Origin of the sequence: Flammeovirga pacifica (genome assembly GCF_000807855.2) — a bacterium.
In the GTDB taxonomy this organism is placed as follows: Bacteria; Bacteroidota; Bacteroidia; order Cytophagales; family Flammeovirgaceae; genus Flammeovirga; species Flammeovirga pacifica.
Window position 1 is genome coordinate 1,295,881 of the sequence record NZ_JRYR02000001.1, and the last position, 115,343, is coordinate 1,411,223.

Sequence of the window (115,343 nt, forward strand, 5' to 3'; positions counted from 1 at the left end):
GGGATTTAATCTTTTTATCAAATGGGTTGATAAACACAAAAAAGAAGAGCTTCCAATTAGTTTTACCATGGAAGCAACAGGTGTTTATCATGAGCAACTTGCTTGGTTTTTATATGAAAGAGATCAAATAGTTCATATTGTATTAGCGAACAGAGCAAAAGCTTATTTTCAAAGTATCGGAAATAAATCCAAAAATGATAAAATCGACGCCAAAGGACTGGCTGTAATGGGAGCAACTCAACCTTTAACTATATGGGCTCCTATTTCAAAACAATTATATGAATTACGATCAATAACAAGACACCTCGAAGATCTACAGTCAATTAAAAATGCTTTACGAGGACAACTTGAGCAAGCAAATACTTCTATTTACTCTTCTAAAGAAGTAACAAGGAGTATTAAAAAAACAATGAAAGAAATTGACAAACAGATTCTAAATGCAGAAAAGATGATATCTAAATGTATTGATATAGATCCTGTTTTAAGACAAAAAATAGAATATTTAACCTCTATAAAAGGAGTTGGAGAGAAAACAGCTGCAGTTGTAGCTGCTGAAACAGATGGTTTTGCACAAGTAAGAAATGCTAAGCAGCTTATTAGTTATGCAGGTTATGATATCAAAGAAAATCAGTCAGGTCAGAGAGTAGGAAAAACAAAAATCACAAAAAAAGGGAATGCTCATATTCGAAGAGCATTACACTTTCCTGCCTTAAATGTAATAAGATATGAAGTTGGAAGTTTTCCAAGCTTGTATGGTAGAATATTAGATAGGTCTGCTATTAAAATGAAAGGGTATGTTGCCTTACAGGCCAGGCTTTTAAGAATAATGTTTTCCCTATGGAAAAAGGAAGAATATTACGATGAAAACTACAACTGGCAAGAGAAAAGTATTAAAAAAAGTGGTAGCCAAACATTATGCATGAATGGCTACACGACATAGTTTATTACTAAACTTGCCTATATCTTCGAATATAATAAAAAATATATTTTTATAAGCCTCGAAATTTCATTTTGCAAAGAAAATTTGAGGAACCCGCGGAAGCGAAACGTTTTAGGTCATCTTAGAAAAATTATATGAATTTACTTGACTTTTAAGACAGTACCTCCGAACAGTGGGGGTAGATGAAGGTAAAGAGGTTGGTTTATGTTTAAATATTATTAATTATCAGAATAATATTTAATATATCTATTTGAAGAATATTGAGTAAAAGTAGTATCACTATCATATCTTTTTACTTCACGGAAGATCCAATTACCAAAAGAATCATATTTATAGTTTGAATACAAATATTTCAAATTATCTCCATTTACTATTTTAATTAAATCTGATTTATTATAAATATAATGTAAAGAATCAACCCTATTTGAATCTATATATTTATTAACTCTAAGTTTTAATAATCCATTATTAATAAACGATTTAGAATTCATGTATAAACTACCTGAAGAATAATAACAAAAATTTAAATTATTGATATCAACCTTATTGGCAATAAAACCATTAAATTTTTCATTAACTTTATATCCATACATGTAATCTCCATTTTCTAAAAACAGTCCCTCCTCTGTTTGATCAAATTCATCATTAAGATAAATGTCACAAGATGAAACTTGCTTATTTTTCATATATTGACTTATAGTAGTGAAACTATATTTTCTATTTTTTGTAATGTTTACTTCTTTTATAAATTTAATATTACTACGTAAATTAGGATCTATGTAATTATACTTTTCTTTTCTTGATCTAGAACACGAGAAAAAAAATAGTAAGATTATTATAGTGATTTTTACTTTCATTTCTTTAGCAATTTAATTTTCTTTCAAATCTTGTTGTATCACCGCTAGGTGTTACAAGCCTTCCCATACTTTTTTGTGTTCCACTAGGATATTCCCACTTTGTAGAATCTAATACTTCACTCCCAGCAGGTATTTGATCATTAACTAAAGTTGTTGTATTATTCTCTACTGAATTACTACCTTGAGGTTGACTTTTTGGTTCGTCATTAGAACCACTTGTGCCTGGCCGACTTAACATTTCTGTCAAAACTCCAAACATTGAATATAAAGATCCTGCCATTTCACCTACCATAGGGGTAGTATTTTTAGATATATTCTTATCATAAAACCAACCTGTATCGGATTCTCCAAGATATAAACTTGCCTTAGTTTTCAGTTCAATTCTTGATAAGTACACATCAAGAATTGAACTGAAAACTATCCTTTTTTTGGTTTAAAGTTAGCTCTTAACACTCTAAGCTATGGAAGTAAACTCTTCTCGTTTATTCACAATAAAGTACAAAATTAATCATGATTTACCTTTTATTATTTTTGTAATTATTTAATATTTTGCGGACATTCTCAGAATCTTTGAAAGTCATAGACATGAAAAAATAATTAAATGCAATTCCAAAAGAACCAATTATCGTAATTATATAAATATATATTTTAAAAATAGATACAGTAAAACCGTAAGTCATATAGACTATTAAACAACTTAGTAGTAGTATTACAATATTTAGCAGTAAAAAATGTCTTTCAAAAAAGTTTTTCACTAAAACAATATCTTTAAAATTTTGTGTACTTTCTTTTTTACATTTTGGACATTTATATAAAAAATTTTCTCCATAAATATTAAAGAGCTTTTTTCTACTAATAAATTGCTCTTTGATTTTTATTGTTTCAAAGCACTTTCTACAATAAATTACTCTTCTCATTTTCGTACATTATTTTTTTATAAGCTGTTGCTGCGATTTTCAACTTAAAAAAGTAACAATTATGATACTTCTTCCATTTGCAACATGCTGACTTCTAATTGTTGGTTTTGCAAAGGTTACTTGTTGTTATTTTAGTTGTGAGAGTGAGGGGTAGGTTTGTGCCTGCAACACCTCTAATGTGAAAAACAATAGCAAGAAGAGAGTGCATCTCATTTTTTGATGTTTGTTTTTTGTAATCTTAATCACATAAAGTAAATGGTTTTTCTATATCAAATCCCAATTCTAAAATCTCCTCATATGACCAACTCCCCCCATTTACAGGAGCTCTTAATGAATCAGGAGCTAATTTTTTAGGAGAACTTAAATCAGGATGTTTTATCAGGTATTCAATAATAAGTTTCTTTGATACATTTTTACTATAAAATTCCACACTATAGTATTCACTACCAATTCTATATTTATAACGTTTAGGATTCTTACCTGAATATAATGTTTCCTTTGTAACATAACCAATTGTGTATCTTATAGGAGAACAAAATTGATAATATATAAATATAATTATTGTCATTAAATTAACAGTTACACCTAGTATATCTTTACTTTTTTTATTTAAGTTTAAATTCATTTTTAATAAAATTACCTGTTGCTTTATTTATTAAATCTATTCCCCCTGAAGTAAATGGTTGATACTTTTTAGGAACAAGTACATTCATGGTTTCATAAACTTGGTTAGCCACTCCTGTTTCAATATCTACAGCTAATCCTGGTGTTAGTTATACTTCTTCATACTCCCATTTTCTTTAATATTAATAAATGCACCAGCAATTACTTTCGGTATCATGGTATACTTATTATCAGGTATCATTGAAAGGGACGCATCAAATACATCTACATTTTTCTCCTGCCCAGTCACAAGATTAGCAACATTTTGAAGAGAATAATCTATTGCAAAGTCTTTTGCCATAGAAAAGGTTATTAAACCATAACTTGCCGCAGCTGCACCTCCTGCAAAACCAACCAATCCATAAGCTAAAGGTACTGATTTATCTTGAGCATTAATTACCCCCATCTCTACAGGATTAGCAGTAATAGATACTTCATGTAAATCATAACCGCTAAATACATAATCTTCTCTCCCTACATACCACAAATTATTCATCTCTAAATCTATTAGATCTTGCTAGCTATTTACAAGATCATCCCATACTAAATCACCATTTTCGGCATAAATCCAATCTCTACCATCTGGATCAATAAAGTTAATTGGATTATTTGCTGTATAGTGATACGGAGTTATAGAAATGCTATGATCTGTTTCCGCCAAAGGATCCACCACAAACCATCTCCCCAAACTAGCATCATAATGTCTAGCACCATAATCAATAAAACCTATTTCCTCCTGCTTCTCTTTTGCATTGTATTGGAATTTATGATCAGGTGCACCTTGCTTCTCAATACCCGCCATATTCATACCAAATGGGTAGTAGTGGTTTTCTTGGACGATGAAGTTGTTGAAGGTGACTTTTGGATTACTTGTGTAGAGTATTTATAGTCACTCCCATCATTTTCCCACGCTTGAAATCATGGGCTTTTGATACACCTACTATACCTCCTACAAAAGACACCAACTGTGGTACTTCTCCCATTTGCAATAAGCTGTCTTCCAATTGTTTTTGTTGGAGAATAGCTTGTTGATGTTTTAGTTGGGAGAGTGAAGAATAGGTTTGTGCCTGCAATACCTCAAATGTGAAAAACAATAGCAAGAAGAGAGTGTATCTCATTTTTTGATGTTTGTTTTTTCAAGACATTACATGTTATAAGTTGAAAACTTATTCAATTACCAGATTCCGAGTGACGCTAGCGCTTAACACTCGTAACAGTCGGGGAACAGTGGGGTATATTTTTCTTGAAAAGAAATGATTTAATTAGAACATTAATAATTGAAAATTTATAATGATATAATCCTTTTAAAAAGGTTCTAAAACTATTACAAAAAACTTTCTAGAATTTAATTTAAATGGTATATATGAAAAATAATAATCATCAAAACTTGTGTTTAATTCATTATACATTTCAACTGAAACAATTTTTTTCTTAAATCTATAATATTTAATTTTTCCAATACTATATTTTCTATTTTTCTCAATTAATTCACTAGGAATTACATCATATAAACAGAAAAAAAGATTATTATTATTTAATATTTTTTTAACCTTAATATCCTTTTTATTTAAGTTAAATATATTAATACTATCTCCTATTACCATTAAAGTCTTATTGTTTTTATAGACTTCTAAGACATATGGTTTCTCAATTTCCATGATTCCTATATCTTGTGAAAATCCATCAAATGAAATAAAAAGCACAAAAAAAATACTAAACTTAATATCTAAATTAATTAACTGTCCCATTACTAATAATTGGTTTTAACCTATAATAAATATTCATTTCAAATTCCAAAGAACCATGATTTAAGTTTAAACTTCTTTTGTTCAAGAAGTTCATCTCTTTTAAATGACCTTTACCAGGTACACCCTTTCTACCATTTGGTTTTTTCTCTAACAACTCCTTCAATCATTTGAAATGATACTAGTTCTAATTGGTGGAATCTCTCCTGTTTGTAATAAGCTGTCTTTGTTATTGTTAGAGAGTAGCTTGTTGCTGTTTTAGTTGAGAGTGAGGGGTCTATTCCTTGAAGAAGGAGGAATGATATGTAGAAGAGGTGTTTCAAGAACTGTGTTTAAATAAAGTTTCTTTTAACTTACGAAAGAATATAAATAGTATTAATGAAATAATATATAAGAATATACATATTAATACTAATATCAATAATGATATAAATCGATTATTAATTGTTATTGAAAGTAAAGAATAAAGTCCAATAATAGGCTTCAAAAAATTACAATAAAGAATATCAAAACCTAATTCAATGATGAGAATTGGTAGAACCAAAACATACAAAACTATGAAGCTCAAATAAACAAATTGAAAATATTTTTTATTCATCAAAGTCATATTTAAAATAAGAAGAAAAATTAAAACAATATATTCCTATCTCAGCTGCATCTTTTGTTTCTTCAGTAACTGGCTTTCCGGTTACTGAGTCATTTTGATTATTTTTAAATTTTCCCACAATTGCAACTCTGTCTTTGCATGCTTTGGGTGATTTAAGTTCTTCTCCGCGAAATGATCCACCACAAACCATCTCCCCAAACTAGCACAATAATCATTAAACCCTATTTCCTACTGCTTCTCTTTCCCATTGTATTGTAAATTATGATCAGTGGTTCCTTGCTTCTCAAATATGAAAAATAATAGCAAAAAGAGAGTGTATCTTATTTTTTGATATTATGTTATATTGAATTGACCTTAATATACTTTTCTTCTGTGGTTTGATGTTATAAGGTTCTGTCATAAAAGACAAAAAAAAAATAGTATTTTCCCTATATTTATAATGATCGAATAACATATTTAGTCATAACCTATAGGTTCTGTAATAATTCTTATTATGCAGTTATTTTGATTAAAAAATAACAAATAACAAATTCCTATATTATATCTTCTAATTGTCTCGTATAAACTTAAAGGATTATATAGATTTAAATATTCAGCTCTCTTTTTAAACACTTCCAACATGAGAGTATTATTTTCCTTCTTACTGTAAAAAACGATATAATCACTATTCTTTCTATTTGTTGTCACATTTTGGAAGGAATAATAAATACGGTTGGTTTCATTATTATTTAAATTAAATCGCTCATAATTGATCTTTATTGTTTTACTTGGATAATTTAATTTAAGATGTTTTTTGTCATTACATATCTCTAAATCAAAATTTTCATTAAAATCTCTATATATATTCTGCCTGATAAAATTATCTACCTCTAGAACTAATTTACAAGAATCAAAAAAGCTTTGTAATGATAATAATATAAGTAATATTTTCATGACCAGTTAATTATTTATGTTTAAAACTTACAAAGTTTCCTTTTTTTAATTTTCTAAAAATCAGAGCTTTAACTCCAGTAAGTCTATATTCAATTATTTTTACATATATGTAAATTTCACTTCTTGAATTTTATCAAATGACATAATCAATAAACCCTATCTCTTCCTACTTCTCTTTCCCATTGTATTGTAATTTATAATCAGTGGTTCCTTACTGCTCAAATAGGAAAAAAGAGTGTATCTTATTTATTAATGTGATGTTTTAAGTCTAAGACTTAATCAAAAAGTGAGTTCGGAGTGACACTGCGTTTAACACTTCGAAAAATGGGGTGTCTTAATACTCAGAATGGTTGGAGTTTTCTGAAATGTTCATTTTAATCTCATATGGAAAATAATGAACAAAATTTCCGCTCTTCATCATAAAAATTACTCTCCATATTCTTTGTCCTTCTTCTACACAAATATGTTCAAAAGATAAAGTATTTTCCTTTATCCAAATAGTATCAATTTTTGAATTACTGTTAATTGAAAATAGAGAATCAAAATCACCTAAAAGTACTGAATTAAAACCTTTTTCTGATTCTTGATAGCAAGTTAATGTTGTAACAGCAGTATCCCCTACAGAAGGGTTTTTAATCGATACACTTTCTTTGATAAAACTAAATGCTTTCAAGTTTGTTTCACTAGAATCTATAATTGTTCTTGATATGAAAACATCATCTAAATCTTCTATAAAGCCTATAGGTAGATAGTAATCAATATACATTAATTTATTTGGTGTTTTTTCTGAGTAAACTTTAAGCTCCCCTTTCATTGCATTATTATAATAAGTAACAACACCTTTTAAGTTACCATTTTCCCAAAAATATGACGTTTCTCCGTAAAGTTTATCATCTTTTAGCTCAGATATTCGTTTAATATTCCCTGTTGAATAATATTCTCTTAACAGCTCTTCATTTTCACTTATTCTTTTGATTTCTTTAATTTTAAGTCCTGTCGTATCGTAAAAAACCTTATTTCCTGTTGAGGGATTAAATTCTTCTTGAATAACTCCATTAGAATAATAGTGCTTTTCTATATCTGAACAAGAAAATAATAGGAATAAGTATACTACTTTATATGTGTAACTAAACTTTATCATTATTTTATTCTTATGTTTCAACATTTGATTTATTTAATAACTTTTTTGAGACGCCTCACCTACAATAAGTAACAATTGTACTTCTTCCATCATTGGCAAAAAGCTATGTTTCAATTTTTGTTGTTAGAGAAGCGAGTGTTTCTTTTTTGTTTATGTTTGCTTTCTATCATCTAGTTTTAAGTCAAAGACTTAATCAAAAGGTGAGTTCTGAGTGATGCTAGCACTTAACAATCAGAACAGTTGGTTTAAATTAAATGAAACCAAAGTACCTTATTCTATAAAAGTATTACAAAATATCTAGAAAGGTGGCCTTATCGACATTTCAATATATGATAGATGCACTTTTATAGGAGTAAAATTTATTAAAGCTATTATTTGTTCATTAAGTATGAATTAAAAAGTTTACTTCTGACTTATAAGTTTAATCCAAAAAATACTAAATAAAAAAAGACCAACAACATATCACTATATCATTGGTCTTTCTATTTATCTAGTTCACGTGAACTTCTTTAAAATACTGAGAGAAAATCTCTACAGTTTTTGCTACTTGTTCTTTCGTGGGAGGTTCTACTCCTTCTAGCCCGTACTTCATTCCCATGGCCTCCCATTTGTGAACACCTAGTTTATGGTAAGGCTGAATTTCAATTTTTTCAATGGTTTTGTAATCCTTGAAACGCTGCCCCAGCTCGTGTAGATATTCTTCTTGATCTGACCAACCCGGCACTAATACATACCTAAGCCACATTGGCTTTCCTTGTTTCTCTCTCATCTCTGCTAACTTTAAAGTAGGCACATTAGAGACAGTAGTTAACTTATGATGCCAATCATCGTTGATGTGCTTTACATCTAGCATCAATAGGTCTGTATATTCTAGTAGTTCTTCTACTTGTTTATTCACTAAACGACCATTAGAATCCAAGCAAGTATGAATGCCTTTTTCTTTAAGTCTTTTGAATAACGTTAAGATTTTAGTTCTATGCAATAATGGTTCTCCACCAGAAATTGTAATTCCTCCTTCGTCTCCAAAATAAGGACGTTGGCGTAATACTCTCTTTTCTATTTCTTCTAATGTTACGAACTTCCCTCCTTTTACATCAAATGTATCGGGGTTATGACAGTATAAACATCTAAACTGACAACCTTGTACAAAGACAATAAAACGAATACCAGGTCCGTCATGAGTTCCAAAAGTTTCAATGGAATGAATTCGAATTTGTTCGGGATCCTTATCGTTAAGATGAGATGCGTCTTGCTGTGGATAAATGATACTCATTATTATTTATTTTTTCGTTTTCAGGCGTATATCAATATACGTCTTATTTTTTGTTATTGTAATTTTCAATGATCCTTTCTAGGAAGGGCAATCCCTCTAGAATGGCTGCTGGTCCGGGTTGAAGCATAAATAATGGATCAACTTCTTGATAATCTTTTGTCTTAATGAAAGGAACCTGATCGATATTATTTCTATTCAACAGATCTTGTTCATCAAACTTTCTTCCACACCAACAAAACAAACCTATTTCTGGTGCTTTATCAACTACTTGATTGAAATCAAAAAGTACTCTTTCTTGGGCAGATTGATATACACTCAGTTCGGAAAAGACATCTTCCCCTCCTGCTAGTTCAATCAATTCAGACACCCATTTAATACCTGTTATTAAAGGCGAGTTCCATTCTTCAAAATATACTTTTGGCCTTACCTTAATATGTTGTGTTTTTAATTGAGCACTGCGTACCATACTTCTCATTTTATCAAGAAATACTTGAGCTTTATGTTCAACACCTATCATCCTTGCTATCATTTCCAAGGTATTGATAATTTCTTCTACCGATCTTTGGTTAGTTATTAAAGTAGGAATTCCCTCTTTGATTAAACGAGCTGCAATATCAGCTTGTAAATCAGAAAACCCGATAACCATATCAGGCTTTTGTTCTAAAATTTTTTTATAGTTTGCTCCTGTAAAACCACAAACCATTGGTTTTTCTTTTTTTGCTTCTTCAGGTCGTTCAGCAAAAGCAGAAATACCCACAATTCTATGTGACTCTCCCAACATATAAAGCCATTCTGTTACTTCATCTGTTAGGCAAACAATTCTATTAGGAAATTTAGACGTATTCATAGGGATAGTGGCTTACTTTCTAAACAAGATAGAGGAATCTCCATAACTTAGGAAACGGTAATCGTTATCTAAAGCTGCTTGGTATACTTTTCTCCAATCTTCACCAATAAATGCGGCAATCAATAAAACTAATGTTGTCGATGGCAAATGAAAATTGGTCACTAAAGTATCGATCACTTGGAATTGATAACCCGGCATAATAAAGATAGAGGTTTCTCCATGTATATTATCTAAGTTATTTTCTTCCATATACTTTAAGATGGCTGAAAAACTTTCTTGTCTTGTGGGCAATGTAGCTCCACTTTCCATTCTTTCATAAGCTTCTAATTTATGAATATCGAATGTAGTGTTATTATCCAAAAGAAGACGAACACCGTACCAATAAGAAGATTCTAAAGTTCTCATTGATGTAGTTCCCACACAAGCTACTTTATGGGCATTAATTAAAGCTTTTACATTTTCTTTAGTGATAATGATCTGCTCATTATGCATTTCATGATCGGTTACTTTATCGGCTGTAATTGGCTTAAAAGTTCCTGCACTCACGTGTAGTGTTACTTCTTGTTCATCGACCCCTTGATTTTTTAATATATCAAGAACTTCATTTGTAAAGTGAAGCCCAGCTGTTGGTGCTGCTACTGCTCCTTCGTTTTTAGAATAAACTGTCTGATAGGTTTCTTTATCATCTTCAGTCGCAGTTCTTTTGATATAAGGAGGTAAAGGAGTGTTCCCTGCCGCAGAAATAATGTCCACAAAGTTCAGGCTTTCCTCTTCCCATTCGAACTTTACAAAACGTTTATCTCTGTCTTCGTGAGAAACAGTCAATTTCACAATCCCTTTCTCTGTTTGAACTGCCGCTTCTAATTTATCTTCTTTCCAACGCTTAAAATTACCAATCGCACACTCCCAAATTGTACCCGATTTCTCTAGCATAGCTGCAGAAATATCTCTAGTGGGTGCAATAGGATTAAGTAAAAATACTTCGATTTGTGCTCCCGTTGGTTTTTTAAAATACAAACGAGCCGGCAATACTTTGGTATTATTGAAAAATAAAGTGTAGTCGCTATTCAATTCATTAGTGATCTCTTTAAACACCTTGTGTTCAATCTCCCCTTCTTTGTACATCATTAATTTTGATGAATCACGTGGATTAGCTGGATGTGCCGCAATCCTCTCATTGGGCAACTCGTATTGATAATCGTCTAAATTTATTTCAGGTAATTTCAAAGTATTACGCTTTTGATTTAAAATTAAAAATTCATACAAATGTCGGAAAATGATTTGTTCATTAAAAGTCTTTTTGATGTTCATTGTTTAATTAATGTTTAGGCGAAAGTTCGCCTGAAGCGAAGGATGAATCATCTCTAAAAAAGGCGTTTATTAACACCCCTAAAATAAATACATTCCCTAAAGGCTTTTTAACAATAAAAATTTCCACTACTTTTGTGCAGTTTATTTAGACCATAGGTCAAATTTAATTTCTAACAGGCAACTCAACATGAGCTTTTACAAATCCGTAGTCAGACCTTTCTTATTTCAGGTAGATCCTGAGAAAATCCACCATTTTGCTGTTCGTTATCTAAAAACAATGTTTTCACTTCCTTTTGCTAAAGCAATTGCAAGAGGAATATACAAGGTAAACGATCCAAAATTAGAGAGAGAAGTATTTGGTATTAAATTCCCCTCTCCAGTAGGTTTAGCGGCAGGCTTTGATAAAGATGCAAAGATGATCGACGAATTTGCCAACTTTGGTTTTGGCTTTATTGAGATCGGTACACTTACTCCTGTTTCACAACCAGGTAACGAAAAGCCTAGAATTTTTAGATTACCAAGTGATCAAGGTTTGATCAATAGAATGGGATTTAATAATGAAGGTGTTGACGCTGCTGTTGAACGTCTTAAAAACAGAAAATCTAATGTCATTGTTGGCGGTAATATTGGTAAGAACAAAGTAACTCCCAATGAGAATGCCGTTGACGATTATACAAAAGGGTTTAATGCATTATTTGATCACGTAGACTACTTCACTGTAAACATTTCATCTCCTAATACTCCTAACTTAAGGGCGCTACAAGACAAAGAACCTTTAAAAGAATTACTAGGAACACTAAAGGATTTAAACTCTCAAAAATCCAATCCTAAACCTATCCTTTTAAAGATTGCTCCAGACTTAACAAATGAGCAATTAGATGATATTTTAGAGGTAGTTCAAGAGACTAAAATTGATGGAGTGATAGCTACGAATACTACAATTAGTAGAGATGGTTTAACGACTCCAAAAACAAGAGTAGAGGAAATCGGAATGGGAGGCCTTTCTGGAAAACCTGTTACTGATAGATCTACAGAAGTTATAAAATACCTTTTCGAGAAATCTGGTAAAACTTTAGATATTATAGGCGTAGGTGGTATTCATACGGCCGAAGACGCACTAGAAAAACTGGATGCAGGTGCTAAACTTGTACAAGTATATACAGGCTTTATTTACGAAGGCCCAGCATTAGTTAAAAGTATCAACAAGGCGGTCATTAACAAATAAATTTAAATTTATTGCAATTTTTTGAAACCTGATTAACACTTGTTCGTTAGTATAAGTAGAAAGATTGTTGTAGTTAATGAAATTGTCGAGGAGAGAACACTTACGCTTGTAGGTGTTTTCTTTTTTTTATGCAATTGCTATTTTTTTATCTTGATTCCAATGCACTACTTTTTCATCAAAAAGCTTGGTGAGACTTTTGCCAAAATAGTCCAAATTCAAAGGAGAAATTTCACTTTCTAGTTCATGCACAGACATGGGTTGTTTTTTAATCACCATTAAGATCTCATCACTATAATTGATGGGCTTTTCTTTAAAAGACTTTGCTTTTTTATGATGAATGCACACATCACAAACGCCACAATTATCTCCATCAAAATCACCGAAATACTCTCTAAGCATGATACTTCTACATCTTGTAGTGTTCTGTACAAAGTGAATCATCGCTTTAGCTCTTTTAAAATCCTGCTGTTTTCTTAGAGCATACAATTTTCGATCAATAGGTAAGCGTTCAGGCAAATGCCTAGGCATTAAGTACGTTACTTGCGGTCGTTCTCTTTTTGGTTTATAATCAACAATCTCCAAATTGTGTAGCTCTTGTAAATAGAAAGTCACACGATCTAAAGGAATCCCATTTTGCATCGCAATGTCCTTTTCATCGATTCGAACAAAGCTATTGTATAACTCCCCTCCGTACATTCTTAGAATACCTTTCATCAGTAATTCATGATGAGGGTGTCTTAATAGATAATCGTATAAATTGTCGGGAGTAGATTTTATTATTAAAGTTGGATCATGAAATACGCTTTCATTAAATAAAAGAATACCGTGTTCCTCCATCCTTTTTAAAGCATAATAAGTTTCTTGGGCTGGCAACTCATACTTTTTTATAAAAGGTTTGATATAAAAATCGAAAGAGCTCATCTCTCCGCTGCCTACCGCTAAACGGAACAAATTACCCAGGTTTTGATATACTTTTCTAATGAATTTAATATCCGGATGACGTTGTTCTACCCATTCTAAAAGTTTCTGCTTTGCATCTTGCTTCACTAATAAAATAGCATACGACTTTTCACCATCTCTACCTCCTCTTCCTGCTTCTTGATAATAGGCTTCAATACTTTCTGGAGCCCCAATGTTAATTACTGTACGCACATTAGGTTTGTCTATCCCCATTCCAAAAGCGTTGGTAGCCACCATTACTCTAACATGATCTTTGATCCAAGACTCCTGTCTTAGGCTTCTCTGTTCAGGCATCAAACCACCATGATAATATTCTGCATTGATGTTATAACTAAGCAGAAGACTAGCAATATCCTTGGTCATCTTTCTAGTACGAGTATACACAATAGAACTACCCTCCACAGAATTAAGAATCTTCAACATCTTTTGGGTGGTATCTATTTCCTTACTTACAGAAAAAGACAAATTAGGACGGCTAAAACTACCTTTAAAAACCGCATGATTTTCTTTAAATAACAGTCGCTCTACAATTTCCTTTTGGGTTTCTTTGGTGGCTGTAGCAGTAACTGCAATCACTGGGGTATCAGGAATTAATTCTCGAAGCTCACCTATTTTTAAATATTGAGGTCTAAAATCATGGCCCCATTGAGAAATACAATGTGCTTCATCGATCACCATTAATCCAACAGACATCCTTTTTAATCGTTCGATAAAAATTCTCGTTCTGATTCTTTCTGGTGATACATATAAAAATTTTACTCGGCCATTTACACAGTTTTCCAACAAGGTATCTATTTCCTTGATGGATAAACCAGAATAAAGTGCCTTTGCAGGTATCCCTCTATCATTTAATTGGTGTACTTGGTCTTTCATTAAAGAGATTAATGGAGTAATCACAATACACACTCCTTTTCTTGCGATACCCGGCACTTGGAAACATATTGATTTTCCACCACCTGTAGGCAATAAAGCAAGTGTATCAACCCCTGTAAATGCACTTGTTATAATCTCTTCTTGTAGAGGTCTGAATTTCTCATAACCCCAAAATTTTTTAAGTATTTGTTGAAAGCCCGCCTTCATGAACCATTAATTGACAATTATTTTATCATAAATCAAATATCAAAATTTATTTTATCAAATTGTATCTTATTTTTGCAAAAGAATAAAATAAAGAGAATTTCTCTTTAAACTAAACAAATACATCAGCAACAACAATGGAAAATACTATTGCAAAAAAGGTCGCTTCTTTGTTATTAGAGATCAATGCTATTAAAATCCGTCCCAATGATCCTTTCACTTGGGCATCTGGATGGAAATCGCCAATCTACTGCGACAACAGACTTTCGTTGTCACACCCTCACGCAAGAACCTACATCAAGCATGCTTTAAGTTCTAAAATACAAGAGCAATTTGCAGATGTTGATGCTATTGTTGGTGTTGCTACAGCAGGTATTCCTCAAGGAGCATTAATTGCTGACGCTTTGGGTATTCCTTTCGCCTATGTTAGATCAAAGCCAAAAGGACATGGAATGACTAACATGATTGAAGGTGAATTAAAGGCTGGAGCAAAAGTGGTAGTTATTGAAGACCTAATTTCAACAGGAGGTTCATCATTAAAAGCTGCAGATGCGCTAAAAGAAGCTGGTATTGAAGTACTAGGTATGGCTGCCATTTTCACTTATGGTTTTGATTTATCAGTCAATAATTTTAAAGAGGCTGGTATTCCATTAGTGACTCTTTCTAATTATGATGCAATGCTTGAGTTAGCATTGGAACAAGACTACATTCAGTCTTCTGATGTAGAATCTTTAAAATCTTGGAGAGTGAATCCATCTGAATGGAATCAATAATAAATTAAGGAGGTGAGATATCACCTCCTTTTTACGTTTTCGGTTTACTAAACCTTACATTTCAGGCTTAATACTTACAAACAGGGGGAACAATTAAAGTGTGTTTCTAGTTATTTTCTTACAATGTATTATGATCTAGCATTTGGTATTGTTTCGTCTCAAGAAAAGAAACTCACGCCAGTTGAAATCGACCAACTATTAGCCAAAGGATACTTCAGGCATTCTTTAAATATGGCTTCTTACGAAATGATGTACTTTGACGACAAGATGCAAGGAGTACTACCATTGCGTTGTCGTATGCAAGAAAATATGCTATCAAAGTCTTCTCGTAAGAAAATCAGACAAATAAAAAACAAATTTAATGTTGTCATTGAACCATTAAATTTAACTGAAGCACACAAGAAATTATTTACCGACTACCGTAAAGAAAGATTTGACGAGGAAGAAAAATCCCTTCTACACTACTTTGGAGTGGATTCTGATCAAGACTTACCTCTTATTCCATTTGACACCTACCAAGTAAGTTTTTATTTAGACAATCAATTAGCTGCAGCAAGTTTCTTTGACGTTGGAGATAAAGCATTATCCAGTTTAATGGCCATTTACGACAAAGATTTTAAGGAATACGGTTTAGGCTATATTTCTATGCTTTTTGAAATTGAATGGGCTCAAGAGCAGCAAATGGAGTTTTATTATCCTGGATACACTTTAGACATGCCATCATGCTTTGATTACAAATTAAGGCTACCTAATGTAGAATTCTTTGATTGGAACAATGAATGGTTAACATGGGATAATATTGATTTAAAGTCAACTAAAAGATACAAAACCTTACATTCAATAAATCACATTATTGAAGAAGTAAATAACTTATGTATTGTAAAAGGTAAAGTTGCTGAAGAACAAAACTTCTTTTCTAGTATGTGGCATGATATGTTTGAGTTTACTCAAGCTGTTGAAGCCCCTATTTATGCATCTTACCCTATTGGTAGTTACCATCAAATGATCATCATCTATTTACCGGATGAAGACACATTCTTGGTAAAACCTCATTTATTTAAATTTGACTCTGGTTTACCCGAATCTTTAAAAACAAACAACCCAGAGGATATTGCCTTATTTATAGGTGCTTATTTTGCACACCTACAACTTATTGATGTTCGTTTAACTACTGCATTAGATAATTTCCTTGCTATACTTAAAGGATCTAATATCGAATTTGATGTGGTGGAAACTTTAGGCAATGCAGCAAGACATCCAAACTACAAATGGATTTCTTTAAGAAAAGAAGATTCTCAATGGATGGTGATGCCTCTTTGGGATGAAAAGAAAAAAATGTACCTTTTTCACCCTATGATTTTCAAACATGATCAAAACAGATGGGTATCTCCTTTTGGATTATGTTCTGATGCTATCGCCATTTTAAAAATCTCTGATTATATTTGTTCAAAAGAAGATAACTGGCACAACTTATTGTCAGAAAATGATTGAAACTAATCATTACTAATGAGCATTCAAGATAATTACAGTTTTTTAGAACATATAGCAGACACAACAGAGGTTAATAACATCAGCTTTGATAATTGGCAACAGTTAAACTCTCATACCATTATCAGTATGGCGAGAAAGTTTTTAATCGAGAAAAATATTACCGTTAGAAAAATCCCTCTTAAAACCATATACGCTTTTATCACTGATAGTGGTTTAGAAAGCTTACCTAAACAACAACAAAGATGGGCTATCCTTTTTTCTAACGCCGTCACTTATAAAAATCCGTGCAAACAACATCTTACTTTAGTTAAAATACTAAGAGATGCCTCTTTAGAAGAAGTAGAAATTCTCCATTACCTTAAAAAAATCTCCTTTATTGAGTACGAAACTTCAAGAATTTGGATCAAAATTAAAGGTATTGAACAATGGGCTCTTCAAACATTAGATTGCTCTGGAATTGATATTGAAATAATACTTGAAAACTTATTGATGAAACGTCTTATCGAAATTTCTAACTCTGGGGAAGAGATGAGAATCGCTCCTTTGGGAATGCATTTCATTTTAGAATGTGAAAAGCCGTTTGGATTGAGTTAAAATAAGTAATAAATAATAGGTAATAGGTTTCACCTGAATGATCACTAATTAAATACATGACACCTATTGACCAATATCATGACTTATACTAAAAAAATATAATTAAAAACCTCCTGGTAGCTAAGTTATCAGGAGGTTTTTGCTTTAGTTAAAAATACTCATTAAGATTTAGGTAAAAAGCTCCGGCACCATCAGATCCCCAACCATAATCAAGTGCTAGATTGGTTCTTGATTTCTTATTAATCATTACCCTAACACCTACACCAGCCGCTGCCTTTAGATGTTCAAATAATTTCACTTTTAAATCATGAGACGACACTGTGGTACAGTTGGCAAAAACAACGGCTCCGAACAAGTCTTTGTTACGTTCTATAATAGGTACAGGAATTCTCCATTCTACCTCAGTATAAAACATATCGTTTCCTCTAAACCTACCTTGTGGAAAGGCTCTGCCTGATCTTCCCATCTGATCCCATCCTATAGAAGGCAATGCCATATAAGGTAAATTACCAGAAGTATGGAAATTACCATAAGACCATATCGCTAAAATATTCCTCGGGTTCTTTTTAGAAAGGCTGAAATAATCTCTATATTCTAACCATAATGTACTTGCTGATTGATCACTTCCCATCCAAGTGGGCATATATTTAAACTGTGCATTTACAAACCTACCTTTATATGGATTGGCTACATTATCTCTACTATCGTACACTGCATTAAATGAGACACCTGAGGTGGTATATCCTTCATGATCAAACCCATGTTTTTGACTGTATGCATAATGGTTTGTAATGACTGGAGGATCACTGTCTAAATCTAACATCTGATCTTTAATATTAGAGTACATATCTAAATGATATCCCAAACCTAGATAGATATTGGGCTTAATTTGTTTTAATGCTGTTTGATGAAACCTTATCAAGTCAAACTCCATCAGCTCTCCTTCATTGACTCCATCCTTATAATCCCCAAGTTGAAAATTACCATCACTGTTTACTAAAATATCAGATTGAGGCCCTGTTCCTAACCCAAAAGTAGGTTGAGAAGAGAAAAATAGACGCCAATCCCCTTGAAAAAACCACTCATTATTTGCTGAGTATGTATTAGACTTGATGGTAAACATTAATTGTTTTTGAGTGGTATGTGTAGCAGATAGCATAGCATTTGACATCTTTGTTGTTTTTGGATCTCCAAGATACATACCTCCTGAAGCTGCAAATCCATAAATGAAACCAAAAGCTGGATTGGACGCCAAAACTGGTAAAGGAGCCATGTACAACTGCCCTTGCTTCACTTCTTGGCTTTTTTTCTTATTATTCTCCTCTTCATCTTCTTGTGCATGTACACAAAATGATAGGAAACATAACAATGCGATAGTTCTTTTCGTAATCTTCATTTGATTTTAGCTTATTTAAAAATTTATTAATGCAAGTAATCTCACCTCTCATTGATCATTCTACTCCTCGTTTCTTGTTAGATCATATGATGGGTTTACCCTCTTTATTCAAAAAATGAGTTGATGTCTAAAAAAAATTTGAACACTGTTTCAAACTTTTAACAATTCAACTTATTATTTACCCTCCTCAAGTCAACTGCTATCAATACATCGTAATGCTTTTGACCTATTTCATATATTTTAAATTGTATTTGACCTATTTTTGTGTTTTTAGGTCATTTTTAATGCGTTTTAAATCAAAACTATTCATTAAAGTTGGAAGATTAGGGTGATTAATAATTTTTAAAACAACTTTGATAATTTTCACAACAACAATGTTACATCCATATAGTTAAAACAAGCACTTGAAGTGAATACTACTCCTACTTTAGACAATTTTGAAATGATGCTACAAACTAGAAGACTAACGGTACTATTTATTTAAGACTGATATATGTCGGTTTAATAAAGCGATTGTAGGATTTAAAGTAAAAAAAATGCCTCTTCTATTGTAGAGAGGCTTTCTAATTTCAATAAGTTGATGGGTAGTTCTAACAACATTTGCTGAAGATTAAAACAAAAAAAAGGCCACCATTATGGTGACCTCAATCTATATATAATTTTTCGATTACATATTCAATGCTCTGTCTCCTGTTGCAGCTAAACAAGCTTCTTTAATTGCTTCAGAATACGTTGGGTGAGCATGTGACATTCTAGAGATATCTTCAGCAGATGCTCTATATTCCATTGCCACAACACCTTCAGATATCATATCGGCAGCTCTAGGGCCAATAATATGCATACCTAAAATCTCATCTGTTTCCTTATCAGCTAGAACTTTTACTAGACCATCAATATCCATTGATGCTCTTGCTCTACCTGAAGCTCTGAATGGGAAAGAACCTGCTTTGAATGCTCTTTTTGATTCTTTCAACTCTTGTTCAGTATATCCAACAGAAGCTACTTCTGGCCAAGTGTAAACAACACCAGGAATCAATTTATAATTGATATGTGGTTTTTGACCGTTGATATGTTCAGCAACAAAAACACCTTCTTCTTCTGCTTTATGTGCTAACATTGCTCCTTTGATCACATCACCGATAGCATAAACACCTTCTACAGAAGTCTCAAGGTTTTCATTTACTTCAATTCTTCCTTTATCATCTAACTTACCACCGATTTCCTCAAATTTAAGTTTATCAGTATAAGGTTTACGACCAATAGAAACTAAGCAGTAATCTCCTTTAATTTCTACTTCTTTTCCTTTTTTATCAGTTGCTTTTACAACAACCTCTTCTCCTTCAACTTTTACTGACTCTACTTTAGTTTTCAAGTTGAATTTAAATCCTTCTTTCTTTAATACTCTTTGCATCTCTTTGCCCATCGCTACATCCATAGTTGGGATAAGAGCATCAGCATATTCAACTACTGTTACATCAGCACCTAAACGAGCATATACAGAACCTAACTCAAGACCAATTACACCACCACCAATGACGATTAGGTGTTTTGGAATTTCTTTTAATTCTAAAGCTTCTGTAGAAGTAATTACTCTTTTCTTATCAAATTCGATAAAAGGCAACATTACTGGCTTAGAACCTGTAGCAATAATTGTCTTCTTAGAGTTAATTACTTTTGATTCTTCACCATCGATTTTAATTGTGCTCTTGTCAACAAAAGAACCAAAACCTTGGTAAACATCAATATTATTTTTTTTCATCAAAAAGCCGATACCATCTGTAGTCTGTTTCACTACCTCTCCTTTTCTAGCGATCATTTTACCAAAATCGATCTTTGGAGTTTCTACTTCAAGACCATGATCAGCAAAGCGATGAATTGCTTGATGATATAATTCTGAAGAATCAAGTAATGCTTTTGATGGAATACATCCAACATTTAAACAAGTTCCGCCTAAAGTAGAATATTTTTCAATTAAAGCTACTTTCATTCCTAATTGTGAGGCTCTAATAGCTGCAATATATCCTCCAGGACCAGAACCGATAACTGTTAAGTCGTATATCATAAGTTTCCTTAATCAGGTGTTTTTTCTGAGAATCTAAGTAGTAAGCTAAAAAGATTCTATGTGTTTGTTATGTAAAATTTAAGAAAGGACTACAACGTATTGTAGTCCTTGAATTATGCTTATTGATTAAACATCCAATAATAATCTAATTGGATCTTCTAGTAACTCTTTCACTCTTTTCAAGAAGCTTACAGATTCTCTACCGTCAATAATTCTATGGTCATATGATAAAGCCACATACATTATTGGACGAATTTGAACCTCTCCGTTAATAGCAACAGGGCGCTCAACAATGTTGTGCATTCCTAGGATAGCTGATTGTGGAGCGTTAATAATAGGAGTTGATAACATAGAACCAAATACACCACCGTTAGTGATTGTAAAAGTACCGCCTTCCATTTCTGGAATAGTCAACTTATTATCTCTTGCTTTTAAAGCCAAACGTCTTACCTCTTTTTCGATATTTGCTAAGCTTAAAGTTTCTGCATTTCTAATGACAGGAACTACTAAACCTTTAGGAGCAGATACAGCAATAGAGACATCACAGTATTCGTTATATACTAACTCGTTACCATCGATAAATGCGTTTACAGCAGGCCACTCTTTTAAAGCTACCGTTACTGCTTTTGTAAAGAATGACATGAAACCTAATCCGATTTCGTGCTTATCTTTAAACATCTCTTTATATTTCTTACGAAGATCCATTACAGGCTTCATGTCTACCTCATTAAAAGTAGTCAGCATAGCTGTTTCGTTCTTCACAGAAACTAAACGACGAGAAACAGTTTTACGAAGTGCTGTCATTCTCTCTCTTCTTTGAGATCTTTCGCCTGCTGCTGCTGGAGCAGCTGCCGGAGTAGCCTCTTTAGAAGGAGCTGCCTTTTTAGGAGCAGGAGCAGCTTTTTGTGCTTTTTCAGCATCTTCTTTAGTGATTCTCCCATCAACACCTGTACCTTTTACTGTAGAAGGATCAATTCCTTTTTCAGCTAAGATTTTTGCCGCTGCTGGAGAAGCGTGACCTGTTGCATAAGTATCATTACCTGATACAGCAGTAGGTGCAGATGCAGTTGCTTGAGGTGCTTCAGATGATGCCGCCTCAGAAGGTGCATCGCCTTCCATAATTTCTATCTTACAAATTGGAGCACCGATTTCTAAAGTATCTCCCTCTTGAGCAATTACTCTTAAAATCCCTTGTCCTTCTGCTGTCAATTCAAATGTCGCTTTATCCGATTCGATTTCACAAAGTAGATCATCTAATTCAACGAAATCGCCATCTTCTTTAGCCCATGTTGCAATAGTAACTTCAGAGATTGATTCACCTACCGTAGGTACAACCATATCCATTACCTCACCTGTAGACTTAGGTCCTTCTGAAGAAGAAGCTGTAGCTTCAGAAGCTGCTTCAGCTGATGCTTTTGGAGCACCTTCACCTTCTTCAATAGTACAAAGAAGAGCACCAATTTCTAGAACGGCATCTTCAGTAGCAGTATCTGCAATTTGGATTACTCCATCTGCTTCAGCTACTAATTCAAAAGTTGCTTTATCAGATTCTAGTTCACAAAGTACATCATCTAATTCAACAGTATCGCCATTTTCCACTAACCATTTTGCAACAGTTACTTCAGTGATCGACTCACCGACAGCTGGAACGGTCATTTGTAAGCTCATAGTTATTTTATTTTTGGTGGTGAAGGTTTCCCTTCACCACGATAGTTCTAAACTAATTTTTTTCGAAATTTGAAGTGAGGTATCCCCACTTCTTCAAATTGATCTCCCTCTACAGAGTATTCTAACTTTTCGTAGAATGTTTTTGCCACTTCTCTAGCATGAACAACGATTTCGTCGTATCCATTGTCTAAAGCAAAAACTTCTGAGAACTGCACCATCAAAGAACCTAGATTTTTACCTCTTTGGTTTTCTTTTACCGCTACTTGACGCATTTTAACTTCTTGAGGAGAAATTGGTTTTAATACAAGGCAAGCAACCACCTCATCTTCATCGTTCATAGCCACAAAATGATGACTATCAAACTCTTCAGACAACTCCTCTTTAGAAAATTCCAACCCTAGGGGTTTTCTTAAAACCTCATCACGTAATTCTACTGATAAAAGGTACTCCGAAGAGTCAAATGCTATTTCTTTGATAATGTTCATGATCAAATTCTTTTATTATGGTTTCTTTCTTATTCGAAAGCTGCAGAAACAATTCTGTCTGTCTCCCTTTTATGTATTCTAGGGAATCCAGTTGCAGGTGAAGCACTTGGTTTACGAGAAACTAATCTCATTTTAATCAATTGCTCTTCATTTCTATATGCTCTCAAAATATACGTCCAATAACCCATATTCACAGGTTCTTCTTGAACCCACTTCAATGCCTTATGCTTCGAATATTTTGTAAGAATATCGTTCACTTTCTTTTCTGGGAATGGGTGTAATTGCTCTACACGAACAATAGCCACATCCTGTCTATTTTCCTTTTCTTGCTTCTCAAGTAAGTCATAATAGATTTTCCCTGTGCAAAGTAATACTTTCTCTACTTTTTTAGGATCTTTTATTGAAGCATCATCATAAACTTCCTCAAATTTTCCATTTGTAAAGTCTTCTACAGGAGAAACACACTTAGGATGACGAAGCATAGACTTCGGAGTCATCACAATTAATGGCTTTCTAAAGTCCCAAGTTAACTGTCTTCTAATAGCGTGGAAGAAGTTGGCTGGAGTAGTAAAATTACCCAATACAATATTGTATTCAGCAGCTAACTGAAGGTACCTTTCAGGACGAGCGTTTGAGTGCTCAGGACCTTGACCTTCGTAACCGTGTGGTAATAACATCACCAAACCATTTGACCTACCCCACTTACTTTCACCTGAAGTAATGAACTGATCAATCATTGTTTGAGCACCATTAGAGAAATCACCAAATTGTGCTTCCCAAATAGTTAATGCATTAGGGTTTGCCATTGCATAACCATACTCAAATCCTAGAACACCATACTCAGAAAGTAAAGAGTTATAGATATAGAAAGGTCCTTGTAGTTTACCAATATTGGCTAGAGAACTATATTTCTCATTCGTCTCCGCATCATTTAATACAGCGTGACGGTGTGAGAATGTACCTCTTTGAACATCTTGACCAGAAATACGAACAATCTTATTGTCTAATAAAATTGAACCGTAAGCCATTAACTCTGCAGCAGCCCAGTTAAACTCCTTCTTATCGAAGAACATTTCCTTTCTTTCTGCAATTAATTTATCAATTTGTTTTAACGGCTTAAATCCTTCTGGAACAGAAGTCAATGCATGACCTACTGCTTCTACTGTAGTTGTAGAAATAGAAGTATCAGGCGATTGATCAAAATCTTCATCTTGACCTCTCTTCAATTGTTTCCATTGAATTTCTAATTCTTGAGGTCTATATGGAAGTGGATTCTGACGTACATCATTCAAACGATCTTGAAGAAGACGACGGAATTCTTTGTCCATTTGTTTTGCTAATTGAGCATTTACTTCGCCTTTCTCTACCAATTTCTTGATATAGATTTCACGAGGGTTTTGATGCTTAGCAATAATATTATAAAGCTTAGGCTGAGTGAATTTTGGTTCATCTGATTCATTATGACCGTGACGACGGTAACAAACCATATCAACAAAAATATCTCTATTGTAACGCTGACGGAATTCAACAGCTAATTTCATAGCATATGCTACTTCCTCAGGATGATCACCATTTACATGAAGTACTGGAGATTCGATTAACTGAGAAACGTCTGTACAATAAATTGATGAACGAGCATCGTCAAAGTCAGTCGTAAAACCTACTTGGTTATTAATTACAAAGTGGATAGTACCACCTACATCATAACCAGCAAGGTTAGACATTTGTACAGTTTCATAAACTATACCTTGACCTGCGATTGCTGCATCACCGTGTATCAAAATTGGTAAGATTCTTTTCGAATCTTTTTCGTAAATAGAATCTACTTTAGCTCTTACTACACCTAAAACAACTGGATCAACAGCTTCTAAGTGTGAAGGGTTTGGAGATAGATCTAAACGAACTTTTTTACCATTGTGAGTTTCAATTTGAGATGAGAAACCTAAGTGATACTTCACATCACCGTCTCCCATTGTTTCGTCTGGCACCGCTTGACCTTCGAACTCGTTAAATACCTCATCATAAGTTTTACCCATGATGTTCGTTAAAACGTTCAATCGACCACGGTGAGCCATACCGATAACAACTTCTTCTACGCCTAAATCTGCACCGGTAAAGATAGCAGTATCAAGACCTGCAATTGTTGATTCTCCGCCTTCTAATGAAAAACGTTTCTGTCCAACAAATTTAGTGTGAAGGAAGTTTTCAAATACCACTGCCTCATTCAGTTTACTCAAGATACGTTTCTTGTCCTCATGAGAAAAATCGTGTGTCGGATATTCGTGCTCAATCTTCTTTTGAATCCATGATTGTACTTCAGGTTCTCTGATAGACATAAATTCGAAACCGATATAATTAAAATAGATCTTTTTTAATCTTTCTAAAATATCAGATAATTTAGCATTTCCCATTCCCAAGTAGGAACCTGCAGAGAATACCGTATTTAAATCATCTTTAGATAAACCAAAGTCTTCTAAATCTAATCTTGCCTTACGGTCTTTTCTTTTTCGTACTGGGTTGGTGTCAGATACTAAGTGAGCCCTAGATCTGTATGCATTAATTAATTGACGAACTGCTACTTCTTTTTGTAACATTTCTTCAGAAATTGATCCTGAAGATGGTCTCGCCGCACCATTGCTTGTTGTGTTTGCGTCTAATTCTGGGTTTTCGCCATATTTTTCTAATGAAAATTCGAAACCCTCAAAAAATCTTTTCCAAGACTCGTCTACCGAGGCTGGGTCTTGCTTAAATGACTCATACATCTGCTCGATGTAATCACCATGAGCATTCGCTATGTAGGAATATTTGTCCATGTGTTTGAGTGAGGTTTATTACTTGCTCACTACAAACATAACAAAAGATCTTTATTCATTATATTTGAATATACAGTTACACGAATACAAACCACTATCTTACTAAGACATAGATTTATAACTCATTTTTAATAAACTGTGATTTATACATCATTAAACAATTGTAAATGATTTATTATCAATTGTTTAGTAAATTACATAATACTAATAATATGGAATTTGATGTAAGATCTTTATGAGATGTTAAATTAAAAGAAGAATAAAATTTTTTATTATTAATACTTTTTTATCTTTATGTAAGGAATTGTACCAACACCTCAAACTACTTTTTTGAATGAAGAGAATCCTTCTACTATTATTATTATCTATTACTTCTGTCGCTTTTGCACAATCGTACCAAATCAAGAACGATAATATCATAAAAAATAAAATCTTGAGAGTTGGGGTGAGACACGACCCTCCTTTTGTTATTAAAGGAGTGGATGGAACATTCTATGGATTAAGTATTGATTTATGGCATATGGTTGCTGAAGACCTTCATCTAGTCTATGAGTTTGTGGAATATGAACATATGCCTGGCTTAATCTTGGCGTTATCAAGAAAACAAATTGACATTTCTGCCAATCCGATGCCTGTAAGTAGTACTAGAATTCGTCAGTTGGATGTTACCTATCCATTTATGACCACTTCTTTAGGCGTAGTTGTCAAGAAAAATAAACAAGACGAAATCACTATTTTCTTTTCCAATTTATTCTCGATTGGTTTTATGAAGTTATTTTTCACCTTAATCATCATCGTGTTTTTATTTGGTACTTTGGTCTGGTGGGTAGAAAAGAAATACAACGCAAAAGACTTTAGAGATGGTATTGAAGGAATAATGGATGGTATATGGTGGTCTACAGTTACTATTACTACTGTTGGTTATGGAGATAAAACTCCAAAAACACCTCTGGGAAGAGCTATTTCTATGGTATGGATGTTTATTGCCATTAGTTTAATTTCAAGTTTTACAGCCACTATTACTTCTACCTTAACTTTAAATCAGTTAGAAGGTAAAATAAATACTGTTGAAGACTTAAGAAGAATGAAGGGAAGTATTGGGGTTACTGCACATTCTGGTGCAGAAAGCTACCTATTGAAACATCAAATTAAACCAAACACATTTTCTACACCTGACGAGGGATTACTTGCCTTAGAAAATGGAGAAGTAGTCGCATTTATGCATGATAAACCTATTATGAGGTATATTATCAAAGAAAATGGGAATGAAGAACGTTTTGATATTTTGCCTTCCAACTTTAAACAAAATTACTATTCCTTTTTTATGCCAAGAAATAGCAAATTATACAAAAAAATCAATGCTGAAATTGTAGACAATATAGACAAAGATTCTTGGCATCGCTTACTTATTAAATACAATATGGATGACATCAAATAAAACTCCCAAACAACAATTAGGTACAAAAGGAGAAAACATTGCTTGCGATTATTTAGAGACTAAAGGATATACTATTTTAAGAAAAAACTACAAAGCAGGATATCATGAAATTGACATCATCTGTCAAAAAAATAGATTTCTAGTATTTATTGAAGTAAAAACTAGATCCAGTGTTTCTTTTGGTATGCCCGAACAACACCTGAGTAAACAACAAGAAAAAAACATCACTAATGCTGCAATACGGTTTACTGATTCTCAAAAATTTGATCAGTTACCTTTGGTAAGGTATGATATCATCAGTATAGTATTTCAGGGGTTAGAGTATAAACTATCGCACTTTCAAGATGCTTTTCATTAAAAAAACTCCCCCTCTTTTCAAAGGGAGAGTCCATTAGTTCAATCGATTTTTATTGCTTAATAATTTTAGTCCGAAGTACTTCTTTAGTTTCAATATTCGTTAATTCAACGATATAAGCTCCTCTAGGTATATCATTAACAGATAAAGATACACTTTGAGATCCATCCGTAGAAAAAGTAGCTTCTCTAAAGATGTGTCCCATTGTATTGTAAATCCTTACCGTAACATTTGATAAATTAAAGTTGGTAGCTAAAGTTAAATTACCATTTGTTGGATTTGGACTTGCCAATATTGTTGGTTCAGCAATTGATCTCTCAGGTGTCCTTATCGCAAACCTTGTAGCTGATGCATTGGATGAAACACTATCTTCTCCAAAGAAGAATCCATATTCCGCATTTGCTAAAGCCACTTCAATTTGTGCCCAACCTCTGTGATAACGTTGAGAATAAGCTTCCCCTGCCAAATAAGCAGATTCCAACTTAGCAAATTCAGGGTCTTCTTTATATTGAGGACGAATATCTAAGAATTTCACCCCTGTTTGAATAGTCGCTCCATTGGGTAATGTTCCTACAAAAGTATCTGGAACATAAACCTCTTGCTCAAAAATTCTAGCAAAATCTGCTCTTTCCTCTAAAGAGGCAACACCTTTATCATCACGATAAGTCACCCACATTCTATCTAAAATTTCTTTCGCTAGATATTGAGCTGCCGTATCTAAAGTCGCATGTTTTTCAGTAGCTGCTGCATAATAAATTAGTGTTTTAGCTAAAGATGCTGCAACCCCCAAATCTTGGTTATAGCTTGTTACAGTTACATGTAAATTAGCATTATCTCCAGGATTTACAGCGTTCCAAGTATCAGGTTCTCCGGTCCATTCTAAGCCTGCAGGAATATCGAAATCATTTTCACCTACTAAAACTGTTTCATTTACAGCCCATTTTGCCCACTTAGTAATCAAAGCTTTTGCTCTAGGATCATTATTGATATAATATAATTCAGCAATACGTTCCATAGACCAAACTTGCCATCCGAACCATCCTCCAGAACCTGGATCGTGATATACAGGATTTTCGTCATACGCCATTTCATAGAAAGTAGATTTCCCTGCAGGATAAGCACTATAATCACCATTCCAACTATTTGTAGCACCACCTGCGATACCACCTTCAGCAGATTGAAGCCAAGTATAAAACTCTAATTGACGATCTAAACTTGCACTCCAATCTTTTACACCATTAGCTGATACAGGTTTTAATTCTTCTACTTGTGATAATGCATATGCAGCTACTGGATTCTGATACCCAAAATGACAATGCGATGCTCCAATTCTAAAAGCCCAAGCTGCTGATGCATCTGTCGCACCACCCCATGACATATACCAAGACATTAAGTAATGTACATTATCATAACTTGTTTGCGATGTAGCGCTAGGATCTTGTGCTCCAAGTGGCTTAAAGTATTTATCAAACATAGCTAATCTCAAATAGTCACCCATTTTTGATGCTTTATCTAAATCTAAATTACTAAGACTCACACCTTGTTCTTTTGCATACTCATAAGCCCAATACATTACTTGAACTGCTCTTGCATCTGCATCAGGAGCAGAAGTATATCTCCATTGTGTTGAATATGAATTATCTTGTGTGAAAAGAGGTAAGAAACCATTCTCGCTACCCCAATTAAATGCTTCCCAAGAAGGATGAGGAACTGTTTCAAATACTGACTCTTGCTCTCCTCTTTGGAAGGTATTAATATAAGATGGAGCACTTACACCATCACCACGATTACCAAAACCATAAAAGTTATCGTTGTCTAATAACCAGTGCATTTGGTAAATATGAGGGTTTCCATAAGCTGCCTCTAATTCTGCAGATACATAATCACCTTTTACAGGATTCGTAAAATCTAATGGTGCAGGATATAAATTAGGCTCTGCAAACTCAGGTGCATAGGCTGCTGGACTTGATGGATCATACGCACTATTCGTAGGTTGATCTTCAGCTGTTGGAATAATAAATTGTTCCGTTTTTCGCCAAACTTCTTGTAACGGCTCCCAATCTCCTGTAATTCTACCATGCATTGCTTCTAACCACATCCAATAAGAATATAATTCTGAAGTTGATTCATGACCATGATCAGGAGCTTCCACAATTAGCGTCTCTACAGAGTGATGAGGAGATCCTTCAGGGCTAAAGTAACCATTCTTTGGATCTAAGTATTTACTTCTCATTTCTACAAAGCGCTGAATATATTCATTATCAGTTGTTGGAGGATTAACTATTACATCATCCTTCTTAGCTGAAATTGTAATAATTGCTTGATCAGACCCTCCTTTAGTATCAGATACTGTTAATGTTACATCATAATCACCTACAATAGTATAAGTATGAGTCGCTGATACACCTTCTCCAACATTTCCATCACCAAAATCCCAAGCATACGATAATGTATCGCCATCAACATCTGTAGAAGACGATCCATCGAAACTTACTACAAACGGAATATTACCTACTGTAGCATCTGCAAAAATATTAGCGACTGGTGGTGTATTCTCATTTGGTGGATTAGTTCCACCATCACAATCAGGAGCTGTAGATGTTGTACTAAAGTAAATAGTAAACCCTCCTGTCTTTGATACCATCACAAAATTATCTTGATCAGATGTCACCCAATAGTCACCATCAAATCCTGTGATACCAGATCCAGAAATACTTACACTAGGTTCAGCTACATCTAATGATGAAGTCACCTTACTTAATAAATCAACATACCAACTTGGTTGACCATTTTTTGAATTGAATGAGAATTGATACAATCCTTTATTTGCTAAATCCCAATTGATTGTAAAATCTCTCATATTACTCAAATCAGGTCCTCCCCCTCCTAATACATAAATATTTTTATAAGCTGTATGTCCTGTAGATTCAAATGCTCCAGCTTGAGGAGCTCCAAATGAACAATCTGAAGTAGCCATTAAAGACATACTTCTCATTGAAGACGCAGCAGCAACAGCGCCTCCACAATTTGGAGCAGTAGCTGAATTACTAAAGTATACAGAGAAAGTACCTGTTTTAGACACTAAAACGAAATCAGTACCTTCCATCCCTGCCCAATAATCACCATCAAATCCTGAAATACCAGAAGATGCAATAGTGACAGCAGGTTCAACAGCATCGAATGAATGTGTTACTTTACTTAATAAATCAACATACCAACTTGGTTGACCATTATTCGAATTGAATGAGAATTGATACAATCCTTTGTTTGACAAATCCCAATTGATTGTAAAATCTCTCATACTACTTAAGTCAGGTCCTCCCTCTCCTAATACATGAATATTTTTATAAGCTGTATGTCCTGTAGACGCTAGCGCCGTTGCTAATGGAGTTCCGAAATTACAATCAAAACTACCGTCATTTACAGAAATCACTTTTGAAGTAGCATCTGTTTTACCTGAAAGGTTAGACACCGTTAAAGTCACAGTAAATTCACCTACGGCATCAAAAACAGTTGAAACAGTACGACCATTACCGACAGAACCATTCCCAAAGTCCCATGAATAAGTCAATGTTTCATCATTTGGATCTATTGAGGCAGATGCATCAAATAAAACGTCTAGAGGTAGTGTTCCTCCTGTAGTAGATGCAACAAATGCAGCAATTGGAGGTGCATTAGGGTCCAAAACAGTCACTACTTCAGTCATTGGAGTTGATACATTTTCTCCATCGCTTACCGTTAAAGAAACTGTGTAAACACCAGGTTCTGTGTAAGAAGTGGATGGATTAACAAGAGAAGAAGAAGTTCCGTTACCAAAATCCCAAGAATAAGTAATAGGATCTTCATTCGGATCTGAAGACATTGATGCATCAAAATTCACAGTTAAAGGAGCAACACCTTGATTAACATCCATAGTGAACTTAGCAACTGGAGTTCCTCCTCCATTAGGTTCTGAACCAAATACTAATACACCATTATCATACACTGGAATTCTTGGTGATTCATCTTCCGAGTCTAAACCAAATGCAGACCAGTCATTAGAAGTATCATAAGGAACACCATTAGCAACTCTAAAGTTAACCTGTACATCTCTACGGAAAGCAGGATCACCAATTGGAGCAATTTGTTCACCAGCTAATGAAATTTCTGCGTAGTAGATATTATTAGCAGCATCCCAAGCTGCAACCGTCATAGAACTTTCTCCTTGAACAGAGTTTAATTCCGGTTGATAGTCAGCAATCGTATAACCTTCTGCTACTCCTTCCGAAATATCAAAGAAATAGCGGAACGATAATTTATCCGTCACTCTTGAAGGCCAAGCAGTTCTATTTTGAACCAATACTCTGATAGTACTTCCTGATGCGTTATTACTATTAAATTTAGAAAATGTTCTAATTTCAGCACGAGTTGGCACTTCTGGAATTGGAAAATCTGCTAGCGGCTCTCCGCCAAACTCTTGATACATTCTAGCAAGAGCACCTGTAAAACATGCATTATAATCACATGCTACTTCGTTAGCCACATAATCAGAACGATCATCTACAAATTGATCATTTGGCTCACCCGGACCACCTACTAAAGCACCATACAAAGTATGACTTGGATCTATTGGATTATTTAACAGATTATTTGCCCATGCACCATGTGCTGATCTATGATGAGGATTATAAGCAGGGTTATTACCATAACCTACCATAAAACTTCTGTTAATTGGATTATCACCTAATGCATAATTAATTTGGTTAACTGCAAAATCATGATACTTCGTCTTTTTCTCTGCAGTTGTTGCTACATTATCACTATAGATAAAAGCAATTAAAGCTGTATTCGAACTATGTCTCAATGATCCCCATTGCATTAAATGAGCCTGCCCTCCTGGGCTGTAAGGAATTCTATCACCTTCAAAACCGTCAGTCCAATAATCAAGATGTCTTTCAGCATCTGTTTTATATTCTGCTTTTCCTGTGAGTTCAGACATTAAAACATAAATACCATATGCTTTATCATCCCAAGCTAAACCCCATTTATAAGCCTTCATAGAAGTTTGTCCCTCATTTGATAAATTAGGATATTCTAATTCAGCTTTAGCTAAATAATCAGCATTACCTGTAGCTTTATATAACCAAGCAGCACCCCAAACTAATTCGTCTTGGTATCCGCTGAAAGAGCGATAAAAACCAGCTGCATCAGTAATTGATTCAGAATATACACCTCTATAATTATCTGCAAAAGCATATAATTCTTCAGCATGCTTTAGTAATAAAGCACTGTAAGTTGGATCAGATTCTTTAAAAACAATACTACAAGCTGATAAAGCAGCAGCTGTTTCTGCAGCAAGGTCAGAACCTGGATTTGCAGCATCAATTTTATATGCTGGTCTACCCATTGTCATCACCTCTGGAGAGCCCCAATAAGCATGATCAGGTCCACCTGCTCCAACTTGTCCATAAAACTCATTTGGACCTGTATGGCATTTTATGAAATAGTCTGTAACGAATCGAAGATTACGTTTCATAGCGTCTAACTGACCACTTTGTCTGTAGGCATCTTCATATTCAACGACACCCCAAGCTAACGTAGTGACACTAAATGCCATAGGGAAGCCAAATTTCACATGGTCACCGGCGTCGTACCACCCTCCGGTTAAATCAATACCTACATCAGATCCGTCATTTAATGCCGAATCATCTCTCCAGGTAACTCTATTCCAATCTGGCAATTTACCAGACTGTTGCGCTTCGTAAAAGAAAATTGATTTTTGCAATGCTTCACCGTATCGGTGCTGAGCAAAAATAGTAGAAGTAGGAATGGAGGCCCACAGCAGAATTATCAATAACTGCCTCCAGAAAATGTTGTTATGTATCATTTAATTAATCAAATAAATAGTTAAGTAAAAATTCATTGGCAGTATTTCTCTTTTCACTTACTCACGATGAGGCGCCTTCATCAAATCGAATTAGTGATTTTTGAAATACTTATTATTCATTTACATTGAATACAAGAGAATAAAGTTTCTAGCTTATGAGAATAATTGTTTTAGTTTTTGCCGTAAAATCATTTAATACATTTATGTAGTTTATCCATAACATATTATTTCCATGTACATAGCTAGTTTATTTTGGTTTTATTTTTAAACTGTGATCAATATTGAATTTATTTGATCATGTGTCAATTATTCCTAATTCTTTTTTTACTTTATTTTTACGTCATTATTTCTACTTAAATATATAAGTATTTAATAAACAGGTATTTACGATTTTATATGTAAGATTTATAATTTCGATTAAATTTTAATCAAAATGATTTCATAAAAAAAGGTGTTGAAATAAATCAACACCTTTTTTATTTATGCTTTGACTTGATCGTCCTTGACGACCCCTTCTTTTATTGCTTCCACAATGGAAGGATCTAATAGTGTTGAAGTATCTCCGAAATTATCCGTCTGACCTTCTGCTATTTTCCTTAAAATTCTACGCATAATTTTACCTGATCTTGTTTTAGGTAATCCCCTCACAATTTGTACTTTTTCAGGCTTTGCAATTTTACCAATCTTCTCAATTACCACTGCAAGAATTTCATCCTTAAGCTCGGTGATTGTTGAGAATTCTAGTTCATCAGAATCACAAACAACATAGGCATAGATACCCTGACCTTTGATCTCATGAGGATACCCCACAACAGCAGACTCGATAACCGCTTTATGCATATTGATCGCATTTTCTACCTCAGCGGTACCAATTCTATGACCAGAAATATTCATCACATCATCCACACGACCCATAATTCTATAGTATCCGTCTTCATCACGTCTACAACCGTCTCCGGTGAAGTATAAACCTTTGAATGTTGAGAAATAAGTATCCTTACATCTTTGATGATCTCCCCATGTAGTTCTTAACATTGAAGGCCAAGGATATTTAATACATAAGTTTCCTTTCACGCCTTTTCCTTCAATTTCATTACCATCAGAATCAACCAAAATAGGTTGAACACCTGGTAATGGTAAAGTAGCGTAAGTAGGTTTTGTTGGTATAACACCTGCTATTGGAGAAATCATAATACCACCCGTTTCCGTTTGCCACCAAGTATCAACAATAGGACATTGCCTTTTACCGATATGCTGATGATACCATTCCCATGCCTCTCGGTTAATAGGCTCACCAACGGTACCAAGCACTCTTAAACTATCTAATTTATATAATTCAACATACTCCAAGCCTTGAGCCATTAATGCTCTAATTGCTGTAGGTGCAGTATAGAAAATATTCACTTTTAGACGATCAACGATTCTCCAGAACCTTCCTGCATCTGGAAAAGTAGGAATACCTTCAAACATTACTGATGTTGCTCCCTCTAATAAAGGACCATATACAATGTATGAATGACCAGTAATCCATCCAATATCGGCAGTACACCAATAGATGTCATTTTCTTGGTATTGGAATACATTTCTGAATGTATACCAAGTATAAACCATATACCCGCCTGTAGAGTGCACTACTCCTTTCGGCTTTCCTGTTGAACCAGATGTATAAAGAATAAATAAAGGATCTTCAGAATCCATTACCTCTGGATCACAAGTATTAGGTACAGACTGGATTTCATCATGCCAATACACATCTCTTTGATCATCCATTTTGACATCAGCGCCTGTGCGTTGATATACAATTACCTTCTCCACATCCTCACATTGGAACAATGCTTCGTCTGCAATTTGTTTTAACTCAACTACTTTGTTACCACGTGGCCCTTGATCTGCTGTAATTAAGATTTTCGCACCTGCATCATTGATTCTATCTGCTAATGCTTGAGCAGAAAACCCACCAAAGATAACAGAGTGTATAGCTCCAATTCTAGCACAAGCTAAAACTGCAATAGCTAATTCAGGTACCATAGGCATATAAAGACATACTCTATCTCCTTTTTGGACACCGTTTCTCTTCAGTACATTAGCAAATAAACATACTTGCTCATGCAATTCTTTGTAGGTGAAAATTCTGTCTTTTTCATGAGGATCATTCGCTACCCAATGAATAGCGGTTTTATCCCCTCTTGATAGTAGATGTCTATCAAGACAGTTCTCTGTGATGTTTAGCTTACCATTAAGGTACCATTGTACATTGTAGTTGTCGAAGTCATATTCAACAGTTTTGTCCCATTTCTTTCGCCAAACAAATTGTTCGGCTACTTCTGACCAAAAGCGTTCTGGTTCAGACACACTTCTTCGATACGCAACTGCGTAGTCTTCTAGGTTGTTAATTCTGCTAATCATAGTGTTTAATTTGTTATTACTGAAGTTTTTCGGGTTTTAATATATATAGATGAACAAACATTGCACACTATATAGCTATACTGATGCTAAAAAAATATAGTCGCTATCTTTTTTCCCAGAAAATAACCATATATTTTGATCCAATATTCGTAATCATTGAAGTACCTTCTTCTAAATTTTCTTTATTGATGACAAAAGTTAATAGTTCACTATGATTCATCATTTTATATTGAGGCTTATATCCTATTTTTTCCAATTTAGGGATATTGTATTTTCTCACCCAATTCATCACAGAAACATGTGAAACACCTAAAATCCTTTCAATTTCTCTATAAGTAACTCCCTCAAGATATAACTGAAGTGCCTTGATCACAAACTTCAAATCAATCTCGTTACCTAGTTTCTGCACAGTAAAAAAGTAGTTACATTCTTTACATTTATACCTTTGTTTCCCCTTAAGAACTCCACTTTTAATAATTTTAGTGTCATTACACTTAGGACATACATTTTGTTGGTGTAGCATATATAGTGAATAGTTATTTTTGTAATAGTAAATTTAAAATAGGTATGTATTAGATATACAATTTAGCATAGCTATATCTATTTAGCACTATTAATGTAATTTATACACTATTTAATGAATTTTAACAACCTTCAAGATGTTTTACCATTAATGAATATACTTTATGATCGTTCTTAATTTCTCCATGAAATCAATAGAATTGATGGTTAACTACTCCTCCACATTTTAATGTTGAAATAGTTAATTGGCCCTATTAAAAAGACATCTCAAATAACTATACTAATTCTAATTGTGAAATTCATAATTCAATCTTTATATTTGATGAATACTCTTACAATATGAAGCACCAAAAAGCATATCATCTTCTTATCATTTTTCTATTCTTGATCTTTTCTCCTTTAGTCTTAAAGGCTCAAGAAGAAAGTATTCTATATTTTATGAATGATATGCCGCAAAGACAACACCTTAACCCTGCCCACAAGAGTGTATACAAAACTACTTTTGTTTTACCGAGTATGTATGCAAATAATAACTCTATCATTTTACCTTTTGATGTAATTATAGATGGAGGTGAATTTCCTGGCAATTTTGATTTAAGTAAAATACTCAGTGAACTTAATAAGTTAGAACAAGAAGAAGACCATGCTGTTCTTGATATAGCAGGAATATACATTACAAACGACAAAGTCGGTATCAGTTTTTTTGCTAGAGAAAAAGCCACCTTCCTATCCTATGATCACAAAATATCAACTCCAACTAATTTCAGTAATAGCCAAACAGAAAGTAAAGTACTAGATATCAATCATTATAGAGAATATGGAATAGGATTTAATTACAATATTAAAGACCGATTAACCCTAGGGTTTAATGCCAAGTATCTACAAGGTTTAGACAATCTCAAAGTGAGTGGAAGTGAACTTGATAGTACTCAAAATACAAATCAAGGAATAGTTTCTTATGAATCGGGTAAAAATGGACATGGTTATGCCTTAGATTTTGGAGCTTCATATCAAATTACTGATCATTGGATGATCGATATTGCAGTAACCAACTTGGGGCAAATACATTGGGGTGATACTTACCAATACACCGAAATTGATGATCTGTATCCAGTAAGCAATAATGATGATTCTAATATTGTTGAAAGTAATGAAAACTTTACCACCTTTCTTCCTATGCAGTTTGTTCTAGGGGGTAGTTATAATTTTGGACACAAATTTTTAATTGGTGCAACTGTAGGAGGCGGCTATTACAGGGATATTTTAAACTTAAAGTACTCTGTAAATATGCACAAAAGATTTGCTGATTTCTTAGGCTTAGGAATCAATTACACCAATGAAGGAACAGGAGTAGAAAAAATTGGAGCATCAGCTTCTATAGGTTTCCCTGGAATTAAAGCTTATGCAATTACTGAAAATGTTTTTGGTGTAGTAGAACAATGGGATTCTGATAGGTCATTAATGGTTAGAATTGGTGTAAATCTTAACTTCGGGTATGTAAAGCAAAACTATCTCAACAAAAAAGAAACTAGAGCAAGTAAAATCATGGAAGCTACTTGGTAAGGTCTATTCTACCCTGATACTCAAAGACAAACTCAATACTACTTTCCAATTCATGAACAAAATTGATTATATCAATCCTTTTATATCACCTATTTTAATTACTACTACTCCTTTATAAAAGCTTTTTAATTATAAATAAACTTGAAAAGTAAACTCCTTTATTAATCATAAAAAAAATCACATTTCCGAGCACTTTATTATTTATTAATTAATGAGAATTTTGATCAGCTCTATTTCTAATACAAAAGAGGTTAATAAATTAAAACAATAGATATATTTAATTTAATATATCTTTCGTCATCATTTTTAATAAAGGATTAAAATTATATTTGTATTCAATACATTTTATAAAAATATCATTATTTAAAATATGAGTTTAAAATTACGCCTAACCATCATGAACTTTTTACAGTTCTTCATTTGGGGGGCTTGGTTGATTACTATTGGAGGCTATTGGTTCCAAAACAAAGGATGGTCTGGAGCTGAGTTTGGGGCAATTTTCTCAACTATGGGTATCGCTTCAATATTTATGCCTGCCATTTCTGGAATTTTAGCTGATAGATTTATTGGTGCTGAAAAATTATTAGGTATTTTCCATCTCATTGGGGCTGTGATTTTATGCCTATTACCTGAGGTTGCTTCTCCATCCATGTTTTTTGTAGTGATGTTAATCAATATGATTTTCTACATGCCTACAATTTCTTTATCCATTACTGTTGCTTATTCTGCTTTACAGAAAAATGACATGGATATCGTAAAAGTATACCCTCCTATCAGAGTTTGGGGTACTGTAGGATTTATTGTAGCCATGTGGACTGTATCTCTTTTAAAAATTGAAACTTCTGCCGCTCAGTTTTATGTTGCAGCCGCAGCCTCTGCCTTTCTAGGTGTATATGCTTTCTTTTTACCAAAATGTAACACAAACAATGAGCATACAGATAAATCAATGATCGAAGCTTTAGGACTTGATGCATTTAAGCTTTTCAAGCAAAGAAAGATGGCTTTGTTTTTTATCTTCTCTATGTTACTAGGTGCCGCATTGCAATTAACAAATGCATATGGAGATACTTTCTTACACGATTTTGCTAAAATAGATATATATAAAGACCTTTTGGCTGTAAAATATCCAGCCATCATCATGTCTATATCTCAAGTATCTGAAACTCTTTTCATTTTAGCAATTCCATTCTTCTTAAAACGTTTTGGAATTAAAAATGTGATGCTAATGAGTATGTTTGCTTGGGTATTGAGATTTGGTTTATTTGCCATTGGTGACCCCGGAGATGGACTTGTTTGGATTATCATCTCTTGTATCGTTTATGGTATGGCTTTCGATTTCTTCAATATATCAGGTTCTCTTTATGTTGAATCTCAAACTGATGAAAAAATCAGAGCTTCTGCTCAAGGGTTATTTATGATGATGACTAATGGGTTTGGTGCTATTTTAGGTAGTTCTGTGTCTGGTGTAATGATTGATTATTTTTACAAAGACGAACAAGGGCATTTCTTATGGTCAGAAATTTGGCTTGCATTTGCAATCTATTCACTGGTCGTAGCTATTTTATTTGCGATCACGTTTAAACATAAACATGATCCTAAAGAAGTAGAAAATTTTAGTCACTAAAAAAACATCAACCTAATTAAAGGCAACAACTATTAAAGGACAATTTTTGCAAGAATTGTCCTTTTCTTTTATATTGAATTTATAAGCAAACAATTTTTTCATCTTTCATTAAACTCCATTTTTATGACTAATCAACTACGCCCTAATTCATCAAGGGCAACTCAAACTATTGTATTATTATCCACAACTATAGTAATAAGCTTACTATTAATAATGACCAATCTATTTCTGAAAAGTGCTATTTCAGAAATCAATCTTTTAGAAAGTGTCTATCAACATTCCGAAACCTTAAATGGACTCATTGGTTTAAATGCACTCGGACAAATTGCTAAAGTTTTATGTTTGATTTTAACAGCAATTTTCTTCATCAAGAGGTTTAGAAGAGCATCATACAATGCAAACCAAAGGATCACACATTTAAAATATAATGAAAGTGATGCATTATGGGCATGGTTTATACCATTTTTAAACCTTGTTAGACCTTTGAATATTATGAGTGAAATGTCTCAAGAACTTTCTGAATATTTATCAAAACGTGGGAAAGTTATTCATAGTAATTCATTTGCGCCGATTATTTGGTGGGCTTGTTGGATAATTAATAATATATTCGCTCAAATTGTCGGAAGAGTATCTGATTTTGAAGGCCTAGTTGGGGATTTAAATCTAACTGCTACTTTAATAATCGTATCACAATCTCTCAACATTATAGCAAGTTTAGCGGCTATCTATAATATAAATGAATACAATAAAATGGAAAAATTTTATTACGAGACAGATACTATTGATGCTGAAGAATTAAACATTTCAACAAATAATATATTGCCATCATTATAGGTTAAAATATTTTCATATTAAATAAGGCTATTCTTTAAGTTTAGAATAGCCTTATTTTTATTCTCAAAAGTGAAATATTCTTTATTTTTGAAACAGAATATTTCACTCCTCTTAATTATTATCATGAAATTATCTGATAAGGCCTTATTCAAAACAGATGCATACATTAATGGACAATGGGTTGCACCAAGTAATCAACATACATTCTCTGTTTACAATCCATATAATCAAGAAATAATAGCTGATGTTGCTGATTTGGGAAAAAAAGAAACCGAAGAAGCAATAAAAGCTGCTGCTTCAGCTTTCACTTCTTGGAAAAAGAAAACAGCTTCTGAAAGGTCGGCTATACTCAGAAAGTGGTTCGATTTGATGACGGAACACAAAGAGGATTTAGGAAAGATATTAACTCTTGAACAAGGAAAACCATTACCGGAAGCAATAGGTGAAATTACTTATGGTGCTTCTTTTGTTGAATGGTTTGCTGAAGAAGCAAAACGCATATACGGAGATACAATACCTGGTCATCAAGGAGATAAAAGAATAGTAACTATTAAACAACCTATTGGTGTTGTGGCTGCCATTACTCCTTGGAATTTCCCTAATGCCATGATTACCCGTAAAGTTGCACCGGCATTAGCCGCTGGCTGTGCAGTAATTGTAAAACCTGCTAAAAATACACCACTATCTGCTCTAGCCTTAGCTGAATTAGCTCATAGAGCCGGTATTCCAAAAGGAGTATTGAATATTATAACTACCCAGAAAACTAATGAAGTGGGTGAAACGTTAACTTCTAGCCCTATTATCAGAAAGTTATCTTTTACGGGCTCTACTACTGTAGGTAAAGAATTAATAAAATCTTGTGCTTCTACTGTAAAAAAGGTTTCTATGGAATTAGGAGGTAACGCTCCTTTTATTGTTTTTGAAGATGCTGATATTGATAAGGCTGTTGAAGGTGCAATAGCTTCTAAGTTTAGAAATGCAGGACAAACCTGTGTATGTTCTAATAGATTCTTCGTGCATGAAAATATCTATGATCAGTTTACCAAAAAATTAAGTATTGAAGTCAAAAAATTAAAAATAGGTTCTGGATTTGAGGAAGGGGTGCTCATTGGTCCAATGATCAACAAGGACGCTATTCATTTTGTTGATAATTTGATCCAAGATGCGTTATCGCATGGGGCACAACTCATTGAAGGAGGAAAAACATCCAATTCAAATTTTTCTATTTATCTTCCTACCGTTCTCACGGATGTCAACAAAAATATGTTAGTTTTTGAAGAAGAAATATTTGGTCCAGTGATTCCAATATTTAAATTTTCAACCACAAAAGAAGTCATTCAACTAGCGAATGACACACCTTATGGTTTAGCAGCCTATTTTTACGGTAGAGATTACGCCCTTATTTGGAAAGTAGCTGAAGCATTAGAATATGGTATGGTTGGAATCAATACAGGAATGATTTCTACTACTGTAGCTCCATTTGGTGGGATTAAAGAAAGCGGTTTTGGAAGAGAAGGTTCGAAATACGGTATGGATGAATACTTAGAAATAAAATATTTATGTTTTGGAGACATATCTGTTGATTAGGTCAATAGGGTTAACATTTTATAGCTTTGACTATACTTAAATAAACACCCAATTAATTGACACTCTCCGAAACTTTTCATTGTTTTGGGTGTAATTAAACAATACCTAAAAAACTAACAGAATGAAATCGTATACTACCTTCTTTATAATATTAATTCTATTTATAAGTTGTTCGATAGATAATCCTAAGAACTATCAATCAGAAAACTTGAAAATAATAGGTGTATCAGAACATGTATGGCAACATATTTCCTATTTAGACACTGAACAATTTGGTAAAGTGGCTTGTAATGGCATGTTAGTTATCGATGATGGAGAAGCGATTCTCATTGACACTCCAACAGGAAAAGAAAATACTACTGAATTATATCAATGGCTACAAGAAAATGACATTGAACTTAAAGCAGTGATTCCAACACATTTCCATAAAGATTGCTTAGGAGGTTTAGATTATCTACATAGTAAAGGTATCGAAAGCTATGGGTCTTATCTAACCATATTAAGTGCATCGAAAAAACATATTACTCCTCCACAAAATGCTTTCAAAGACTCTCTTACACTAATGGTCGATGACCATGAAGTTGAATTTAAATACCTTGGTAAAGGGCATACGAATGACAATATCGTGGCTTATGTTCCTAGCGATAAAATCCTTTTTGGTGGTTGTTTAGTCAAATCATTAAACGCAGGAAAAGGGAACTTAGAAGACGCTGATACTTTAGCATGGCCAATCACTTTAGCAAAGGTCAAAGATACTTATCCAACTGTGAAAAAAGTGATTCCTGGTCACGGTGCAATAGGTGATACTAAATTACTAGATTATACTATCGAGTTGTTCTCGAAATAAATACACTTTTCAGACTTTCTTACTTTTCGAAATTTGTTGATTGATCCAACCTACAATTGCTTTTAAATCATCAAAGGCAATATTAGAGTAGGGAAACACATCAAAAGCATCATCATTTTTTTTAGTAAGTAACAAATAGTGTTCTTCGTTCTTTTTGTTGAAATCAAGTCTTTTCGTCTTCTTAAGAATACTCAAACTTTTCAATTCTGAAGGGTGCAATTGGTAATCTTTTTTCAGGAAAATACTTCTATTCTGAATCAACAAATTTTGTTCGTCAATACTTATAGATGAATATCCTTTGGTGTTTCGTACTAAGCGTAAAACACTCATCACAAAGCCAAAAGCTGCTATCATCATTAAAAGATTGATAGAAAATTGTAGGGTTATACTGTCTGCGTAATTAATATTTAGGTATATCAAAATACCCAGTATAATTAAAGAACTAAAGGTGTAAATCAATTGAGTACTGACTTTTTTATCCCCCCAAGTAATTGTAGTAGTTTTCATAGCATTAAAAAATAAAAAGAGGATATCCTTTCAAAATCAGATATCCTCTTTTACTATCTTTACCAAGCATTGATTAAATCAATCAATTGGAAATAAAGCTCTTTTGAGTGTGTTGGGAAATTTGAAATTCTGACTTGAGTAGCTTTGTTTGGTCCATAACCACTACTAATCACTAATCCATTTCCTTCTAAATAAGACATGAAATCTTTTGGTGAACGTCCGTTTAGTATTTCAATTACGATCACTGTTTTTGAACGAACTCTCTCCTCTTTCACAGCATAATCTAAATCTTTATGCTCCTCAATAGCCGCATAAAGCATCCCTGCCTTGTAAACAGTTTCACTTCTTACGATTTCCATCTTACGACGAAGAAGATCCTCTGAGACTTTACCAAGAAGGTATATACCAATAGCATTTGGAGTTGCAGGAGTCATGTTTTTCTCTGCATTTTTAAGCAAAGTGAACATATCATGATAACCTCCTAAAAGTCTGCCATTTGCTTTAAGTGATTTCGCTCTCTCAAGGCATCTTTCGTTAAATAGCCAAACTCCCAGTCCTGCAGGCATTCCCATACCTTTTTGAACTGAAAAATACATACTATCTACTTTCGTTAGATCAATATCTACAAAAGGAATAGAAGATACTGCGTCAATAGCAATTAACTTATCAGGATGTTCTTCTCTAATTTTATAAATATCTTCTAGAGGAAATTGCACACCTGTTGATGTTTCATTTTGAGTAATAGCAATAAAATCACTATCCGTATCAATCTGAAAGTCATTTGTGTTAAAGCCTTCTCCTAACTCTTTTTCAATTTTTTGAGTTTGATGTCCCCAAGCCTCAGCAAACTGATGAAAACGTGTAGAAAAAGATCCATTGACAAAATGGGTACTTTTTTTAGAAATACAGTTTTGAGCTAATCTCTCCCATACTTCAGTTGCCGATCCTGTAAAAACCATATAGTAGTTGTCAGGAACATTCAACATCTCACGCACTTGAGATGTAGTAAACCCAAACATATCCTGAAACGCCTTACTTCTGTGTGAAACTACTGCAACATTCTCTTTTAAAGCCTGTTGAATATGTTGTTCCACTGTAAAATACAATTCACTTGGCCCTGCTGTTAAGTGAAATTTTTTCATAAAGTTATATTGTTAGTTTTTACAGAAATATACTTATTTCCAGTTATCTAAGAGTAATTCATCGGTATTGATATCCATAGAACATTTAAAATGCCCTTCTGGACAACTTTTTAAACCATGTAAACCACAAGGTCTACAAGAAAGTTTTTCTTTTACCTCAACAATTTTCGAATTAGATGATAAAGGTCCGAAACCTAACTCAGGAATTGTTGAACAAAAAATAGCAGTTACAGGTGCATTCATCGCACTTGCCATATGCTGAGGAGCGGAATCATTGACATAATTCATTTCTGCTCCTTTCATTAAGGCTGCAGATTGTAAAAATGAAAATTTTCCAGACCAATTGTATATTCCTTCTCTTTCAGCGGCGATAGCAATCTCATCACACAATTTAGCGTCTGATGGACCACCGATCATAACCACAGCTATTTCTACCGGAATTCTTTTAATCAATTCTACCCATTTGTCTTTATGGTATTGTTTAGTATACCACACAGAAGAAGGAGCAATTGTTACATAAGGTTTCTGAAACTGAGCCTTTTCGTAATCAATTTCTCTAGGGTACATTTTTGGCCCCACAAAAACGTTATCAGTAATATCTTCAATTAAAGATAAATAACGGCTTACTTCGTGGTTTTCTACTGCTCTACCTTCGCCCATCACATGTGGTTTTGTGATAGTAAAAGTTGAACTTAAAGGATTTTGTTCAAAACCTACCTTAGATTTTGCTCCAGAAAGAAAAGTCATGAGACCCGTAGAAAAGTATCTTTGTAAATTGATAACTCTATCATACCTACGGCGTCTGATTTCCATAGAAACCCTCCAAAGGTTTTTATTTTTATTTTCCTTTTTATTCCAAATGATCACCTCATTTACATGAGGGTTATTTCTCAATAGCCCTTCATTTCCGTTACGCACAACAAAATCTATTTCAGCATCAGGGTAGAACTTAATTAGTTTTTCTACTACGGCAGTTGCCATAATCACATCCCCGATGAAAGCAGTTTGTATCACCAAAAACTTATTCATTCTGTAAAATTCTAATAAGATTCTGAAATTTCCAATTTAAAATACAACTAAGGGGCTACTAAATTAAATAATTTCATATCTTCAAATAGAATACGTAATGTACAGTACCAATAATGAAGTCTTTTGTCTCGTTTAAAGAATACTTTAAACAAAATATACAACATCAGTTAGAAGAATTAGAGAAAAAAAGATATGCTATGCATAACAAACGATTACAGTTTGGCGGCTTAACTTTTCTCTTTCTATTTTTCACCTGGGTATTGATCTATTTAGGACAAATCAATATCTATGGTTTGTATTTTATGATCATCTTTGCCCCTTTTTTCTCTTACACCTATTTTCAAACACACTATCAAGATGATACTATTGAGATAGAATATAAAGAGTTAGTGGTGAGAGAAATGATGAAGTTTATGGATCCTTCCTTAAATTATGATCCTGAAGGATTCATTCCTTTAGATGAATGGAAAAAAAGCGGTATCCATCCCTTAATTCCTGATCTTTATACTGGTGATGATCTTATATCTGGCTCGATTGAAGGTACTTCTATGAGGGTATCTGAAATACAAGCGGCAACACAACTACCTCCTAAGAAAAATAAAGTACTTGATAAGATTAAAGAACAGGAGCCAAAGTATAATACTTATTTCCACGGTTTCTTCATGATCTTTGAGTTACAAGAAGAAGTAAAAACAGATGTTTATGTTTTTAACGATGATATTCAAGAACAATGGGGTCATGTTGGTAGGTTAATAGAAGAAAGTGATCCTAGGTATGGAAATTATGTACCTATTAGAGATATTAATTTTAGAAAGAAGTTTAAGGTATACGCTAAAAATAGAGCATTAGCTGAAGTTACCTTGAAGGATAATTTTATTTCTAAGTTATCTGAAATTTCACATCATTTTAAAGCTAAAGCAAATTGTACCTTAAGGGGGAAACATTTGTATGTTTTCTTAGATGTTAGAAAAGAGCTATTTAAAGTAGATACCACTCATTCACTAACACGTTCTTTTATTCTAAAATCCATCTATAGAGATTTAAGCATGCTTATTTCTGTTGCGCATACGCTGAATGACCCTGTTCCTCAAAATGATCAAGAACAGAGTTTTAGTAGTTTCGATAACAACTTTGGTAGTTCAACAAATGAGTTTATCCAAGATGAAGTTTTAGACTTTAATGCACAGAACTCTTCCGATTTTGAAGAGGAGGAGGAAGGTGAATATGAAGCTGATCAAATGGAAGATGATTTTGGTGATCATTTAGAAAAATCAGATGATGAATTATTTGGTACTGCATCACAAGAGTCAGAAGATGATATTTCTCCATCCCAGCATATGGAAGAGTTTGATTTTGAAAAAATGATGAGTGAAAAGGGCGATCAACTCCCTATTCATTTTGATAATGATAATAATTATGAAGACGAGGAGAAAGAATAGTATAAATTAGCTTTATATACCAATATTTTTCCCCAATTTTGTATGATAGTTATTTTATGGGTTTAAAACTCATTTATGAAGGTTATTCCGTCTAATCTTCGATTTCAATAAAGAATTGACATTTTACATAACATGGATAGTAAAAGACAACATAAATTTTCAAGATTAATTCAAAAAGATCTTGGCGAAATCTTTCAACAAAACTCTGTAGCAATGTTCGGTGGTACGTTCATTACTGTAACTCAAGTTGAAATTTCACCAGATTTAGGACTTGCAAAAGTCTATTTGAGCTTCTTATTGGAAAAAAATCCAGAAGCTAAAGTGAAAGAAATCGATAAGCAGAATAAATCAATTAGAAAAATATTAGCACAGCGAATTCGCCATCAAGCGAGGATTATTCCAGAATTAAGATTCTACTATGATAATACCTCTGAAGAAGCTGAAAAAATCGAAGATTTATTCAAAGATCTAGATATTCCTGAAGATAAAGGAGATGATGAGGAGGATGATATCTACACAAGATAAATAAATCCTTAAATTATATATCATGTTTGAGTCTCTTGACTCAAACATGATCTTACTGCAAACCATTTTTTGATTTACATTTAGTATGCTTTCATTTTTTAAGATTAACGACCCGTTAAGAGTCATTTTTATTTTCATTCTACTTGTAATCATTCGACTTCCTATTTGGCTTAGTGATATTCCACTATTAACAGAAGAAATTCATTGGCTCACATTAGGAGCAAAATTAGCCGAAGGAAAAGCAATGTACAGAGATGTATGGGATAATGTAGCCCCATTGTCTGCTGGTATTTATTGGTTTGCTGCTAAATTTCTTGGAGGAAGTAGAGCGGTCTACTTTGCTATTGCTGCCTTTTTAACTTCAATTCAATCCATCATGTTCAATTCCATGATGAACAGAAGTGAAGCATATAAACAAAAAACATTTATTCCCGGGTTTATCTATCTAATCGCATCTAATTTTAGTTTCGATTTCATGACCTTATCTCCCACCTTAATATCTCTTACTTTCCTTTTGATTGGTTTGAGAAGCTTATTAAGAATGGAAAGAACAGATACAGAACAAAGTATTCTTAATACAGGTGTATTTTTTGGATTAGCCGCTTTAGCTTATTTACCTAGCTTTTCTTTTCTATTGATGGGTATTTTTGCTTTAGCAACCTTTAGAGTTTCATCATTCCAACGTTTATTATTAGCCCTCATTGGATTTTCTTTAGTTTGGGGTGCTTATCTCGTATTTTTATTTTACAATCAAGCGTTAGAGAGTTTTATACAGGCAAGTATTATGTCTATTGGCTGGAATGATCATGATTTTATACAAAGCTGGGATCAAGTCCTCATATTATTAGGCTTCCCTCTCTTAATGTTTATTTTCGGATCATTTAGGACTTTTTCATATAATGCGTTTATTAATTCTCAACAAGCTATTCAGCAAGTAATGTTGATTTGGGTTATTACCGCTTTATTAAGTTTATTTTTCTCGATATACACTACTACTTTCCAATTAATTTTATTCGTACCCGCCATTGCATTTTTTACAGCACACGAATTATTAATGATTAGAAAAAGCCTAATTGGAGAAATAACAATCTTCTTTTACACTTTTACGCTATTAGCGATAATGTATGCAACTGCTTTCAATTTCATCCCTAAAAAACTAACTTCTCCTTATGAAGGGGCTTTATCTGTTGAAGTAAACGGATTGGATGAATTGGGAGAAAGAGTCATTGTTTTTGGAGATGATTTTAACTATCTCAAAGGAAAAAAACTAGCTACAGGCTACCTTAATTGGGAAGTAAGTAATCGAATATTTGATCGAATTGATTCTTATGATGAAATCAGATCAATATATAATTCTTTTGAAGAGGATATGCCTGACGCCATCGTAGATTTAAACGGTAAAGGTGCTCATGTATTATCTTATTTAAGTATTATAAAACAACAATACAAAGAGATTACTACAGAGAATGATGTTATTATCTATAAAAGAATAAAATAATTTGTTCTTTTATTTTGGTGTTTAATTTCTGTGCGTATATTTGAGCTATAAACGTAATATTTACGTTTTATTTACACATACTACCAATAAACACATGAAAAACATTATTGACCTTTTATGGCAGAAGTACATAAATGTTACTCCTTCTGCTGCAAAAATTCATGATATTTTCAAGAAAAAAGGCGAAGTGATCGAAAATGATCATATCGCTATTCGTACCTTTAATCATGAACTCGTAAATAAAGAGAGACTAGCTAAACCATTTTTGGCTATGGGGTACGAGTACAAAGGAGAATACACCTTTGAAGCAAAGAAACTCAAAGCTATCCACTTAGAACATCGCGAAGACAAAAAAATGCCTAAGATCTTTATCTCAGAACTTAGGTTAGAACTTTGCAGTGAATTTGTTCAGGAAGTAGCAGACACTTGTGTTGAGATATCACATATTGATCAATACAACACAGAAGACCTTCTATTACAAGGCAGAACTTGGGGAACAGCATCACATAAAGTTTATGAAAAACTCCTCGAAGAATCTGAATACGCTGCTTGGATGTATGTTTATGGATTCAGAGCGAATCATTTTACTATTTATGTCAACAAATTAAAGAATTTTGAGACATTAGAATCAGTAAATGATTTCATCAAAGAGAATGGATTCTCAATGAATACTTCTGGCGGGGAAATCAAAGGTTCTAAAAAGCAATTATTACAACAATCGTCTATTCTAGCCGATAAGCAAAAAGTGAATTTTATTGAAGGTGAATATGAAGTTCCTTCATGTTATTATGAGTTTGCTAAAAGATATCCAATGAAAGACGGGCAACTTTTCGAAGGCTTTATTGCATCATCTGCAGATAAAATCTTTGAAAGTACTGATGTTGCCACGGTCTAACCTTTTCTACCAATTCAATTAACTAACTTAAGTACCCCGTTAAACGGGGTACTTTTTTATTTTTAGATAAATATCATTCCTATTATACCTGCTAACATATAATACTTAATCCATTTACTAATGTCATGATAGTTTTTTACTGAAGATGCTTTATATAAAAGTCCCATCAAAATAAAGGCAGGTAACAATAAAGCAGTAAAATAATATTGAAAATATGGATTGGTCATTTGTGAAATAATCACTCCTGACATAATTACAAAAATCGCGAATAGTAAATAAACAAATACTTTTGTCTTCTTATCACCCCAAATAATAGGCAGTGTTTTACAACCAAACTGGGCATCTCCTTCTTTATCTTCAAGATCTTTAATTACCTCTCTTATGATTGACACAAAGAAAGCGAATAGACCAAATTGATATACGGCTCTATTATGTTCAATAAAATAAATATTGACTAAAAAAATTGACATAGAAGTCATCGCAGCAACACTAATATTACCAATAAATGCTCTTCTTTTTAAGTTATTTGAATATAACCATAGCCAAAATGTAGTAAAGAAAAATATGGATCCAATTTCTTTTGATAGAAATAATCCAATCATGATTGCTATAAAGTTAAAAATAGTGTGGGTAAAAATCGCCACCCTCCTTTTCATCACTTTACCTACAACTTGTTTATTTGGTTTATTAACTGCATCAATTTTAATATCATAATAGTCATTGATGATATAACCTGCTGCTGCAATTAATGAGGTTGACAATGTCAACAGCCAAAACCCAATATCAGTCAAATGATATTTCCATTCCTCAAAAGGTCCTATTAGAAATATTCTAGCAAACCATTGAGTAACAAAAATAATCATCAGATTATTAAACCTGACTAACTTAAGAAAGTCTTTTATCCCGATAAAAAACGATTTTTCCTTATTTGGTAAAATTGCCTGACTCATATTAATGCGCTTGTAACCAGTTTGTGCCTTCTCCTACTTCTACCTCTAAAGGTACCTTCATCTCGTAGGCATTTTCCATTAATTCTTTCACTTTAGACTTCATAAGTTCCAATTCGTCTTTATGAACATCGAAAATTAATTCATCATGTACTTGCATAATCATTTTAGATTGGAGATTTTGAGTATTCATCCATTGTTGAATATCAATCATCGCCTTTTTAATAATATCTGCTGCAGTACCTTGAATTGGTGCATTAATAGCGTTTCTCTCAGCCATGCCCCTTACCGTAAAGTTTCTAGAGTTGATATCTCTTAAATATCTTCTACGCCCCATTAGTGTGGTAACAAATTCATCCTCACGAGCTTTATTGATCACATCATCCATATATTTTTTTACAGATGGAAATTCTTCAAAATAAGCGTCGATAAGTTGTTTGGCCTCTGATCTTGGAATATCTAATTGTTGAGATAATCCGAAAGCTGAAACACCATATATAATTCCAAAATTGGCAGTTTTTGCCTTTCTTCTCATATCAGAATCTACCTCCTGTTCTGCCACTTTAAATACCTTGGCTGCAGTAGCAGTATGGATATCCTTTTTAGCTTTAAAAGCATTGATCATCTCTTGATCATTACTAAATGCTGCCATAATTCTTAATTCTACTTGAGAATAATCGACAGCCATAAATACATGATCCTCATCCCTAGCTACAAATGCTTTTCTAATTTCTTTTCCTCTCGAAGAACGAATAGGAATATTTTGTAAGTTAGGGTCAGTAGAAGACAGTCGCCCTGTTGCAGCAACCGCTTGATTGTAAGTAGTATGCACTCTTCCATCTTCTTTTATCAATTTAGGAAGGGCATCTACATAAGTACTTTTTAATTTATTTAGCTGACGGAAATCTAAGATTTTCCCTACTATATCATGTTGTCTTAATCCCTGAAGAATTTCTTCACCAGTGGCGTACTGACCTGTTTTTGTCTTTTTAGGCTTATCCACCAATTTCATTTTCTCGAATAATACTATACCCAATTGTTTAGGAGAAGAAATAGTAAACTCTTCACCTGCTAAATCGTAAATATCTTTTTCGAGTTGAACAATTTCATCTGCTAAGGTAACAGAATAGGTTTCTAAAGATGGAACATCCAAGTTAACACCCTCTTTTTCCATCACCCTTAAAGTTTCCATTACTGGCATTTCTAAGTCATAAAATAAAGATTCTGCATCTTTCTCTTTCAACTGACTTTCAAGGGCATATTTTAATTGCAGAGTAACATCTGCATCTTCACATGCATACTCATATACCTCTGTAAAAGGTATATCGCGCATGTTTTTTTGTTTCTTACCTTTCTTTCCAAGTATCGTCTCAATAGATACCGGTTTATAGTTTAGGTAATGTTCTGACAGGGTATCCATACCATGACGTTTGTCTGGCTCAATTAAGTAATGTGCCAACATGGTATCAAAAAATGGCCCCTTTACAGCAATCCCTAAATTGTCTAAAACCTGAATATCATACTTTAAATTCTGACCTATTTTAAGGATCTTCTCATTCAAAAATAAATCTTTAAAATGAGCTAATATTTTTTGATCTTTTTCTTTGTCTAAAGTTAGAGGAACATAGTAAGCTTCGTCTTTTTTTGCTGAAAAAGAAACTCCTACTGCTTCGGCTAATAAAGAATCTAAGGATGTAGTTTCTGTATCAAACGCAAACTCGCTCTGTTTTGATAAGTATTCAACAAGTTCTTGATACCTCTCCTCTGAATCTATTAATCTATAATTTTTAGCCACTGAGTTGATAGTATCAATTGGTATTTCAATTTCTTCTACTACTTCCTCTTGCACTGCTTTTGCTGCAGGAGCTGCACCACCAAATAATGACGTTTGCTCACCCGGTTTTGGTGCTACTTTTTTGGGTGCTTCTCCAGGGAAAACCCTTTTCAGGAGAGTTTTGAATTCAAGATCATTAAAAATCTTTACTAATTCCTCTTTATTTGGTTCTTTAAGAAGTAACTGATCTTCGTTAAATGCTACTGGAACATCTAATTTAATTGTTGCCAATTCTTTCGAAAGGATGGCTTGATCACGGTTCTCAGAGACACGTTCTTTTAACTTGCCTTTTAACTGATCAACATTTTCAATTATTCCTTCTACAGTTGAATACTCCTTAAGAAGCTTACAAGCTGTTTTAGGGCCCACTCCGGGAACACCTGGAATATTATCTACAGCATCTCCTTGTAATCCTAAAAGATCTATCACCTGATCTACACGATCAAGATCAAATTTTTCTAATACTTCTTTAGGTCCAAGAACTTCTATCCCTCCTTTTGTCGACGGTCTGTATAGAAAAGTGTTTTCATCAACTAACTGTGCATAATCCTTATCGGGAGTCATCATATAAGTCTGAAAACCTGCTCCTGAAGCTTTTTTTGCAATTGTTCCAATCACATCATCAGCTTCAAAACCTGCTAATTCTAATCTTGGGATATTGAACGCATCCACAATTTGTTTGACAATAGGAATAGCAATCGAAATATCTTCTGGAGTTTCTTGTCTGTTTGCTTTATACTCTTTGTACATTTCGTGTCTGAAAGTTGGAGCGGGCAAATCAAAAGAAACGGCTATATGTGTAGGTTCCTGCTTTTTGAGAATTTCTAATAATGAATTCACAAAACCCATTGGTGCACTTGTGTTCACTCCTTTAGAGTTAATTCTTGGATTTCGAATTAATGCAAAGTGAGCACGAAAGATTAGTGCCATGCCATCAAGCAGAAATAATTTTTTCATAAATTTATTAGTTCAAATAACAAGAACAGTAGTTTATTAAAAAGATGTTACTTGTCGAATTTTTATTGTTGCGAATATACAAAGATGAGAGGTATTTTGATGGATTATCACAAATGAATTTTAATTGTTGACCATTCTCTACTCCAAATCAAACTAATTCATTTTATTTGCCATTTGAAACTACTTTGTGACAAAAACAATTAGACCTTGATAGGAGAAGCAATTCAAAATATTCAGCAACAATTACTTTTTGCAGGCAACTTTAAAAATGAGGTTGCACTTCTAGGTAATCATTTGATAAAAACATTTAAAAAGTCATTTTTCCCTACTTTTCATGTAGATGATTTATTAAAAATGATGAGTGAGCACATTGTCGCTGATAGCGTGTCCTCACTTTTGTTTTCACCATCTGAATTATTGGAATTAAATGCTGATCCCATTCACCAAGCTTTTGATGAAATCTATCAAAAATTAAATGAGAAGGAGGTCTTTTCAGATTCTATCCATCAGTTGTATGAGAAAATTAATATTCTTGTAGAAAATGGAAGTGATAAAAAAGAAATCTATACCCAATTAATGGGACGTGAAGAAGGAGAAGAACTACCCGCATATTTTAATGGAATGTTTAAATCATTAATGAAAAAACATTTAAATAATGCTGGTAAAAATGCTCAATATCTTTACCCCTCATTTACCTTACCTCCTTTTTTAGATAATGAGTCACAATCCAATACCATAGTTTGTTATGATCTTTTGGTCTATTATTGGTGTGCCGTTTGTGTACCAGCCTCAAAAAGATCTTATGGTAATAGCCTTAGTTTTACGGATATTCAACCAAAAGGACAAACACACTTTGAGTTTAAGGAAGAGGATTCTAATCTGGACAAATTAATCAATTTAAATAGAGAACCTGTTCAAATTGTTTTTGGTACAATTCAACAAATGTCTTTAGGTAATAGAAGTGCTCACAAAGAATGGACTTCTAAGGTAAAAAAGGTTTTTTCTGGTGATCAAAAAAGAAACCCTGTATCCTATTGGCTTCTGTGGGCACAAAAACGATTGGGGAATAATGGCATTTTAGTCATTAGAGGAGATCATTCTTTAGCAGCTGCTCCAGAATATAAATTTTGGAGACAAAAAGTATCCGAAATTTGCCATAGAGTCTACATTCAGGCACATCCTTATTCTCAACAGTTAGTCTATTGCTTTATTTTCGATAAAGAAAATGATTTTGACGGGATATACTATGCTCCCAGTTACCTAGAAGATTTCTCAGAAATTAATAGAGACTCTGGAGATTGGATTACTTTATCTTCTGATGAATACAGTAAATTTTTATGTATGTATTCTGATAAAGAAAAAAGTATATTTCAAGATACTGTTAACCCTGTACCTCTTAAAAATAAATCTTGGGGAACAGATTTCAATAAAAAAATCCTCCATCAAAAAGTACTTGATTTTCAGAAGGAACAGCACTCACAAAATGGACAAAGTGTGATAGCCAATGCAGAGAAAAACAAGTATAAAGAAGTATATATTAAAGCCTTTCAAAAGCCTTTTGTTAAAAAATGGAGTTACATAAATGAAAGTGATCACAAAGCTTGGAATGCACTTCAGAAATTTGGTTTAGAACAAAACAATCCAACTATTTGTATTGGGACTAACTCCTCTTTTGGGTTTAATATTACGTTAGTCAATACCTGCGTACTTGGTGATTTTTTTGAAAGAAAACATCAAAGTAACCTTCTTCCCTATAAAATTTATAAAGCAGATGGGTCTTATCAAGAAAATATTACTGATTGGGCACTTTATAGATTTAAACAATATTACCTTCCGAGGCTTCCAGAAGCAGGTAAGAAAAGTACTGTATCAAGTATAAAAGAGTTATTGGATACTGAAATCATAACTATCGGAAGACACACACAACGTCTTCCTGTTTTACACAAGTACACCAATCAAATAATTGATATTCAACAAGATGATCAAAATGAATTAGACGAAATCCAACAAGTTTTGCTTAAACTTCAGGAGAAAATGTTACAATTATATAGAGGGGCTACAGAGAAGAAAAAAATGATTTCTGACATTAATACTTCTATTGCAAGATTATCAAAAGAGATCAAGGAATTAGGGAAAATTCAGATTGAACGTCAGTTAAAAGAATCAGAATTAACTAAAGAAAATATATTTTATTATTGCATAAGCCTACTTCATCACGAAAAATATCAATCAGATTATCAAAAAGAATTGATTGCTATGCCTCCGAGGATTCCTTTATTAGATGACTTTTGGAAATGGGCAAAGATTGGTAAAAAATTATATCAAAATACCATACAACTAAATCATCAAGACATTCTTTTGGAAGTGATTGAAAATGATGATTTCAATAAAGAAACTGATCTCAAAATAAACAGCAAGCAGTTTATCAGAAACATACATTTATTGCAAAATGAATTAAAATGGGGAAACTTATCTTTGATAGACTTAATTGCACAACAATATAAAGAGAGAAAACCACTCAATAGATCATTAAGAAAGTTCTATCAGGAGAAAGTCTCAGAGGTAAAAATGATTGAATTAATAAAAAGTATAGAGATGCAATCTCAAATACAAGTAAAATTAATTGAAGTTATGCCAGAGGAGTTGTTTGAAAATAAAAAGGCTGTACTTAGATTAAGAAAAAGGACTTAAGCTTGGAGGTTTACTTTATAGTTCCAAATTTTAAAGTACACTTTCTCTTGTGCTTCTGCAGAAGGATTTACATTTACTAACTCAGGGATAATATTATCTCCTTTATCAATATACGAAGCTATTTTTTTGCTATGTGTTTTAGGCACGTATCCTATCATTTTAGAATTGGCAAATACGGCAATAGCATTTTCATCATGTACATTTGTTGTATGACGAATTAACTTTAAATTCTGACGCATTATCTCCCACTCCTGATCAGTTGCAGAATAATATCGAAAACCAGAGAGATAGCCTTCAAACAATAACTCCTTAGAGACATTGTCAATTAAATTGTTAGCGTGGTTAGATTTAACCATCATGATTATATAGGGTATAGTTAATTAGAGTTCAGACAGTGTATATATTTGCAATATACAATTTTTTAATGGTATTGTCCAATAAAATAATTACCTATAAATGTTTTATAAGAATATTTATATTTTAATTTTACATCAGAACATCAAAAATTTAATTAAATAGATGAAAACCACATCAATTCTAAAGATTATCATCGCTGTAGCTATTCTTGGTTATTTGGCAAATTCTTTTTTTTCTTCAAAATCATCTGAAGGTCAAAATAAGTATTCAGAACGCATATTGAAGGAAAGAGAAGATAAAAACAAGGTCTTTAGGAATAAAAAGGAAAGTCCCTTAAAGGATGTAGATATTGCTCAATTTGAATCACTTAACTACTATCCTGTTGATTTTAACTATAGAGTAAATGCTCAATTAGATTGGGCAGAATCACCTGATAAATTAAGAATTGCAACTACGAAAGAAAAAGCAAGAGAATACTATAAGTCTTGTATTGCTACATTTAATATTAATGGTGAAACAGTAAAATTAACCTTATTAAAGGCTGTTCTTCCTACTCCTACTACTAAAGATCTGCTCATGGTTATTTTCAGAGATTTGACAGCAGATTCAGAAACATATGGTGCAGGTCGATATATAGAATTACATGGAATTAAAAAAGGTCAGATGCAAACGTATATTGATTTCAATACAGCATACAGTCCTTATTGTGCTTACAATGATGATTTTGACTGTCCTCTACCTCCTTTTGAAAATATGATAAATGTTGAAATAAAAGCAGGTGAAAAAAGATTTAAAGAAAATCACTAAATCTAGATTTCTGAAGACTTTTATTTCTATCTCGAATTCAATCATTTCAGAATTTGGAATAATTACAGTAAATTGATCATTATTCACAAATAAACAAGATACATTGGCCTTAGAAACGCTTCTCAATAAATTCGGCTTTAAAGGTGAAAAAGCAGCATATGCTGAACTTCATTTTTGGATCATGTGTTCATCTATGATTCCAATTATCAATATCTACATCACATTATCATCTGTAGAAATTGTATTCCTAAGAACTTTAATAGCCACATCTATTGTACTTTGTATTATTCTTTATAAAAAGATTAAGATCAAAGTTAAAATGTCTCATATTGTGATGCTCGTATTTACGGGTTTACTCACGGCCATCTATTGGGTTCTTTTTGTTATTGCAGCAAAAAAATCAAATACCTCTGTTACATTGGTGGGTATTGCTACAACCCCTATTTGGGTCAGTTTTATTTATCCTCTTGTAAGTAAAAAGAAGCCTACATTCACAGAAGTAATGACGGGGTTATCTGCTCTATTTGGTGTTTATATGATTTTTAGTTCAGGTTTTGCTTACAGTGAAGGTATGTTTGCTGCCATTCTAGCGGCTTTCTTTGCAGCTGTTGTTACAATTCTCACTTCAAAATATTCTAAGAAATACCATTATTTAGTCATTACATTCTATCAAATGTGTGGTGCTTTTGCGGCAACAAGTATGTTTTTACCCTATTTCTTAAAATATATATCAAAAGCTAGCTTCCACACTCCTACATCATTAGATATATTGTTGATTATCATTTTAGCAATTGTTTTTTCTATAATAGCTTACAGCTCTATTGTTAAGGTGATGAAAAATATCACGCCTTTTAGTGTTTCCTTAGCTAATAATGTTTCTCCAATTTATGGAGGATTTATTGCCTATATCTTTTTTGGAGAAAGTGAATTGATGGATATATATTTTTATGGAGGAGCTTTTATGATTGCCTTCGCAATTCTTGCTATGCCTTTAGCTAGATACTTTTTTAAATTAGATGAACTAGATGATAGCTCATCAACAACTACCTAATTTTATTAATTAGTTCGTTAGTGGTTAGACTCAAGACCAGTAAAACACAAACTGATAAAGTACCGAAAATTACAGCAATCCATCTACTTGTAGACATCCACCAATCTTTGTTTGATTGTGCCATTCTGTACATTTTCTCAGACAGTTCAATAATAGCTTCTGTATTTTGCTGTAAGGTTAATGTAAGCCCTACATCCCCTCTAAAACCAATCCTATCATCTACCTGTACGATACGTAATAAAATGGAGTTATATCGTCTTAAATGGTTTAATATATTATGCTTTCTGCTATCTGGCATTTCTATCACCTTTACTTCTTTTTGTAGGCGATGATTGATCTCTCTAATCTTATAAAAATCAGAGGTATCGGCACTTAATAAATAGCTTTTCTCTAATAATCTCATTTCTTCCAATAAAACGTTATTCACATAGGGATCTTCCTGTAATGCTTTAGTTCTTTTTTGTAAATCACCTATCATTCCAGACGTCTGAGAACCTCTATACTTTAACTGGGTAACAATTTTAGAGAATGTCTTTCTATGTTTACTTAATAAATCACTGAATTGCTGTAAATCGTCTTCATAAGCTACTTTCCAAGAATCATTAGATTTCATCACATCATTTACATAGGCTTCCAATTTCTTATCCATTCTATGGTATTCATTCATAATTGGAGTAGCCTGACGAGAGCGATGAAATTCCTCATAATGAGCTTCATAAGACAAGAATTCTTGAGCTGCTAATGTCATAGTCATTGTTTCCTGTCTAAGATCAATCACTTTTTCTACGATTACATCTTGGTCTTCGATTTGTCTAAAAGCGGAAAAATTAGACACAGCTATCACAAAACATGCAAAAAAGTAGCCGTAAAACCACTTTACAATTTGTCTCCATTTATATGATACTGTCCTTTTTTTCACTTAAAAATAAAATTTCAATTGAATTTCTATTATCAAAATATACTTAAGTTGGATGAACAACTTTCAAAAATTAAAGCAATAAATATTCCATATTACTTATTACTTATTTAAGACTTGACTTTGAATCAATTTAGACAAAAAATTATCTATTTCTAATTCCGATAACCACAAAAAAAATCACAGATTATAATTCATAACCTGTGATTTTAAAGATCTATATAATGTTAGATTTGCTTTTAGTGTTGCACTAAAATTGCATTTCTTTCATTTTCGTTTCTACCAATTTTCTTAAAGTTTTCCATATAAACTTTAGCTTGGTCTTCGTATTTTAGAGTTCCATAAACAACACTGTAAATTTGCTCTCCATTTTCCTGTGATACTTTTACATATGTTTTCCACATTTTATAATAAGCCTCAAATTGTTCTGCATATCCTTGTGCATCACATAAGCTTTTAGAAGAATACACTTGTACACCCCAACCATGAGCCGTGATAGTGCTAGTTAAGTCTACAAAATAAGATCTATTATTTTGTAATTGACCTTGCTTACTAGAACAAGACGCACTGTTTTTAGGCATATTATTACCATTTGCTACAGCACTTGAACTTGACTTAGAATTTTCTACAGCAGCAACTAATCCTTCATTCTCTGTTTCTAATTCATCAATTTCATCTTTAAGATTGCTATTCTCTGCTTGTAATTTACTTACATCAGATTTTAAGCTTTCCATCTCATAAGATAATTGCTCATTCATGGCAGCTAAAGAATTTGTCTTTTTCTCTAAATCATCCTTACTACTTCTTAATTCTTGATTTTCAGAAGTAAGTTGAGCATTCATTTGTTTTAATTTCTTCTTGCTCTGTCCATAAGATGAAAATGAAACAACAAAGGCAAATAAAAGAAATATGATAGGGAGATTCTTTCTAGTGGTTTTCATTATTGATAAAAATTGATATTTAATTAATGAGTTACATTGTCAGCAAAGACAAACGATAACATGGAATTATGAAACCTGTCTATTATAAAGCTAATGATTAAAGATTAAATTACCATTAAAGATGACAATTAATTTATCATACATATAAAAAAATACTCACGTTAAGTAGTAAAATTAAACTATTTACAGTTTAAAATGTACTTTAAAGTGAGTATTAATAAATGTATGACGAAGAATTATTAAATAATATTATTCATCCTTTTTTAATTGCTGCTTTAATTTATCCAATTCAGACAATTCTCCAGCATCAGTGTTATCTGCATTACCTTGTGTGGTATTTTGTTGAGAAGAGCCATCTCCTAGTCTCATTTTCTCTTTTAATTCTTCTAAAGCTAACGAAGAAGACCCACTACCTGGTCCTAATGCTTTGTTAATTTCATCATCAACAGTAACATTAGCATCTGCAATATCTCCATAAGATTCTGCTAAAGCTTCTTGTGCCTCAACTTTATCTTTCATTCTTTCCAACATTGCCATTGTACTAGAAGAATCAATTGACGCTAATTGCTTATTAATTTTAGAAGAAGCTTCACTTACTTTTGCTCTAGCTTTTAAAGTCTTCGCTTCATTTTCCCATTGCGAAATTTGTGACTTTAATTTTTGAACATTTTGCTCCATCTTAGCTACTTGTGCATCATTGGTTTGTACCATTTTCTCATGAGAGGCAACTGACTGGGCAGCTTGTTCTTTTTTATTCAGAGCTTCAGTAGCCAAACGATCTGCTTCTGCTGGATCTATTTGACCTGCCTGCCCCTTTTGAAGTAACATAATGGCTTTTCTTTCCCAATCCTTTGACGCTTGCTTCTGTTGTTCGTATTCCTTACGTGTACGAATAGCAATGGCTTTCACTTGGGCTAAACCTTGTAAACTACTATCTAAATCTTTTTTTAAATCTCGGATACCTTGATCTGTCATTTTTATTGGATCCTCTAATTTATCCATTGCCGAGTTGGCTTCTGATGACATCCAACCAAATAATCTTTTAAACATATTCTTTATTAGTTTTGTGCGTAATCAAGTAATAAGGTATAATTCTCACTAATCACCAATTTCAAAGCGTTTAGTGTCCCTTCTAATTCATTTTCATCAAGATTTACTAATTCAAGAGTATCTCTGTAAAGTAATCTATTCCCTTCCTCATCAATGACAAAAGCACCGTGAACAAAGTTTCTATTTTTAATCAGAAGTTGTTTATAGAAATCAGGTTTCTCATCCTTTAGGTCAATTAAATGCATTTCTACAATTAGAATTGGATCTTCACAATCTACTACTACATTTAGTAAGCCCTCTTCTTCATCTGATATGATAAACAATTGCTCTTGCTCATCCTCACTGATAATATCATAGCCAAGATTTAGTAAGTAACCTTTAACTTTTTCGAAGTTATTCATTTCGCGATTTTTAGTTAATTAATAATGTTTAATACGAATATAAAATAATTTTGATGCTATTTAGAATATACTATCAGTTTATTTTCAAATAATCCATTCAACATCAACTTATTACAAATTATTAAAAAATGATAAAATTACATCATCATGTAGAATTTTTGATGATCATTTTCAATCATTAAAATCAATTCAAAAAATATTAAAAAAAGTGTAACTATATTTGTTCAATCGGTTGAAATTAAGTTTTTTGCTTATTACAAACTAAATTATCAAAATACGCAACTATATATGCCAAAGAAAGTACATCTTAAAGAAACCCCACTGCTTATTGAAGGAGCTTGGGAAGTGTGTAACCAAGTTGGGGGTATCTATACTGTAATCAAGTCTAAAATCCTAAACGTATTACAACATATTGGCGATGACAATTATTGTCTTATTGGTCCTTATGTAAACAACAATATCTCTGCTGTTTTCGATCCAATTAGTGACGATGGAGATGATTTAGTCTCTAAAACTGTAAGATCACTTAGAAGTAAAGGATATGAAGTTCATTATGGCAGATGGTTAGTATCTGGTAGACCTAAAGTAGTTTTATTTAAGCCTCAAAATGAAGCTTGGAAGCTAACTGATATCAAAAAATCGAATTGGGAATCTCATAACATTCCATCGTTTGATGGTGATGATCTTTTTGATCAGACCATAATGTTGGCTTCTCAGATGACTGATTTCTTCCAAGAATTAGATGATTTAAATAATAATAAGCAAAGTGTTGTGGCTCATATGCACGAATGGATGGCTGGTATTCCTATCCCTGAAATTCGTAGAAGGAACCTTAACATAAAAACTATTTTCACCACTCACGCTACGTTACTTGGTCGTTATTTGGCAATGAACGACCCAGAATTCTATAAAAACTTAGAAAAAGGGACTTACAATTGGACAAAAGAGGCTGAACACTTTAATATTCTACCTCAGGTATCAATTGAGAGAGCTGCGGCACACGGTTCACATGTATTTAGTACTGTGAGTAGGCTTACTGCCGTAGAGTGTAAGTACTTATTGGGTAGAGAAATTGATTCGATAGTACCAAATGGTATCAATATAAATCGTTTTGAAGCTTTACACGAATCGCAAGTTTTGCATCAAAGATATAAAGAGAAGATTCACGAATTTGTCATGGGACACTTCTTCCAATCTTATTCTTTTGATTTAAATAATACACTGTACTTCTTTACTTCAGGAAGATACGAATACAAAAACAAAGGCTTTGATCTAACTTTAGAAGCATTAGCCAGATTAAATCATAAATTAAGAGTGAACAACATTAATAAAACTGTTGTTACATTCTTCATCACTAAGCAAGATTATCATACAATTAACCCTATTGAGCTTGAATCTAGAGCTGTATTAGGTGAGATTAGAAAGATTTGTGATGCGATGGAAAAAAGTGTGGGTGAAAGGTTATTCTATGTCGCTTCTAAAGGTGATATGATCGAAACGCCTACAATAGAAGAATTAATCCCTGAAAGTCTTCGTCTTCAACTAAGAAGAACGGTACAATCATGGAAAACTTCTAGGTTACCTTACATTACCACTCACAACTTAAAAGATGATGCAAAAGATGACATTCTAAACTTTGCTCGTACTTCTGGTTTATTAAACTACGAGGGAGACAAAGTAAAATTAGTTTACCATCCAGACTTTGTATCTTCTATGAATCCTCTTTTCGGTATTGATTATGATGAATTCGTAAGAGGATGTCACCTTGGGGTATTCCCATCGTATTACGAGCCGTGGGGTTACACACCAATGGAATGTGTAGCACGTGGTATCCCTGCTGTTACTTCTGATTTAGCCGGATTTGGTGATTTTGTCATCAACGACTTGAAACGTACAAAAGTGGAAGGTATTGAAACAATACATAGAAAGCATAGTGATTATTCACATTCAGCTGAGGAGCTAGCTAATTTTATGTATGATTTTGTGACCATGGAAAGAAGAGATAGAATTGCTCAACGAAGTAGAGTTGAACAATCATCTTATCACTTTGATTGGAATGAATTATATGATTATTATATCAAAACTTACAACCTTGTAATGGAAAGATAATCAGTCTATTTTTTCACAATAAAAAAGCCGAAGAAATTTAATTCCTTCGGCTTTTTTATTCTTAATCATTCAGAATACTCCTTGATATCACAATCTTTTGTATCTCAGAAGTACCCTCATATATTTGAGTGATTTTAGCATCTCTCATTAAACGTTCGACGTGGTATTCTTTCACATAGCCATAACCTCCATGTACTTGCACAGCCTCTACAGTTACATCCATAGCCACTTCAGAAGCGTAAAGCTTTGCCATTGCTGATGCCTCTGAAAAATCTTCTCCTTGATCTTTTAACCAAGCAGCTTTGTAAACCAACAAACGGGCTGCTTCTATTTTCGTTGCCATATCTGCTAACTTAAAAGAAATGGCTTGATGTTCACAAATAGGCTTCCCAAATGTCTTTCTTTCTTTAGAATATTTTAAGGCTAACTCATAAGCACCTGCTGCAATACCTAATGCTTGAGCAGCAATACCGATTCGACCTCCGTTTAAAGTAGACATGGCAAACTTAAAACCAAAACCTTCCTCACCTACCCGATTCTCCTTAGGCACCTTAACATCAGTAAAACTTAGCATATGAGTATCTGATCCTCTAATTCCAAGCTTATCCTCTTTCTTTCCGACCACAAAGCCGTCCATACCTTTTTCTACAATAAGGCAGTTGATTCCTTTATGACCTTTTTCACGATCTGTTTGAGCAATCACCAAATAAATAGACGCTGAATTCCCATTGGTAATCCAGTTCTTCGTACCATTTAGAATATAATGATCACCATGATCTAATGCTTCGGTCACTTGCGAAGTAGCATCACTACCTGCTTCAGGTTCAGATAAACAAAAAGCACCTATTGCTTCACCTGAAGCTAATGGTTTTAAATATTTTTGTTTTTGTTCCTCTGTACCATATTTTTCTAGTCCCCAACAAACTAATGAGTTATTTACTGACATAGATACAGATGCAGAAGCATCAATCTTAGAGAGTTCTTCCATAGCTACTACATAAGAAATGGTATCCATTCCTCCTCCTCCATACTTAGGATCAACCATCATGGCCATAAAGCCTAATTCTCCCATTTGTTTTACCTGCTCCTTTGGAAACCTTTGTTCCGTATCTCTCTCAATGACCTCAGGTAATAATTCAGATTGTGCAAAATCTCTTGCAGCATCTCTTACGGCCTGCTGCTCTTCAGTTAGTTCAAAATTCATGTGTGTAAATTGGTAATTGTGTTTAATGTGTGTGTTCTATTATCAAATATATCATTTAAAATAGAAAATTAAACATATGTTACTGAATAATCATTCATTTAATATCAATACTACTTATTTCTACAATTGTTTACAATAAAATATTTAGAATATTCTATCTCAAATTGCTTAAGATTTGAAAGATTATTTTCGAAAAGTGCATTTTATCAAAAAGGAGAAAAATAAAAAAAGCCCTCAAAAAAATTTGAGGGCTTCTGATATATATTGAATATTATTATCTCAACTGTTGACCAATTGTGAAGTGGAATTGGCTACCACTTGGATCAGATCGTCCTGGAGCAGCGTCGAAACCGTAAGCCCAGTCAATACCTAACATACCAAATGCTGGCATAAAGATTCTTGCACCAAAACCGGCCGACTTATACATTTCAAATGGGTTAAACTCATCCAATGTTGCCCAGTTATTACCACCTTCAGCAAAACCTAATAAATAAATGGTAGCTGCAGGGTTCAACGATACTGGATATCTAAGTTCCATTACATATTTGTTGTAAACAACACCACCTAGTCCATTCGATTCGTAAGGAACGATTGAGTTGTTTTCATAACCTCTTAAACCAATGGTTTCTGTACCTAGAAGGGCAAATTGTTGTGTTAAACCATCACCACCCATAATGAAACGTTCAAATGGACCTAAACCTTTATCTTGATTATAAGCAGAAAGGAAACCAACGTGTGCTCTAACAGCCATTACTAAGTCACCAATAATTGATTGGTACCAAGCATTATCAAACATCCATTTATGGTATTCCACCCATTTATATCTCTCTTCATCTGAAATTGAAGGATCTGAGAAATCTTTATCACCGAATGAAGAATAAGGAGGAGTTAAACTAACGCTTAATGATACTTGAGAACCTCTACGAGGATAAGTTGGCTGGTCAATACTATTTCTAGATATCGTTGTATTGAAAGTCAAGTTATATGAGTTACCATTATTATAATCTCCAAATCCTGTTGCATACCAGTTATTCAAATCATACTTAAGGAATGAAATTGAATTTGACATTGTAAACCAGTCATCTGGCCATTGTAATCTACGACCTAACGCAACCGTTGCTGCATTAATACCTAAACTACCAATTTTTACATCACCACTATATGAGTTCTGATTTGAGTAGTTATAACTTACTGTTAATGAGTTTGGCTTTCTACCTCCTAACCAAGGTTCAGTAAATGAAACTGAATAAGTTTGGTATTGAATACCAGATGCTTGAACTCTTAACTGTAAACGTTGTCCATCACCGGCTGGCAAAGGTTTCCATTTAGAAAAATCTGTTACGTTTCTTAATGAGAAGTTATTAAAAACTAAACCTACTGTACCTACGAAACCGTAGAAACCACCCCAACCACCAGATAATTCAATTTGGTCATTGGCCTTTTCTGTTAAACCGTACTGAATATCTACAGTACCATTTGACATATTAGGTTTCGGCTGAATGTCTATTGTTTCTGGGTCAAAATAACCTAGAGTTGATAGTTCTCTTTGCGTTCTAATTAAATCCGATCTTGAGAATTTCTGTCCTGGTAAAGTACGGATTTCACGATAAATTACGTGATCGGAAGTTTTTGTGTTACCGTTCACAAGAATTTTTGAAACGTAAGCTTGTTCACCTTCAAAAACTCTCATTTCAATATCAACAGAATCTCCTTCCACCATCACTTCAGTTGGTGTTACACTAAAGAATAGGTAACCATCATCCATATATAAAGCAGAGATATCTTGTCCGTTCGGGTTGAATGATAAACGCTTATTTAATTCAGTAGTATTATAAACATCACCTTTAGAGATACCTAATACCCTACCTAATTCTTCATCATTATATTTATAATTACCAGTCCAAGTAATTTTTCTATAATAGTAACGAGTACCTTCATATATATCAATATCAATACCTACAGTTGCAGGAGTTACATCGTAAACAGAATCTCTTAGTATTTCTGCATCTCTGTATCCTTCTTCGTTATAATATTGAACTAAACTTTTCTTATCATTTACATATTCTTCTTCAATAAACTTTGAAGGAGTGAATATTCTACCGAATCTCTTCTCTTTAGTCTTCTTCAGTTTACGCTTAACTTTCTTTTCAGTAAGTTTTTCAACACCAGTAAGATCAATTGTCTCAATCTTTACTTTAGAGTTCTTATTAACATCAATTCTTAATACTACGCTATTGGCAAGTACAGGATCTTTTTCTTTAACGATCTTTACTTCAGTATTTTTAAAACCTTTCTCAGCGTAATGACCTTTAATAACATTCTGTGTGTTACGAATCATAGACTCAGTAACAATTCTACCTCTAACCAATTGTACTTTATCAGTTAGTGTTTTTGCTTGACCTTTTTTGATACCTTCAAAATAAAATTTTGATAGTTTAGGTCTCTCTTTTAACGCAATTTGAAGATATACGTCGTTACCTTGTATCTCTGTGATATTTATTTGAACATCACCAACGATACCAAGTTTCCACAGTTTCTTTACTGCTTTACTGATTGCGTCACCAGGAATTTTTATCTTTTCGCCTACTTTAAAGCCAGCGATATTGATAAGTGCGTTTTTGTCGTTAAAATCGGCACCCACAACATCTATACCTGCGATAGTATATTCGACAGGTGTACCATAGTCTACGTTATACTTATTACTTTGAGAACCGTAGTTAGTTCCAAATTGAGCATAAGAGGAAGTTATTGCGAGCGTCCAAACTGAAATGAACATCAACAGTGATTTCACTGTTTTCTTAGATGATATCATGCGTCTTGCTTGATGTCTTAGTGTAACTTTTGCTTTAGATTTTAAGTAGTGAGTTGTTCACTTGTTTTACCATAACGGCGCTCTCTATTTTGGAAAGCTCCTATAGCTTCATGAAGTACTTCTCTTCTGAAATCAGGCCAAAGTATATTAGTAAAAAATAATTCAGTATAAGCAATTTCCCATAATAAGAAATTACTAATTCTTTGTTCTCCGCTTGTTCTGATGAGGAGTTCAGGATCAGGCATAGAAGCAGTTGAAAGATATTGTTTGATAGTATCTTGTTCGATAACATCAATTTTACCTTCTTTAAAATCTTCACTCATGCGTTGAGTAGCTTGAGTTATATCCCATCTGCCACTATAGCTTAATGCTAACACTAAAGTTAGACCCGTATTTCCTTCTGTTAGTTGTATTGCTTCTTGCAATTCTTTTTGACAGTCGGCTGGTAATTTAGATATATCACCAATAGCTCTAAGCTTCACATTATTCTTTGTCAAGGTTTTAGTCTCAGATCTGATGGTCGAAACTAATAATTTCATAAGGCCAAAAACTTCAGCTTTTGGTCTATCCCAATTTTCTGTAGAAAAAGCATAAAGAGTTAAGAAATCGACACCAAGTTCTGCACAACCCTCGGTTGCTTCCCTTACTGCTTTGATAGCATTTTTGTGACCAAAAATTCTTTTTGCTCCTTGTTTCTTTGCCCACCTTCCGTTGCCATCCATAATGATCGCTACATGTTTTGGTAGGTTTGCTTTATCTCTGTTAATACTCATGGTAAAAACCCCTTCTTGAACAATAAATTTATATGTAGACTATAATTAAGCTACTGAACGGCGAAATTAAAGATAATTCGAACAGTTATCAACCAATTTTGAATCAAAAGTAGAAAGTTTTGTAACTAATTTAATATTATGAACTATTTTTGTTGTTAATGAAATAACATTTTTTTAGCTATTCATCTCGATACTGTCGGATAATCAGACAGATAGATCAAGATTACTCTTTTTTACTATGAACAGACTATCACATTGGATTAATTTGTTAAATAAAACAATTGGAAAAGGAATCGCTTTATTTTCTATCATTTTAATTTTACTTGTATGTGTTGACGTTGCTTTACGTTATTTTTTCAATTTTAGTACTGCTGGAGTTACAGAATTAGAATGGTATTTATTTGGCTGTATTTTTCTGCTTAATGCTCCATACACTTTATTTAAAGATAAGCATGTTAGAGTTGATGCACTTTATCAAAAGTTTTCAGAAAAAACGAAAGCTTGCATTGATATTTTTGGAACACTATTTTTTTTAATTCCTTTTTGCCTTCTAGTGATTGATGCTAGTATTCCCTATGTATATAATTCATGGGTAATAATGGAGAAATCAACGGATGCAGGTGGTCTTCCTTATCGCTTTTTAATTAAAGCTGTTATTCCTGTTTCTATGGGGCTATTGTTATTGCAAGGTATCAGCTTACTATTAATGAAATTACAAGTACTAAAAACTAAAACTTCAGTATGATATTGTTTCTATTATTTATTTGCCTATTCTCTGCTCTTCTCCTAGGTTTTCCTGTTGCTTTTACGTTGGCAGGAATTTCTATAATTTTTGGTTACTTCACCTTTGGTACTGATATTTTTTACTTGTTACCACTAAGAATTTACGGCACAATGAATAACCAAATTTTAATTGCTGTCCCTTTATTTATTTATATGGGAGTCATGCTTGAAAAATCTGGGATCGCTCAAAGACTTTTACAAACTATGGCTATACTCTTGGGCAGGTTTAGAGGTGGTATTGCGATATCTGTTGCCATTGTTGGAGCAATGCTTGCCGCATCTACTGGCATTGTAGGAGCAACTGTGGTTACCATGGGACTGATGAGTTTACCTACGATGTTGAACAGAGGTTATAAAGAAGAGTATGCCACAGGAATTATAGCTGCATCTGGGACATTAGGACAAATTATTCCTCCAAGTATTGTTTTAATTCTGATGGGTAATGTAATGAACGTTTCTATAGGAGACCTTTTTATTGCCGCTGTCATCCCTGGGGTTACTTTAGTATTCTTATATATTGTTTATGTCTACGTGTATGCACGATTTAATCCTGACAAAGTCCCTCATTTTTCAAAAGAAGAGATAAAGGAGTTTAAAGAAGGCTTGTCAACAAAAACATTATTAAACACTTTCATTCTGCCATTTTTATTAATTATTGCAGTTTTAGGAAGTATCTTTTTGGGTATTGCTTCACCAACAGAAGCTGCAGGTATTGGGGCTTTATGTGCATCGATCTTAACTCTATTAGAAAAGAAACTCACTTGGAAAGTCATTAAAGAAGCCGCTTATGAAAGTGCTCATTTAAGTAGTATGGTATTTATGATATTGGTAGGTGCTACAGCTTTCGGATTAGTTTTTAGAGGATTGGGTGGTGATGACCTTTTAGTCCATTTTATTCAAGAAGCTGATTTATCTCCCTATTCATTTCTTCTCATTGTAATGATTGGGATATTTATCGCAGGCTTTTTTATAGATTTTATTGAGATTATTTTCATTTTCATTCCAGTAGTCACTCCCATTTTCATCATGTATGATATGAACCTACTTTGGATAGGTATATTGATCTCTCTTAATTTACAAACATCATTCTTAACCCCTCCTTTCGGATTTTCATTATTCTATCTTAAAGGTGTTGCACCTGATACGATCAGAACATCACACATATATAAAGGAATATTGCCCTATATTGGCATTCAGCTATTTTTGATAGCAGTAGTGGTATTTTTCCCTTCCATTGTCACATGGCTACCCAATTTTCTTAATGATTAAGAAAAAAATTAGTCTAATCAAGTAGCTGTGATCCACACTTCAATGCTAACTTGATTAGACTAAAAAATGATTACCTATTTTGGGTGTTCATCTGTTTACTCAGATTTTCTATCCATCCAATACCAACCTTTAATACATAGTAGCATCATTCCCAATAGGTAGATGAAATCTTCTGTAGGTATTGTTCCTATTCTCACCCCACTAAATGCTGCTGTATTATACCAAACAACAGGTTGGGGAGTTACACTCCCAGTGAGTATACCATTAAAAATTAAAAATGGACCAATAGTAATAAGGTAGCTATACCAAAATGCTTGATTAAGGTGTTTTCTAGAGATTAGAAAACCAAAAATAATTACCACAAGGTTCATGTATGAGTAGATACCTCCATGTAAAAATTGACCTAATGCAATTCCAAATAAAAAATAAAAAGGAAGTTCAGTTTTAGCTTCTGATTTTGGGAAATATGCTTTTATACATTCATAAATGAATAAAAAACAATAAGGGATGATGATGAAAAACATCCATTCCTCCAAAGGTAAGAAGGCAAGGTCTAACCCGATTAAATAATCTGGATTAAAGCCCCATTCTTCTGTAGCTGCAAAAAAAATATCCCAAGGCAAATAAATTGACCAAAGGAAAATCAGTGCATAAATAAGCTTACTCCATTTTTTATAAAAGGCCACTTTTTTATCAAAACTTAAAAAAAATGGCCCTGCAATGGCAATAAGGTTAATGACCAAGTATAAATTAAATTGCTCCGGCATTGTTATGCTTTATTTTCTTTGGTTTTGCTTTAGCTTGTTGCCAATATTTCATAGGAACTATCAACATCCCAAAACATTGACTATCGTACTTCCCTTGATTTTTATGGTGTACTTTATGTGCTTTTCTAATTGCCCTGAAATATCTATTATTAGTTTTATCAAACCATTTAAATCTACGATGAATAAGTACATCGTGTGTTAAGAAATAACACAAGCCATAAAGTGCTATACCTACTCCAATCCAAACAAAAACATATTGATTATACATCATTCCCAACATAATTCCCAACCATGAGGGAACTGCAAAAATAAGGAAGAAGGCATCGTTCTTCTCAAAGAAATTATCATGAGGTTCGTGATGATCTTCATGTAAATACCACAAGAAACCATGCATTACATATTTGTGAGTAGCCCAAGCTACAATTTCCATCACAAAGAAGGTTGTTAGTACTATTAGAGTATTTAAAAATATATCCATTTTGATTATAGATTATGAGCGAATACTTGTAATGTAAAGTATCCTAGAATTAGTAAAAAAATAAATATTGATAAGTTGTTTCTATTGCTAATGTATTTGACTTTTAGAAAAATAAAGATAGACATAAAAAACCACCATGTAAAATAATTTTTAAAGGGAGGCATTTGATCCGTCCAATACCAAAAACCGAGTGGTTCACATACAATTTCTATCAATACATCTAGCATCACAACAGTTATACTACTTATGATAACTGCCACCAATAATGGAAATTTATTCTTTTTTAAAAGTGCTCCTAGGTTACTACCCGCAATGGCTAGTATGATCCAATTGACAGGAATTACCAAAGGAACATCAAATACTTTAGGTCCGAGGTTATTTAAATAATAATACTCACCAAATAAAACACCATATGTCGTACCGTGCCATTCAACAAAAAAGCTGACCAAATAAGTAAATACAAACCAAGAATAGAATAAATAGTTTTTATTCTCCTCAAAGTACAGAATTACTAAAAGTGAACTTATTAAAAGAATAGGTGAAAGAGGTAATAACAATTGATTAAATGATGTAAAGGCTACAATCCCTCCTACAGCATAAAATATAGCTAAAATACCTTTTACCTTATTTTCTAAAGAATAAGATTTTAGTTTCAAAAACAGTTCTTGCTTACTCATTGATTAAAGTTTCAACAATTTTAGAACTATTTAAACAGAGAGGTATTCCTCCACCAGGATGCACACTGCCTCCAACAAAATATAGATTTTTATATTTATTGGATTGATTTCTTTGTCTATATAAAGCATGCGTGAGTTTATTACTATTCAAACCATAAAGTGCTCCTTTCCAACTTAATGTGTCGTTTTCAATAGTTTTTGGCGTCCAGTTTTTAGAACAAATCACTTTTTGATGTAAATCAACCTTTAAAAATTCTGATAATTTACTCTTTACAAAATTTTCTATTTCAGCAACTTTTTGATCTGTAAACAATTCAGGATTGGCTGGAACATTTATCATTACAAACCAATTTTCAGCACCTTTTGGAGCATCCTTTTTATTTAATTTACTACTAATATGAACGTATATGGTTGGATCTTCAGGTATTTTTAATTCCTCGAAAAGTTGAGTAAACTCCTTTTTATAATCATCAGAGAAAAAGATATTATGCAAATCCAACTCCTCAAATGAGTGATCTACACCCCAATAAAACACCATTGCTGAAGAAGATAATTCTTTAGGTTTGGGTGTTTTTATTTTCTCATTCAAGACCTCTGGAATAAAGAAGTTTACATCAGCATTACAAATAAATACATCTGCATGGTAAACATTATTTTGTGTGGCAACTTCTTTAATGTCTCCACCTTGATGTTTTACTGCTTTTACCTTTTCGTTAAACTTAAATTTAATGCCTTCTTCTTCTGCAAGAGTAGTCAAAGAGGTAATAATCGACCTCATACCCTCTTCAGGGAAAAATACACCATCAGAATGTTCTAAAGCACTGATGACTCTCATTATAGATGGCGTCTTATAAGGATTAGAGCCATTATACGTGGCATATCTATCGAAAAGTTGTACTAATTGATCGTTTTTAAAATATTTTTTATTGAATTGATGTAGTGTTTCAAACCAACCTAGTCTTGTTAAAACTGGTAAGGCTTCGAATACTTCTTTTGTGAAAAGATCTGTGATTTTTGTGAGACCACTTTCTAAGAAAATAGGTGATGTCTTTTTATAATCATCAATTATTTGATGCATAATTTCATTGACCTCTACCCCCCAAACTTTTCTTATTTCATCCGCAAATTTTTCAGCATCAGTGTAAGAAGTAAACTGAGTACCATCTTTGTAAAAGTAATTTGTGGCTATATCGTGTTTCTTGTATTTGAAGTAGTGTTTAACATCTTTATTGTAAAGTTCAAATAACTCTTCTACCAAATGGGGTAAAGTAAATAAGGATGGACCTCGATCAAAACGAAATCCATCCATAGAAAATTCTTTTAGTTTACCTCCAACTGTATCTGTCCCTTCTAAGACAGTCACATCATATCCTAGTTTGTTTATTCTTAGTGCCGCAGAAACACCACCTATTCCTGCCCCTATTACAATGGCTTTTTTCATAAAGTTATTTTTGATTGTATTTCTTGTTTGACTATATCCAAACATAGTGGGAACCAAGCGGTAAAGTCATTAGGTTTATTTTTTAACCATTGGTCCAATTCTTCTAAAGAAACATATTTTATAGCTTCTACTTCTTCTTTATTAATGTGCACATCTCCATCAAAATTCCCAATAAATACATGATCATATTCATGTTCAATTAGGCCATTTCCAAATTCAGCTTTGTACAAGACGTGTCCAACATGTATAGTTTCTGATTGAATACCTAACTCTTCGTTAAGTCTTCTTGGTACTGCACTTTCTAAACTTTCACCCGGTGATGGGTGACTGCAACAAGTATTAGTCCATAGTCCTCCAGAATGATACTTCGTTAATGCTCTTTGCTGCAATAATAATTCACCTTTAGCATTAAATAAGAACACTGAAAAAGCTCGATGCAACACACCTTCGATGTGCGCTAGTTGCTTTCCCATTGCCCCTATTTCATTATCTTTTTTATCAACTAAAATTACTTTTGGCTCCATACTATAAGATATTAACTTGATGTCTTACATAAGATTGAAAAAACAGTGCATATTTTTTAGGATCAGGAATACGTAAACGCTCTTCTAAAATAATATGCGCAGGTGTTTTCTTTACCTTTTTGAATAACCTAGTGTAATAAATATAAGCTAAATATACTCCGAAACGAGATTCTTTGGGTAGTTGCTTAATACCTTCAAACCCAAAATCAAAGTCTTTTTGGATATCATCTTCTACTTTTTTCTTTACCTCATCGTTCCAAGTAGAGATGTCTATATTTGGAAAATAAACCCTGCCAAGATCTCTTACATCAGCTTTTAAATCCCTTAAGAAATTTATTTTTTGAAAAGCTGAACCTAAAGCCATTGCAGAAGGTTTTAAACGCTGATATTCTTTATCATCACCATTTAAAAACACTCTTAAACACATAAGGCCAACTACTTCGGCAGATCCAAGTATATAATCTTTGTATTCTTGCTCCGTGTATACTTTTTTCCCTAAATCCATACGCATACTGCGCATAAATAAGGTGATTAATTCCTTTTCAATACCGTATTGACGAACCACCTCTTGAAATGCATGCAGTACAGGGTTAGTACTGATTCCATCATCGATAGACTTATAACAATCTTTTTCAAAATCGTCTAACAACTCTTCCTTATTATATCCATGGAATGAATCTACAATTTCATCTGCCACTCTTACAAAACCATAAATTGCATAAATAGGATCGCGTAATTGTTCGTTTAAGAATCTAATTCCTATAGCAAAAGATGTTGTGTATTTTACAGTTATTTCCTTTGATAACTTGTAACTAAGGTGATCATAAATTTTTTTCATAGTAATTTGGTAGTATTTAAGCGTTGACGTGTTTTGTTGAAGGTATTTTTTTTAGCACTTCTTTGGCTACTAGTTGTCCTGAAATGATTGAAGGAGGAACACCTGGACCGGGAACTGTTAATTGTCCAGTCATCATGACATTATCAATCTTCTTTAATTTAATAGATGGTTTTAAAAATGCTGTTTGAGTAAGAACATTAGAAAGACCATAAGCGTTTCCTTTAAATGCATTATAATCTTCTACGAAATCATTGTGTGCATAAGTTCTTTTACAAATAATGTGTTTAGAAATATCTAATCCAGTAGCTTTTTTTAATCTATCTACCATTATTTGAAAGTATTTTTCTTTAATTTCTTCTGTATCTTCTAAACCAGGCGCTACCGGAATCAATAATACAAGGTTCTCTCCATTTTCAGGAATTATTGTACTATCTGTTTTGGAAGGGATACTTGAGTAGAACAAAGGAGCTTTTGGCCAAGCCGGATCATCATAGATTTCCGAAGCATGTGCATCAAAATCTGTATCAAAAAACAAGTTATGATGTAATATCTCAGGTATCTCCATATCTAACCCAATATAATACATTAAACAAGAAGGCGCCATTTTTCTTTTTTCCCAATAGGATGCAGAATAATTTCTATGAGTTTCTGGAAGAAGTTGCTGATCAAAATGTTGGTAATCGCATGAAGCAATCCACTGTTCATGTTTCACTTCATCACCATTAATAACAAAATGTGATGCCTCTCTCCCTTCACAGGCCACTTTTTCAACAGTACTATTGTAATGAAAAACCACACCTTTCTGAATGGCTAGTTTTTCAAATGCTTTGGCTACAGATCCAAAACCTCCTGTAGGATACCAAGTCCCCAATTTTAAATCAGCATAATTCATTAAGCTGTATAAAGCGGGGGTTCTTTTTGCAATATCACCCAAAAACAAAACAGGGAATTCTAATATCTTTAAAATTCTTTCGTGTTTGAAGTATTTACGGATGTAACTAGCAAAATTATTGATAAGGTTTAATCTTGGGATATTTTTCACCACTTGCCATTCGGCAAATTCTAAAAATGAATAAGATGGTCTATGAACAAAATCATCCATTCCTATTCTATATTTTATTTCTGCCTCATCAATAAAATTAAGCAAGTGTTGTTTCGCTCCTTTTTCCCAAGACTCAAATAAATCTCCAAGTTCATCTAGGTCAGAGGGTATATCTGTATAATCTTTATCAGACCAATATATTCTATAAGATGGAGATAAGCGTTCAAGAGTATAATAATCTGAAACATCTGCTCCATTTTCTTTAAAAAAATTCTCAAATACTTCAGGCATCCAATACCATGATGGTCCAAGGTCAAAGGTAAAGCCATCTTGAGACCATGTTCTCGCTCTTCCACCAGTCATTTCATTCTTCTCATAAACATGTACCTCGTGACCCTCACTTGCTAAAGTGATAGCCGCAGATAAACCTGAAAAACCAGATCCTATGATTCCAATTGAACTCATTTTAATTTTGTTTAATAGTTTGTGACAGATTGTTCAACTAAATGTATAAACAATAGGGTTAAAAAATTGTTTTGTCTAATTTTCGGTAAAAAAATCATCAATAAGTGTAAAATACTAAAAAATAGCTATTTACTATACTTTTATATTATTTACTGATTAATAAAATTATCACTTTTATTATAGTTTATATACAAATATATTTTATTATTTAAAAAAAACGAGGGTTTAACTTGATATAAGTTAGACCCTCGTTCTTAATTTATTGTTGTTGATAACAATTTTATTTTTTCATCAAATAAACATTTTCAATCAATGCAGTATTCACATCAACATTCATGTTTTCATTATAGTCTTCAAATTTTAAATTGAAATTATTTACGCCTTTTTTCAATTTAACTGGAATATGATTCGTATTTCCTATACTTGACCATTCATTTGCTCCTCTTTGTGCCATTACTAAAGCGCCATAATTTGTATTGTTTACAAACAATGTTCTGATAGCACATTTATTATCTGTATTCCAAGGTCCACTACCATTTGTGTAAGACAACCAAAGCATATAATCTCCTGACTCAGGAACAGTCAGTTTAAATGAAACTTTTTTATTGGATGACTTCGATAATTCTAATACTCCAGAAGGAGCCTCTGTAATTTTCACTTTTTTACTCGCTCTTGCAATTCTAGAAATGTTTTTCACTACTAATTTCCCTAATTGAATTGGCTCTGATAAATAAGAAACATCACCCTCTGTATCAACTGCTCTTACTGCATATTCTGCTAAGCTTTTCTCACTAGTAACAGAGTATTTAGTATTACTTGTTGTTTCTATTCTCTTACCATTTTTAAATACCTCATAACTCTGAGCACCTTTCACTTGGTTCCATTCCAATACATCTCCATTTAATTGAGCTGTTGGTGTCGCTAAATGAAATTTATTATTGACTTTATTAGATGCTGTAGCTTCAGTGATATCATTATTTGCTAAGGTAATTTCAATTTTATGGTCACCACCTTTTGTTAAATCAAATACTGGTTTATTACTTTCTACCCCATCAATTTTGATACTTTTTACCTGATTACCGTATCCATTTAAAGCTATTTCTAATGTATTTTCCCATAACTTTACATTCTTAAGTACTTTAGACCCACCGTATCGTTTAGGAACAACAGGATTAAAATGTAGGATTCCTTTTTCATCAATAGAAATACCATAATATACTTTGTAAATCATAGCCATATTGCCTGATAAACTCCATAACATTTCGTCTGAATTTACTTCAGTATCCATATAATCGCCATCTTCAGCTACAAAATTTTCTTTGTTAGTTAAGAATAAAGCTGCTGGTCTATATATTGATGCCAAACCGTGTTCTAGAGCAGTACCATTTCCTGTTTTAGCAGATGCAATATTCCAATATGCTTGAACAAATGGCCAAATACCGTTGTTATGATAAGGTCTAATTCCTGGTATTTGAGGGTAAACACATGCTGCACCATAAGGTGTAATTGGTGATTTCTCAACTATCGTTTTTGCTTTTTCTTCAGAAGCTACATCAAAAATGATTGCTAAAGCTTCTCCTAGTGCCTCAAATTTGGGCGACTGAACCATGTAATCTCTACCATAAAGATATTGTGCATAATAACCTTTATCTTCCATCCATAAATGGTTATTGATTGCATTTTTAAGATTAACAGCAGATTCTTTGTAAGCCTTCGCTTCTTTTTCTTTACCAAGTAAGCTAGCCATTCTTGATGCAATTTGTGTTGCCTCATAATGATCTACATTGGTTCCTAAATTTAATGAACGATAAATATCTACATTATCCATCCATCTAGGATACGTTTGTTTTCTCCAATCTAAGAAAGAAGATTCTCCTCTCATTAAACCTGTTTCAGCATCATAAACAACCATCATATCATCATTAATGGTATTAGAAACGACTTCATACGCTTCTTTCAACCACTTTTTATCTCCGGTAGTTGTATAAACATTCCATGCTGCTAATGCCCAAGTCACCCTATCCGAAGATACAGGCCATGCTCCTCCAGAACCAGTATCCTGAATAATTCTATTTCTTTTAACTTTTCGTCTTAATGATGTTTTTGCTCTCTCAGGATCTAAAATAGATAAGCTTAATACAATCGAATAAGAAATATCTCTTGTCCAAACTCCTCCCCATTCTTTACCTGTTCTGAAAGTACCATCGGCTTCAGAATCTGCAACTAACTCGTTTAATGCTAAATTATATAATGCATTTACTAAAGGAATATCTGATTCAAAAGTTGGATATTTACTTAGATCCTTAGATGATTTCCACACTGGAGATGTGATTTTATCTGGATCAGGCTCATTCATATTAAAGGTAATTTGATAGATACCATCACCATCCTCATCTTTTAATTGTTCAAAATCGCCGAGATTATCAAAATCCCATTTCATTGGCGCACTACCACCTGCAACATACACTCCCTTAAAATCTTTTTTATAGATTTTCTCACCATGTACATCTTCATAGTAGCCTTTTGAATTTAAATCTTTGATCACTTTAGAAAAATCTAAACGGATGGTCACAGGAGTATTTTTCTCCAACCAATCCATTTTATCTAACTCTTCTGTATCTGCGTGTTGTTCACCAAACTTAATTATTGGAGAAGTATATTTTCCATTCTCCGGGCGAATGACTAATCGATGGTTTTTTCCATATGGTAATTCATCATCCTTTCCATTAATACTAAATTTAAATTCAATTGCACGACTGTAAGCATCTTGTAATGGACTCTTATAAGTTGAGCTCATTTCTTTATCGGAAACCACTTTAGCAGAATAATCTCCTTGATCTACATGATCCTTGTAAACTGAAAATTGGTCGGAATCATATAATGTATTTTTATCATCAGAATCACATCCAATCAGAAATAGACCTATAAATACAGAAAAAAGTAATCGTAAATTTATTTTCATTTTTTAAATTTTAAGTTTTTGTGTTTATACGACATCAATTTAAGAACAATTATCCTTTTTAGTTAATAACACTACATGAAAAAAATGTTATTTATTAAATCACTGATTTCATGCAATTAAAATACGTCCACCGTCATATCATCTTCTATCCTTATCACATTTTAAACAAAATTCATTTCTGAGTATTCTATTGATAATTGATATCACAATAAATTTCTTTATATACTTGTGATATCATTTCACTTTGATAAAACGTAATTCAATAAAATTGATTTTTCTGCTATGAAACTCCATATAAAAAATACTTTCACTTCTTATCTGCCTGCTGATAGTGATACCTCTAATTCAACTCGACAAGTAGAAAATGCTTGTTTTTCTTTTGTTGAACCAACACCTACTGCTCAACCACAATTAATTCATGTTTCTGATGAAATGGTGGATGAAATTGGCTTAAGTAAAGAGGATATTAATTCAAAAGAATTTCTAAATGTAGTGACAGGTAATGCTATCTATGACAATACAAAACCCTATGCGATGTGTTATGGAGGGCATCAATTTGGGCAATGGGCAGGACAATTAGGTGATGGACGAGCAATAAATCTTTTTGAGATTGAACATAATCATAAATTATGGGCAGTACAATTAAAAGGAGCGGGTTTAACTCCCTACTCTCGTCATGCAGATGGTTTAGCCGTATTACGTTCGTCGATAAGAGAATACCTTTGTTCTGAAGCTATGCACCATTTGGGCGTACCGACTACAAGAGCTTTATCTTTATCGCTCTCAGGTGATGAAGTCCTCAGAGATATGATGTATGATGGTAATTCTAAATATGAGGCAGGAGCAATCGTTTCTCGTGTTGCCCCTTCTTTCGTGCGATTTGGCAACTTTGAGATTCTAGCTGCACAACAAGATCATGCAACATTAAAGAAACTAGCAGACTATTGTATTGAACATTTTTATCCTCATTTAAATTTCGACTCTAAAGAGGTATATGTTGATTTTTTCAAAGAGGTCTGCAATGCTAGTTTAGAAATGGTAATCCATTGGCAAAGAGTAGGTTTTGTACATGGAGTGATGAATACTGATAATATGTCTATTCTAGGGTTAACCATTGATTATGGTCCTTATGGTTGGTTAGAAGGATATGATTTTGGGTGGACACCAAATACCACTGATAGGGTAAATAAAAGATATCGTTATGGCACTCAAGGTGAGATTGTAGGATGGAATTTATATAAATTAGCCAATGCTCTCTTCCCTATTATTGGAGAAGCTGATGGTTTACAAGATGCTCTTGAAGATTATAAAGACCAATTTACTCAAAAGTATTATCAAATGATGGCTGAGAAGTTAGGGCTTTTTGATCAAAAAGAACATCATGAATTGATAGATCAATTAAATAAGCTGTTGCATAAGACAGAGACTGATATGACCATTTTCTTCAGACAGTTGAGTGAATATTCTAGTATCAATACATCTGATTGGTTTCAAATCATTCAACCTTCCTTTTATTCTGTAAATGTTATAGTAGATCAATTAAAAGAAGAATGGAATAATTGGTTTAAAGCATATGCTACAAAACTGAATGATCAAAATTTAAATGATGAAATCAGGCAACAAAAGATGAATGCGATAAATCCGAGGTATGTATTAAGAAACTATATGGCTCAAATGTGTATTGATGAAGTAAAAAAAGGGAATTATCAACTTGTTGATGAATTATATCAAGGTTTAAAAAATCCTTATACCTATCAGAAAGACTTTGATAAATGGTATGCTAAAAGACCCGATTGGGCAAGAAATAAAGTAGGTTCTTCTATGCTTTCTTGTAGTTCTTAGCACATACATCTTTCTCAAATTCAATATTTTATTTTCAGTTTTTAAATTCTAACAGATTTTGAGTAATTCTAACTTCATTCTTGAATGATATTTATCTATTTTTACACGATTTTATAAAACACCAAGTAACATAGCATCATGACAAAAAAAGAATTATTTGAGGAGATCAAGAAAAAGGAAAGCTTTTTATGTGTGGGATTAGATACTGACCCTAACAAAATCCCTACTCATTTATTGAAAGAAGAAGACCCAATTTTTGAATTCAATAAGCAAATAATTGATGCTACTGCAGATTATTGCGTATCTTATAAACCAAATATCGCATTCTATGAGTCTTTAGGGCCAAAAGGTTGGGATTCACTTCAAAAAACATTGGAATACATGCCTAAGTCTCATTTTAGCATTGCTGATGCAAAAAGAGGTGATATTGGTAATACTTCTAACATGTACGCCAAGGCATTTTTTGAAAATATGGATTTTGATTCCATCACTGTTGCTCCATACATGGGTGAAGATTCTGTCACTCCCTTTTTAATGGATGGAAAATGGGTGATCGTTTTAGCTCATACATCAAACAAAGGTGGTTTGGACTTTCAACGTATAGTGAACCAAGAAACTGGAAATTATTTGTTTCAGGATGTAATGATCAAAAATCAGGAATGGGCCACAACAGATCAATTAATGTTTGTTGTTGGTGCTACTAGAGCTGAAAGTTTATTAGATGTTAGAAAAGTAGCTCCTGATAATTTCTTACTTGTACCAGGTGTAGGTGCACAAGGAGGAGATTTACAAGGTGTTGCCAAGTATGGAATGAACAAAGAATGTGGTTTATTAGTCAATTCTTCTAGAGGAATTATTTATGCTTCCAATGGTAATGACTTTGCTGATGTTGCTAAGAATGAAGCAAAAAAATTACAACAAGAAATGGCTACTTTATTAGAAAAGTATTTATAAACGTAAGCACTTAATGGATGAAACAGCTTATATAGCTTACGTACTAACCAACATATATTAACCAAGTACATATGAAAAATGCAATGATTTCTGGGTTAGGATTTTATGTCCCAGAAAATAGAGTAACCAACGATGATCTTGCTAAAAAAATCACTACATCCGATGAATGGATTCGTGAAAGATCAGGTATTGAAGAAAGACGTTACGCTGCTCCAGACGAGGCCAATTATCATTTAGCTGCAAAAGCAACTGAAGAGGCACTTGAAATGGCACAACTCACACCAAAAGATATTGATTTAATTATTTACTGTACTTTAAGTGCAGACTATATCTTCCCTGGTTCAGGTGTTCTTCTTCAAAGAGAATTGGGCTTTAGAACAATCCCTGCATTAGATATTAGACAACAATGTTCTGGGTTTGTATATGGTCTTTCTATTGCTGATCAATATATTAAGACGGGAATGTATGAGAATGTTCTTGTGGTAGGATCTGAGATTCATTCAAGAGGATTAGACTTTTCTGATGAAGGTCGTGCTGTTACTGTTTTGTTCGGCGATGGTGCTGGGGCTGCAATTGTTTCTGCTACGGAAGAAGATAGAGGTATTTTATCTACTCACATGCACTCTGAAGGAGAACATGCAGAAAAATTAGCTGTAATTGATCCTGGTTTCACTAAACCAGAGAGAAACAATCCTGACTTTTGGAAGCCAGGTGGATCCGCCTTCCCTTATATGGATGGACAATTTGTATTTAAAAATGCAGTAGTTCGTTTTCAAGAAGTAATTGCAGAGGCATTACAAGCTAATAATCTATCCGCAAATGATATTGATTTATTAGTCCCACATCAAGCTAATTTAAGAATCTCTAATTTCGTTCAGGCAAAAATGAAATTACCTGATGAGAAAGTAGTCAATACTATTCAAAAGTATGGTAATACTACTGCTGCTTCTATTCCAATCAGTTTAACTACTGCTTTTAAAGAAGGAAGAATTAAGAAAGGTGATATTATTTGTTTAGCTGCTTTTGGCTCTGGTTTTACTTGGGCAAGTGCAATTATCAAATGGTAATCCACCCATATAGATAGAAAAAGCCATTTCATTTTAAAATGAAATGGCTTTTTGCTTTTACTCCAAATCGTTTTCAGATTGCAAATACAACTGTTGTAAATTTTGGACGGTCTCTTGGCTTGGATTCTCCCACATGCCTCTTTGAATGGCCTCTAACATTCTTTCAGACATATCTTTTAAGGCCCAAGGATTATGTTGTTTTATAAAAGCATTATTTTCCTGATTAAATAAGTATTCCTCTGTGATACCTTCATACATAAAATCATCAATCAAATTTGTAGTGGCATCATAAGCAAATAAATAGTCCATAGTTGCTGCCATTTCGAAAGCTCCTTTATAGCCATGATCTTGCATTCCTTTTACCCATTTTGGATTGATCACTCTAGACCGGTAGACCTTTAATAATTCTTCTTTTAATGTTTTTATCCTAGGCTGATCAGGACGGGAATGATCTCCAAAATAAGTAACAGGCATCTCCCCTTTTTCTTTGTTGACAGCAGCTGTCATTCCTCCTTGAAATTGATAGTAGTCATCAGAATCTAACAAATCATGTTCTCTGTTATCTTGATTTTGAACAACTACATCTACATTCTTCAGTCTTTTCTTAAATACCTCATGAGCAGACTTCCCTTCTGTTTTGCTTCCTGTATATGCATACCCTCCCCAATTGATAAACACATTAGCTAAATCTTCCTGAGTAGTCCATTTTTTTTCATCAATTAAACCTTGTAACCCTGCTCCATAAGCCCCTGGTTTAGAACCAAAGACCCTGTATAAAGCTCTTTCATGTGCAGTTTTTGGAGTCAGACCACTTTCAGACCATTCTTTAAATTCTTTAGTATATCTTTCTTTAATAGGGTTTTCCTCTTCTGTTTCATCCAATACAGCCAATTTTTCTATGACTGCATTGTACAAAGAAATAACATCTGGAAAAGCATCCCTAAAAAAACCAGAGATTCTCAACATGACATCAATTCTCGGTCTTTTAAGGGTTATCATAGGAATGATTTCAAAATCTATCACACGTCGGTTAACACCCTGCCAAATAGGTCTAACACCGAGTAAAGCAAGTGCTTGAGCAATATCATCTCCACCTGTCCTCATGGTAGAAGTACCCCAAACAGAAATGGCAATAGATTTTGGATACATACCTTCCTCTTGTAAATATCTATCGATCATATTCTGAGCACTTTTACTCCCTAATTCATAAGCATTAGGTGAAGGTATTGTTCTCGTGTCTACTGAATAAAAGTTGCGTCCAGTCGGTAAAATATCCAAACGTCCTCTTGTAGGCGCTCCAGAGGCTCCAGCAGGTACGTGTTTTGCTTCCAACCCATTCAATAAATGAGTGATTTCATCAGATGTTTTCCGTAAAGTTGGTAAGGTATTATTCTTTATAAATTGAATGATTTCATTTGTTTCATGCCCAATACCTTCTATCTGATTAATATCAAGAATGATATCCGTCAAAATCGTTTTCGCACGGTTTTCAAGTACTTCCACAAGTTGTCCTACAGTTCTACATTTTACTCCAAAAACCGTAGATTCAATACTAGTATGATAGTCGGTTGATAAAGCATCGATATCTAAATGTAAATCAATCGCTAAGGCTTGTATAATACTTTTATTATCGCCTTGTGGTAAACGATGTAATGCTACAACAAGATCAATTAATTTTACATCCACTGGCAGAAGTCCATAAATATGTAATCCTCCTCTAATTTGAGCCTCTTTTAGTTCACATAAATAGCCATCAATTACTTCTAATAAAGTATCAATGTCTTTTCCATCATCATTTAAATCAGTTTGTAGATGGGTTGTATTTACTAACTCTTCAATTTTCTTTTTAATAAGATCAGCCCTTTTAGGATCTAATAAAGCTGACTCATAAAATTCATCAATCAATAATTCTAATTGTAATAACTCTCCATAATTTTCTGCTCTTGTCATTGGAGGTATTAAATGATCTAGAATTACCGCATGAGTACGTCTTTTTGCTTGGGTTCCTTCACCTGGATCATTTATAATAAAAGGATAAAAGTGAGGCACAGGTTTCATAATCATGGCAGGGAAACAAGTTTCTTTTGATAATGCGACCCCTTTTCCGGGCAACCATTCTAAATTCCCATGCTTTCCAACGTGAATTATGGCATCGACATCAAACTCATTTTGCAACCAAAAATAATAAGCTAAATAAGCATAGGTTGGAGGTAAATCGGGTGAATGATAAGTGGCTTGTAAATCGATATTGTATCCTCTATTGGGCTGAATACTTAAAAATATATTACCCAATAAAGTCCCCGGTATTAAAAACTCTCCCTCTTTATAATTCGGTGATGATCTTGGATGTCCCCATTGGTTTTCAATTTTCTGTCTTAACTCTATTGATATAGTATTATAATAACCATAAAAAGTTGCTTCATTAATCTTTACTTCTGCTGATTGAGATGATAAGGATTCAAGATCATTAGTAACATTACTCGTTATGAGATCCATTAATTCTACTGTATCATTGGGAACTGCTTTACCTAAATCATAACCTTCGTTTCTTAAACTATATAGAATTTGTAATGTACTAGCAGGAGTATCTAAACCTACACCATTGGCTAAACGACTATTTTTACTGGGATAATTCGGTAATATCACCCCTATTCTTTTATCAACATTTTGTTTCTCGCTTAATCTCACCCAAGCCATGGCATGTTCTGCCACAAACTCACAACCTTCTTGATTGGATTCATAATGAATTATTTCAGAATCCGTTAGTTCATCTTTTGCTTGTGCTTCTTTAAAAGCAATTACACTAGTAATTATTTTACCATCAACTTCAGGTAAAGCAATATTCATTGCGATATCTGTAGGCGGCAACCCAAAAGAACCTTCTTCCCATACTTGACGATTACAGCTAGCTAAAATTGCTTGTATGACTGGAACATCAAATTTTTCAAAAATTCCTTTTTTCTTTGGAGATTGAAAACCTTGTAAAGAGAAACCAGTGGTATTAATAATTACACTAGGCTTTTTAACTTGAAAATGATGTAATAATTCCTCAATTCTTTTTTCAATATCATCATCTCTATATGACAAAGCCATTAAGGTAATTGCATTACCTCCTATTTTTTCTATTTCGGATGATAATTGTAAAATTGGATCAAGATTATCTGCTAGATAATAGCTCCTGTAAGCAAAAATAAGTACCGATGGTTTCGCATTCTGAACAATTGGCTTTTTGATAATACCTGTTGAAGGACTGTACAGGAACAGATCATCAATATTTTGTATTTGATCCACCTCAAAAGAGATACCCAAGCAATAATTCATAATCAATTTGATCACTTGCCTTGTATTTTCTTTTCCGCCTTCGACAAAATATTGCCAAATTTCACTCACCTTTTGAAGAGGTAAAGAAGATAATTGCATTAACTCCAAATCAGGTTTATTATCACCTGGAAGAAAGATTAATTGAATATCATTCTCTTCAGCAAAAGTTGTTATTGCATCACATAAATAAGTAAAATAAGCACTTCCCCCTAATAATTTCAACACTACCACTTTAGCTTGTGAAACCACCTCTTCAAGGTAAGTATCTATTGTTAATTCTTGCTTAAAGTAAGTTAGGTTCGCTAATCTAAGGCTTGGAATTGATGAATTTTCTAAATACAATTCTGCATACGCTTTATTGACGGTGTATAATTCTGTATCAGCAGCTGATAAAAATATTATTTCACCTCCAGACTGTTGTATATGAAAGACACCTTCATCATTTGGATTCCACCCTCCTGGTAATGTTGAAATTAAATGCATAGTAAAAGTTAGTTTGTTTTTTGAGGAATCAAGTTGACATTTCTTCCTATTACTACTAAATGAGTTTTACGTTGTTCTCCGTCTTGCCAAGGGCGATCAAAATAATAATCAAAACGATCTCCAACACCTTGAAGAATCATTCTCATAGGTTTATTCGGAATATTGACAAACCCCTTGATTCTATAAATCTCTTGTTCTTGCACTAAAGTCTTTAACTCCTCAATTAATAACTTGATATCTGAAGTAGATGGAAACTCTAACAATTCCGTATTAATTTCATCATCATGTTCGTGATCATGTCCATGAGTATGGTGATGTTCATGTATAGAATGTCTGTCATCAAGATCGTCTTCTGCAGAAGCCTCAATACCCAATAACAATTCATTACTTACCGCTCCATTAATTACGGGAAGAATTTTAGTATTTGCTCTAATTTTTTCTTGAACAAAACTATTTATCTCTTGGTATTCCTCGTCTTTTACAAGGTCTCGTTTACTAACTAAAACTAAATCTGCACATGATAACTGATCAAGAAATAACTCTTCAATAGGAGTTTCATGATCTAATGAATCATCTGCCAATCTTTGTTTTTGTACTCTTTGTCGATCACAGAATTCGCCTGTTGCCACACCAACTGCATCTACTACAGTGATTACTGAATCAATCGTGATATGTGGTTTTAAGTCGGGCCAATTGACTGCTCTAACTAAAGGTTTAGGCATTGCTAATCCTGAAGTTTCAATCACAATATGATCGATTTCCTCTTTGTGTTCGATGAGTTGCAACATAGATGGAAGGAATTCTTCTTGAACTGTACAGCAAATACATCCATTAGAAAGTTCAATCAAGTTACACTCTTCATCTCCACAACCCGATTTAATGATATCTCCATCGACCCCAACTTCACCAAATTCATTGACTAATAAGGCAATTCTTTTCCCGTTTGCATTTTTAAGCATCTGATGAACTAAAGTAGTTTTCCCTACTCCTAAAAAGCCGGTGACAATTGTAATTGGTATTTTTCTCATGATAATTTTTTCTTTCTTTTATATAAAAATAGATTCCATTTTTCTTCTGCTACTCCATGCTTATCCATTTCAGATCTTGCCATTGTAAAAAACAAATCGGATAGTCTATTGATATAAGCTGCGATGTATTCATGAACACAATCAGGATCTTCATGAATCAGTGAAACCAAAGATCTTTCGCCTCTCCTTATTTGGGTTCTACAAACATGACATAGTGCAGAGATTTCATTTCCTCCTGGTAATAAAAAGTAATCTGAAGGGCTACTCATCTTTGATTCCAATTCATCAATCCACTGTTCACAAAACTCCGCACCATCTTCAGGTTTCGGATTCTGATTTTCTTTTTTAGAAGTTGATGGACGTGCCAAATGAGACATCATGTTCATCAAATCTTTTTGAATTCGATGTAAATTAGATTGCCATTCATGCTCGTTGCCTAGTTTAGCTCTTAGCAACCCTATGGTAGAATTAGCTTCATCTAAAGTTCCCAAACATTCTATTCGAGGTGAATCTTTAAATTCTCTCTTTCCTCCAAATACTCCTGTTTGTCCTTTATCTCCTTTACGAGTGTAAATTTTCATGTGTGAATGTATTTTCCTTTAAAAAATCAATGAGTTGTTTTATAATGTATGGCTCACCAAAGTAGAGGTGTATATAAGATGCCCATACATTTTTATATCTAAATATTTTTGTTTTTACTTCACCATTTCTAGCATTCCATACTTTCCCTGTTGTAGTAGTATTCTCTTCATTTATAAGTTGGGAATAGTGAAATTCATGTCCTTTTATTGGAAAGTCTGGTAGCTCAATAGTTCGGTACCCTAAATTCAATTTCATTTGCTGCATCGAACTACTAAAAGTGAAAACATTCGCCATCAAATGCTCTTTACCTTTAGCGTCAATTAAACTCTTTCCTAAATACATCATTCCGCCACATTCGGCTATTATTTTACCCTCATCTTCTGCATACCTTTTTATTTGATGGAGCATCTCGTGGTTGTCTGATAACTCTTTTGTAAAACATTCAGGATATCCGCCAGGGAAATAAATTAAATCTACTTTGGGTAATACTTTATCTTTTAATGGACTAAAAAAATGTACAGATCCTAGTTTTTGTAATGCATCAATATTTTGAGGATAGTAAAAATTAAAAGCTTCATCTTTAGCAATCCCTATTTTCAAACCATCATTCCCTTCCTTTTGGATAGGTTTGTCTTCAGCTATAATTGATTGTTGAGTAAGCTCTAATAACTTTTCTAGATCTATAGTTTTCTCAACAGATTCTGCAATTTTTTCAATTTTTTGATCGTATTGTTCGATACTATCAATTGATAACCCTAGATGCCTTGATTCAATTTTACAATCATCTAAGTAAGGAAGATAACCTAGTGAAGGTATTCCCACATCCTCGCAGGCTTCTTGTAAAAACTTGTAATGGCTTTTGGTATTTACCCTATTAAAAATCACTCCTTCAATCCTTATTTCAGGATCAAAGTTTTTAAATCCATACATCAATGGAGCCACTGAATAGGCTACTGATTTAGCATCTATCACGAAAATGACAGGTAATTTCAGTGTTTTTGATAACTCAGCGGTACTTCTTTCAGATTTTTTTGCTCCATCAAAAAGCCCCATCACCCCTTCAATACAGCTCACCTCTACATTATTTGCATAATGACTGTACGTTTCTTTTAGATGCGCTTCTTCCATCATATATAAATCCAAATTCACTCCTTGTCTTTGACAAGCTACTTCGTGGAACTTAGGATCTATGTAATCAGGACCACATTTAAATGGTTGAATGGACTTCCCTCTATTTTTAAGTGCTCTTAGAATTCCTAGGGTTAAAGTTGTTTTCCCAGAATTACTTGTAGGTGCAGCAATAATAAAACTAGATTTATGCATAACGATTTATGATTTAACGATCATTGGATAACCTGATACTATAAAAGTGACTTCTTGAGCTTTGTTCGCTATTTTTTGATTGATCAAACCGTGTATATCCGTAAAATTTCTTGTCATTTTATGCATAGAAATTCCTCCTAATCCGATTTCATTTGACACTACGATCAAATGGCAGTTTTGGCTGATCAATTTCTCCCAAATTTCTTCTGCTTTGACCAGTGTTTTCTCCTTATCAAATTCGAATTCATCATAAATATTTGTCAACCATAAAGTAATACAATCCACTAGTACAACCTTACCTGTCAAATCTTGTAGATGAAGGTTTATTTCTTCCTCTATTGTCTTCCATTTCACACTCCTTCTTTGTTGATGCACTTTAATTCTTTCATCAAATTCTCCATCTCCTTTTTTGGAAGTAGCTAAATAAATGGGTTGGTCACTTAATGAAGAGGCAAGTTTCTCAGCAAAAACACTTTTGCCTGATCTTTGACCGCCCGTTATTAAATGCACCTTTGCTTGTTGTTTCATTATTTAAGGGATTAGTTTTTCGTATTTAGCATTTAAAGTTTTTGATAGTTGTTGCATTATTCCTAATTGAACAACACCAAATTCAGTATCAAACAAAATCAATTGATTGACTTTTTTACAGTAATATTGATAAGTAGAAACTATATCAGAAAAAGTATGTTCAGCACAGAAATGTCCATCAGAAATCAAGACTAAATTTGCTTCATCACTATGGTTTGATAAAAGAATATTATTGACTTTTTTAAATGATTCTATCACATTGGTCTTACCTCCGCTTTCTAATTCTTGAAGATGATTAACCACCAAAGAAAAATTATCATTTGATGTGAGTATCACCTTTGCCTCATTATTTACAAGTGATATCAATGAATATGAAGTATGTATATTGGATTCCTTTTCACCCATTTTTTGTACCACTCCTTTGGCATACGCAACCATCTTTTCTTTATACATTGAGCCACTTGCATCAATAATAAATATGATATGCTTTTTTGATGATTCTACTTGATTTTTATAGTGCAATTCAAATTGATCTTTAGCTATATACTGTCCTACAGTTTTCCTTTGATCAATCGTATTTTTCTCTTTTCCCACAACCACATTTTGTTGAGATCCTGATGAAAAAATTGAATTGAATTTCACTTCATTCTGAGGAATTATTGGTTGAAAAAAAGGCTGCTCTTCACTCTTTTCTTGCTGTTTTTTTTCTTTCTCTTTTTGTTGCTGATCAGGTGGTGGTGGTGTTTGATTAGACTTATTACTTCTATGGGATAACACCAAATGCTGAATGGCTTTTACTTCCTTTACGGTAACTATTTTTAAATCGTGATAAGCCGCATAAGCTCTTGCCGTTTTAAATAATAAAATATCCGCTCGTAATCCTTCTACTCCTTCATCAATTGCTAGTTGAGAACAATAAGTAAATACCTCATCAGAAAGTTGTATTTGATTTAACTCCCCAATAGCGTACTGTACTTTGTTATACAATTGAATTTCTTCCTCTTGATATTGTGCATAAAATTCTTTTGGAGATTCATCAAAGCGTAATCTTCTTTTAATGACTTGCACCCTATCCTCAACATCATTTATAGTTTTTATATGAACGCTCAATCCAAATCTATCTTTTAGCTGAGGCCTTAATTCTCCCTCTTCAGGATTCATAGAGCCTATAAAACTAAACTGACTTGTTACTTTTTGAGATAAACCTTCGCGTTCTAAAAAGTAAAACCCCGAAGCAGATGCATCCAATAAAATATCCATTAAATAATCATTCAATAGATTAATTTCATCAACATATAAGAATCCTTGATTGGCTTTTCCTAATAAACCTTCTTTTAGGTGTTCCTGCTTATCATTAATTAGCTTTTCTAAATTTAAATGACCCATTACACGGTCTTCAGAAGCACCTATTGGTAGGTTAACAAAGGGGCGTTCCAATAATTGAGATAATGATCTGATAAGAGTAGTTTTACCTGTACCTTTATCGCCAATTGCTAAGACCCCGCCTAAAGAAGGATCTATACAATTTAAAAGAAGGGCCAATTTAAATTCCTCTTGACCGACAATTGCTGTGAAGGGAAATAACATAACTAAGCAATTATTGAATTATACATCCAATACAAACCAATAAGAATTGATGCCAACCCAGCACAACCATTCATCCATTTAAAAATAGAAATATTTCTCTCGATAAAACGACTTAAAACTGATAGCAAAGCGTAACTATAAATACCCATGGCAATAATAATCCCCACAGATTCTATCATTAAGATCATAATGGCATCAAAAGTAGTTTTAGAACTCAATATTAAGGCGGATGTCAATGCTCCACCTGTTCCAGCTAATCCGTGTAACATTCCTACCCAAAAAGAACGTGACATTGGATTCATTGCAATCTCTTCTCCTTGTTTTCCGTGGAGGTGAATGAGGTTACTATCTAAATGATCATGCTCCTCAATCTTCTTATGATCTTGCATCATTTCATTGATTTTATGATTCCTTTTGATAGAAACTATTCCTAACCAAATCATGATGGGTCCCACTGAAAATTCTGCCCATTGTGATAGATTTGAAACAAAGACTTCCAGCGTATTTTTAAACAGTAATGCCACTCCTCCTAAAAGAATTAAAGTAACAGAATGACCGAGTGCCCATTGAGAAGCTCTCAAGACATTTTTCATCGAGGTCTTTTGTTGTTTAATGGCATTTTCTGATGCTAAAACAGAAACCGCTGTGACATGGTCTGGCTCAAACGAGTGTAATACCCCTGCCATTAAAGGGCGAATAATATTTGCAAAAGTCATAGTTATTTTAGTTGAATAAACTCTCCATCTTTACTGATTAGATAAAGATGTATTTGTTTTGATTTTAATAATGAAGTAATATGATAGAAACACTTTTGAAGTAATGCCTGATAGAAATGCTCTTCCTCTTCAAAAGGAAAAACTTCTGGTAATCTACTTGCCATGTTTAATTGTTTCACTCGCTCAACAAGCTCTTGAGAGTACCCGCAAGAAGATGCAATGTCAGCGATAAAGTCTTTATCCCAACTCGAAACACAGCTATGTGTATCCAATTGTCCTTGTGCTAACTTCACAGCTTTACCAAGCATGATTCCCATCATTACTTCTTTTATTTTTTCTTTTTCTATTTTTCTTAGTGTGTCACCAATCCAGTTTCCATAATGGATGAAAGCTTGTTCTGAAAAGTTGGGATAGAGTTGTTTAAGATACTTTTCGCTTCTACTTCCAGAATTGATAATCAGTCGGTCAATACCATTCGCAATAGCTACATCTACGCCTTGTTCAATACTTGCGATATAAGAAGAAGAAGAATACGGTTTGACAATTCCTGAGGTACCCAAAATGGATAAACCATTCATAATACCTACCCTCTCATTTAATGTCTTTTTGGCTAACTTCTTCCCATCAACAACAAAGACCGTTACTGCTATGCCTACCTCTAAATCAAAATCATGAAGTAGTTTTTGTAGCGCATTTCTGATCATAGATCTTGGTACTGGATTAATGGCTGGCTCTCCTACCTCAAGCTGTAAACCTGGAAGTGTGACTGTACCGACTCCATCACCTGCAATAAATTGAATTTCCTGTTCTGAAATGAATTGCAATTGACATCCAATCTCAGCTCCATTGGTTACATCAGGATCATCTCCCGCATCTTTTATAACACTACATTCAGCACTAGATGAAGAAAATGAGCACTGTTTTATGGGTATCTTTAATACCTTATCAATGGGCAAATGAACATCTACCTCCTTTTGTACTTCTTGATGTATGATCGCTATTAAAGCCGCCTTTGCTGCAGCTGTAGCAGAAGTTCCAGTGGTAAATCCATCCCTCAATTCTCCTTTTGGTATTTTCTTTAATCCCATATCAAAAAGATAAATGTGACAATTCCTCTTCAGAGTACACCGTCACTTTTGGCGTTGGAAATTTAGGCTGTTGAATGATAATGATTGGGATTTCACAACTCAATGCAGCATCAATTTTTGTTTGTAAAAAACCACTTTGACCACTTTCTTTTGTCAAAACAAGATCGATATCATGTTTTTTTATCAAGTTGATTTCACTCATTATATTTTCTGATGGCCAACCATAAAGAAGGTGTTCTTGAGGAAATTTAGACTTGTAAGCAATCTCTCTAGAAGAATCTCTAGGGAGTATTCGAAACAATGCAAATTGATTTTCCCACCAAGGCTTCAATTTTTCAATTGTTTGAACTCCAGATAAGCTTAATAATCTTTTTCCTTGATATTTACGAAGCATTAAAGTGAGTGCTTCATTAAAATTAGACACCCAATGGATATTTTTATTGGAAGGTATTGATAACGGTTTGCGGGCAAAACGAATTACAGGAACGCTAACATCATCGGCTACCTGATGCACCATCGAGTGTAACTCCTGTGCAAAGGGATGAGATGCATTCACAATAGAAGTGATCTCCTCCTTTTTAATTAATTCTTTTAAGTTTGATGCATCTAGTGCTCCATGTCTATAACGAGACAAAGAATTATTCTTAAAATCAATCTTTGTTTTTGTTGAATAAATATATGGCACCTGATGAGTATCAAAATAATTCATCACCTTTTTACCCTCCGTAGTTCCTCCAAATAATAATACCATCCCTATGCTTCTTTGATTACAAACTTTTTATTTGTCCTGAAGATATGTTGCCAATCTGGACTGTATAATTGCGACCTATTTTTTCTAGCTCCAATTGCTTTTCCAACCACAATCAATACAGTTCTAGTCCGCTTACTATCCTTGACAATTTTAGCTAAGTCTTTTAATTTCCCTTGATAGATTTCTTCATCTTTCCATGTCAATCTATATAGAACCGCTACAGGGGTATTTTCATCAAAATGACCTAATAACTGCGCCTCTACTTTCTTTGCTATTCCTGCACTTAAAAAAATACACATGGTGGCATTGGTCTTAGCAAAATTTGAAATACTCTCTTCCGATGGCATTGGTGTTTTCCCTTCTCCTCTTGTCAAAACAATAGATTGTACCACTTCAGGGATTGTAAATTCTGATTTCAATACTGATGCCGCAGCACTAAAAGCTGAAATTCCTGGTACTATAAAATAATCCATTTCTAGTTCATCAAAAATGGTCATTTGTTCTTGAATCGCCCCATATAAAGAAGGATCACCACTATGCAAACGAACTACTGCATTCCCTTTTTTATATTGATCATACATCAGGGTTACTTGCTCTTCCAAGGTCATCATTGCTGAATTCCTTACAATCGCATTTTCTTTGCACCACCCGATCATTTCTTCCGGTATTAAACTACCCGCATATAAAACACAGTCTGCTGTTTCTAAATATCGTTTACCTTTCACCGTAATCAACTCTTCATCACCCGGACCTGCACCTATAATTGCCACCGCATTTCGCCTTTCATTTGATTTGTTCAATGCCAAAGCAAACGTGAACTTATCATTGTTATCCAAATGAATTTTTTGCTTTTCAACAATGACTTTCCTTTGATTGGCCATAATCATAGAAGTAGACTCTGATACGCCATCCACTCCAATTTTAGATTGTACCATCTCACTAGGATTGGGTACTACCACATTATCAATTTGTTCTTTTGTAAAAGTGAAAAACGGAAGATTGTATTTTTTGACAAAACTCAAGTAAGCACCTTGTTGTGCTTTAATATCAATGGAACCAAAAGAGGCAATCGAAGCAAAAGAGATACCTTTTGATTTTAACTCTGATTTTAATCGACTTTCAAATAATTCAAAATCTAATGTTTTAGAACAACCTGATCCTAAACTCAATACCTTAGGTCTATAAAATAGAGCTGGAATTGGGGTTGTGTAAACCTTGTAGGTAACTCCAATCAATAGATCAAATAATTTGTAGTCAATCTCTTTATCATCGTAAAACACTTTTACAAAATCAGGAAGAGTTCGTTCTAATGCTTCTGTACCTTTATCTTTAATATCAAGAAGTAATGCAGTGGGGCGATTATTTACGAATAGACTAATTAATTCATTCAGGGAACCTTCATGTTCTAATTGCCAATCGTATTCCTTTCCTAAAGTATCTAAAGACCATATCTCCTGTAAATCACTTGAGGTACTAATAATTGGTTGCCCCCCTGTAATTTGAGCTACTTTTTTTGCCAATTGATTTGCTCCACCTAAATGCCCAGCTAATACTGATTGAACATATTTCCCATGATCATCAACACAAATTATGGCAGGATCTGAGACTTTATTTTCTATAAAGGGTGAAATCAATCTAACACAAATACCCATAGCACTCACAAAACAAAATCCATCATATTTATGAAAATTATTTTCTAAAAATGCATTTAATGAGCCCACTTTCGATACAGAAGCATGTGCTGTAGAACGTGTTGTCACAACAATAGATTTAGGAAATTCCTTCTGAAGTATTAGTGCTTGATCTATACCTCTATCCGTAGTTGAAATGAAAGCAATTTTCTTCATAATTATATTTTTTGAGCAACAAGTATATGTACTGTGTTATATTCATTTAATTTTATCTTCACGGGATGTTTCAGTTCATATTTCAATTCATCAAAAACAGCCATGAATGTTTGGTAAGACTTTTCTAAAATAGTATTCATCACTACGATCCCGTTTTCTTGTAATACCTTATCTACCTTTACTATCAACTCTCTAAGTCTATTACCATGTCCTCCAATAAATACCGCGTTGGGTACTGAGTAACTATTTAAATCTTCATCAAAGAAATCGTTGATAGAAATATTTACTCCAGGACAAAAATGTGATTTTGTATTACTATCGATTATATCCTCACATTCTATCCTTTTTTCAAATGCAAAAACATTCAATTTAGGATAGTTCAGTTTTGCCTCAATAGCAATGGCTCCTGTGCAGCTACCAATATCCCAAAAGCATGATTTGTCCCATAACGATAAAGACTCCAAGGATAAAGTTCTGATGGATTGTTTGGTTATCATCCCAGGTCTTCCTTCTAATGTTTGAAAACTCCTATCTTCAAAACTCCTTGGGATAAATAATTCCGCCTTTTTGATTAAAAGGATACAATTCAGCTTCTTCACTTCATGTAAAGCTTGAGCATTTTCTAATGATAGTATTTGAATCTTCTCATCAGAACCATCTAATTCCTCGCCCACAATCACCTGATAATTAGTATAATTATGTTCAAGTAACCTTTTAGCTATTTTTTGAGGTGAATGATCATTATCTGTTAAAATCCCAATTAAAGATTCCCCCTGAATCAAACTTATATCAAGAGGCTTCCAAGTATGTCTTCCATGCAGAGATATTGTTTTAATATCACTGTAGTTTACTTGTGTTTTATGTGCTAACCTTTGTATGGAATTGAAGTAAGGATAAACTGTCATTTTAGCCTCAGGTAAAAGTCTTTTTATTGTATTCCCAAAACCAAAAAACAAGGGATCTCCCGAAGCAAAAATGATTACCTTTTGATCATATTGTGTGAAAGAGGAAATCACTTTTTGCATGGCACCTGAGATCTCTATCCAAATATGATCTTTAGGTAAAATCGATTGAACAATTTCATAATGCCTTTTACCACCAGAAAACACCTTCCCAGTATTGATTAGATTTTCTATATCAGAAGAAAGTTGTAACTGCGGATGATTCCCTATTCCTACTACAGTCAAATCCATATTTGAGTAAGCTACTTCTTCCACAGTTAAAAATAAATTGATGATTCCTCAACTGTAAAACAGGCATTGACTAATGCTGCCGCAATATTGCTACCACCTCTATTGCCATGAAGTGTAATCCACTCTGTGTTTTTAGCTTGCACAAGTTGTTCTTTTGATTCTAAAACATTGACAAAACCAACAGGAACACCAATGATTCCAATAGGATTAAAATCTTTATTTTCTCTAAGTTGTTCTGTAAGTTCAAAAAGTGCTGTTGGTGCATTACCAACCACAAAAAGAGCGTTAGGATATTGAGCTATAGCTCGTTTAATTCCTGCTTGAGAACGTGTTAAACCCTCTTGTTCTGCAAGCTCTAAAGTAGATGGATCATTCAAACAACATATCACCTGATTGTTATATTGTTTGGTATATTTTTTAGTGATTCCTGCTTGTACCATAGTGACATCAGTAATCACTACTCCACCATTCACTAAATAATCATGGAAAATATGAACTGCATTTTCAGTTGCCTGATAATGAATATGATCATCTAATACTCCCGTTGTATGAATGGTTCTGGTAATAGCCCATTTATCAGCCACGCTATGTTGTACATCCTTCAATTGATCCGTAACTATACGAAAGCTTTCTTGCTGAATTTCCAAACCTGTTTGAGGTTTACGATTTAGATATCCCCTTGGAGTAATTAAATGATTTTTATATTGATACGTCTGAGAGTTCCCTATCATCACTAAAGAAAACATATCTACTAATTCCACATCAAAAGTTCCTAATGTTTGAATGATGATTTTTTCTTCTTCTCTTGTGACCTGTCTGATAATGGCAATAGGTGTATCAGGCGAACGATCTTCTAAAAAGATCTTCTTTAAACGTTCTAGCTGCCAATACCTTTTCTTGCTTTTAGGATTATACAAACTACATACAAAATCTCCTTTTGATGCTGCTCTAATTCTCTTTTCAATTACCTGCCATGGAGTCATCAAATCTGAAAGTGAAATACAACAAAAATCATGACCTAGTGGAGCTCCTAACTTACTGCCTGCCGCCAAAAAAGCAGACACACCTGGCAAGGTTTCTAATTCAATTTCATCATTTTTTTCAAGTGAAACCATTTGATAAACAATGGCTGCCATAGAGTATATACTTGCATCTCCAGAACCTATAACAAGTACATTTTGTCCTTTCTTTGCTTCTTGAATGGCTACTTCTGCCCTTTCCTCCTCTTTTCCTAAAGGCATACTTATGGTCACTACACCCTCCTTAAAAAACTCCTCACAGAATTGAAAATAGTAATCATATCCTATAACAACATCTGCCATTCTAAGTGCATTTACCACTAAAGGTAAAATATATTCTTTATCACCAGGACCTAAGCCTGCTAAAGTAATTTTCATAATTATATTCTTGTATTTTTAATGATCATTAATGAAAAATATGGGACTTTTCGATCTTTCAGATCATCTAAAGAAGAGGTCATAAATTGTTGTGGAGTACCTAATGCTTCACAGTAAGTAAATGAAAGATTATTCTCTTTAAGCATTGGGATAATCTGATGCATTACTGATTTAATTTTCATTAAAATGATCGTATTCGTTTCCTCTAAAACCTTTTCGATATTTTCTCTAGAATCAAAAAATGGAAGGATTTTTATCGTCTCATTTAATAAAGCCAATGGTGTCTGACTTTCTGAAGCACCCAAATGGAAAGAGGTTATCCCTGGTATTAGAGTTACCTGTAATTGATGTTTTTGAAATCTTTCTAATAAATAGGAAAATGAACTGTACGTACTTAAATCACCCTCACAAACAATTGCAATTTTTTTTCCTTTGGTTACTTCACTTATAATATTTTGACAAGTCTCATCATAAACTGAATGAACAAACTGTCTGTCCATGGTCATTTTCATGTAAAACCCTCTCAGTTTCTTCGAATCAATATTTAAACCTTCTAAAATTTTTAAAGAATAGCTTTGCTTTTTCCCATCAGAAAAAATGGATCCCGGATAATAAATTAGATCAACCTTTTTTAAAGTTTTCAACCCTTTGACTGTTATCAAATCAGGATCTCCTGGACCTAAGGAAACACCATAAATTGCCGTTGTATTTTCCATTCTTAAATCCCTAACAAGTTTTTAAAACTCTTCACTACCCCTTTTCTCTCATTCACTTTTTCATCTTCCTCGAATAAGATCCCTTTTACATTTAAGTGATGTCCTATTTGCTCTTTTCCTTCTTCTTCTTCAAAGCCTATGATTTGTTTTCTGTACTTACATAACTGACAATTCATATTTCCTTCTCCATGTTTTGCCTGATCAAGTCTTTCATCAAAAGCTCTAAGAATTAACTCGTCTGCACCAAAAGCTTCGGTAGCAACATATTGGGTATCTGAGGATTGATTATGTTCTTCAACGGATTGATAGATTCTTTCTAACAGCACTCCAGTAAAAAAGAAAAATGGTATTACATAAACTCTTTTATAGTCTAACTTATCAAAAATTGGTAAACCCTCTGAAATATTAGGAAAAGCTGTTCCACTGTAAGCAACAGAAGTAAATCCAACGCCCATACCTTCCCATAACATCGCTGCTAGTTTATGAACATCAGAATTTGCATCTGGATCTGTAGTTCCTCTTCCAATTACCATTATGGCACTTTCCTTTCTATCAATAGGCGGTAATTTTGCTTCTTCTTCTTCAATCCTTTTTTGAGAAAGCTCTAATAAAAAAGAACTTACTCCTATGTGTTTCCCCATCTTTATTTCAAGATCAGGGTAATAGGATTGTATCGAATTCATCTCATAAGGAATATCATTTTTAGCGTGTGCACCTGCAAAAAGAATCACAGGTAATGCATAAATAACTCTCACTCCTTTTCTGTAAAGCCTCTCAACAGCGGCTTCATACAATGGATGACTAAATTCTAAAAATCCATAATCTACCTCATATTGATTTTCGTAGCGTTTCTTCAGAATTCCTACTAGATTTTTAAAAGCGTCTGTACCTGATTTCCTACGTGAACCATGTCCACATAGTAGTATTCCCTCTTTCATTTGTTAGTTTTTTGGATCGCGTTTTTTCTTAAGCTATTGATGTGATTCCCATTAGTTGAATTTGCAAACAATAATCCCACGCATTGTTATCAAGCCAAATGAAGGCAATCAAATCGCCCCATTTATTTTTTAATCGAACCCCTTTTTTATTGGTAGATAATTGCTCAAAATATTCAACACTAGCAATTCTTTGAGCCACAAGATCTTTGTCTTTTTGATCAATCGGGCCAATCACAAAATCAATAGTTTTTTCTTTCGTTTCTAATTCTAAAGTGTATGTTTTGTTATACACCACTTCTGTTATTTCCGAAAACTCAATTTTTTGACTAATAGGCAATTCTAAAGAAGAACTTGGGCTATTTTCTTTGAGATATAAAAACAATGGATAGGTATATTGATCTGAGGCTAAACCCTTAGTAATAGCACAAACACCTAATTGTTGATCTTCTTGTATTTTAAAAGGTTTTGGTTTAAATGGAGAGATCTGTCTATCAGATTTTACTTCTTCCCAATGTTCTTGATAAAGAAGGTATTCATTAACTGGTTTTTGATGTAGAATGTGACTTTCTACAATTTGCAAGCCTTTCTTTGGTGTTAATTCTTTGTACCAAAAATGTGGTTGAACTATACATGTGGGTGCATCTTCACAACGTCCATTACAACGTGTTTTTATAGTATGCGTACTATCCCATTGTCCTGTGTTTCTTAAGTATGCCCGAATACTTCTTATTACTGCTTCTGAGCCTGCCTTTTGGCAAGATCCACCATCACAGAATAAAAAAACATCTTTTGCTACAGCTAGGTTTTTGCCCATTATCCGATTGTCAAAAGTAGATGATAGGGCTTTGGAGAGAAATAGAATGACAATCTATTTATACATTATCTATTCTGTTGGAAGAATAATTTATCTGTATAGTTAGTTTATGATCACAACTTTTAATCCCGAAAGTCCTGTTAATTTATTTACTTCTAAGGCAGGTATTCTGACTTGCTTTCTTTAATTACACCTTCCCATCTTTCGACAGTGGTTTTCTGTAATTAAAGTACTCTAATTATAGAGTTAAAAGCTTACAGCTGCGGGTACAGTTTTGGATTTACACCAAATTCCCTTTTCATTCCTAAACAAAGGAACACCTTTTAAGTGAGGTAAAGTTAGTTAATTTCTATTTACAAACAAGTGTTCTCTAACACAAAGTCTACTCTTCTATCTACAGAAGTAAATGGAATTTCTATTACTTCGAAATTATATTTTTCATAAGTAGCAATTACCTTTTTTGATAATTGAACATGATAGTTATAAGATTCAGGTCGTTGTGCATCATTCTCGTAAATATCTTCCCAAGGTAAAGCCACAAAGGCTTTTTTCTGATAAAATTTATCAAACGGAAAATTCTTTAACGAAGAAGGTATTGCTCTATCTTGGTACTCCAAATAGGCGATCACATCAATTAAACTTCTATCTGTAAAACAGGCTTCTTCTAGCTCTATTAGATCATCGACTATCTTTTGATATACTAACCTGCTATATCTTTCAATGTTACCCCATGGCATTCCATCACTAGAATTTAATTGCTCTTGACTAATAATTTGCCGAGAGGCTTCTGATACAATTGGGTAGTTTTTTTCATTTAAAGCCTCAATTAAAGTCGTTTTCCCTGCCCCTGCAGCACCCGAAATAATGTACTTTCTCATTTATGATATTAGAAATAAATACACAAGAATTAAGACAACAGTAAGGATAGATGATCCATAATTTATTCGACCTACTTTAAATATTTCTTCATGTTGAATTTGCCTATCATTGGCACCTATATAGGGTTTGTCAACAATTTTACCACTGTACACATTAGGGCCACCAAATCTTACATTTAATATTAAGGCCAATGCCGCTTCAGGGTACCCAGCATTAGGACTACTATGTTTTTTCCCTTCTTTAAAAACTTCTCCCAACTTATTTAAGCTAAAAGTGTAAACTAGCATTACAAAAGCGGTTAGTCGTGAAGGAATGAAATTAGCAACATCATCTAGCCTCGCTGCAATTTTACCAAATTGTTCATATCTCTCGTTTTTATAACCTATCATAGAATCTAAAGTGTTTATCATTTTGTATGCCATGGCTCCGGGAACGCCAAATAATGCAAAATAAAACAGTGGAGCGATTACACCATCACTTAAGTTTTCTGACATTGTTTCTAATGTGGCAGTCCTTATTTGTTGCTCATTTAGTTGAGAAGTATCCCTTCCCACAATCCAAGAAAGTCTTTTTCTCCCAGCTATAATTCCATGATTATTTAGCTCGTCGAATACAGCTATTCCTTCTTTTATTAAGGTTTTATTCGCTAGACAATAGAAGAGTAAAATTACACCTAAAATGACTGACAAATAGATATGAATAGATTGTAAGTAACTTAAAATAAAGTAAGGTATGACAAACGAAAGGGTCACTAATATAATAGTCAACAACCCTCCTTTCCAAAGTTTGGCTCTTCCTTTATTTAGCATTTTCTCACCAATAGAAATCAACCTACCATAACCAACAATAAGGTGAGGTAAACTACGTGGATCTCCAAAGGATAAGTCTAAAACAAAAGCAACAACTAGTAGAATTATTTTATATTCCATAAAGAAAGCAGGTGTATTAAAGCTTGGTTTGCTTCAGGTTTTTGAACAGATAAACGGATGAACTCCCCATCAAGGTTAGTGAAATTTGTAGCATCTCTAATTAACACTCCATGATGAATTAGGTATGCTTTTAAATCTTTTGCCTTCCCTTTTTTCAGTTGAATTAAAAAATAAGTTGTATTGGTTTCAATAACTTTTAAATAATCAATATGACTCAATTGCTCTTGAAATACTTTTCTTTCAGCTATCAGCTCATCAATATTAAAAAGTAATTGATTGTAATGCTTAAATAGATATTGACCAATTTTGATTGCTAACCCATTCACACTCCATGGGATTCTTATATTTTTAAATTCCTCAATTAGTTTTGAAGAGGCTATTATATACCCTAATCTCAAGCCAGGAATACAGAAAGTTTTTGTAAGTGATCGTACAATAACAAGGTTGTCGTAGTTATTCATGAAAGAAAGACAGCTTTCGGTTGCTGTAGTAAACTCAATATAAGCCTCATCAATAATAAAAATAACCTTTGGGTATTTTATAAAAAGTTGTTCCAGTTCTTGAAGTGAAAAAACCTCCCCTGTTGGATTATTTGGATTACATATAAAGCATAGATCCCCTTTCACCTTATGATAGATTTCGTTCCGATCTATCAACTGATAATTTATATCATGAATACGGCACGCATCTTCGTACTCTGAAAAAGTAGGTACAATAATACTTGCTTCCTTAGTTCTAAAATGTTGAGCAATTAAATAGAATGCCTCAATTGCTCCATTTGTAAACAAGAAATTTGAAGGTGCTAAATTATACTTTTGTGCAGCTGAATCACTTAATTCTTCAGCACTTGGTGAAGGATAATTTTGAATACTTGCAATTTGCTTGGATAGTTCATTTAGAATAGAATTAGGACATCCTTTATAAAAAACATTCGAGCTAAAGTTATATTGAATTTCTTGATCTACTAGATGAAGGTCATCACCATGTCCGTTTAGCATATATCCTCCAATATTTTATCCATTTCTAAATTTTCTTCTACCCAATCGGCTAGTTTATCAAATTGTTCCGCTTTAAAGGATTTATAATCAATGGCTTTAGCCTCAGGAAATTTCACATTCAACAACTCATTTACCACCACTTGATTATCAAATACACCATGAAAATAAGTTCCCCAACATAAATGACCATCAAAAAAACCTTCTTTTACACCATTGACATCATTTAAAGCATATTGATCGGGAACATTTGTTTCTCCCATATGAATCTCGTACCCCTCACAATTATCTTCGTAAGATTTAAATTTAAAAGATTGCTGAACCGTTTGTTTTGTTTTTGATAGCGTCGTTTCTATATCAAAAATTCCAAGACCTTCCTCCTCACTTTTTTCACTTTCAACATGATATGGATCAAATATTTTTTTACCTAACATTTGATACCCTCCACATATCCCTATAATGGGTACATTGTTATATTTCTGTTTTAGAATATCGGCTAATCCTTCTTCTTTTAACTTCGCTAAATCATACATCGTATTTTTAGTTCCTGGAAGAATGATGATATCCGCTTTTTCTATTTCTTTAGGGTCTCTGGTATAATAAAGATGGATGAGTTCTTCGTTTTCTAAAGCCTGAAAATCGGTATAATTAGATAAATAATAATGTTTGACGACGGCCACGTTTAATGCATCATCCTTTGCCTTTATTTGTCTTTTCCTTAAAGCAACAGAATCCTCCTCCTCGATTATAATATCACTTACATAGGGTAATACTCCTAAAACAGGATAGCCAGTCAATTCCTCTAATTTCTTTTTACCTTCTACGAATAAAGAAGCATCTCCTCTAAATTTATTAATGATTATGCCTTTTAATAACTTCTTTTCCCACTCTTCTAATAAGGCAATTGTTCCGTAGACACTACCGAAAACACCCCCCTTATCAATATCAGCAATTAAGTAAACACAAGCATTAGCGGCTTTTGCCATACGCATATTCACTATATCCCTATGCTTTAAATTTAATTCACTGATACTTCCAGCCCCCTCCATTACGATAGGTTCATAAGATGTAGACAGTCGATGAAAAGCTTTTTGAGCTTCTAAAAAGAGTTGTTTTTTATTATCACCTAAAAAATATTCTTTAGCTGTTTGATCTCCAATTGGTTTTCCATGTAATATAACTTGAGATTTATTTTTCGAAGACGGTTTTAAAAGTACAGGATTCATTTCCACCTGAACTGGTAATTGACATGCTTCTGCTTGTACTGCTTGGGCTCTTCCAATTTCCAAACCATCAAAAGTCGCGAAACTATTTAAAGACATATTTTGAGCTTTAAACGGCGCTGGTTGGTAACCTTTGTTTTTCAACCATCGACAAATGCCTGTTGTTACCCAACTCTTACCAACGTCTGAACTTGTACCCACAAGCATTATGGGACGCATTTTACTCATAGTACTTATTTAGAGAAATGAAGTTTGTAGTTTTTTTGCGAAGTTATCAATTATTCAATTATTTCTAAATAATGAAATCCGCTTTTCAATAAAAAGTCAATTTCATTAATTTAAATTTCGCTTATGAATAGGTCTTTAGATGAAATTATTTTTAAGATCAATAAACCTTATAGATAATCAATTGTTATTTTAGTAGAGAGTTACAATTTATTCAATACAAATATGGCAAAATCTAATCAGCTACTTATCACTAAATTAAGAGAAGCCGCAGAAAATATCACTTTAGGTGCCGACTACATGTGGGGGCACCCTGGAAAATGTAACTGTGGGCATCTCGTTCAAGCAATCACCCCACTCAATGCAAAAGAAATATACCAAAACGCTCAAAAACAAAAATTAGATGAATGGAGTGAATTTGCAAATGACTACTGTCCTGCAAGTGGAATGCCTGTAGATAACATGATCGATGTTCTTTTAGATGTTGGTTTAGAGGTACAGGACATTCCTCATTTAGAATATTTGTCAAATAAAAAAATTCTGAAAGCACTCCCAGGTGGTTTTAGATATTTACAAAAAGGAAACCGAAGTGATGCCGCTGAATACATGCAAACTTGGGCGAATGTTCTGGAAGATGAATTAGTATAAAAAAATGGTTGTCTGATAAATCAGACAACCATTTTTCATATATAAAGAGATCAGTGAAAACCACTTATCCTGTGTTACAGCTTATTCGATATTGAAATAACCATCTCAGTACCTTTCCCTTTTTGAGCGTTCATATCAAAAGTTGCATTCTGTGCTTTCAATATTTTTTTAGCTAAATCAAGTGTTTTTATATCTTCAGTAGATTGACCATCATAACCCCAACCTCTACCGTTATCAGAAATTGATATTTGTGCTTCACCAAGTGAGGCGTACAATGATATTGTAATCTTACCATTTCCTTCTATCGTATGTGCAGAGCATCTAATTAAAGCATTGATCGCCTTTGTGAAAGAATTAGGGTTTACTTTTACTTTTGGAGCACCTCCTATTTGAGAATCAATACTCACATTTTCTGGGATTTTATCTTTTAAATCATCGATAAGCTCTTCCATAAACTCTTGGGGTTGAATTTCTTTCAGCTTCCCAAAATTATGGGTTGAAACCATTGTCAATTCTCCAACATCATCATTTTCAATCACTTTCAAAGAATCACCATGTACCCCCATTAAACGTGAAGAAGTATAAGCTTCATCTTGAAGGTCTGTTTTAGAATCTTCTATTTCTGGCAGATATTCGCCTGACATCTCTATGATCTCATCTTGAATCTTAGGTTTATTTACTTTTGAAGGTTTCACCTGAATTTCTTCTAACTCTCTTACCTTATCTTCTAGATAATTTATTTTTTCTTTTTGGGCATTATATGATTTTCTTCCTCGCTTTTGTTGACGTCTTCTCAGCACATCAATAGTGATACATAAGAAAGTTAAAACAACGACAACAGCAATCCATATCATTCTTTCACGTTCAAAAGCCGTAAAACTATAATTACTCTGAGCCATCGCATTAGAGCTAGAGAGTAAAAATGATGCTAGAAAAAACATATTACAAAAAAGGTATCTCACTGTTAATTTACTTTATGATTGTAGTTTTATTTATAGAACTGTAAAAAGATAAATTTATTTCAAGTTCAATTATAAATACTTAAACCCTCCGTACAGTTTTTACAAATATCTATTTTCTCTCTTCCTTTCAGAAGTTGTTTTCTAAAACTGACGTAGGATTTATTTCTCCATATTTTTCTAAACCCAATATAATCATTTTTTAAAGTTCCTAGTACGTATTTAGCATCTTTATCAAAACAACAAGGAACCACATTGCCATCCCAAGTTATCACTGCAGAATTCCATAACCTCCAACAATGTCTCTCCCATTTTCCTTTAAATTGATATTTTCCATCATCAGTCTTCTGATATCTAGAATATTGATCCAAAGTGGGTATTAAAGGAGATCCGTTCTCATAATCATAAATTTGAGCCGTTTTAAACTGTATATCATCAACCTTTAATTCTTTTGCTAATTCCTTTGCCTCTTCTATTTGATGTTCATTAGGACGAACCACTAAAAATTGAATAACCACTTCAGGAGTTTTAGATTTTAATCGATCCTTTGCAGCTACTATATTTCGGATACCATCCAATACTTTTTCGATATCGCCCCCTATTCTATACTTTTCATAAGTTTCTTGAGTAGTACCATCTAATGAAACGATTAATCGATCTAAACCTGATTTTACGGTAGCATCAGCATTTTGATCATTAAGATAATGTGCATTGGTAGAGGTAGAAGTAAACACTTTATGTTCGTCAGCTATCTTTACCATTTTCAAAAAGTTCTTATTTAAATAGGGTTCTCCCTGAAAATAAAAGGTCAAATTCATTAAAGTCCCTTGTAATTCTTGAATTACGTTTTCAAAAAGAGATGTAGAAAGCATTCCGGTATCACGGGTAAAAGATCTTAATCCACTAGGACATTCAGGGCATCTTAAATTGCACGAGGTTGTAGGTTCGATAGCAATACTAATTGGATCTCCCCAATGAACTTCCCAACCCAAATATTTAGAAATCTGATAACTAATAAAAATAAGAAATGCGTTATATATTTTTCTCAACGAGAGTTTTCTCATAATTGATGTTAGATCTGTTTGCGTACGATAAAATGCCAATTATCGTCTTTAAAAAAGGATGAATAACAAATTAAATCATTTTTCTTGGTAACTTAGATAACTGATAAAATTAAATCTGATGAAAAGTAGTAAACTATCTTTTTTAAGGTATCTATTAATAGATCGATGCATAAGAAGTAAACAAAACCCTTATCCATCAAAAATGTATTTGCTTGATAAATGTCGTGATGAATTTGGTGTTAATTCTCCTTCTACTATAGAAAAAGACTTACAAGCATTAAGACAGGAATTTGATGCACCAATTGTTTATTCAAAAAAGTTTGATGGGTATTCGTATAGCGATCCTCAATATAAATTACTGGGTGTAACCCTTACTGAAGAACATTTAGAAGCACTAAATTTTGTAGAAACCTTTTTAGATGAATTTAAAGCACTCCCTGTTTTAAGTAATTTTTCTGATGCTGTCGATAAGGTTTTGGATGGTTTAGATATTACAAAAACATTCAATAATGATAAACAGAAGAAATTTGAAAATTTTATTCACTTAGAGAAGAAAATCTATTCTAAGGGAGATCAACTATTTTCATCTTTGATAGATTCCACTAAAAATCATGAAGTAATACAAATACAGTATAAAAAATTTGATACTAATGATATAGAAACATACGATTTCCATCCCTATTTCATCAAAGAATACAAAGGTCTATGGTACATTACTGGGTATGCTGAAAATAGAAAAGCAATTCGGACTTTAGGCATTGATCGAATCATAGATTTACAGCTTTTACCAGACACACCTTTCCACATTGAGAAAGAATTTGATAGAGATGCATATTTTAAACATTGCATTGGTGTCACCTTAAAAGGTAAACCTCAAGAAATAAGATTATTGGTAAGTAAACTAGCTGCCAACTATTTTAAGACAAGTAAAATTCATGATTCTCAAGAAATAATAAATGAGGAGGAAGATGGTGTTGAAATTCACTTGAAATTAGTAGACAATAATGAATTAAGATCAATTATCTTAAGCTGGGGAAGTCAGATTGAAGTATTAGCCCCCTTTAGTCTAAGAAAATGGATGGCAGAAGAAATTAAAAAATTAGCTCAAAAATATTGAATTATTTAGCACACTTATATTTATCAAAGGATGATCAAGAAGAAATGTTTGGAAATTTTCTTGGCGACTTTGTGAAAGGAAAAAAACTTGATTATCTACCTCAAAAAGTAGAAAAAGGTGTACGACTTCATCGTTTAATTGATGAATACACTGATCAACATCCTGTCACTAAAGAAATACAAAATCGTCTACGCCCAAATGCAGGAAGATTCTCATTAATTGTAGTAGATATTTATTATGATCATTTTCTTGCTAAACATTGGACCTCCTTTGAAAAACAGATAGACTTATATGCTTTTGCTCATCAATTCTACGACCACCCTTATTGGAACAAAGATTGGGTACCTCAAAAGGCGTTAGATATGTATCCTTACATGAAAAGTTATGATTGGCTAAATGTCTATGCTAATTTAAGCGGTATGGAAAAAGTTTTTTCCGGAATGCAAAGAAGAATTAAAAACCGAGCAGAACTATCGAAAGCTGCTGGATGGTTAGAAGAAGATTATCAATTTTATCAGAAACATTTTTTTGATTTCTTTCCAGACTTAGTAAATTTCACAAAGCAACAAAAATTATAAAAATGGCAATTGTTTTCAGTAAAACTATATTTAACAATCTTCATAAATTAAGATATATTCTTCTTATCATCGCTTATTTTTTAGTATTATGGGCACCTATTATTTTTCAATCATTTGGAGTAATAGATTTAGTGAGTGATATCTCTCTTATTGTTCTATTATTTGCCATCGTAAATTTCATCAGAAAAAAAAATACTTATAATAAAGTCTTCACATTCATATCATTTATGATAATTTTTGGAAGAGGTGCGACAGTTGGCATAGAAAATGACAATGCTATTATAGTAAGTTGGATAGCACTTCTTATTTACTTCTGCTTTTTTCTCCGAATTTTATTAATTGAAGTGTGGGGAGCAAATAAAGTAAATTTGAATACTATTTTAGGAGCAATTGCCGGTTATATTCAAATCGGAGTAATTGCTTTTGCTCTTTTTAAAGTTTGTGATATACTTTACTACAATCAAGCGTTTTCTCAACCAGTTGAGGTTTCCGACTTGATATATTTTAGCTTTGTTACATTAACAACAGTAGGATATGGCGATATTTCTCCTGTAGCAGATGAAGTCAAAGCTTTTTCTGTTATTTTTGCAATGGTAGGACAATTTTATATGGCTATATTAATGGCATTACTTGTCGGTAAGTACCAGCAAGAACATGGAAAATAACATCAATAGAAAGTATCTACTTTATTTATTATTAACTGTGAAAACAACGACTCGTGGAAAAACTATTTATTAAAAAGAAAGAATTTGTTCCAGAAGTTAACTTTGATCCATCAAAAGGTCTTTTGGAAGTCAGTGGTCAATCATACCATGAATACACTGCTGAATTTTTCGAACCATTATTCAATTGGGTAAGTAATTACTTAAAACAATCAGGTCAAAATATTACATTAAATTATAAAATGACCTATTTCAATACAGCTTCATCTAAAAGTTTCTTTAGGATCATAGAGATGCTACAGGCCTACGAAGAAGCTGGAAAAGGAAAAGCCATTGTCAATTGGTATTACAAGAAAGATGATGAAGATATGTTAGAAACTGGAGAGGATTTCATTTCTGATTCTGGATGGAAAAATATTAACCTAATTGCTTACTAAGCAAGCAAAAAAAATTATTAGGATATATTTTTTTTAAAAAATCTTATTAAATTCCTTTCTCCTAAAAAAGAAAGGAATTTTTTTATAATATGACGCGAATTTATGCGTTATTGCATTATAATATGATTATTTTTTGATTAACATGTGAACTTTTCAAGACTACCTTCAAGTCATAAAGACTTTAAGACCAAAATCTTACATGATTAATTTAATGATTTCTAACTAATTAATAAGAAACTCCGTAATAAAATCAAACATTTAAAAATGATTTGACTTTTTATTACCCATACAACAGAATTATGATTTGGTTATTTAATTTTTTGCTTTTTGCTTATTTAATTTTATCGAACGTAGCTATTTTTGTACGTTTATATCGCTCTTTTTTACAATACCTCACTCCCATTAAAGGATATGCTTATATGATTCTTTTAGTAGGTGTTTTAGGAAGTATTGATTATTATGTTTATGATTTCTCTTACGGTAAATTTCAGATTTTTGAGAAAAACCAAGAGGTTTATAAACAAATCAAAGAAAGAGGAGTTGATTACAACAATTTAACGAGCCAAAATTAATAGATCAATAAGATCTACTATATGATATTATAAGCCTGATATTTTAAATAATGTCGGGCTTTTTTTATTTCTTCTAATCTATCACTGACTCACTCAAGTGAACACTAAGTAAGTCACAAAAATATTATAGACATTGATAAGGCTTTGTTTCTAATACTTAAAAATGATTTACTGTATAAGCTTAGTAATGCGGTACTGTCATTTTCTATCTCACAACATCAAAGACACCCCTTTTACAATTTGTGATATAAAAAAAGGCAACCCATTGTCTGGATTGCCTTTTATATCGTTTAGAAATGAACTAGTCGTCCTTTCCTTTTTTCTTTGCTGCTTGCTGTGCTTTTTGTTGCTCTTTCATTGCTTTATCAATACGAGCGGCAAAACCTCCAGCCTTTTTATTCGCATTCTTCTTTTTATTTTCATCCATTACTTTACGGATCTTATCTTCATTCACGAAACGCTTAGAAGCTAACTGTTGTACAATTGTAAAACAGTTTGAAACGAAATAGTAATATGTTAAACCAGCTGCAAAGCTGTTGAAGATAAATAAGAAGATTACAGGAGAAATATATGAGAAATATTTCATCTGTGGATTCGACTGTACTTGAATCTGATTTTGGAAGTAAGTATACCCTGCCATTGAGACAGCCCACAATAACGTAAATAACGATACGTGATCTCCGTAAAAAGGAATACTAAATGGTAAATCCAAAATTGAATCATATGAAGATAAATCATCTGCCCATAAGAATGCTTGACCTCTTAATTGAATAGCATTTGGGAAGAAGTTATACAACGCTACAAAGAATGGCATTTGAGCAACCATTGGAATACAACCTGAAAGCGGGCTTGCTCCTACTTTAGAATACAAGGCCATTGTTTCTTGTTGTACTTTCATTTGGTCATCACCATACTTTGCTTTAAGCTCATCCATTTCTGGCTTTAATAACCTCATCTTCGCCATTGATTTGTATGAGTTGAAAGTTAGTGGGTATAACACTGACTTTACTAATACCACCATAATGAAAATGATCAAGCCATATCCTAAATTAAAACCTTCCAAGAATTCAAAAATTGGAATGAAGATATATTTAGATAATGGAGTTGTCCAAGACCAACCTAAGTAAACGTTGTCCTCAAAACCAGGAGCAACTGCTTCACAAACACGGTATTCGTTTGGACCAAAGTAATATCTCAAATTTGCTTCAGAAATTGAAGCTAAAGGAATTTGCAATGAAATGTCAGCAGTCTTTACAATATCAAGACTTGCTTCATCTGTAGACTCTTTAAGGTTGGCAGCGTTAAATTGCTTATCAGTGATAAAACCAACATTAAAGAATTTTTGCTTGGCTGAAACCCACTTCAAAGGAGTAGAAATAGCTTCTTCCTCTGTTTTTGTAGAAGCCATAGATAAATAATCAAACTTATCTTCAGCAGTATAATAATTAACTGTAGTTTTCTGACGAGAAGTTTTCATATCCTTCTCAATGGCCATCATTTTAGAATTCCATTTGTAAGAAATGTTATCACCTGATACAAATTGCTTTGCCGTTCCTAAAACAAGTTCATAACCTACAACATATTGATCTTCCTCTAGCGTATAAATTCTTCTTAAGATTTCTTGACCCTGAGCATCTCTCGCAACCATTGCCACTTTATTTCCAGATTGCTCTGGCGTATAATACAAGGTGTTTAAGTCGATCTGACCAAAAGTCGTAGGAAGTAATTCTTGAACAGAGTAATTATCTTTATTTACTAAGTGTAATTCTTTTTTATCATAAGTCTGTTGAGTTTTGATTAAAACATCTTCAACTCTACCACCTTTTGAATTAAAAACAACTTCTACTTTATTATTACTAAGGACTAAATCTTTCTCCTCTCCATTCATTACAGCCGAAAACAGACCATATTGTTGTTGCAATACTGAATCTGGAACTACTGTAGGCGTTAATTCTGTTTGTTTGTTTTGACTAGCAGTCTCTAAATTTTCAACTTGTTCTGTTGCATTTTGAACCGCTTCCTCCTGTGGATCAGGCTGAAAGAAGAACATATAAGCAACCAACATAGCTGATAAAATCAGAAAACCAGTTGTTTGATTTTTATCCATAATTAAATTTTCTGTAAAAAACTTTTATATGAGAACTTTAGAGAAATCTGAGTACCCATTAAAATGTTTGCAAATTTAAGATTTTTAGTTTGAAGTTTTATCAAAAAATTGATAAAATAATAGGCGAATTAAATAAAATAAGAAGCCCCTTAATGCAATCACTAAGGGGCTTTAATATCATTTCAAAGATTAAGCACTTACAACTTCACCTTTGCTATTTTTCAATTCTTTTACTGCTTTAACAAAAGCCACAAATAATGGATGTGGATTTTCAACAGTAGATTTATATTCTGGGTGGAATTGTGCTCCCACATAGAACGGATGATCAGGAATTTCTACAATCTCTACTAACCCAGATTTTGGATTAATACCTGTTGCTTTCATACCTGCTTTTTCATATTGCTCCAAATATTCGTTATTAAACTCATATCTGTGACGGTGTCTTTCAGAAATTTTAGTCGAACCATAAGCTTCATAAGCTTTAGATCCTTCTTTCAATTCACAAGGATAAGCACCTAAACGCATTGTTCCTCCCATTTGTGAAAGGTTCTTTTGGTCTTCCATTAAATCGATCACAGGGTATTGTAATTCTTCTTCCATTTCAGAAGAATGAGCACCTGATAAACCTACTTTATCTCTACCAAAAGCAATCACAGCAGATTGCATTCCTAAACAAATTCCGAAGAATGGTACATTATGCTCTCTTGCAACAGAACAAGCATTGATTTTACCATCCATGCCTCTTTCACCGAATCCTGGTGCTACTAAAAGACCATCTAATTCTGTGATAATTTTAACGGCAACATCTCTTTCGTCTAAGTC

Annotated in this window: 96 protein-coding genes and 1 riboswitch (1 of these 97 running past the window's edge); of the genes, 31 read left to right on the forward strand and 65 right to left on the reverse strand. The window is 33.2% G+C overall.

Translation table 11 applies throughout. The features are described from left to right. Positions 1-940, forward strand: a 940-nt coding sequence (locus tag NH26_RS05220; RefSeq protein WP_174549716.1) for an IS110 family RNA-guided transposase, incomplete at its 5' end; no start/stop codon positions are given. 218 nt (positions 941-1,158) lie between these two features. Here NH26_RS05220 and NH26_RS05225 read toward each other — a convergent pair. The 12 genes from NH26_RS05225 to NH26_RS05290 all read right to left on the reverse strand — a co-directional run bounded on the left by NH26_RS05225 (position 1,159) and on the right by NH26_RS05290 (position 11,234). After that, positions 1,159-1,626, reverse strand: a complete 468-nt coding sequence (locus tag NH26_RS05225) for a hypothetical protein (protein ID WP_139262892.1) — start codon at positions 1,624-1,626, stop codon at positions 1,159-1,161. A 175-nt stretch (positions 1,627-1,801) separates the two neighbouring features. Beyond that, positions 1,802-2,194, reverse strand: coding sequence for a hypothetical protein (locus NH26_RS05230; protein ID WP_044219339.1), 393 nt, complete (start codon positions 2,192-2,194; stop codon positions 1,802-1,804). Positions 2,195-2,952: 758 nt separating this feature from the next. Beyond that, the gene (locus tag NH26_RS05240) at positions 2,953-3,339 is read right to left on the reverse strand and encodes a hypothetical protein (protein ID WP_044219334.1); all 387 of its coding nucleotides are present in this window, start codon (positions 3,337-3,339) and stop codon (positions 2,953-2,955) included. Between the two features lie 144 nt (positions 3,340-3,483). Then, positions 3,484-3,873, reverse strand: a complete 390-nt coding sequence (locus NH26_RS05245; protein ID WP_044219331.1) for a hypothetical protein — start codon at positions 3,871-3,873, stop codon at positions 3,484-3,486. A 21-nt stretch (positions 3,874-3,894) separates the two neighbouring features. Continuing rightward, the gene (locus tag NH26_RS05250) at positions 3,895-4,260 is read right to left on the reverse strand and encodes an RHS repeat domain-containing protein (protein WP_317040994.1); all 366 of its coding nucleotides are present in this window, start codon (positions 4,258-4,260) and stop codon (positions 3,895-3,897) included. Then, positions 4,244-4,495 (reverse strand): hypothetical protein, encoded by a 252-nt coding sequence (locus NH26_RS05255; protein WP_044219326.1) that lies wholly within the window; start codon positions 4,493-4,495, stop codon positions 4,244-4,246. The genes NH26_RS05250 and NH26_RS05255 overlap by 17 nt, the downstream gene beginning before the upstream one ends. Positions 4,496-4,681: 186 nt before the next feature. Further along, complete coding sequence (locus NH26_RS05260; RefSeq protein WP_044219323.1) at positions 4,682-5,125, reverse strand: hypothetical protein; 444 nt, start codon at positions 5,123-5,125, stop codon at positions 4,682-4,684. A gap of 1,060 nt (positions 5,126-6,185) precedes the next feature. Further along, positions 6,186-6,662 (reverse strand): hypothetical protein, encoded by a 477-nt coding sequence (locus NH26_RS05270; protein ID WP_044219312.1) that lies wholly within the window; start codon positions 6,660-6,662, stop codon positions 6,186-6,188. A gap of 334 nt (positions 6,663-6,996) precedes the next feature. Beyond that, entirely contained in the window at positions 6,997-7,803 is an 807-nt protein-coding gene (locus NH26_RS05275; RefSeq protein ID WP_044219309.1) for a toxin-antitoxin system YwqK family antitoxin, read from the reverse strand. Positions 7,804-8,293: 490 nt separating this feature from the next. Further along, positions 8,294-9,076, reverse strand: coding sequence for a pyruvate formate-lyase-activating protein (gene pflA / locus NH26_RS05280; RefSeq protein ID WP_044219307.1), 783 nt, complete (start codon positions 9,074-9,076; stop codon positions 8,294-8,296). Positions 9,077-9,119: 43 nt separating this feature from the next. Next, the gene (locus NH26_RS05285; RefSeq protein WP_044219305.1) at positions 9,120-9,923 is read right to left on the reverse strand and encodes an ABC transporter substrate-binding protein; all 804 of its coding nucleotides are present in this window, start codon (positions 9,921-9,923) and stop codon (positions 9,120-9,122) included. A 12-nt stretch (positions 9,924-9,935) separates the two neighbouring features. Beyond that, positions 9,936-11,234: an S-adenosylmethionine:tRNA ribosyltransferase-isomerase gene (locus NH26_RS05290; RefSeq protein WP_084812067.1), complete on the reverse strand. Its 1,299-nt coding sequence runs from the start codon at positions 11,232-11,234 to the stop codon at positions 9,936-9,938. A 187-nt stretch (positions 11,235-11,421) separates the two neighbouring features. Here NH26_RS05290 and NH26_RS05295 point away from each other — a divergent pair, with 187 nt between their 5' ends. Beyond that, positions 11,422-12,459, forward strand: coding sequence for a quinone-dependent dihydroorotate dehydrogenase (locus NH26_RS05295; protein WP_044219302.1), 1,038 nt, complete (start codon positions 11,422-11,424; stop codon positions 12,457-12,459). A 126-nt stretch (positions 12,460-12,585) separates the two neighbouring features. Here the strand turns inward: NH26_RS05295 and NH26_RS05300 are convergent, their stop codons facing one another. Then, positions 12,586-14,499, reverse strand: a complete 1,914-nt coding sequence (locus NH26_RS05300; protein ID WP_044219300.1) for a RecQ family ATP-dependent DNA helicase — start codon at positions 14,497-14,499, stop codon at positions 12,586-12,588. Positions 14,500-14,633: 134 nt separating this feature from the next. On the opposite strand from NH26_RS05300, the gene pyrE reads away from it, so the two are divergent. The 3 genes from pyrE (at position 14,634) to NH26_RS05315 (ending at position 17,354) form a co-directional block, all read left to right on the forward strand. Further along, positions 14,634-15,269: an orotate phosphoribosyltransferase gene (gene pyrE / locus NH26_RS05305; protein ID WP_044219297.1), complete on the forward strand. Its 636-nt coding sequence runs from the start codon at positions 14,634-14,636 to the stop codon at positions 15,267-15,269. Between the two features lie 123 nt (positions 15,270-15,392). Continuing rightward, positions 15,393-16,760, forward strand: a complete 1,368-nt coding sequence (locus tag NH26_RS05310; protein ID WP_052431822.1) for a GNAT family protein — start codon at positions 15,393-15,395, stop codon at positions 16,758-16,760. 15 nt (positions 16,761-16,775) lie between these two features. Next, positions 16,776-17,354 (forward strand): hypothetical protein, encoded by a 579-nt coding sequence (locus NH26_RS05315; protein ID WP_044219294.1) that lies wholly within the window; start codon positions 16,776-16,778, stop codon positions 17,352-17,354. Positions 17,355-17,502: 148 nt separating this feature from the next. Here NH26_RS05315 and NH26_RS05320 read toward each other — a convergent pair whose 3' ends face one another. The 5 genes from NH26_RS05320 to NH26_RS05340 all read right to left on the reverse strand — a co-directional run bounded on the left by NH26_RS05320 (position 17,503) and on the right by NH26_RS05340 (position 25,778). After that, positions 17,503-18,750, reverse strand: a complete 1,248-nt coding sequence (locus NH26_RS05320; RefSeq protein WP_044219291.1) for a BamA/TamA family outer membrane protein — start codon at positions 18,748-18,750, stop codon at positions 17,503-17,505. A gap of 667 nt (positions 18,751-19,417) precedes the next feature. Continuing rightward, entirely contained in the window at positions 19,418-20,812 is a 1,395-nt protein-coding gene (gene lpdA, locus NH26_RS05325) for a dihydrolipoyl dehydrogenase (RefSeq protein WP_174549704.1), read from the reverse strand. Between the two features lie 126 nt (positions 20,813-20,938). Continuing rightward, positions 20,939-22,480 carry a 2-oxoglutarate dehydrogenase complex dihydrolipoyllysine-residue succinyltransferase gene (gene odhB, locus NH26_RS05330; RefSeq protein ID WP_044219288.1) on the reverse strand — a complete coding sequence of 514 codons (1,542 nt, stop codon included), beginning with the start codon at positions 22,478-22,480 and terminating at the stop codon, positions 20,939-20,941. 47 nt (positions 22,481-22,527) lie between these two features. Continuing rightward, positions 22,528-22,965, reverse strand: coding sequence for a GNAT family N-acetyltransferase (locus NH26_RS05335; RefSeq protein ID WP_044219287.1), 438 nt, complete (start codon positions 22,963-22,965; stop codon positions 22,528-22,530). Between the two features lie 29 nt (positions 22,966-22,994). Continuing rightward, positions 22,995-25,778 (reverse strand): 2-oxoglutarate dehydrogenase E1 component, encoded by a 2,784-nt coding sequence (locus NH26_RS05340; protein WP_044219284.1) that lies wholly within the window; start codon positions 25,776-25,778, stop codon positions 22,995-22,997. Positions 25,779-26,112: 334 nt separating this feature from the next. Here NH26_RS05340 and NH26_RS05345 point away from each other — a divergent pair, with 334 nt between their 5' ends. After that, positions 26,113-27,216: a transporter substrate-binding domain-containing protein gene (locus tag NH26_RS05345; protein ID WP_044219281.1), complete on the forward strand. Its 1,104-nt coding sequence runs from the start codon at positions 26,113-26,115 to the stop codon at positions 27,214-27,216. After that, on the forward strand, positions 27,203-27,574 hold the full coding sequence (locus NH26_RS05350) for a YraN family protein (RefSeq protein ID WP_044219278.1): 372 nt from the start codon (positions 27,203-27,205) through the stop codon (positions 27,572-27,574). The genes NH26_RS05345 and NH26_RS05350 overlap by 14 nt, the downstream gene beginning before the upstream one ends. Positions 27,575-27,623: 49 nt before the next feature. Here NH26_RS05350 and NH26_RS25220 read toward each other — a convergent pair whose 3' ends face one another. The 3 genes from NH26_RS25220 to NH26_RS05365 all read right to left on the reverse strand — a co-directional run bounded on the left by NH26_RS25220 (position 27,624) and on the right by NH26_RS05365 (position 36,366). Further along, positions 27,624-33,437 (reverse strand): glycoside hydrolase family 48 protein, encoded by a 5,814-nt coding sequence (locus NH26_RS25220; protein WP_044219275.1) that lies wholly within the window; start codon positions 33,435-33,437, stop codon positions 27,624-27,626. A gap of 480 nt (positions 33,438-33,917) precedes the next feature. Then, positions 33,918-35,843 carry an acetate--CoA ligase gene (acs, locus tag NH26_RS05360; protein ID WP_044219272.1) on the reverse strand — a complete coding sequence of 642 codons (1,926 nt, stop codon included), beginning with the start codon at positions 35,841-35,843 and terminating at the stop codon, positions 33,918-33,920. Between the two features lie 103 nt (positions 35,844-35,946). Next, positions 35,947-36,366 (reverse strand): IS1/IS1595 family N-terminal zinc-binding domain-containing protein, encoded by a 420-nt coding sequence (locus NH26_RS05365; protein WP_044219269.1) that lies wholly within the window; start codon positions 36,364-36,366, stop codon positions 35,947-35,949. A gap of 338 nt (positions 36,367-36,704) precedes the next feature. Here NH26_RS05365 and NH26_RS05370 point away from each other — a divergent pair, with 338 nt between their 5' ends. The 5 genes from NH26_RS05370 (at position 36,705) to bla (ending at position 42,820) form a co-directional block, all read left to right on the forward strand. Further along, a complete protein-coding gene (locus NH26_RS05370; RefSeq protein ID WP_044219267.1) occupies positions 36,705-37,928 on the forward strand; it encodes a DUF5723 family protein in 1,224 nt (407 codons plus the stop codon). Between the two features lie 370 nt (positions 37,929-38,298). Next, positions 38,299-39,552 (forward strand): nucleoside permease, encoded by a 1,254-nt coding sequence (locus NH26_RS05375; RefSeq protein ID WP_044219265.1) that lies wholly within the window; start codon positions 38,299-38,301, stop codon positions 39,550-39,552. A 123-nt stretch (positions 39,553-39,675) separates the two neighbouring features. Next, the gene (locus NH26_RS05380) at positions 39,676-40,386 is read left to right on the forward strand and encodes a DUF4328 domain-containing protein (RefSeq protein WP_084812068.1); all 711 of its coding nucleotides are present in this window, start codon (positions 39,676-39,678) and stop codon (positions 40,384-40,386) included. 123 nt (positions 40,387-40,509) lie between these two features. Then, entirely contained in the window at positions 40,510-41,973 is a 1,464-nt protein-coding gene (locus NH26_RS05385) for an NAD-dependent succinate-semialdehyde dehydrogenase (protein ID WP_044219262.1), read from the forward strand. A 121-nt stretch (positions 41,974-42,094) separates the two neighbouring features. Beyond that, on the forward strand, positions 42,095-42,820 hold the full coding sequence (bla, locus tag NH26_RS05390) for a subclass B1 metallo-beta-lactamase (RefSeq protein ID WP_044219260.1): 726 nt from the start codon (positions 42,095-42,097) through the stop codon (positions 42,818-42,820). A gap of 9 nt (positions 42,821-42,829) precedes the next feature. Here bla and NH26_RS05395 read toward each other — a convergent pair whose 3' ends face one another. The 3 genes from NH26_RS05395 to NH26_RS05405 are packed head-to-tail and all read right to left on the reverse strand — an operon-like array spanning position 42,830 to position 45,498. Continuing rightward, on the reverse strand, positions 42,830-43,327 hold the full coding sequence (locus tag NH26_RS05395) for a hypothetical protein (RefSeq protein WP_044219258.1): 498 nt from the start codon (positions 43,325-43,327) through the stop codon (positions 42,830-42,832). A 59-nt stretch (positions 43,328-43,386) separates the two neighbouring features. Continuing rightward, on the reverse strand, positions 43,387-44,469 hold the full coding sequence (locus NH26_RS05400) for an aminotransferase class V-fold PLP-dependent enzyme (protein ID WP_044219257.1): 1,083 nt from the start codon (positions 44,467-44,469) through the stop codon (positions 43,387-43,389). 33 nt (positions 44,470-44,502) lie between these two features. Then, positions 44,503-45,498: a glycosyltransferase family 9 protein gene (locus NH26_RS05405; RefSeq protein ID WP_044219255.1), complete on the reverse strand. Its 996-nt coding sequence runs from the start codon at positions 45,496-45,498 to the stop codon at positions 44,503-44,505. 113 nt (positions 45,499-45,611) lie between these two features. Here NH26_RS05405 and NH26_RS05410 point away from each other — a divergent pair, with 113 nt between their 5' ends. The 4 genes from NH26_RS05410 to NH26_RS05425 all read left to right on the forward strand — a co-directional run bounded on the left by NH26_RS05410 (position 45,612) and on the right by NH26_RS05425 (position 49,855). Further along, positions 45,612-46,937, forward strand: coding sequence for a DUF3137 domain-containing protein (locus tag NH26_RS05410; RefSeq protein ID WP_044219254.1), 1,326 nt, complete (start codon positions 45,612-45,614; stop codon positions 46,935-46,937). A gap of 132 nt (positions 46,938-47,069) precedes the next feature. Continuing rightward, the gene (rbfA, locus tag NH26_RS05415) at positions 47,070-47,462 is read left to right on the forward strand and encodes a 30S ribosome-binding factor RbfA (RefSeq protein WP_044219253.1); all 393 of its coding nucleotides are present in this window, start codon (positions 47,070-47,072) and stop codon (positions 47,460-47,462) included. An 85-nt stretch (positions 47,463-47,547) separates the two neighbouring features. After that, complete coding sequence (locus tag NH26_RS05420; protein WP_044219251.1) at positions 47,548-48,960, forward strand: hypothetical protein; 1,413 nt, start codon at positions 47,548-47,550, stop codon at positions 48,958-48,960. A 94-nt stretch (positions 48,961-49,054) separates the two neighbouring features. Next, positions 49,055-49,855 (forward strand): DUF1338 domain-containing protein, encoded by an 801-nt coding sequence (locus NH26_RS05425; RefSeq protein WP_044219247.1) that lies wholly within the window; start codon positions 49,055-49,057, stop codon positions 49,853-49,855. Positions 49,856-49,917: 62 nt separating this feature from the next. Here the strand turns inward: NH26_RS05425 and NH26_RS05430 are convergent, their stop codons facing one another. Beyond that, positions 49,918-50,805: a geranylgeranylglycerol-phosphate geranylgeranyltransferase gene (locus NH26_RS05430; protein ID WP_052431821.1), complete on the reverse strand. Its 888-nt coding sequence runs from the start codon at positions 50,803-50,805 to the stop codon at positions 49,918-49,920. Between the two features lies 1 nt (position 50,806). Next, positions 50,807-53,593 (reverse strand): DNA polymerase I, encoded by a 2,787-nt coding sequence (polA, locus tag NH26_RS05435; RefSeq protein WP_044219244.1) that lies wholly within the window; start codon positions 53,591-53,593, stop codon positions 50,807-50,809. A gap of 207 nt (positions 53,594-53,800) precedes the next feature. On the opposite strand from polA, the gene NH26_RS05440 reads away from it, so the two are divergent. Beyond that, positions 53,801-56,284, forward strand: coding sequence for a type ISP restriction/modification enzyme (locus NH26_RS05440; RefSeq protein WP_044219241.1), 2,484 nt, complete (start codon positions 53,801-53,803; stop codon positions 56,282-56,284). Here NH26_RS05440 and NH26_RS05445 read toward each other — a convergent pair. Beyond that, a complete protein-coding gene (locus NH26_RS05445; RefSeq protein ID WP_044219239.1) occupies positions 56,281-56,643 on the reverse strand; it encodes an HIRAN domain-containing protein in 363 nt (120 codons plus the stop codon). The genes NH26_RS05440 and NH26_RS05445 overlap by 4 nt on opposite strands. Positions 56,644-56,803: 160 nt before the next feature. Here NH26_RS05445 and NH26_RS05450 point away from each other — a divergent pair, with 160 nt between their 5' ends. Both NH26_RS05450 and NH26_RS05455 read left to right on the forward strand, forming a co-directional pair. Then, positions 56,804-57,448 (forward strand): DUF1684 domain-containing protein, encoded by a 645-nt coding sequence (locus NH26_RS05450; protein ID WP_052431820.1) that lies wholly within the window; start codon positions 56,804-56,806, stop codon positions 57,446-57,448. A gap of 103 nt (positions 57,449-57,551) precedes the next feature. After that, complete coding sequence (locus NH26_RS05455) at positions 57,552-58,499, forward strand: DMT family transporter (protein ID WP_044219236.1); 948 nt, start codon at positions 57,552-57,554, stop codon at positions 58,497-58,499. Here NH26_RS05455 and NH26_RS05460 read toward each other — a convergent pair. The 4 genes from NH26_RS05460 to NH26_RS05475 all read right to left on the reverse strand — a co-directional run bounded on the left by NH26_RS05460 (position 58,492) and on the right by NH26_RS05475 (position 61,807). After that, positions 58,492-59,418 carry a hypothetical protein gene (locus tag NH26_RS05460; protein WP_044219232.1) on the reverse strand — a complete coding sequence of 309 codons (927 nt, stop codon included), beginning with the start codon at positions 59,416-59,418 and terminating at the stop codon, positions 58,492-58,494. The genes NH26_RS05455 and NH26_RS05460 overlap by 8 nt on opposite strands. 236 nt (positions 59,419-59,654) lie before the next feature. Further along, complete coding sequence (locus NH26_RS05465) at positions 59,655-60,356, reverse strand: SPOR domain-containing protein (RefSeq protein WP_044219226.1); 702 nt, start codon at positions 60,354-60,356, stop codon at positions 59,655-59,657. A 249-nt stretch (positions 60,357-60,605) separates the two neighbouring features. Next, entirely contained in the window at positions 60,606-61,406 is an 801-nt protein-coding gene (locus tag NH26_RS05470; RefSeq protein WP_044219224.1) for a PspA/IM30 family protein, read from the reverse strand. Positions 61,407-61,414: 8 nt separating this feature from the next. Further along, entirely contained in the window at positions 61,415-61,807 is a 393-nt protein-coding gene (locus NH26_RS05475) for a type III secretion system chaperone family protein (protein ID WP_044219223.1), read from the reverse strand. Between the two features lie 288 nt (positions 61,808-62,095). Here NH26_RS05475 and NH26_RS05480 point away from each other — a divergent pair, with 288 nt between their 5' ends. After that, entirely contained in the window at positions 62,096-63,916 is a 1,821-nt protein-coding gene (locus NH26_RS05480; protein WP_044219222.1) for a glycosyltransferase, read from the forward strand. A gap of 61 nt (positions 63,917-63,977) precedes the next feature. On the opposite strand, the gene NH26_RS05485 is transcribed toward NH26_RS05480, so the two are convergent. From NH26_RS05485 to NH26_RS05495, 3 genes are all read right to left on the reverse strand, one after another. Further along, positions 63,978-65,120 (reverse strand): acyl-CoA dehydrogenase, encoded by a 1,143-nt coding sequence (locus tag NH26_RS05485; RefSeq protein ID WP_044219220.1) that lies wholly within the window; start codon positions 65,118-65,120, stop codon positions 63,978-63,980. A 274-nt stretch (positions 65,121-65,394) separates the two neighbouring features. After that, entirely contained in the window at positions 65,395-67,932 is a 2,538-nt protein-coding gene (gene bamA / locus NH26_RS05490) for an outer membrane protein assembly factor BamA (protein ID WP_139262895.1), read from the reverse strand. Positions 67,933-67,973: 41 nt separating this feature from the next. Beyond that, positions 67,974-68,705, reverse strand: coding sequence for an isoprenyl transferase (locus tag NH26_RS05495; RefSeq protein WP_044219215.1), 732 nt, complete (start codon positions 68,703-68,705; stop codon positions 67,974-67,976). Between the two features lie 238 nt (positions 68,706-68,943). Between NH26_RS05495 and NH26_RS05500 the strand changes: the two genes are divergently transcribed. After that, positions 68,944-69,450, forward strand: a complete 507-nt coding sequence (locus NH26_RS05500) for a TRAP transporter small permease subunit (protein ID WP_044219213.1) — start codon at positions 68,944-68,946, stop codon at positions 69,448-69,450. After that, positions 69,447-70,757, forward strand: coding sequence for a TRAP transporter large permease (locus NH26_RS05505; RefSeq protein WP_044219211.1), 1,311 nt, complete (start codon positions 69,447-69,449; stop codon positions 70,755-70,757). The genes NH26_RS05500 and NH26_RS05505 overlap by 4 nt, the downstream gene beginning before the upstream one ends. A 95-nt stretch (positions 70,758-70,852) precedes the next feature. On the opposite strand, the gene NH26_RS05510 is transcribed toward NH26_RS05505, so the two are convergent. From NH26_RS05510 to NH26_RS05545, 8 genes are all read right to left on the reverse strand, one after another. Beyond that, positions 70,853-71,524, reverse strand: coding sequence for a lycopene cyclase domain-containing protein (locus NH26_RS05510; protein WP_044219209.1), 672 nt, complete (start codon positions 71,522-71,524; stop codon positions 70,853-70,855). Then, positions 71,508-72,002: a sterol desaturase family protein gene (locus NH26_RS05515; RefSeq protein WP_044219208.1), complete on the reverse strand. Its 495-nt coding sequence runs from the start codon at positions 72,000-72,002 to the stop codon at positions 71,508-71,510. The genes NH26_RS05510 and NH26_RS05515 overlap by 17 nt, the downstream gene beginning before the upstream one ends. A 5-nt stretch (positions 72,003-72,007) precedes the next feature. After that, positions 72,008-72,679 (reverse strand): carotenoid biosynthesis protein, encoded by a 672-nt coding sequence (locus NH26_RS05520; protein ID WP_044219205.1) that lies wholly within the window; start codon positions 72,677-72,679, stop codon positions 72,008-72,010. Further along, positions 72,672-74,120: a 1-hydroxycarotenoid 3,4-desaturase CrtD gene (gene crtD / locus NH26_RS05525; RefSeq protein ID WP_044219505.1), complete on the reverse strand. Its 1,449-nt coding sequence runs from the start codon at positions 74,118-74,120 to the stop codon at positions 72,672-72,674. Before crtD ends, NH26_RS05520 begins: the two co-directional genes overlap by 8 nt. Then, complete coding sequence (gene idi / locus NH26_RS05530) at positions 74,117-74,644, reverse strand: isopentenyl-diphosphate Delta-isomerase (protein ID WP_044219202.1); 528 nt, start codon at positions 74,642-74,644, stop codon at positions 74,117-74,119. The genes crtD and idi overlap by 4 nt, the downstream gene beginning before the upstream one ends. A gap of 1 nt (position 74,645) precedes the next feature. Further along, positions 74,646-75,482, reverse strand: coding sequence for a phytoene/squalene synthase family protein (locus NH26_RS05535; protein ID WP_044219199.1), 837 nt, complete (start codon positions 75,480-75,482; stop codon positions 74,646-74,648). Positions 75,483-75,498: 16 nt separating this feature from the next. Then, a complete protein-coding gene (locus tag NH26_RS05540; protein ID WP_044219198.1) occupies positions 75,499-76,989 on the reverse strand; it encodes a phytoene desaturase family protein in 1,491 nt (496 codons plus the stop codon). A gap of 280 nt (positions 76,990-77,269) precedes the next feature. Next, entirely contained in the window at positions 77,270-79,951 is a 2,682-nt protein-coding gene (locus NH26_RS05545) for an alpha-L-rhamnosidase-related protein (protein WP_052431819.1), read from the reverse strand. Between the two features lie 282 nt (positions 79,952-80,233). Between NH26_RS05545 and NH26_RS05550 the strand changes: the two genes are divergently transcribed. From NH26_RS05550 to NH26_RS05560, 3 genes are all read left to right on the forward strand, one after another. After that, complete coding sequence (locus tag NH26_RS05550; RefSeq protein ID WP_044219196.1) at positions 80,234-81,793, forward strand: protein adenylyltransferase SelO; 1,560 nt, start codon at positions 80,234-80,236, stop codon at positions 81,791-81,793. Between the two features lie 138 nt (positions 81,794-81,931). After that, entirely contained in the window at positions 81,932-82,747 is an 816-nt protein-coding gene (pyrF, locus tag NH26_RS05555) for an orotidine-5'-phosphate decarboxylase (RefSeq protein WP_044219195.1), read from the forward strand. 71 nt (positions 82,748-82,818) lie between these two features. Further along, entirely contained in the window at positions 82,819-83,814 is a 996-nt protein-coding gene (locus NH26_RS05560) for a 3-oxoacyl-ACP synthase III family protein (protein WP_044219193.1), read from the forward strand. Positions 83,815-83,871: 57 nt separating this feature from the next. Here NH26_RS05560 and cobN read toward each other — a convergent pair whose 3' ends face one another. The 19 genes from cobN to NH26_RS05655 form a co-directional block, all read right to left on the reverse strand. Continuing rightward, positions 83,872-87,618 carry a cobaltochelatase subunit CobN gene (cobN, locus tag NH26_RS05565; RefSeq protein ID WP_044219192.1) on the reverse strand — a complete coding sequence of 1,249 codons (3,747 nt, stop codon included), beginning with the start codon at positions 87,616-87,618 and terminating at the stop codon, positions 83,872-83,874. A gap of 8 nt (positions 87,619-87,626) precedes the next feature. Further along, positions 87,627-88,646 carry a cobalamin biosynthesis protein CobW gene (cobW, locus tag NH26_RS05570; RefSeq protein WP_044219190.1) on the reverse strand — a complete coding sequence of 340 codons (1,020 nt, stop codon included), beginning with the start codon at positions 88,644-88,646 and terminating at the stop codon, positions 87,627-87,629. Then, positions 88,643-89,227: a cob(I)yrinic acid a,c-diamide adenosyltransferase gene (locus NH26_RS05575; RefSeq protein WP_044219187.1), complete on the reverse strand. Its 585-nt coding sequence runs from the start codon at positions 89,225-89,227 to the stop codon at positions 88,643-88,645. The genes cobW and NH26_RS05575 overlap by 4 nt, the downstream gene beginning before the upstream one ends. Beyond that, a complete protein-coding gene (locus NH26_RS05580) occupies positions 89,208-90,551 on the reverse strand; it encodes a cobyrinate a,c-diamide synthase (RefSeq protein WP_044219185.1) in 1,344 nt (447 codons plus the stop codon). The genes NH26_RS05575 and NH26_RS05580 overlap by 20 nt, the downstream gene beginning before the upstream one ends. A 6-nt stretch (positions 90,552-90,557) precedes the next feature. Further along, positions 90,558-91,079 carry a bifunctional adenosylcobinamide kinase/adenosylcobinamide-phosphate guanylyltransferase gene (gene cobU / locus NH26_RS05585; RefSeq protein ID WP_044219182.1) on the reverse strand — a complete coding sequence of 174 codons (522 nt, stop codon included), beginning with the start codon at positions 91,077-91,079 and terminating at the stop codon, positions 90,558-90,560. A 3-nt stretch (positions 91,080-91,082) separates the two neighbouring features. Further along, positions 91,083-92,666 (reverse strand): AAA family ATPase, encoded by a 1,584-nt coding sequence (locus NH26_RS05590; protein WP_052431818.1) that lies wholly within the window; start codon positions 92,664-92,666, stop codon positions 91,083-91,085. 2 nt (positions 92,667-92,668) lie between these two features. Next, positions 92,669-93,382, reverse strand: coding sequence for a cytochrome c biogenesis protein CcdA (locus NH26_RS05595; RefSeq protein WP_044219179.1), 714 nt, complete (start codon positions 93,380-93,382; stop codon positions 92,669-92,671). Between the two features lie 2 nt (positions 93,383-93,384). Next, entirely contained in the window at positions 93,385-94,470 is a 1,086-nt protein-coding gene (gene cbiD / locus NH26_RS05600) for a cobalt-precorrin-5B (C(1))-methyltransferase CbiD (protein WP_044219177.1), read from the reverse strand. A 1-nt stretch (position 94,471) separates the two neighbouring features. Next, a complete protein-coding gene (gene cobK / locus NH26_RS05605) occupies positions 94,472-95,221 on the reverse strand; it encodes a precorrin-6A reductase (protein WP_044219174.1) in 750 nt (249 codons plus the stop codon). A gap of 2 nt (positions 95,222-95,223) precedes the next feature. After that, positions 95,224-97,068: a precorrin-4 C(11)-methyltransferase gene (gene cobM / locus NH26_RS05610; RefSeq protein ID WP_052431817.1), complete on the reverse strand. Its 1,845-nt coding sequence runs from the start codon at positions 97,066-97,068 to the stop codon at positions 95,224-95,226. A gap of 2 nt (positions 97,069-97,070) precedes the next feature. Further along, entirely contained in the window at positions 97,071-98,261 is a 1,191-nt protein-coding gene (locus tag NH26_RS05615) for a bifunctional cobalt-precorrin-7 (C(5))-methyltransferase/cobalt-precorrin-6B (C(15))-methyltransferase (protein WP_044219498.1), read from the reverse strand. Between the two features lie 26 nt (positions 98,262-98,287). Next, complete coding sequence (gene cobJ / locus NH26_RS05620) at positions 98,288-99,658, reverse strand: precorrin-3B C(17)-methyltransferase (RefSeq protein ID WP_044219169.1); 1,371 nt, start codon at positions 99,656-99,658, stop codon at positions 98,288-98,290. 2 nt (positions 99,659-99,660) lie between these two features. After that, positions 99,661-100,374, reverse strand: coding sequence for a precorrin-2 C(20)-methyltransferase (cobI, locus tag NH26_RS05625; RefSeq protein ID WP_044219165.1), 714 nt, complete (start codon positions 100,372-100,374; stop codon positions 99,661-99,663). 2 nt (positions 100,375-100,376) lie between these two features. Beyond that, positions 100,377-101,312, reverse strand: a complete 936-nt coding sequence (locus NH26_RS05630; RefSeq protein ID WP_044219162.1) for a sirohydrochlorin chelatase — start codon at positions 101,310-101,312, stop codon at positions 100,377-100,379. A gap of 28 nt (positions 101,313-101,340) precedes the next feature. Then, positions 101,341-102,126 carry a (2Fe-2S) ferredoxin domain-containing protein gene (locus NH26_RS05635; protein WP_052431815.1) on the reverse strand — a complete coding sequence of 262 codons (786 nt, stop codon included), beginning with the start codon at positions 102,124-102,126 and terminating at the stop codon, positions 101,341-101,343. Between the two features lie 142 nt (positions 102,127-102,268). Next, positions 102,269-102,465: riboswitch (cobalamin riboswitch) on the reverse strand. Positions 102,466-102,479: 14 nt separating this feature from the next. Then, the gene (locus tag NH26_RS05640; protein WP_044219158.1) at positions 102,480-103,004 is read right to left on the reverse strand and encodes an AAA family ATPase; all 525 of its coding nucleotides are present in this window, start codon (positions 103,002-103,004) and stop codon (positions 102,480-102,482) included. Then, on the reverse strand, positions 103,005-103,934 hold the full coding sequence (cbiB, locus tag NH26_RS05645) for an adenosylcobinamide-phosphate synthase CbiB (RefSeq protein WP_044219154.1): 930 nt from the start codon (positions 103,932-103,934) through the stop codon (positions 103,005-103,007). Then, the gene (locus NH26_RS05650) at positions 103,919-104,932 is read right to left on the reverse strand and encodes a pyridoxal phosphate-dependent aminotransferase (protein WP_044219151.1); all 1,014 of its coding nucleotides are present in this window, start codon (positions 104,930-104,932) and stop codon (positions 103,919-103,921) included. The genes cbiB and NH26_RS05650 overlap by 16 nt, the downstream gene beginning before the upstream one ends. Then, positions 104,926-106,380 (reverse strand): cobyric acid synthase, encoded by a 1,455-nt coding sequence (locus NH26_RS05655; protein ID WP_174549705.1) that lies wholly within the window; start codon positions 106,378-106,380, stop codon positions 104,926-104,928. The genes NH26_RS05650 and NH26_RS05655 overlap by 7 nt, the downstream gene beginning before the upstream one ends. A gap of 222 nt (positions 106,381-106,602) precedes the next feature. Here NH26_RS05655 and NH26_RS05660 point away from each other — a divergent pair, with 222 nt between their 5' ends. Next, positions 106,603-107,025, forward strand: coding sequence for a hypothetical protein (locus tag NH26_RS05660; protein ID WP_044219146.1), 423 nt, complete (start codon positions 106,603-106,605; stop codon positions 107,023-107,025). Between the two features lie 74 nt (positions 107,026-107,099). On the opposite strand, the gene NH26_RS05665 is transcribed toward NH26_RS05660, so the two are convergent. Together NH26_RS05665 and NH26_RS05670 are read right to left on the reverse strand one after the other, a co-directional pair. Continuing rightward, complete coding sequence (locus tag NH26_RS05665; RefSeq protein WP_071397097.1) at positions 107,100-107,924, reverse strand: histidine kinase; 825 nt, start codon at positions 107,922-107,924, stop codon at positions 107,100-107,102. Between the two features lie 128 nt (positions 107,925-108,052). After that, the gene (locus NH26_RS05670; protein ID WP_044219143.1) at positions 108,053-109,048 is read right to left on the reverse strand and encodes a radical SAM/SPASM domain-containing protein; all 996 of its coding nucleotides are present in this window, start codon (positions 109,046-109,048) and stop codon (positions 108,053-108,055) included. A 118-nt stretch (positions 109,049-109,166) separates the two neighbouring features. On the opposite strand from NH26_RS05670, the gene NH26_RS05675 reads away from it, so the two are divergent. The 5 genes from NH26_RS05675 to NH26_RS05695 all read left to right on the forward strand — a co-directional run bounded on the left by NH26_RS05675 (position 109,167) and on the right by NH26_RS05695 (position 112,414). Then, positions 109,167-110,165: a helix-turn-helix transcriptional regulator gene (locus NH26_RS05675; protein ID WP_044219142.1), complete on the forward strand. Its 999-nt coding sequence runs from the start codon at positions 109,167-109,169 to the stop codon at positions 110,163-110,165. Beyond that, a complete protein-coding gene (locus tag NH26_RS05680) occupies positions 110,162-110,743 on the forward strand; it encodes an acyl carrier protein phosphodiesterase (RefSeq protein WP_044219139.1) in 582 nt (193 codons plus the stop codon). The genes NH26_RS05675 and NH26_RS05680 overlap by 4 nt, the downstream gene beginning before the upstream one ends. 2 nt (positions 110,744-110,745) lie before the next feature. Continuing rightward, positions 110,746-111,408 (forward strand): ion channel, encoded by a 663-nt coding sequence (locus NH26_RS05685; protein WP_052431813.1) that lies wholly within the window; start codon positions 110,746-110,748, stop codon positions 111,406-111,408. A 53-nt stretch (positions 111,409-111,461) separates the two neighbouring features. Continuing rightward, positions 111,462-111,842 carry a DUF1987 domain-containing protein gene (locus tag NH26_RS05690; protein ID WP_044219138.1) on the forward strand — a complete coding sequence of 127 codons (381 nt, stop codon included), beginning with the start codon at positions 111,462-111,464 and terminating at the stop codon, positions 111,840-111,842. A gap of 299 nt (positions 111,843-112,141) precedes the next feature. Further along, complete coding sequence (locus NH26_RS05695) at positions 112,142-112,414, forward strand: hypothetical protein (protein WP_044219137.1); 273 nt, start codon at positions 112,142-112,144, stop codon at positions 112,412-112,414. 301 nt (positions 112,415-112,715) lie between these two features. Here NH26_RS05695 and yidC read toward each other — a convergent pair whose 3' ends face one another. Together yidC and NH26_RS05705 are read right to left on the reverse strand one after the other, a co-directional pair. Beyond that, on the reverse strand, positions 112,716-114,521 hold the full coding sequence (gene yidC, locus NH26_RS05700) for a membrane protein insertase YidC (RefSeq protein WP_044219136.1): 1,806 nt from the start codon (positions 114,519-114,521) through the stop codon (positions 112,716-112,718). 189 nt (positions 114,522-114,710) lie between these two features. Further along, on the reverse strand, positions 114,711-115,343 hold the final stretch of the coding sequence (locus NH26_RS05705; protein ID WP_044219135.1) for a CTP synthase. The gene runs 1,014 nt beyond the window's last position; 633 of the gene's 1,647 nt are visible here — the last part of the coding sequence; its start codon lies off the right edge, out of view; it ends in the stop codon at positions 114,711-114,713.

Bases quoted from the DNA above. Each gene is read 5' to 3' on its own strand.
- NH26_RS05285 (WP_044219305.1), bottom strand. From the start codon at position 9,923: ATGAATACGTCTAAATTTCCTAATAGAATTGTTTGCCTAACAGATGAA.
- NH26_RS05255 (WP_044219326.1), bottom strand. From the start codon at position 4,495: ATGAGATACACTCTCTTCTTGCTATTGTTTTTCACATTTGAGGTATTG.
- NH26_RS05540 (WP_044219198.1), bottom strand. From the start codon at position 76,989: ATGAGTTCAATTGGAATCATAGGATCTGGTTTTTCAGGTTTATCTGCG.
- NH26_RS05500 (WP_044219213.1), top strand. From the start codon at position 68,944: ATGAACAGACTATCACATTGGATTAATTTGTTAAATAAAACAATTGGA.
- NH26_RS05385 (WP_044219262.1), top strand. From the start codon at position 40,510: ATGAAATTATCTGATAAGGCCTTATTCAAAACAGATGCATACATTAAT.
- NH26_RS05515 (WP_044219208.1), bottom strand. From the start codon at position 72,002: ATGGATATATTTTTAAATACTCTAATAGTACTAACAACCTTCTTTGTG.
- NH26_RS05320 (WP_044219291.1), bottom strand. From the start codon at position 18,750: ATGAAGATTACGAAAAGAACTATCGCATTGTTATGTTTCCTATCATTT.
- cobK (WP_044219174.1), bottom strand. From the start codon at position 95,221: ATGGTATTATTATTTGGAGGAACTACGGAGGGTAAAAAGGTGATGAAT.
- crtD (WP_044219505.1), bottom strand. From the start codon at position 74,120: ATGAAAAAAGCCATTGTAATAGGGGCAGGAATAGGTGGTGTTTCTGCG.
- NH26_RS05475 (WP_044219223.1), bottom strand. From the start codon at position 61,807: ATGAATAACTTCGAAAAAGTTAAAGGTTACTTACTAAATCTTGGCTAT.
- cobM (WP_052431817.1), bottom strand. From the start codon at position 97,068: ATGAAGAAAATTGCTTTCATTTCAACTACGGATAGAGGTATAGATCAA.
- NH26_RS05375 (WP_044219265.1), top strand. From the start codon at position 38,299: ATGAGTTTAAAATTACGCCTAACCATCATGAACTTTTTACAGTTCTTC.
- cobN (WP_044219192.1), bottom strand. From the start codon at position 87,618: ATGCATTTAATTTCAACATTACCAGGAGGGTGGAATCCAAATGATGAA.
- NH26_RS05410 (WP_044219254.1), top strand. From the start codon at position 45,612: ATGAAGTCTTTTGTCTCGTTTAAAGAATACTTTAAACAAAATATACAA.
- NH26_RS05535 (WP_044219199.1), bottom strand. From the start codon at position 75,482: ATGAAAAAAATTTATGATCACCTTAGTTACAAGTTATCAAAGGAAATA.
- NH26_RS05405 (WP_044219255.1), bottom strand. From the start codon at position 45,498: ATGAATAAGTTTTTGGTGATACAAACTGCTTTCATCGGGGATGTGATT.
- NH26_RS05370 (WP_044219267.1), top strand. From the start codon at position 36,705: ATGAAGCACCAAAAAGCATATCATCTTCTTATCATTTTTCTATTCTTG.
- NH26_RS05290 (WP_084812067.1), bottom strand. From the start codon at position 11,234: ATGAACATCAAAAAGACTTTTAATGAACAAATCATTTTCCGACATTTG.
- NH26_RS05420 (WP_044219251.1), top strand. From the start codon at position 47,548: ATGCTTTCATTTTTTAAGATTAACGACCCGTTAAGAGTCATTTTTATT.
- NH26_RS05400 (WP_044219257.1), bottom strand. From the start codon at position 44,469: ATGAAAAAATTTCACTTAACAGCAGGGCCAAGTGAATTGTATTTTACA.
- NH26_RS05240 (WP_044219334.1), bottom strand. From the start codon at position 3,339: ATGAATTTAAACTTAAATAAAAAAAGTAAAGATATACTAGGTGTAACT.
- NH26_RS05470 (WP_044219224.1), bottom strand. From the start codon at position 61,406: ATGTTTAAAAGATTATTTGGTTGGATGTCATCAGAAGCCAACTCGGCA.
- bla (WP_044219260.1), top strand. From the start codon at position 42,095: ATGAAATCGTATACTACCTTCTTTATAATATTAATTCTATTTATAAGT.
- NH26_RS05695 (WP_044219137.1), top strand. From the start codon at position 112,142: ATGATTTGGTTATTTAATTTTTTGCTTTTTGCTTATTTAATTTTATCG.
- NH26_RS05300 (WP_044219300.1), bottom strand. From the start codon at position 14,499: ATGAAGGCGGGCTTTCAACAAATACTTAAAAAATTTTGGGGTTATGAG.
- NH26_RS05685 (WP_052431813.1), top strand. From the start codon at position 110,746: ATGGCAATTGTTTTCAGTAAAACTATATTTAACAATCTTCATAAATTA.
- cobI (WP_044219165.1), bottom strand. From the start codon at position 100,374: ATGGAAAATACAACGGCAATTTATGGTGTTTCCTTAGGTCCAGGAGAT.
- cobU (WP_044219182.1), bottom strand. From the start codon at position 91,079: ATGAAACAACAAGCAAAGGTGCATTTAATAACGGGCGGTCAAAGATCA.
- NH26_RS05660 (WP_044219146.1), top strand. From the start codon at position 106,603: ATGGCAAAATCTAATCAGCTACTTATCACTAAATTAAGAGAAGCCGCA.
- pyrF (WP_044219195.1), top strand. From the start codon at position 81,932: ATGACAAAAAAAGAATTATTTGAGGAGATCAAGAAAAAGGAAAGCTTT.
- NH26_RS05260 (WP_044219323.1), bottom strand. From the start codon at position 5,125: ATGGGACAGTTAATTAATTTAGATATTAAGTTTAGTATTTTTTTTGTG.
- NH26_RS05520 (WP_044219205.1), bottom strand. From the start codon at position 72,679: ATGAGTAAGCAAGAACTGTTTTTGAAACTAAAATCTTATTCTTTAGAA.
- odhB (WP_044219288.1), bottom strand. From the start codon at position 22,480: ATGAGCTTACAAATGACCGTTCCAGCTGTCGGTGAGTCGATCACTGAA.
- pyrE (WP_044219297.1), top strand. From the start codon at position 14,634: ATGGAAAATACTATTGCAAAAAAGGTCGCTTCTTTGTTATTAGAGATC.
- NH26_RS05640 (WP_044219158.1), bottom strand. From the start codon at position 103,004: ATGAGAAAGTACATTATTTCGGGTGCTGCAGGGGCAGGGAAAACGACT.
- NH26_RS05365 (WP_044219269.1), bottom strand. From the start codon at position 36,366: ATGCTACACCAACAAAATGTATGTCCTAAGTGTAATGACACTAAAATT.
- NH26_RS05675 (WP_044219142.1), top strand. From the start codon at position 109,167: ATGAAAAGTAGTAAACTATCTTTTTTAAGGTATCTATTAATAGATCGA.
- NH26_RS05245 (WP_044219331.1), bottom strand. From the start codon at position 3,873: ATGAATAATTTGTGGTATGTAGGGAGAGAAGATTATGTATTTAGCGGT.
- cbiD (WP_044219177.1), bottom strand. From the start codon at position 94,470: ATGGGATTAAAGAAAATACCAAAAGGAGAATTGAGGGATGGATTTACC.
- NH26_RS05465 (WP_044219226.1), bottom strand. From the start codon at position 60,356: ATGAAAACCACTAGAAAGAATCTCCCTATCATATTTCTTTTATTTGCC.
- NH26_RS05295 (WP_044219302.1), top strand. From the start codon at position 11,422: ATGAGCTTTTACAAATCCGTAGTCAGACCTTTCTTATTTCAGGTAGAT.
- yidC (WP_044219136.1), bottom strand. From the start codon at position 114,521: ATGGATAAAAATCAAACAACTGGTTTTCTGATTTTATCAGCTATGTTG.
- NH26_RS05665 (WP_071397097.1), bottom strand. From the start codon at position 107,924: ATGGCTCAGAGTAATTATAGTTTTACGGCTTTTGAACGTGAAAGAATG.
- NH26_RS05350 (WP_044219278.1), top strand. From the start codon at position 27,203: ATGACATCAAATAAAACTCCCAAACAACAATTAGGTACAAAAGGAGAA.
- NH26_RS05380 (WP_084812068.1), top strand. From the start codon at position 39,676: ATGACTAATCAACTACGCCCTAATTCATCAAGGGCAACTCAAACTATT.
- NH26_RS05225 (WP_139262892.1), bottom strand. From the start codon at position 1,626: ATGAAAAATAAGCAAGTTTCATCTTGTGACATTTATCTTAATGATGAA.
- NH26_RS05485 (WP_044219220.1), bottom strand. From the start codon at position 65,120: ATGAATTTTGAACTAACTGAAGAGCAGCAGGCCGTAAGAGATGCTGCA.
- NH26_RS05395 (WP_044219258.1), bottom strand. From the start codon at position 43,327: ATGAAAACTACTACAATTACTTGGGGGGATAAAAAAGTCAGTACTCAA.
- NH26_RS05510 (WP_044219209.1), bottom strand. From the start codon at position 71,524: ATGCCGGAGCAATTTAATTTATACTTGGTCATTAACCTTATTGCCATT.
- rbfA (WP_044219253.1), top strand. From the start codon at position 47,070: ATGGATAGTAAAAGACAACATAAATTTTCAAGATTAATTCAAAAAGAT.
- NH26_RS05445 (WP_044219239.1), bottom strand. From the start codon at position 56,643: ATGATGGTTAAATCTAACCACGCTAACAATTTAATTGACAATGTCTCT.
- NH26_RS05580 (WP_044219185.1), bottom strand. From the start codon at position 90,551: ATGCATAAATCTAGTTTTATTATTGCTGCACCTACAAGTAATTCTGGG.
- bamA (WP_139262895.1), bottom strand. From the start codon at position 67,932: ATGATATCATCTAAGAAAACAGTGAAATCACTGTTGATGTTCATTTCA.
- pflA (WP_044219307.1), bottom strand. From the start codon at position 9,076: ATGAGTATCATTTATCCACAGCAAGACGCATCTCATCTTAACGATAAG.
- NH26_RS05425 (WP_044219247.1), top strand. From the start codon at position 49,055: ATGAAAAACATTATTGACCTTTTATGGCAGAAGTACATAAATGTTACT.
- NH26_RS05655 (WP_174549705.1), bottom strand. From the start codon at position 106,380: ATGAGTAAAATGCGTCCCATAATGCTTGTGGGTACAAGTTCAGACGTT.
- NH26_RS05480 (WP_044219222.1), top strand. From the start codon at position 62,096: ATGCCAAAGAAAGTACATCTTAAAGAAACCCCACTGCTTATTGAAGGA.
- NH26_RS05560 (WP_044219193.1), top strand. From the start codon at position 82,819: ATGAAAAATGCAATGATTTCTGGGTTAGGATTTTATGTCCCAGAAAAT.
- NH26_RS05310 (WP_052431822.1), top strand. From the start codon at position 15,393: ATGTATTATGATCTAGCATTTGGTATTGTTTCGTCTCAAGAAAAGAAA.
- lpdA (WP_174549704.1), bottom strand. From the start codon at position 20,812: ATGATATACGACTTAACAGTTATCGGTTCTGGTCCTGGAGGATATATT.
- NH26_RS05270 (WP_044219312.1), bottom strand. From the start codon at position 6,662: ATGAAAATATTACTTATATTATTATCATTACAAAGCTTTTTTGATTCT.
- NH26_RS05590 (WP_052431818.1), bottom strand. From the start codon at position 92,666: ATGTTATTTCCCTTCACAGCAATTGTCGGTCAAGAGGAATTTAAATTG.
- NH26_RS05575 (WP_044219187.1), bottom strand. From the start codon at position 89,227: ATGAAAATTTACACTCGTAAAGGAGATAAAGGACAAACAGGAGTATTT.
- NH26_RS05550 (WP_044219196.1), top strand. From the start codon at position 80,234: ATGAAACTCCATATAAAAAATACTTTCACTTCTTATCTGCCTGCTGAT.
- NH26_RS05495 (WP_044219215.1), bottom strand. From the start codon at position 68,705: ATGAGTATTAACAGAGATAAAGCAAACCTACCAAAACATGTAGCGATC.
- idi (WP_044219202.1), bottom strand. From the start codon at position 74,644: ATGGAGCCAAAAGTAATTTTAGTTGATAAAAAAGATAATGAAATAGGG.
- cbiB (WP_044219154.1), bottom strand. From the start codon at position 103,934: ATGGAATATAAAATAATTCTACTAGTTGTTGCTTTTGTTTTAGACTTA.
- NH26_RS05450 (WP_052431820.1), top strand. From the start codon at position 56,804: ATGAAAACCACATCAATTCTAAAGATTATCATCGCTGTAGCTATTCTT.
- NH26_RS05670 (WP_044219143.1), bottom strand. From the start codon at position 109,048: ATGAGAAAACTCTCGTTGAGAAAAATATATAACGCATTTCTTATTTTT.
- acs (WP_044219272.1), bottom strand. From the start codon at position 35,843: ATGATTAGCAGAATTAACAACCTAGAAGACTACGCAGTTGCGTATCGA.
- NH26_RS05345 (WP_044219281.1), top strand. From the start codon at position 26,113: ATGAAGAGAATCCTTCTACTATTATTATTATCTATTACTTCTGTCGCT.
- NH26_RS05340 (WP_044219284.1), bottom strand. From the start codon at position 25,778: ATGGACAAATATTCCTACATAGCGAATGCTCATGGTGATTACATCGAG.
- NH26_RS05615 (WP_044219498.1), bottom strand. From the start codon at position 98,261: ATGGATTTGACTGTAGTAGGAATAGGGAATCATCCGCAGTTACAACTT.
- NH26_RS05505 (WP_044219211.1), top strand. From the start codon at position 69,447: ATGATATTGTTTCTATTATTTATTTGCCTATTCTCTGCTCTTCTCCTA.
- NH26_RS05595 (WP_044219179.1), bottom strand. From the start codon at position 93,382: ATGACTTTTGCAAATATTATTCGCCCTTTAATGGCAGGGGTATTACAC.
- NH26_RS05545 (WP_052431819.1), bottom strand. From the start codon at position 79,951: ATGAAAATAAATTTACGATTACTTTTTTCTGTATTTATAGGTCTATTT.
- NH26_RS05335 (WP_044219287.1), bottom strand. From the start codon at position 22,965: ATGAACATTATCAAAGAAATAGCATTTGACTCTTCGGAGTACCTTTTA.
- NH26_RS05275 (WP_044219309.1), bottom strand. From the start codon at position 7,803: ATGATAAAGTTTAGTTACACATATAAAGTAGTATACTTATTCCTATTA.
- NH26_RS05650 (WP_044219151.1), bottom strand. From the start codon at position 104,932: ATGCTAAACGGACATGGTGATGACCTTCATCTAGTAGATCAAGAAATT.
- NH26_RS05635 (WP_052431815.1), bottom strand. From the start codon at position 102,126: ATGGGCAAAAACCTAGCTGTAGCAAAAGATGTTTTTTTATTCTGTGAT.
- cobW (WP_044219190.1), bottom strand. From the start codon at position 88,646: ATGAGAAAAATACCAATTACAATTGTCACCGGCTTTTTAGGAGTAGGG.
- cobJ (WP_044219169.1), bottom strand. From the start codon at position 99,658: ATGAAAATTACTTTAGCAGGCTTAGGTCCTGGTGATAAAGAATATATT.
- NH26_RS05630 (WP_044219162.1), bottom strand. From the start codon at position 101,312: ATGAAAGAGGGAATACTACTATGTGGACATGGTTCACGTAGGAAATCA.
- NH26_RS05315 (WP_044219294.1), top strand. From the start codon at position 16,776: ATGAGCATTCAAGATAATTACAGTTTTTTAGAACATATAGCAGACACA.
- polA (WP_044219244.1), bottom strand. From the start codon at position 53,593: ATGAAAAAATTATTTCTGCTTGATGGCATGGCACTAATCTTTCGTGCT.
- NH26_RS25220 (WP_044219275.1), bottom strand. From the start codon at position 33,437: ATGATACATAACAACATTTTCTGGAGGCAGTTATTGATAATTCTGCTG.
- NH26_RS05430 (WP_052431821.1), bottom strand. From the start codon at position 50,805: ATGAGTCAGGCAATTTTACCAAATAAGGAAAAATCGTTTTTTATCGGG.